General features: G+C 43.5%; 101 protein-coding genes, 1 tRNA gene and 2 other RNA genes (2 of these 104 cut by a window edge). 23 read left to right on the top strand and 81 right to left on the bottom strand.

Translation table 11 applies throughout. The annotated features are described in order from the left end of the window. The 3 genes from ACODJP_RS08810 to ACODJP_RS08820 all read left to right on the top strand — a co-directional run. A protein-coding gene (locus ACODJP_RS08810) for a zinc ribbon domain-containing protein (RefSeq protein WP_422480613.1) crosses the window boundary here: on the top strand, window positions 1-31 show its final stretch. The gene continues 776 nt to the left of window position 1, outside the view; only the last 31 of its 807 coding nucleotides appear in the window; its start codon lies beyond the left edge, outside the window; its stop codon occupies window positions 29-31. Window positions 32-42: 11 nt separating this feature from the next. Further along, an RNA gene (rnpB, locus tag ACODJP_RS08815) (RNase P RNA component class A) lies at window positions 43-384 on the top strand. 58 nt (window positions 385-442) lie between these two features. Next, window positions 443-2,926 (top strand): TIGR03960 family B12-binding radical SAM protein, encoded by a 2,484-nt coding sequence (locus ACODJP_RS08820; RefSeq protein ID WP_422480615.1) that lies wholly within the window; start codon window positions 443-445, stop codon window positions 2,924-2,926. Here ACODJP_RS08820 and ACODJP_RS08825 read toward each other — a convergent pair. The 15 genes from ACODJP_RS08825 to rpe all read right to left on the bottom strand — a co-directional run bounded on the left by ACODJP_RS08825 (window position 2,910) and on the right by rpe (window position 18,785). Beyond that, window positions 2,910-4,898 carry a dipeptide ABC transporter ATP-binding protein gene (locus ACODJP_RS08825; RefSeq protein WP_422480617.1) on the bottom strand — a complete coding sequence of 663 codons (1,989 nt, stop codon included), beginning with the start codon at window positions 4,896-4,898 and terminating at the stop codon, window positions 2,910-2,912. The two genes, ACODJP_RS08820 and ACODJP_RS08825, sit on opposite strands and share 17 nt — an antisense overlap. After that, window positions 4,888-5,718 (bottom strand): ABC transporter permease, encoded by an 831-nt coding sequence (locus tag ACODJP_RS08830; RefSeq protein WP_422480619.1) that lies wholly within the window; start codon window positions 5,716-5,718, stop codon window positions 4,888-4,890. The genes ACODJP_RS08825 and ACODJP_RS08830 overlap by 11 nt, the downstream gene beginning before the upstream one ends. Then, window positions 5,715-6,683, bottom strand: a complete 969-nt coding sequence (locus ACODJP_RS08835; protein WP_422480620.1) for an ABC transporter permease — start codon at window positions 6,681-6,683, stop codon at window positions 5,715-5,717. Before ACODJP_RS08835 ends, ACODJP_RS08830 begins: the two co-directional genes overlap by 4 nt. After that, on the bottom strand, window positions 6,680-8,191 hold the full coding sequence (locus ACODJP_RS08840) for an ABC transporter substrate-binding protein (protein WP_422480622.1): 1,512 nt from the start codon (window positions 8,189-8,191) through the stop codon (window positions 6,680-6,682). Before ACODJP_RS08840 ends, ACODJP_RS08835 begins: the two co-directional genes overlap by 4 nt. A gap of 316 nt (window positions 8,192-8,507) precedes the next feature. Then, a complete protein-coding gene (locus ACODJP_RS08845; RefSeq protein ID WP_422480624.1) occupies window positions 8,508-9,164 on the bottom strand; it encodes a TrkA C-terminal domain-containing protein in 657 nt (218 codons plus the stop codon). A 50-nt stretch (window positions 9,165-9,214) separates the two neighbouring features. Continuing rightward, window positions 9,215-10,042, bottom strand: a complete 828-nt coding sequence (gene mazG / locus ACODJP_RS08850) for a nucleoside triphosphate pyrophosphohydrolase (protein ID WP_422480626.1) — start codon at window positions 10,040-10,042, stop codon at window positions 9,215-9,217. A gap of 88 nt (window positions 10,043-10,130) precedes the next feature. Next, on the bottom strand, window positions 10,131-11,111 hold the full coding sequence (locus ACODJP_RS08855; protein WP_422480628.1) for a hypothetical protein: 981 nt from the start codon (window positions 11,109-11,111) through the stop codon (window positions 10,131-10,133). A 37-nt stretch (window positions 11,112-11,148) separates the two neighbouring features. Then, entirely contained in the window at window positions 11,149-11,835 is a 687-nt protein-coding gene (locus ACODJP_RS08860) for a tetratricopeptide repeat protein (protein ID WP_422480630.1), read from the bottom strand. A 12-nt stretch (window positions 11,836-11,847) separates the two neighbouring features. Continuing rightward, complete coding sequence (gene cmk / locus ACODJP_RS08865) at window positions 11,848-14,274, bottom strand: (d)CMP kinase (protein ID WP_422480632.1); 2,427 nt, start codon at window positions 14,272-14,274, stop codon at window positions 11,848-11,850. Beyond that, entirely contained in the window at window positions 14,271-14,996 is a 726-nt protein-coding gene (locus tag ACODJP_RS08870; protein ID WP_422480634.1) for a pseudouridine synthase, read from the bottom strand. Before ACODJP_RS08870 ends, cmk begins: the two co-directional genes overlap by 4 nt. Continuing rightward, window positions 14,986-15,558, bottom strand: coding sequence for an SMC-Scp complex subunit ScpB (scpB, locus tag ACODJP_RS08875; RefSeq protein WP_422480636.1), 573 nt, complete (start codon window positions 15,556-15,558; stop codon window positions 14,986-14,988). The genes ACODJP_RS08870 and scpB overlap by 11 nt, the downstream gene beginning before the upstream one ends. Beyond that, window positions 15,555-16,490 carry a segregation and condensation protein A gene (locus ACODJP_RS08880; protein WP_422480638.1) on the bottom strand — a complete coding sequence of 312 codons (936 nt, stop codon included), beginning with the start codon at window positions 16,488-16,490 and terminating at the stop codon, window positions 15,555-15,557. The genes scpB and ACODJP_RS08880 overlap by 4 nt, the downstream gene beginning before the upstream one ends. A gap of 48 nt (window positions 16,491-16,538) precedes the next feature. Beyond that, window positions 16,539-17,612, bottom strand: a complete 1,074-nt coding sequence (gene recA, locus ACODJP_RS08885; RefSeq protein WP_422480640.1) for a recombinase RecA — start codon at window positions 17,610-17,612, stop codon at window positions 16,539-16,541. Between the two features lie 52 nt (window positions 17,613-17,664). Then, on the bottom strand, window positions 17,665-18,117 hold the full coding sequence (gene dtd / locus ACODJP_RS08890) for a D-aminoacyl-tRNA deacylase (protein ID WP_422480642.1): 453 nt from the start codon (window positions 18,115-18,117) through the stop codon (window positions 17,665-17,667). After that, a complete protein-coding gene (rpe, locus tag ACODJP_RS08895) occupies window positions 18,114-18,785 on the bottom strand; it encodes a ribulose-phosphate 3-epimerase (protein WP_422480644.1) in 672 nt (223 codons plus the stop codon). The genes dtd and rpe overlap by 4 nt, the downstream gene beginning before the upstream one ends. Before the next feature lie 229 nt (window positions 18,786-19,014). Here rpe and greA point away from each other — a divergent pair, with 229 nt between their 5' ends. Beyond that, complete coding sequence (gene greA, locus ACODJP_RS08900) at window positions 19,015-21,699, top strand: transcription elongation factor GreA (protein WP_422480646.1); 2,685 nt, start codon at window positions 19,015-19,017, stop codon at window positions 21,697-21,699. Window positions 21,700-21,738: 39 nt separating this feature from the next. On the opposite strand, the gene murJ is transcribed toward greA, so the two are convergent. From murJ to ACODJP_RS08970, 14 genes are all read right to left on the bottom strand, one after another. Further along, the gene (gene murJ / locus ACODJP_RS08905; protein ID WP_422480648.1) at window positions 21,739-23,319 is read right to left on the bottom strand and encodes a murein biosynthesis integral membrane protein MurJ; all 1,581 of its coding nucleotides are present in this window, start codon (window positions 23,317-23,319) and stop codon (window positions 21,739-21,741) included. After that, on the bottom strand, window positions 23,309-24,430 hold the full coding sequence (tgt, locus tag ACODJP_RS08910; protein ID WP_422480650.1) for a tRNA guanosine(34) transglycosylase Tgt: 1,122 nt from the start codon (window positions 24,428-24,430) through the stop codon (window positions 23,309-23,311). The genes murJ and tgt overlap by 11 nt, the downstream gene beginning before the upstream one ends. 5 nt (window positions 24,431-24,435) lie before the next feature. Continuing rightward, window positions 24,436-25,518: an LptF/LptG family permease gene (locus ACODJP_RS08915; protein ID WP_422480652.1), complete on the bottom strand. Its 1,083-nt coding sequence runs from the start codon at window positions 25,516-25,518 to the stop codon at window positions 24,436-24,438. Next, window positions 25,515-26,801, bottom strand: a complete 1,287-nt coding sequence (locus tag ACODJP_RS08920; protein ID WP_422480654.1) for an LptF/LptG family permease — start codon at window positions 26,799-26,801, stop codon at window positions 25,515-25,517. The genes ACODJP_RS08915 and ACODJP_RS08920 overlap by 4 nt, the downstream gene beginning before the upstream one ends. 2 nt (window positions 26,802-26,803) lie before the next feature. Beyond that, entirely contained in the window at window positions 26,804-27,259 is a 456-nt protein-coding gene (gene dut / locus ACODJP_RS08925; RefSeq protein WP_422480656.1) for a dUTP diphosphatase, read from the bottom strand. 1 nt (window position 27,260) lies between these two features. Further along, the gene (gene pnp / locus ACODJP_RS08930) at window positions 27,261-29,369 is read right to left on the bottom strand and encodes a polyribonucleotide nucleotidyltransferase (protein WP_422480658.1); all 2,109 of its coding nucleotides are present in this window, start codon (window positions 29,367-29,369) and stop codon (window positions 27,261-27,263) included. Window positions 29,370-29,491: 122 nt separating this feature from the next. Next, window positions 29,492-29,758 (bottom strand): 30S ribosomal protein S15, encoded by a 267-nt coding sequence (gene rpsO / locus ACODJP_RS08935; protein ID WP_422480660.1) that lies wholly within the window; start codon window positions 29,756-29,758, stop codon window positions 29,492-29,494. 2 nt (window positions 29,759-29,760) lie between these two features. After that, complete coding sequence (locus ACODJP_RS08940; RefSeq protein ID WP_422480662.1) at window positions 29,761-30,615, bottom strand: FAD synthetase family protein; 855 nt, start codon at window positions 30,613-30,615, stop codon at window positions 29,761-29,763. Continuing rightward, complete coding sequence (truB, locus tag ACODJP_RS08945) at window positions 30,612-31,520, bottom strand: tRNA pseudouridine(55) synthase TruB (protein WP_422480664.1); 909 nt, start codon at window positions 31,518-31,520, stop codon at window positions 30,612-30,614. Before truB ends, ACODJP_RS08940 begins: the two co-directional genes overlap by 4 nt. Further along, window positions 31,510-31,869, bottom strand: a complete 360-nt coding sequence (gene rbfA, locus ACODJP_RS08950) for a 30S ribosome-binding factor RbfA (RefSeq protein ID WP_422480666.1) — start codon at window positions 31,867-31,869, stop codon at window positions 31,510-31,512. Before rbfA ends, truB begins: the two co-directional genes overlap by 11 nt. Next, entirely contained in the window at window positions 31,862-34,519 is a 2,658-nt protein-coding gene (gene infB, locus ACODJP_RS08955) for a translation initiation factor IF-2 (RefSeq protein ID WP_422480668.1), read from the bottom strand. The genes rbfA and infB overlap by 8 nt, the downstream gene beginning before the upstream one ends. Before the next feature lie 12 nt (window positions 34,520-34,531). Further along, complete coding sequence (gene nusA, locus ACODJP_RS08960) at window positions 34,532-36,004, bottom strand: transcription termination factor NusA (RefSeq protein WP_422480670.1); 1,473 nt, start codon at window positions 36,002-36,004, stop codon at window positions 34,532-34,534. Between the two features lie 2 nt (window positions 36,005-36,006). After that, a complete protein-coding gene (locus ACODJP_RS08965) occupies window positions 36,007-36,492 on the bottom strand; it encodes a ribosome assembly cofactor RimP (protein WP_422480672.1) in 486 nt (161 codons plus the stop codon). Window positions 36,493-36,579: 87 nt separating this feature from the next. Further along, window positions 36,580-36,867, bottom strand: a complete 288-nt coding sequence (locus tag ACODJP_RS08970) for a ComF family protein (RefSeq protein WP_422480673.1) — start codon at window positions 36,865-36,867, stop codon at window positions 36,580-36,582. A gap of 12 nt (window positions 36,868-36,879) precedes the next feature. On the opposite strand from ACODJP_RS08970, the gene ACODJP_RS08975 reads away from it, so the two are divergent. Then, on the top strand, window positions 36,880-37,290 hold the full coding sequence (locus tag ACODJP_RS08975; RefSeq protein WP_422480675.1) for a hypothetical protein: 411 nt from the start codon (window positions 36,880-36,882) through the stop codon (window positions 37,288-37,290). Between the two features lie 21 nt (window positions 37,291-37,311). Here the strand turns inward: ACODJP_RS08975 and mutS are convergent, their stop codons facing one another. Genes mutS through ACODJP_RS08990 form a run of 3 tightly spaced genes read right to left on the bottom strand, consistent with a single transcriptional unit; the run spans window position 37,312 to window position 47,682 of the window. Continuing rightward, on the bottom strand, window positions 37,312-39,909 hold the full coding sequence (gene mutS, locus ACODJP_RS08980; RefSeq protein WP_422480676.1) for a DNA mismatch repair protein MutS: 2,598 nt from the start codon (window positions 39,907-39,909) through the stop codon (window positions 37,312-37,314). 19 nt (window positions 39,910-39,928) lie between these two features. After that, entirely contained in the window at window positions 39,929-42,943 is a 3,015-nt protein-coding gene (gene bamA, locus ACODJP_RS08985) for an outer membrane protein assembly factor BamA (protein WP_422480678.1), read from the bottom strand. A gap of 11 nt (window positions 42,944-42,954) precedes the next feature. Continuing rightward, the gene (locus ACODJP_RS08990) at window positions 42,955-47,682 is read right to left on the bottom strand and encodes a hypothetical protein (protein ID WP_422480680.1); all 4,728 of its coding nucleotides are present in this window, start codon (window positions 47,680-47,682) and stop codon (window positions 42,955-42,957) included. Window positions 47,683-47,835: 153 nt separating this feature from the next. Here ACODJP_RS08990 and tmk point away from each other — a divergent pair, with 153 nt between their 5' ends. Continuing rightward, window positions 47,836-48,456, top strand: a complete 621-nt coding sequence (gene tmk / locus ACODJP_RS08995) for a dTMP kinase (protein WP_422480682.1) — start codon at window positions 47,836-47,838, stop codon at window positions 48,454-48,456. Window positions 48,457-48,463: 7 nt separating this feature from the next. Here tmk and queA read toward each other — a convergent pair whose 3' ends face one another. The 7 genes from queA to lepB form a co-directional block, all read right to left on the bottom strand. Then, a complete protein-coding gene (gene queA, locus ACODJP_RS09000) occupies window positions 48,464-49,498 on the bottom strand; it encodes a tRNA preQ1(34) S-adenosylmethionine ribosyltransferase-isomerase QueA (RefSeq protein ID WP_422480684.1) in 1,035 nt (344 codons plus the stop codon). Next, window positions 49,473-50,504, bottom strand: a complete 1,032-nt coding sequence (gene ruvB, locus ACODJP_RS09005; RefSeq protein ID WP_422480865.1) for a Holliday junction branch migration DNA helicase RuvB — start codon at window positions 50,502-50,504, stop codon at window positions 49,473-49,475. The genes queA and ruvB overlap by 26 nt, the downstream gene beginning before the upstream one ends. 17 nt (window positions 50,505-50,521) lie before the next feature. Continuing rightward, entirely contained in the window at window positions 50,522-51,157 is a 636-nt protein-coding gene (gene ruvA / locus ACODJP_RS09010; protein ID WP_422480686.1) for a Holliday junction branch migration protein RuvA, read from the bottom strand. Continuing rightward, window positions 51,154-51,630: a crossover junction endodeoxyribonuclease RuvC gene (ruvC, locus tag ACODJP_RS09015; RefSeq protein WP_422480688.1), complete on the bottom strand. Its 477-nt coding sequence runs from the start codon at window positions 51,628-51,630 to the stop codon at window positions 51,154-51,156. Before ruvC ends, ruvA begins: the two co-directional genes overlap by 4 nt. A 3-nt stretch (window positions 51,631-51,633) precedes the next feature. After that, window positions 51,634-52,380 (bottom strand): YebC/PmpR family DNA-binding transcriptional regulator, encoded by a 747-nt coding sequence (locus tag ACODJP_RS09020; RefSeq protein WP_422480690.1) that lies wholly within the window; start codon window positions 52,378-52,380, stop codon window positions 51,634-51,636. A 65-nt stretch (window positions 52,381-52,445) separates the two neighbouring features. Further along, window positions 52,446-53,654, bottom strand: coding sequence for a coproporphyrinogen-III oxidase family protein (locus ACODJP_RS09025; RefSeq protein WP_422480692.1), 1,209 nt, complete (start codon window positions 53,652-53,654; stop codon window positions 52,446-52,448). 8 nt (window positions 53,655-53,662) lie between these two features. Then, window positions 53,663-54,661 carry a signal peptidase I gene (lepB, locus tag ACODJP_RS09030; RefSeq protein ID WP_422480694.1) on the bottom strand — a complete coding sequence of 333 codons (999 nt, stop codon included), beginning with the start codon at window positions 54,659-54,661 and terminating at the stop codon, window positions 53,663-53,665. A gap of 64 nt (window positions 54,662-54,725) precedes the next feature. Here lepB and ACODJP_RS09035 point away from each other — a divergent pair, with 64 nt between their 5' ends. The 3 genes from ACODJP_RS09035 (at window position 54,726) to ssrA (ending at window position 57,115) form a co-directional block, all read left to right on the top strand. Beyond that, on the top strand, window positions 54,726-56,204 hold the full coding sequence (locus ACODJP_RS09035; protein ID WP_422480696.1) for an SUMF1/EgtB/PvdO family nonheme iron enzyme: 1,479 nt from the start codon (window positions 54,726-54,728) through the stop codon (window positions 56,202-56,204). Window positions 56,205-56,216: 12 nt separating this feature from the next. After that, window positions 56,217-56,681, top strand: coding sequence for an SsrA-binding protein SmpB (gene smpB, locus ACODJP_RS09040; RefSeq protein ID WP_422480698.1), 465 nt, complete (start codon window positions 56,217-56,219; stop codon window positions 56,679-56,681). A gap of 61 nt (window positions 56,682-56,742) precedes the next feature. Then, window positions 56,743-57,115, top strand: a transfer-messenger RNA (tmRNA) gene (gene ssrA, locus ACODJP_RS09045). A gap of 86 nt (window positions 57,116-57,201) precedes the next feature. On the opposite strand, the gene ACODJP_RS09050 is transcribed toward ssrA, so the two are convergent. After that, window positions 57,202-57,978 (bottom strand): hypothetical protein, encoded by a 777-nt coding sequence (locus tag ACODJP_RS09050; RefSeq protein ID WP_422480700.1) that lies wholly within the window; start codon window positions 57,976-57,978, stop codon window positions 57,202-57,204. A gap of 223 nt (window positions 57,979-58,201) precedes the next feature. Here ACODJP_RS09050 and rpsD point away from each other — a divergent pair, with 223 nt between their 5' ends. Together rpsD and ACODJP_RS09060 are read left to right on the top strand one after the other, a co-directional pair. Next, window positions 58,202-58,789, top strand: a complete 588-nt coding sequence (gene rpsD, locus ACODJP_RS09055; RefSeq protein ID WP_422480702.1) for a 30S ribosomal protein S4 — start codon at window positions 58,202-58,204, stop codon at window positions 58,787-58,789. A 72-nt stretch (window positions 58,790-58,861) separates the two neighbouring features. Continuing rightward, window positions 58,862-59,257: a secondary thiamine-phosphate synthase enzyme YjbQ gene (locus ACODJP_RS09060; RefSeq protein WP_422480704.1), complete on the top strand. Its 396-nt coding sequence runs from the start codon at window positions 58,862-58,864 to the stop codon at window positions 59,255-59,257. Between the two features lie 8 nt (window positions 59,258-59,265). Here ACODJP_RS09060 and ACODJP_RS09065 read toward each other — a convergent pair whose 3' ends face one another. The 5 genes from ACODJP_RS09065 to ACODJP_RS09085 form a co-directional block, all read right to left on the bottom strand. Then, entirely contained in the window at window positions 59,266-60,033 is a 768-nt protein-coding gene (locus tag ACODJP_RS09065) for an ABC transporter permease (protein ID WP_422480706.1), read from the bottom strand. Further along, a complete protein-coding gene (locus ACODJP_RS09070; protein WP_422480708.1) occupies window positions 60,020-60,958 on the bottom strand; it encodes an ABC transporter ATP-binding protein in 939 nt (312 codons plus the stop codon). The genes ACODJP_RS09065 and ACODJP_RS09070 overlap by 14 nt, the downstream gene beginning before the upstream one ends. Beyond that, window positions 60,930-61,133, bottom strand: coding sequence for a PLD nuclease N-terminal domain-containing protein (locus ACODJP_RS09075; protein WP_422480710.1), 204 nt, complete (start codon window positions 61,131-61,133; stop codon window positions 60,930-60,932). The genes ACODJP_RS09070 and ACODJP_RS09075 overlap by 29 nt, the downstream gene beginning before the upstream one ends. A gap of 2 nt (window positions 61,134-61,135) precedes the next feature. Then, window positions 61,136-62,425 carry an alpha/beta hydrolase gene (locus ACODJP_RS09080; protein WP_422480712.1) on the bottom strand — a complete coding sequence of 430 codons (1,290 nt, stop codon included), beginning with the start codon at window positions 62,423-62,425 and terminating at the stop codon, window positions 61,136-61,138. A gap of 80 nt (window positions 62,426-62,505) precedes the next feature. After that, window positions 62,506-63,414, bottom strand: a complete 909-nt coding sequence (locus ACODJP_RS09085; protein ID WP_422480714.1) for a helix-turn-helix transcriptional regulator — start codon at window positions 63,412-63,414, stop codon at window positions 62,506-62,508. Window positions 63,415-63,631: 217 nt separating this feature from the next. Here ACODJP_RS09085 and ACODJP_RS09090 point away from each other — a divergent pair, with 217 nt between their 5' ends. Next, complete coding sequence (locus ACODJP_RS09090) at window positions 63,632-64,120, top strand: DUF6530 family protein (protein WP_422480716.1); 489 nt, start codon at window positions 63,632-63,634, stop codon at window positions 64,118-64,120. Here the strand turns inward: ACODJP_RS09090 and ACODJP_RS09095 are convergent. Genes ACODJP_RS09095 through folD form a run of 3 tightly spaced genes read right to left on the bottom strand, consistent with a single transcriptional unit; the run spans window position 64,117 to window position 67,095 of the window. Continuing rightward, window positions 64,117-64,878: an SIR2 family NAD-dependent protein deacylase gene (locus ACODJP_RS09095; protein WP_422480718.1), complete on the bottom strand. Its 762-nt coding sequence runs from the start codon at window positions 64,876-64,878 to the stop codon at window positions 64,117-64,119. The genes ACODJP_RS09090 and ACODJP_RS09095 overlap by 4 nt on opposite strands. 11 nt (window positions 64,879-64,889) lie before the next feature. After that, a complete protein-coding gene (miaB, locus tag ACODJP_RS09100) occupies window positions 64,890-66,203 on the bottom strand; it encodes a tRNA (N6-isopentenyl adenosine(37)-C2)-methylthiotransferase MiaB (RefSeq protein ID WP_422480720.1) in 1,314 nt (437 codons plus the stop codon). Window positions 66,204-66,225: 22 nt separating this feature from the next. After that, entirely contained in the window at window positions 66,226-67,095 is an 870-nt protein-coding gene (gene folD, locus ACODJP_RS09105; protein ID WP_422480722.1) for a bifunctional methylenetetrahydrofolate dehydrogenase/methenyltetrahydrofolate cyclohydrolase FolD, read from the bottom strand. A 164-nt stretch (window positions 67,096-67,259) separates the two neighbouring features. Here folD and ACODJP_RS09110 point away from each other — a divergent pair, with 164 nt between their 5' ends. Further along, a complete protein-coding gene (locus ACODJP_RS09110; protein ID WP_422480724.1) occupies window positions 67,260-67,886 on the top strand; it encodes a TP0733 family outer membrane beta-barrel protein in 627 nt (208 codons plus the stop codon). A gap of 10 nt (window positions 67,887-67,896) precedes the next feature. After that, window positions 67,897-68,943: a hypothetical protein gene (locus ACODJP_RS09115; RefSeq protein WP_422480726.1), complete on the top strand. Its 1,047-nt coding sequence runs from the start codon at window positions 67,897-67,899 to the stop codon at window positions 68,941-68,943. A 78-nt stretch (window positions 68,944-69,021) separates the two neighbouring features. On the opposite strand, the gene ACODJP_RS09120 is transcribed toward ACODJP_RS09115, so the two are convergent. The 24 genes from ACODJP_RS09120 to ACODJP_RS09235 form a co-directional block, all read right to left on the bottom strand. Beyond that, window positions 69,022-69,636, bottom strand: a complete 615-nt coding sequence (locus ACODJP_RS09120; protein ID WP_422480728.1) for a phosphoribosyltransferase — start codon at window positions 69,634-69,636, stop codon at window positions 69,022-69,024. A 16-nt stretch (window positions 69,637-69,652) separates the two neighbouring features. Continuing rightward, on the bottom strand, window positions 69,653-70,411 hold the full coding sequence (gene map / locus ACODJP_RS09125) for a type I methionyl aminopeptidase (RefSeq protein WP_422480730.1): 759 nt from the start codon (window positions 70,409-70,411) through the stop codon (window positions 69,653-69,655). After that, on the bottom strand, window positions 70,389-70,829 hold the full coding sequence (nusB, locus tag ACODJP_RS09130; RefSeq protein ID WP_422480732.1) for a transcription antitermination factor NusB: 441 nt from the start codon (window positions 70,827-70,829) through the stop codon (window positions 70,389-70,391). The genes map and nusB overlap by 23 nt, the downstream gene beginning before the upstream one ends. Continuing rightward, window positions 70,826-71,890, bottom strand: a complete 1,065-nt coding sequence (locus ACODJP_RS09135) for a peptidylprolyl isomerase (protein ID WP_422480734.1) — start codon at window positions 71,888-71,890, stop codon at window positions 70,826-70,828. Before ACODJP_RS09135 ends, nusB begins: the two co-directional genes overlap by 4 nt. Window positions 71,891-71,908: 18 nt before the next feature. Further along, complete coding sequence (locus tag ACODJP_RS09140) at window positions 71,909-72,322, bottom strand: hypothetical protein (RefSeq protein ID WP_422480736.1); 414 nt, start codon at window positions 72,320-72,322, stop codon at window positions 71,909-71,911. Window positions 72,323-72,406: 84 nt separating this feature from the next. Next, the gene (secG, locus tag ACODJP_RS09145; protein ID WP_422480738.1) at window positions 72,407-72,724 is read right to left on the bottom strand and encodes a preprotein translocase subunit SecG; all 318 of its coding nucleotides are present in this window, start codon (window positions 72,722-72,724) and stop codon (window positions 72,407-72,409) included. A 14-nt stretch (window positions 72,725-72,738) separates the two neighbouring features. Beyond that, the gene (tpiA, locus tag ACODJP_RS09150) at window positions 72,739-73,491 is read right to left on the bottom strand and encodes a triose-phosphate isomerase (RefSeq protein WP_422480739.1); all 753 of its coding nucleotides are present in this window, start codon (window positions 73,489-73,491) and stop codon (window positions 72,739-72,741) included. A 1-nt stretch (window position 73,492) separates the two neighbouring features. Then, window positions 73,493-74,674, bottom strand: coding sequence for a phosphoglycerate kinase (locus tag ACODJP_RS09155; RefSeq protein ID WP_422480741.1), 1,182 nt, complete (start codon window positions 74,672-74,674; stop codon window positions 73,493-73,495). A gap of 71 nt (window positions 74,675-74,745) precedes the next feature. Continuing rightward, entirely contained in the window at window positions 74,746-75,750 is a 1,005-nt protein-coding gene (gap, locus tag ACODJP_RS09160) for a type I glyceraldehyde-3-phosphate dehydrogenase (protein WP_422480743.1), read from the bottom strand. 71 nt (window positions 75,751-75,821) lie between these two features. Further along, window positions 75,822-76,595, bottom strand: a complete 774-nt coding sequence (locus ACODJP_RS09165; protein ID WP_422480745.1) for a hemolysin family protein — start codon at window positions 76,593-76,595, stop codon at window positions 75,822-75,824. Beyond that, on the bottom strand, window positions 76,592-77,068 hold the full coding sequence (gene ybeY, locus ACODJP_RS09170) for an rRNA maturation RNase YbeY (RefSeq protein WP_422480746.1): 477 nt from the start codon (window positions 77,066-77,068) through the stop codon (window positions 76,592-76,594). Before ybeY ends, ACODJP_RS09165 begins: the two co-directional genes overlap by 4 nt. Next, window positions 77,065-79,257 carry an HD family phosphohydrolase gene (locus tag ACODJP_RS09175; RefSeq protein WP_422480748.1) on the bottom strand — a complete coding sequence of 731 codons (2,193 nt, stop codon included), beginning with the start codon at window positions 79,255-79,257 and terminating at the stop codon, window positions 77,065-77,067. Before ACODJP_RS09175 ends, ybeY begins: the two co-directional genes overlap by 4 nt. Continuing rightward, window positions 79,235-80,200 carry a PhoH family protein gene (locus tag ACODJP_RS09180; RefSeq protein WP_422480750.1) on the bottom strand — a complete coding sequence of 322 codons (966 nt, stop codon included), beginning with the start codon at window positions 80,198-80,200 and terminating at the stop codon, window positions 79,235-79,237. The genes ACODJP_RS09175 and ACODJP_RS09180 overlap by 23 nt, the downstream gene beginning before the upstream one ends. Before the next feature lie 19 nt (window positions 80,201-80,219). Next, window positions 80,220-83,315: a hypothetical protein gene (locus ACODJP_RS09185; protein WP_422480752.1), complete on the bottom strand. Its 3,096-nt coding sequence runs from the start codon at window positions 83,313-83,315 to the stop codon at window positions 80,220-80,222. Further along, the gene (gene uvrA, locus ACODJP_RS09190; protein WP_422480754.1) at window positions 83,302-86,136 is read right to left on the bottom strand and encodes an excinuclease ABC subunit UvrA; all 2,835 of its coding nucleotides are present in this window, start codon (window positions 86,134-86,136) and stop codon (window positions 83,302-83,304) included. Before uvrA ends, ACODJP_RS09185 begins: the two co-directional genes overlap by 14 nt. Continuing rightward, the gene (ispG, locus tag ACODJP_RS09195; protein ID WP_422480756.1) at window positions 86,126-87,196 is read right to left on the bottom strand and encodes a flavodoxin-dependent (E)-4-hydroxy-3-methylbut-2-enyl-diphosphate synthase; all 1,071 of its coding nucleotides are present in this window, start codon (window positions 87,194-87,196) and stop codon (window positions 86,126-86,128) included. Before ispG ends, uvrA begins: the two co-directional genes overlap by 11 nt. Window positions 87,197-87,322: 126 nt before the next feature. Then, window positions 87,323-87,757: a V-type ATP synthase subunit K gene (locus ACODJP_RS09200; RefSeq protein WP_422480758.1), complete on the bottom strand. Its 435-nt coding sequence runs from the start codon at window positions 87,755-87,757 to the stop codon at window positions 87,323-87,325. Window positions 87,758-87,780: 23 nt separating this feature from the next. Further along, on the bottom strand, window positions 87,781-89,655 hold the full coding sequence (locus ACODJP_RS09205) for a V-type ATP synthase subunit I (protein WP_422480760.1): 1,875 nt from the start codon (window positions 89,653-89,655) through the stop codon (window positions 87,781-87,783). Continuing rightward, entirely contained in the window at window positions 89,652-90,281 is a 630-nt protein-coding gene (locus ACODJP_RS09210) for a V-type ATP synthase subunit D (RefSeq protein WP_422480762.1), read from the bottom strand. The genes ACODJP_RS09205 and ACODJP_RS09210 overlap by 4 nt, the downstream gene beginning before the upstream one ends. A 19-nt stretch (window positions 90,282-90,300) precedes the next feature. After that, on the bottom strand, window positions 90,301-91,593 hold the full coding sequence (locus ACODJP_RS09215) for a V-type ATP synthase subunit B (protein ID WP_422480764.1): 1,293 nt from the start codon (window positions 91,591-91,593) through the stop codon (window positions 90,301-90,303). Window positions 91,594-91,603: 10 nt separating this feature from the next. Continuing rightward, window positions 91,604-93,370 (bottom strand): V-type ATP synthase subunit A, encoded by a 1,767-nt coding sequence (locus ACODJP_RS09220; RefSeq protein ID WP_422480766.1) that lies wholly within the window; start codon window positions 93,368-93,370, stop codon window positions 91,604-91,606. A gap of 15 nt (window positions 93,371-93,385) precedes the next feature. Continuing rightward, window positions 93,386-93,862, bottom strand: a complete 477-nt coding sequence (locus ACODJP_RS09225; protein ID WP_422480768.1) for a DUF2764 domain-containing protein — start codon at window positions 93,860-93,862, stop codon at window positions 93,386-93,388. Between the two features lie 79 nt (window positions 93,863-93,941). Continuing rightward, entirely contained in the window at window positions 93,942-94,553 is a 612-nt protein-coding gene (locus ACODJP_RS09230; protein WP_422480770.1) for a V-type ATP synthase subunit E, read from the bottom strand. Between the two features lie 149 nt (window positions 94,554-94,702). Continuing rightward, window positions 94,703-95,392, bottom strand: a complete 690-nt coding sequence (locus tag ACODJP_RS09235) for a Crp/Fnr family transcriptional regulator (RefSeq protein ID WP_422480772.1) — start codon at window positions 95,390-95,392, stop codon at window positions 94,703-94,705. 78 nt (window positions 95,393-95,470) lie between these two features. Between ACODJP_RS09235 and ACODJP_RS09240 the strand changes: the two genes are divergently transcribed. Both ACODJP_RS09240 and ACODJP_RS09245 read left to right on the top strand, forming a co-directional pair. Continuing rightward, the gene (locus ACODJP_RS09240) at window positions 95,471-96,106 is read left to right on the top strand and encodes a 4Fe-4S binding protein (protein WP_422480774.1); all 636 of its coding nucleotides are present in this window, start codon (window positions 95,471-95,473) and stop codon (window positions 96,104-96,106) included. 33 nt (window positions 96,107-96,139) lie between these two features. Next, the gene (locus ACODJP_RS09245) at window positions 96,140-97,327 is read left to right on the top strand and encodes an MBL fold metallo-hydrolase (RefSeq protein ID WP_422480776.1); all 1,188 of its coding nucleotides are present in this window, start codon (window positions 96,140-96,142) and stop codon (window positions 97,325-97,327) included. 3 nt (window positions 97,328-97,330) lie between these two features. Here the strand turns inward: ACODJP_RS09245 and udp are convergent, their stop codons facing one another. Genes udp through rsgA form a run of 3 tightly spaced genes read right to left on the bottom strand, consistent with a single transcriptional unit; the run spans window position 97,331 to window position 101,504 of the window. Then, window positions 97,331-98,116 (bottom strand): uridine phosphorylase, encoded by a 786-nt coding sequence (udp, locus tag ACODJP_RS09250; RefSeq protein ID WP_422480778.1) that lies wholly within the window; start codon window positions 98,114-98,116, stop codon window positions 97,331-97,333. A gap of 26 nt (window positions 98,117-98,142) precedes the next feature. Next, window positions 98,143-100,542, bottom strand: a complete 2,400-nt coding sequence (locus ACODJP_RS09255) for an endonuclease MutS2 (RefSeq protein ID WP_422480780.1) — start codon at window positions 100,540-100,542, stop codon at window positions 98,143-98,145. 8 nt (window positions 100,543-100,550) lie between these two features. Further along, entirely contained in the window at window positions 100,551-101,504 is a 954-nt protein-coding gene (gene rsgA, locus ACODJP_RS09260) for a ribosome small subunit-dependent GTPase A (protein WP_422480782.1), read from the bottom strand. Between the two features lie 80 nt (window positions 101,505-101,584). Between rsgA and ACODJP_RS09265 the strand changes: the two genes are divergently transcribed. Further along, the gene (locus ACODJP_RS09265; protein WP_422480784.1) at window positions 101,585-102,166 is read left to right on the top strand and encodes a pentapeptide repeat-containing protein; all 582 of its coding nucleotides are present in this window, start codon (window positions 101,585-101,587) and stop codon (window positions 102,164-102,166) included. A 4-nt stretch (window positions 102,167-102,170) separates the two neighbouring features. Beyond that, window positions 102,171-102,785: an MBL fold metallo-hydrolase gene (locus ACODJP_RS09270; RefSeq protein WP_422480786.1), complete on the top strand. Its 615-nt coding sequence runs from the start codon at window positions 102,171-102,173 to the stop codon at window positions 102,783-102,785. Here ACODJP_RS09270 and ACODJP_RS09275 read toward each other — a convergent pair. The 5 genes from ACODJP_RS09275 to ACODJP_RS09295 all read right to left on the bottom strand — a co-directional run bounded on the left by ACODJP_RS09275 (window position 102,778) and on the right by ACODJP_RS09295 (window position 105,504). Then, entirely contained in the window at window positions 102,778-103,755 is a 978-nt protein-coding gene (locus ACODJP_RS09275) for an RluA family pseudouridine synthase (protein WP_422480788.1), read from the bottom strand. The two genes, ACODJP_RS09270 and ACODJP_RS09275, sit on opposite strands and share 8 nt — an antisense overlap. After that, window positions 103,755-104,072: a hypothetical protein gene (locus tag ACODJP_RS09280; RefSeq protein WP_422480790.1), complete on the bottom strand. Its 318-nt coding sequence runs from the start codon at window positions 104,070-104,072 to the stop codon at window positions 103,755-103,757. Before ACODJP_RS09280 ends, ACODJP_RS09275 begins: the two co-directional genes overlap by 1 nt. After that, window positions 104,069-104,752: a YggS family pyridoxal phosphate-dependent enzyme gene (locus ACODJP_RS09285; RefSeq protein ID WP_422480792.1), complete on the bottom strand. Its 684-nt coding sequence runs from the start codon at window positions 104,750-104,752 to the stop codon at window positions 104,069-104,071. The genes ACODJP_RS09280 and ACODJP_RS09285 overlap by 4 nt, the downstream gene beginning before the upstream one ends. Before the next feature lie 2 nt (window positions 104,753-104,754). Next, complete coding sequence (locus ACODJP_RS09290; RefSeq protein ID WP_422480793.1) at window positions 104,755-105,348, bottom strand: GNAT family N-acetyltransferase; 594 nt, start codon at window positions 105,346-105,348, stop codon at window positions 104,755-104,757. Between the two features lie 84 nt (window positions 105,349-105,432). Continuing rightward, window positions 105,433-105,504: transfer RNA gene (locus ACODJP_RS09295), tRNA-Val, on the bottom strand. Between the two features lie 119 nt (window positions 105,505-105,623). On the opposite strand from ACODJP_RS09295, the gene ACODJP_RS09300 reads away from it, so the two are divergent. After that, window positions 105,624-106,913 (top strand): class II aldolase/adducin family protein, encoded by a 1,290-nt coding sequence (locus ACODJP_RS09300; protein WP_422480795.1) that lies wholly within the window; start codon window positions 105,624-105,626, stop codon window positions 106,911-106,913. Here ACODJP_RS09300 and ACODJP_RS09305 read toward each other — a convergent pair whose 3' ends face one another. Continuing rightward, window positions 106,914-108,776: a glycoside hydrolase family 13 protein gene (locus tag ACODJP_RS09305; protein WP_422480797.1), complete on the bottom strand. Its 1,863-nt coding sequence runs from the start codon at window positions 108,774-108,776 to the stop codon at window positions 106,914-106,916. It abuts the gene before it with no gap. A gap of 229 nt (window positions 108,777-109,005) precedes the next feature. On the opposite strand from ACODJP_RS09305, the gene ACODJP_RS09310 reads away from it, so the two are divergent. The 4 genes from ACODJP_RS09310 to fusA all read left to right on the top strand — a co-directional run. Continuing rightward, entirely contained in the window at window positions 109,006-110,910 is a 1,905-nt protein-coding gene (locus tag ACODJP_RS09310; protein WP_422480799.1) for an alpha-amylase family protein, read from the top strand. A gap of 1 nt (window position 110,911) precedes the next feature. Further along, window positions 110,912-111,961: a LacI family DNA-binding transcriptional regulator gene (locus tag ACODJP_RS09315; RefSeq protein WP_422480801.1), complete on the top strand. Its 1,050-nt coding sequence runs from the start codon at window positions 110,912-110,914 to the stop codon at window positions 111,959-111,961. Between the two features lie 96 nt (window positions 111,962-112,057). After that, window positions 112,058-114,190: a heavy metal translocating P-type ATPase gene (locus tag ACODJP_RS09320; RefSeq protein ID WP_422480803.1), complete on the top strand. Its 2,133-nt coding sequence runs from the start codon at window positions 112,058-112,060 to the stop codon at window positions 114,188-114,190. Window positions 114,191-114,276: 86 nt separating this feature from the next. Further along, a protein-coding gene (fusA, locus tag ACODJP_RS09325; RefSeq protein ID WP_422480805.1) for an elongation factor G crosses the window boundary here: on the top strand, window positions 114,277-115,343 show its 5' portion. The gene runs 961 nt beyond the window's last position; the window shows 1,067 of its 2,028 coding nt (coding positions 1-1,067); the start codon lies at window positions 114,277-114,279; its stop codon lies off the right edge, out of view.

Raw genomic sequence — 115,343 nt, forward strand, 5'->3', positions numbered from 1 at the left:
AGATACGGATGAATTTGAAGATTTGCTTTAGTTTGTGATTTTTTGGTGGTTCATGCGGTCGCCGATACAAGTTTGACTTGTGTGGGAGGAAAGTCCGGGCTCCATAGAACATGATGCCGGGTAACACCCGGGAGCCGTAAGGCTATAGAGAGTGCCACAGAAAATATACCGCCTGGAAACAGGTAAGGGTGAAATGGTGGGGTAAGAGCCCACCGCGTCATTGGTAACAATGATGGCATGGTAAACCTCATCAGGAGCAAGACCAAGCAGCAGGTGGGTTGTTCGTCCATAAGCCTGCGGGTAGGTCGCTTGAGTATATCGGTAACGATATACCTAGATAGATGGCCGCACGAGACAGAACCCGGCTTATGAACCACCAATTTTTTTAGTATAGTGAAAGAGCGCTCTAATAAGGGCGCTCTCTTGCTACCTGGAGTTGAAGATGGATAGGATTGATATCACTAAACAGTTTGGAAACAAACTTCTTACTATAGAGAACCCTGCACGGTACATAGGTGGAGAATTTTCTTTTGGGGAATCTACACCTGTGGAAGATGCATCATTTCATGTTGGAATTTGTTTTCCCGATTTATATGAAATCGGAATGTCGAATAACGCGGTAAGGATCTTATATGATCTCGTATCCAACATACCGTTACCTATCTCATGTGATCGGGTTTTTTCAGTTGCTCCTGATTATGAAAAATTATTGCGACAACATGGGATACCATTACATACATTGCAATATGGTATACCACTGAAGGATCTCGATCTTCTCGGTGTCTCCATAGGCTATGAACTGGCTGCAACAAATATTCTTCAAGTCTTGGATCTAGGTGGAATTCCAATACATGCAGAAGATAGAGAGAACGATCATCCTATTGTGATTGCAGGAGGACCTGCAGTAACTAATCCATTGCCGTTCGCTCCATTCTTCGATTTCGTATTTATTGGAGAGGCTGAATCTGGCCTTGCAGATGTGGTGCAAACCATGAACAGTGCAAAAGAGAATCATCTGGATCGGAATGAGACTATTGAGGAATTGAAGAAATATTCATTCCTTTGGTATCCAGGCAAAAAATTAGCTAAAAGAGCTATAGATGACGATTTTGCCGATGGTAATCATAATACGTTTTCACATTATGTCATGCCACACTTCAAAGTTACTCAGGATAATGGAGTGGTTGAAATAATGCGAGGGTGTCCCAACGGTTGTCGTTTTTGCCATGCAGGACAGTATTATAAGCCCTATAGACAAAAATCTGTGGAAGCGATTCGAAATCAGGTATCCCAGCATGTCCATGAATTTGGGTATCGGACTGTAACCCTAAGTTCTCTCTCCAGTGGAGATCATCCAAATATCGCAACGGTAATTGAGACTCTGAATAAGGAATTCTCTCCGCAACATGTCTCTTTTTCACTGCCATCCCTTAAAGTAAGTTCCTTCTCATTAGGAATTCTTGAACAGCTTTCTGAAGTGAGAAAAAGTGGTCTTACTTTTGCGATCGAGACTCCTTTGACAAAATGGCAACAAGCCGTAAACAAAGAAGTTCCCGTTGAACAAGTCATCTCAATCATCCAGGAAGCAAAAAGCAGAGGATGGAGACTTGCAAAATTTTATTTTATGGTCGGTCTTCCATTTATAGAGCCTGAAGAAGAAAAAGATGCAATCATCGACTTTCTTAGACAGGTTTGGACGGCTACAAAAATTGGTTTAAATATCAACATAGGGACCTTTATCCCAAAACCACATACTCCTTTTCAGTGGGCACCTCAAATGACTCCTGGATTCTCGAAAGAACATCTAACACAGATTAAACGGGGTATACAACAAGAAATTAGAGGCGCAAAAGTCTCCTACCATGAACCTTGGGTATCTTATATTGAAGGAATCATAAGTAGAGGTGATGAGACTGTGGCACCCTTGATCGAATTGGCTTACAGGAAGGGGTGTCGTCTCGATGCATGGAACGAACATTTAGATATTCAACTCTGGCAAGAAGCTATCTCAACTATGGGAAAGCCTGTCGATAGTTGGATTTTTGCAGAGCATGATCCATACGAACAGTTGCCCTGGGATTCGGTTTCCTTGGGCGTTTCGAAAATGTACTTGAGAAATGAGTGGGAACTCGCTAAACAGGCTATCCTTACAAATCGATGCCTTTCCGAGTGTCTTATGCCCTGTGGCGTCTGTGGTAAAGTACACCAGGTCGTTGATGATGCGCAAATATCTCACGAGGAAGTTTTCATACCTACACAGACATCACAAAAGATCATAGAAGCGCAAGAAATTAAGCCTTCAAGACCTGTACTTTTCTTTTATAGGAAAGAGGGCAGGGCAGCTTTTATCTCCCATATCCATGTAATGAGACTGTTCGAACAAGCTTTTCAACGCGCCCAAATACCGGTTACTTTTACCCAAGGATATAACCCGAAACCAAAGATGGAGTTTGTTAATCCTCTTTCAACTGGCGTGACTGGTGGAGCTGAGGTTGTATTGGTCGATATCCATGGTGGTGATTTTTTGAATCGCGAAGATACACTAAAAATTTTGAATGCATCAATCTCTGAAGGATTTGTATTCACCGATATGAAAGCTTTCGAAACTGATCGTAGAGTAACGCTAAGTAAACATATGGGTGGTAGCATATACACGATATCGCATATGGAAGATGCAGAATTAAAAAAGAAAATGGATCAGTGGGTACACTGTTGTGGCGTTGGTGTTTCTGTCGCTAAACTTACCATTGGGGGAGATTCTACCTATACAGCAATCATTAATGGGGAGAAGAATCCGATCAAGACATTATTTGGAAAGGATGTAGACAAATTCGCGGTGCTCTCCTCAATGAAGATACACCGCGATATGATTTTCCTCGGTTCCTATACTGACGGACCGAATGATTTTACTACGCTGTCGGTTTAATATGACAGTAGTAGTAGTGTGTATCGGATAGTCGGACCATCGGTGGATACTCTTTAACACAGATTTCCCCAACTTGCTTATGACAACGACCGGCGAAAGGACATCCTTTGGGTTTTTTTGCCGGATCAGGTAATTGTCCTAACAGTTCTATAGGATCCTTCTGCTTTGTAGGATCTACCTCTGGCATAGCTGAGAGCAAAGCTTCTGTATATGGGTGGAACGGAGGGTTCATGACCTCGTCACGCATACCATACTCTGCTATCTTTCCTGCGTACATGACCATGATATAGTCACTGAGGTAATTGATGACATTCAAGTCATGGGAAATGAACATATACGCAGCATGTGTTTCAACTTGAAGGTCATTTAAAAGATTTAATACCGAAGCTTGAACAGAAACATCCAAAGCACTCGTAGGTTCATCACAGACAATCAGATTTGGAGAAATCGAGAGAGCTCTAGCTATAGCAATTCTTTGTTGTTCTCCTCCACTTAGTTCCCGAGGCTTCTTTTCCAGATATTCCTCACCAAGGTCTACCTTACTGAGGATTTGTTTGATTTTCTCTCTTCTCTCGGCGGGATCATTCATGTTGGCGAGTTTTTTCATCGTCCTTCCGATGATCTGTTCAACAGTATGTGAAGGATTCAGACTTCGACCTGGGTTCTGGAATATGAGCTGAATATTTTTCAAGGTCTCTTTATTACGCTTATTCCATGCAATGGAAATATCTGTATCCTCAAATAGAATCCGACCTTTGGTAGGTTTGTATAATCCTGAGACCATATGTCCAGTTGTTGATTTACCACAACCCGATTCACCTACAATGCCGATTACAGAACGGGGATGAACAGCAAAATCAACACCATTGACTGCATACACTTTTCTTCTTGTCCCATATACCTTGTGAAGATTCTCAATCTTTAACAATTCAGAATTTGGGTCGTAATCAACCTCTGGTCTCGGTTTTGGTACAAGCTTTTCCTTCATCTTGTCGGGTATATCGGTGGCATAAGCACGGTCACAGGCAGCAAAATGTCTATCCCCGATTTTTCGCATACCATATTTACTCTCACAGGTATCGTTTCTTTTGTCACATCGGTCTACAAAAGGACACCCACCTTCATTTGCGCCTCTACGGCTAACATAGCCAGGAATTGTATTGAGTTTTGTCTTCTCCTTGACCACGCCGCCGCGAGGCATACAGTTGATTAGAGCCCTGGTATACGGATGGGTAGGGTTGTCGAATATTTCATTCTTTGGTCCTCGCTCGACAATTTCTCCGCTATACATCACAACAACCTGTTCTGCGACTTTGTTGATAACACCCATATCATGGGAGATATACATCAAGGACATATTGAGCTTATCTTTCAACTCTTTGATGGAATCAAGAATTACTGCTTCTGTGGTGACATCCAAAGCTGTCGTGGGTTCATCCAATATCAGCAAGTCTGGTCTGCACAGAAGAGACATGGCGATACAGATACGTTGTTGGATACCCCCACTTACCTGATGTGGATATCTTCTTGCAATACCTTTTGGATCACCGAGATTCATCAATTGCAATGCTTCTATTGTTGCTTCACGGGCTTTTTTCTTGGAGAGTCCCTGGTGATGCATTCCCACTTCATCCAATTGGAATCCAATCGTAAGGGCAGGATTCAATGAAGAGTAGGGGTTTTGGAATACCATGGCAATTCTATCGCCTCGGTATTTTTCCATTTGTTTCTCAGTTTTTTCAAGGAGGTTTTCCCCCTTATACCGGATTGCTCCATCGACTTCCGCATTGCTTGCTAAATACCGCATTACGGAAAAAGAGAGGGTACTCTTTCCACAGCCCGATTCACCAATAATCCCTATAGACTCATTAGTTCCAAGAGTCAACGATACATTGTTGACAGCTGAGAATAGTCCATCGAACGTTTTGAACCGTACATGTAAATTTTCGATTTCCAATATATTATCGTTCATGTATTAACACCTTACTGACAAAGTCAGAGAATATGGATATGGCAATCACCAATGAGGCAATAGCCAATGCCGGGAACAACACAGCCCCAGGAGCTTGGGAGATTATAGGTTTATTTTCAATAACCATCATTCCCCAGTCTGGTGTAGGTGGTTGCATACCGACTCCTAGGAATCCCAAAGATGCTACCATCATGATAGAATAGGCAAAACGCGCTGTAGCTTCTACAATTATCGGACCTGTAGTATTTGGAAGTATTTCCACGAACATGATATAGAGATGGCTTTCCCCTCTAATTCTAGCAGCAGAAACATATTCCTGACTTTTTTCGGTTAACAAGACTCCTCGAGAAACACGAGCCGTAGCAGGAACAAATGCAATGGAAACGATGATAGTTAGAGAAGCGATACTTGAATCACCCAATATTCCAAGAATAACCATCGACAGGACAAGTGGAGGAATCGCCATAAGGATATCCATTGCTCTGAGGAATACAGCATCGGTCCTCCCTCCGAAATACCCCGCTGAAAATCCTAGAATAACTCCGACAAATGTAGAAAAAATAGAAGTTAAAAGAGCAACAGTTAAAATTGACCGGCTACCATAGACGATTCTTGCCAACAAGTCTCTCCCGAGACTATCCGTACCCAGTAGATGTCCATTCACACCCGGAGAAGCCATCTGGAATTCGCTGTCCATTTCAGTATATGTAAAGGATATCAGTGATGGTCCAATGAAAGCCATGATCAGCCAAAATACGATAATTGCAATTCCAACGATTGCCAACGGATGTTTTTTCAATTGATAAAGTATGTATTTCATCGCTGACCTCCTTGGAATCTAATCCGTGGATTGAGATAACTGTACATGATATCGGTGATCATAGTAGACAGCGAATAGATTACTGTGATCAATAGAACACATGCTTCAATCAGCGGTACATCTCTCGTCTTGATCGCTGTCATTAATAATGAGCCCATTCCCGGATAACCAAATAAGGTCTCTACGACGACCAGTCCTCCAAAGAGCCATCCCATATTCATTCCGATGATGGTAATGGTAGGAAGCAGTGCATTTTTCAAGGCATGTCTGAAGATTACATATTTTCGTGGCATACCCTTGAGGATCGCTGCTCGTACATAATCGGAATTCATTACCGTGATCATGGATGAACGCTGCATACGGGAAACATAGCCGAACATCACAAACGTAATGGAGAGGGCAGGGAGGATGAGAATATCTAGATTACTCCAAAGGCTCTCCCCAATGGGTATCACACTTACAATCGGAAATATATCAAGTTGTACGGCAAAGATGGTAATGAGGAATACCCCCGATACAAACTCAGGTAAAGCCATGGTCGCCAAGCCAAAAAAGGATACTATTGAATCGGTGGGCTTCTTTTCCTTCACTCCTGCCAATACACCAAAGAATATGGAAAGTGGGACAAACATGATGAATGCGGTCAATGCGAGTATAAGGGAGTGGCCTACACGTCTCCATAGAATCGAATTGATCGCAACACCTTGCATATAGATACTTTCACCCAAATCACCGACCACAACGCCTTTGATCCAGCGACCATATCGTTGTAGTACGGGATCATCAAGTCCCCGGGCTTCTCTTAATGCGGCGACGGATTCCTCGGTAGCACTCTGTCCCAGAATCATCTGTGCGACATCTCCAGGCATGATTTCAACTAGCATGAAGATCACGAATGACATGACGACTAGGGTCGCGAGTAGCGACCCCAGTCTCCGAACAACAATACTTAGTGTTCTATTCATTTAACATCCATGTATTTGTATTGTGGAAGCATAGTCAAGGGATGACTATAATTCACAACACGGTCGTTAATCGCTACCAATAATGGCACCTGAACATTTATAACAGAACCTTCTTCGTGGAAGACCTCCTGTAATTCATGATAATAACCTGTGCGAACCTCGGGGTCAACTTCGGATGAAATTTTATTAATCAGTTCATTTACCTTTGGATTATCGATATGAGATTCATTCCATGAGCCACCGCCCTTAAAAGCAAGTGCTAGCAGCATGGATGGATCAGGACGTCCACCCCAACCAGTAATGGAGAAGGGTACATTCAACCAGTACTGTGAAAGGTAGATATCTCGGGTATACCCTTTAAGTTCAATATCGAATCCTGCGGGAGCTGCCAATTCTTGGATTGTCTGGGCAAGTTCTTTACCGAACGGATGGTCGGAAGCGTAGGTTAGGGGCACCGAAACACCATTAGGGTATCCGGCTTCAGCGAGTAACTCTTTAGCCTTTTCAATGTCACGACCACGGAAAGGAATTTCCTTATACTCTGCCAGCATGTTCATGATAGGAGTTTCGTTATAGAAGAACCCATCACCAAGCTCAGTCTGGGCAACATTACGTGCAAGAATTTCAGGATCCATGGTGTACTTCAATGCAAGTCTGACACGATTATCATCGAATGGTTCCATGTCGGTTATCATCGCGATATAACGCTGCTCCTGATACGGGCTAATTACTGATATACCTTCTGCTCCATCTAAGCGATTCTTGATAGTCGGAGTTACAAAAGGAACTACGTCAACACGATCTGATTCCAACATTGAGATACTTGCATCGATATCTGCAACAAAGTAAATGAGCAGCTTGTCGATTTTAGGAAGATTGGGATCCCAATAATTAGAATTTTTTGCTAATGCTGCGGATTCTTTGGGAATCAGTTGTTGCATGACAAATGGTCCTGTTCCCATGGGCTTTGACTCACCGAGTGATGCGTAATCATAATCACTTGCAAGAATAGCCATGTTATAGTCAGTGAACTGATACATGAAGGTAGGACGTGACTCTGATAACTTCAACACGACTGTGTAATCATCTGGAGTCTCAACAGATTCAACTGCCTCGAAATCCAATCTCTTCAAGTGTCCGACTGAAGGATCTTGTGTTCTTTCAATGGTGAATTTCACATCTTCTGAAGTGAAGTCAGAACCATCATGAAATTTCACTCCTTCACGTAATTTGATTGTCCATGTGGATCCATCATCGCTGGACCAATCGGTTGCAAGAACTGGTTCCATCTCCCCCGTTTTAGCATTGAGTTCCACAAGATACTCATAGATAGACGAGTTCATGGAAAATGCCTGTCCATCCCATACTCCTGGCGTAATCAAACCAGGAACCTGCTCCGCTACACGGATAACCTTCTCCGTGGAAGCTTCCTCTTTGTCTCCTCCTGCGAATACTGTAGGTACCGCAACGAAGAGAACTATTAACATGATACTTAAAATACGTCTCATAATTCCTCCTAGGTAATTGTGATTCTTTCTCGATTATAGTTTTATTTATTTGTCTAGCAACAAAATATTATGCTTTAGCCGAATATAGCTGGTTAACTTTGAATTAAGGCTACAGCAATTTACTGTTCCTATAACCGACAACCTAATTAAACTATAGAGATTGGCACTTTGTCAAGGGCTGTAATATATTGGACTATTCCATATACAGTAAAATATTAACTGCTATAGGCTATTTAGGGTTGGTGACAATGTTACTTATGTTCGATGGTGATCTGTTGTCCGAGCTTATCAAGTGTAGAGAATATCTTGTATTTACTTATTGGACAAACGCTTCTACTACAGCCTTCGTCTCTTGATTTCCCACAAGAACGAGAATGTCGAATGGTTGGATGGAAAACCCAGGTCCAGGAGATAGGAATATAGATCCGTCCCGTCTAATCGCGATTACTGTAGCTTTGGTCATTTGCCAGAAAGAGAGTTCTCCCAAGCTTTTACCAATTATCGGTGAATCGTTGGTCACCGTACATTCATAGGTATAAAATGGATTGCTGGATGCGAATCTTTCTGTAGAATCTATCAATTGCCTGACTGTGTCGAACAGTTCGCGTTCGAGTTCTTCGTGTTGCTCGATAAGGTTCCTCATTCGGGTAAGTAGGGCTTTCGTTTCATAACGATTGCTATGTTTTGCGATATATTTTAAGGCATTCGAACGAGATTTTACTTTTACACCACTGTTTTGGAGAACTTCTACCACCTGTTGTTCTTCTAAAAGGGAGAATGATCTTCTTATGGTTTCCGGAGAGACTCCATATTCGGTGGACATAAGAGAGCGTCCAGAGAGTCGTTTACCTTCAGGTATTTCACCATTGGAGATCCTATTAGCAATATCCAGCGCTATCTTTGCATAGGTAGCAATTCCATCGCGTTTGCGACGAGGTGATTTTTTCTCATGTTCCTTCTGTTCAGGTGTCATAATCAGCAATATGATATCACGTTGGATGATGGGGGGCAATAGTGTCCCTGTTACCTGATTTTTTCCTCAGATTTAATCTCTTCCCATATATCATTCAATACGTCTACATTTTCCCATGATAACGGTATGTGTCTATCTGAGCCTCTCTTTGCCAATTTGTTGAATCTCGTACGTACTTTCTTGTTGCTTTTATGAAGAGCGACTGAGGGGCTGATTTTCAAATATCGGGCAAGATTGACTATGGCAAAGAGCAGGTCTCCTAATTCTTCCTCCACATGCAAAGGGTCATGATCAATATTTTCGATTGCTTCAAGAAGTTCCTTATGTTCTTCATCAACTTTAGCCAATACACCTTCAATATCTGGCCAATCGAATCCTACCTTACGCATTTTCTTTTGAATTTCCCAGGCTTCTTCAAGTTTTGGCAATGATTTAGGCACTCGACTGAAGAAGTCATCATCATGCGATTTCTTTCCTTCAACATTCTCCTTGATCGAATTCCATAAATCCAATACTTCCATGCTATCGGCAGCCTCAGCGTCGGAAAAAACATGGGGATGTCTCCGAACCAATTTAGCACAAACTGAATTTATCGCTTGCACGGGAGTAAAATCTCCGGATTCTTCATGGATTCTCGTTATCATGAACGCATTCAGTAGAATATCACCAATTTCTTCAGAGCATGATTGAATATCCTGCTCATCTAGAGCATCAATATATTCGTAAGTTTCATCAAGTAATGCACGAGAAACATCGGCAGGGGTTTGCTCACGGTCCCAAGGACAGCCTTCAGGGCTTCTTAACAAGGTAAGAATCGTATACAGATTTTTTACTGCTTCAGGTAAAGTCTCAGCATCATGGTGTTGATAATCAATCATCTATAATAACTCCTGATTTTGTTTGTAATTCTTTCTAGTTGACAGAATATACATTATATACATTAAAACATATTTTTTTAAAAAAATATCAATCCAATAAGATATAACCAAGATATTCGAGTTTAGACCAATAGATATTTGTAAAATCCCCCTCACCTGCGAATATCGCGCCAAATATATGTACATACAAATTTGTGTTTAGTGAATAATCTTCAACTAGATTATTATAGAAGTAATTATCTTCATTTGAGATGTACTGTCTACTCAGATCATCTTTTGACCATTTAGCGATATTGGGAAAAGGATGTTTTCGATAATTTGTGAAATAAAAAATTCGAGGTACAGTCTCATTAGTTGAGATTTCCAGCAAGTAGGAGGATTTATCCCCTATAGGAAAATCGGACCCTGGTCCTGGTGTTATAGCATTCTTTGATACAGTAAAATCAAATCCACTCGTAAAATTATCTGGTTTAATGGGAATATCCATCTCGGGAGACGTTCCGAATATAAAAGAAGCGCGTTGGTCACTAATAGCAATACTTTGTGCAAATGTACCCAATACGAATCCAGATGGGGTTGTATTTAGATTATCGTCATCTGGTCTAAAGACCGAGTATTCCCGTGAGTTTGAAGAATCTGAATAAAGATAGTACCCAGGTGCTAACGAATCGGTTCCTGATGAAGTTTCAGGAGACCAAGGTCTACCATTTCCTTGCGTAGTCCTGTATATAGTATTGAAATAATCATCAGCTAAGCTTAATTTAAAGCTAGCGTCGTTTGCGTTATTTGTTATAGGAGAGGTCAAAATATTAGGCTGTGAGGAAATAATATAGAAAAGCTTGATCGATGGACCTTCACCTGAAGGGAAATAATCCATCAATTTTGAAGCTGCTGAAGAACTGACTTCCAACGAAACATTGATTGTTTGGCCATCATCGGGAGTAGATCCAGTAATGAAGACATCTCCATCGAGATTGATATATGTAGGCATACCACAACTCGCGAAAAATAAAAGAGATGTCAGCACGAGCACCATAAAAGGAGTACTCTTTGACCAACATCTCTTCATAATACCTCCGCCAGAGCTGGCGGTGTTGTTCTCCAAACTATTGGAGCATCACCAGACGAGTCTGAGCTAATTTTGCATATTCCGATGCTGAGAATTCATCTGCCAGTTGCTGGAAAACAGCAAGAGCGAGATCATTATTACCCTGAGCCTCGTGCAAACGTGCAACGCTGAACAACGCTTTTGCCGCTTCGGCTGCTTCGGAACCATATGTATCGTATACAGACTGATAATATTCCAGAGCCTTTCCTATTTCGCCAAGTTGTTCACTGGCAACACCTGCATTGAAGAGTGCCAATGAACCTAAATAAGTTTGGCTACCCTTCTCTGCAACAGTCAAAAAATGATCCAATGCAACATCGAAAGCACCATCTTCATAGGAAATAAGACCTAGCAGGTATTCGGCCTTAAGAACCGGATACGATTTCCCTCCCTTGCTAGCAAGGTCGGAGAGCTCGGTCTCCAAAGAATCCTTCATCGACTCTGCCTCTGAAGTAGTCTTGTCCTCTAAATACGTCCACTCTGAATATGTCCTTTGTAGATTGTCGATAGACAACTGCAGATTGTCTGCCCGGCTGTCGGCAATTGAGAGGCCTATCCATAACCCCGCCACGATGACCAAAACGGCCACCGCGACAATAATCAGGAGCTTTTTCTTCGCAATCAGGAAATTATTGAATTTTGATTCAATTTTTCCCGAAGTCGTTGTTTCATTTTTTTTAGCCATCAGTATGCTCCGCTATTCCGTGTCTTTTTCCCGGGATTTCATTAAGTCACCAAACGTAAAGGTATCACCTTCATCATCGTGTATATACTTGGAAATCTCGGACTGCTGGGATTTGCGGATCATCTCCTTGATCGACAGACTCAGCTTTTGGGTGGAGGGATTAATCTCCACAACAGCAGCAGTGATAGGATCGCCGACCTTGAACTTCTTCAAGACTTCATCGGAGAACTGCTCATCAGGTCCGACTAGGTTGTATTTTGAGATAAGTCCTTCGATATCACCGAGAACTCTTACAAAAACACCGAAGTCAGTAACATTGCTGATTTCACCACTGATAGTACTGCCCTTGGGATAGTCATGACGCAAAGTCTGCCAAGGATTTCCCTCGAGCTGCTTTACACCAAGGCGAATATGGCGAGTCTTGGCATCAACACGAGTAACGACAACATCAATGACATCACCCTCTTTGCAGAACTCGTTCATATTCCTGACTTTCTTGGTCCAAGAAATGTCGTCGATATGAAGGAACCCGTCGATACCTTCTTCCAGATTAATAAATGCACCGCTATTGGTAATCTTTACTACTGGTTTGGTGAGAGTCATACCCATGGGATAGCGCTCATCAATGGTGTCCCAAGGATTCTCTTCAAGCTGTTTCAAGCCGAGGCTGACACGCTTCTTGTCCAGATCGTATCCAAGTATTTTTGCTTCAACAACATCTCCAATGGAGAGCAACTCCTTGGGATTATTGATCCGCTTTGTCCAAGAAAGCTCTGAAATATGGGCTAAGCCTTCTATTCCAGGTTCAATTTCAATAAATACACCGAATGTTGTAATCTTAGTGACAGGAGCCTTAACAACATCATCGACCGAATATCGCTCTTCGAATGTATTCCAGGGATCCTCTTGCATATGCTTCAATGAAAGGTTGATCTTCTGTGAGACAGGATCGATGTTGATGAGTCTCAACTGAATGACCTGGCCTTTCTTCACAAAATCTTTTGGTTTGGTGACATGGCCCCAGCTCATATCATTAATATGGAGCAAGCCATCGAATCCACCGAGATCAATAAATGCTCCAAAACTAGTGAAGCTTTTTACCGTACCTTCAACGACATCGCCGATCTTGACCGTGGAGAAAAACTTTTCTTTGTTTTCCTTGATCTTCTTCTCAAGATACTCACGACGACTAACTACACTCTTCAACTTCATTCCAGTATGGAATTTGTCGATTATGAAGTAATCTGCGATCCCAATCATGGTCTCAGGATCTTCGACCCTGACCACATCGGCTTTCGAGAGCGGGCAGAACCCTAAGAATTCATTGCCCAGGTCGACTTCAAAGCCTCCCTTGATGACCTTCACGAACTTGCCCATAACTGGAGCGCGATTTTCAGCAGCTTCCTTGAGGACTTCGGTCCGTTCCTTGATGTCAGCACGTTTTTTGGAAATAACGATCTGGCCGCCCTTCCCTTCTTTGTTGACAATCATGACCTTGACTTCGTCGCCGACGGCAGGAACAGTGGCAAATTCATCCGAGGCAATTCTTCCTTCAGACTTATATCCCACATCCACAAACACATACTCGTTATTGACCTGAACAACAGTACCGGTAACGAGCTGACCGTCTTCAATTTCATCAAGAGATTTTAGGTAATGTTCCTGCAACATCGTCTGCATATCAGCCTTCTGCTGAGGTTCGTTTTGTGTTTCCAACACTTCCTTCACTTCTTCCACTTTTCTCTCCTGATCCTTATTTTCACCCGAAATCCGGGTAAATATAGCACGTAACACTGTGTCATAAACTTCATCTATGGTCAAGTATGAGGAGTCAATATAGATAGCGTTGGGAGCTACCTTCAGACCACCGACTGGCTTATTCCTGTCAATTTCGTCTCTTTCCGCAATTTTTTTAACTAGATCTTGATATGACATTTCTGTTGGTTGTTGGGCGTATCGCCTTCTTGCGCGGACTTCAACAGTAGCATCCAAGAAAAATTTGCACTGAGCTTGGGGGAATACGACTGTGGTGATATCTCTACCTTCACAGACGATATTCATCCCATGTTCAGCAAGAGCTCTGAGATGACGGTTCACGATCGTCCGCAATTCCACGATAGCGGAATGTGGAGCCACATAGGCATCTACAGAATCAGAATGGAGTTTATCTTCGACATCTACTCCATCTGCGTGTAACCTTCCATTAATGATTTCCAGCGAAATCGCTTTAGCTACATCGAGTACAACAGTAGGATCTTTAGGATCCAACCCTTTTTCCAATACATTGAGGGTAATTGCACGGTAAAAATTTCCTGAATTCAGAAAATAGAAGCCTAGATGTGCTGCAACCATGCTTGCGATAGAACTTTTTCCGACTCCTGCCGGTCCGTCTATAGCTACAACAAAACCTTTTAACCCTTTCAGGAGATCTTTATTCATGTGTTCTTCCCCTCCAATAATGCTTTCATTTCACTTTTTGTGACGGGACGATATTTCCCTTCAGGGAGCTCGCCCAATTCGATCGGACCGATCCTCAGCCTTACCAAATGTTTAATGGTATAACCGAAATAACTGAAGATTTTCCTCAGCTCCCGGTTTTTCCCTTCCGTTAAGGTAATGACAACCCAACGCTTGGAACGTAGTTCGAAGTGTTTGATGACATAAGGCTTTTGGCTATCGATATAGAGGCCACGAAGTGCCTCTTCCATATCGGATCTGAGAATGGGTTCTGCAGTCATGACCGCATACTCCTTCTCTATCTGGTTTGAAGGATGCATAATCTTTTGTGCAGCATCCCCATCATTAGTATAGAGAATCAAACCGGTGGATTCCTTGTCCAGTCTTCCAACATGGAATAGGAGATTGTTCTCCGGGATAGTAATCAACTCGCGTGCATATTTAGTCTCATTTGGATCATAGTTGGTACATACATAGCCTCTTGGTTTGTGCAATGCATAGTAGAATAGGCGATCTGCTGGTTCAGCCAAAACATCGTCAACCATGACCACGTCATCGGCTTCAACTTTTACACCCATTTCAACAACGATTTTCATGTTGACGGATACCCTACCCTCTGAGATAAGCCGTTCGCAGGATCTTCTCGATCCGAATCCGCTCTTGGCCAGATAACTCTGTAGACGGATGGGATAGTCAATTTGCATCATTCAACTCCTCTTCAGTTGTAAACCGGGCACGATCGATTTCCGATAATTTCGGAAGCGCTGAGATGCTCGGTAGATTGAATTCAAATAAAAATTTCTTTGTCGTACCATATAGACCGGGATGACCAGGTACATCTTTTCTTCCAACAACCTTGATGTACTCCCGTTCTCGTAAAAGACGAATGATATTGTCGCTCGATACACCCCTGATATTCTCGACATCCCGTCTAGTTACCGGTTGTGAATAGGCAATGATTGAAAGTGTCTCCAACGCTGCATTCGAGAGCCTGCGGTCTACTTTCTTTCCGTAACAATCACGCAATTTACCGTGAAGATCATTAGACGGAAGAAAACAGTAGGTTCCGTTGGATTCCACGAGATCAAGTCCGTGCATGTGACCTTCCCAATAGCCTTTCAATTCCCCAATAGCTTCAGCAAGTTGTGCTTCGGTAAGCCCAGTCAATCTTCCTATCTTATCGGTCCTGACAGGTTCGTTTTCAAGAAAGAGTATGACTTCGACCAGACGGGCATTTGTAGATAAGACCGTAGGACTTGAACTCATAGGTCGCCCTCCGCATCATCTGTCAGATCGATAATTTCATCATCATCGTCTTCATCGTACAGCGTATTTCTATGTTCCATACGAACATCTGGTTGGATCTGTGAAGTCTGTTGGATAAAAGACTCGAAAGGCTCTTCATCTCCATAGTCTTCGTCCTCGAAAGTCTCACTATCGAATCCATCTTTTTTTCTGATAACGATATCACCAAACAATGCATGCTGATGGATAGATATCATACTGAATTTCACCGCTTCAAGTATCGCAAGGAAAGCACAGATGACATCCATAGGTGATTCACGATGTACCACGAGATCAAGAAAAGAAATTTCCTCGCGTTGTTCGAATAGTTCAACCATCAATGATAACTTCTGTTTGGTTGTTACTTCTTCATATACATTAAATACTTGTTGTGGAGTAATTGATCGCAATAATGAGGAGAAAGTCTTCAACAAGTCCCATACATTGATATCATTCCACAAGGCCTGGTCCTCGAATGGAAGCATGAATTGGCTCTTCTTCCGTTGGATAAACAAGTCCCCACTTTGGTTGGAGTCTACGAGAAGAGCTGTGTAGCGTTTGAATTTCTGGTATTCAAGCAATCGTTCAACCAATTCTGTCCTCATTTCGGAAAATTCATCATCCTCATCGAATCCATCATCGTTTGGTAAAAGCATTTTGCTTTTCAGATAGATTAAATGCGCCGCCATGGCATAGAAATCGGTGAGATCATCCAAATCGAGTTTGCTCGCCATATCGAGATAAGCCAGAAATTGATCTGTTATCTCAGCAATGGGAATATCGTAGATATTGACTTGTGCCTTCTGAATAAGATGTAAAAGCAAATCCAGAGGGCCTTCGAATTGTCGAATCGAATAGGACAAGGTCGAAGGGTGTCTGTCACCCTGACCAACCAGTCCTGCTTCCTTTACCATGCGACCGAGTATAGCGTTTTATATCGGTCGCGTAAAGCCTTGGTGTACTTACTCTTTAGCGGTTTCAGCCTGCTGAGAATCTACTGGAGCAGGGAACATAACAGATCGAAGTCTTTTTTCCAGATCGACGGTGATATCGGTGTTCGTCTTAAGGAAATTGATGGCATTTTCCCTACCTTGTCCAATCTTTTCATCATTATAGGAGTACCAAGAACCACTCTTGTCGAGCATTTCATATTTCAATGCAGCATCTAGAATACTTCCATGGTAACTGAGGCCTTCACCAAAGAACATATCCAACTCCACCTTCTTGAAAGGAGGGGCCATTTTGTTCTTCACTATCTTTATTCTGACTCTGTTACCAATGATATCATCGGCACTGCGACTGATAGCTTCGATCCTACGGACCTCAATTCTGATAGACGAGTAGAATTTGAGAGCATTTCCACCGGTTGTAGTCTCGGGATTTCCGAACATGACACCGATCTTCATCCGGATCTGGTTAATGAATATGATCGTTGTGTTACTTTTGCTTAAGATACCGGTGAGTTTGCGTAGAGCTTGGCTCATAAGACGGGCTTGCAATCCCATGTGTGAATCGCCCATTTCTCCATCGATCTCAGCTTGAGGAGTTAACGCCGCCACAGAGTCGACAACAATGATATCTACAGCTCCGGAACGGACAAGAGATTCAACTATTTCTAGAGCCTGTTCCCCATTATCAGGTTGAGATATCCAAAGTTCATCGGTATTCACACCGAGCTTTTTCGCATATGTCGGATCCAGGGCATGCTCAGCATCAATGAATGCAGCTATACCTCCAGCTTTTTGGGCTTCTGCAATCGAGTGGAGAGCAAGGGTTGTTTTACCTGAAGATTCGGGACCATAGATCTCAATGATCCTCCCTTTTGGATACCCTCCTATGCCCAATGCTTCATCCAAGAGCAAGGAACCCGAAGAGATGACTCTCACCGAACGGTCTACGGGATTGTCTCCCAATCTCATGAGAGCACCTTTACCGAACTGTTTGTCGATTTGGGATCGAGCAGCTTCGAGTGCAACTAATTTCTGCTTGGAATCGGTTACCGTAACCGGCGAACTGGAATTACTATTCTTTGCCATATTTTCTCTCCTAATCGGATCCTTATACTACTTTACCGTATCAATTCGATTTTTACTTCAAAATTTCTCGGGTATCAATGATCAAAGTCACCGGACCCTCATTCGTATACGCCACTCGCATAGATGCGCCGAACTCACCAGTCTCAACCGTATACCCCTGTTCCCGAACAGCCTGTACGAACTTTTCATAGGTCGCAAGGGCAGTCTCCGGGTCTGCAGCTGGATTGAAGGAGGGACGATTGCCCTTATTCAAATCAGCACAGAGTGTAAATTGACTTACCACTAGCATCTGCCCATCGACCTGTCCTACAGAACGATTCATCTTACCCTGTTCATCGGTAAATATCCTCAACTGAGGAATTTTCCTTACCAAATACTCCAAATCGGCTTCAGAATCGTCTTGTTGTACCCCAAGGTAGACGAGTAATCCTAGGTCAATACTTCCTACCTTTTCACCTTTGACGGTGACAGAAGCACCCGTAACTCTTTGGACGACAGCCCTCATCCGGATGTTCTCCCTTGAAGCTTCTTCACCAATCCTTCTCGGTCCTCAGAACCGAAGAAAGCGCTACCCATAACGAGGATATCGACTCCAGCATCTACAAGGAGTCCACCATTCGATTCATTCACACCGCCATCGATCGATATCTTGAAATCAAGTCCTCTTTCCTTCCTGAGACGATCGAGTTGGTGGATTTTCTCCATGGTGGAGGGAATAAACTTTTGCCCTCCGAAGCCAGGATTCACACTCATGATCAAAACAAGGTCGATATCATCTAGGATTAACTCTATTGAGGATACCGGTGTAGATGGAACCAGAGATACCCCAGCCTTTTTGCCCTCTTCATGGATCATGGAAACCGTGCGGTTCAAATGGAGGCAAGCCTCGGCATGCACGGTTATGTAGTCACTTCCAGCTTCAGCGAAGGCTTTAATGTACCGTTCGGGTTGAGCTACCATGAGGTGGGTATCGAAGACAAGATCGGACAACGGCCTGATGTCTGCTATGAATTTTGACCCGAAGCTGATATTCGGAACGAACATGCCATCCATGACATCTAGGTGTATCCATTGTGCGTCTGTGCGCCCAATCATCGTTACCGCCTCTCCAGCCTTCGAAAAATCGGCGGAAAGCATCGAAGGTGCGACAATACAACGTGGTTCTGTATTCATATGTATGTTGTATCAGATAGCGTCGGTTTTGGAAAGCATCGGTCGATACAACCATACCGGAGGCAAACACTTATTGCATTCAATCCTTCATCATGTTATGATATGTAGGCAACTTGGAACTATTCTCACCGTAAAACACCTGAGCTGTCATAGAATCCAAAACACAGGATACTCAGCTCGGGTCGTTTACTATTTGTTTCAAATGAGCACTTTATCAAGGGAGCGCAGCATGAACGAAGAAAACATCAAGACCCTACTCACTGAAGAAAAGTGGACACGGGCTACCATCACTAACTATACTATCCCGAATTTTGAGGAACTCGATGCTATTGTTGAAAAAATCGATGATTCCGAAGAGTTGTTGGAAGTTAAGAATATCTGTGACGAATATCTGGAAAAGAATAAGAACAGCATCATAGCGATGTACCTTTCCGGCAGTATTGCCCTGCGGAGAAAATCCCTTGACTATGGTAATATCACTTCGCTGATAGAGATGTTCAACGAGAACAAAAAATATGGCTTGGTAGAACATTTGAGTCTCAAGGTTCTCAACCGTTTCGAGGATAAGTATGTTATTCGTGTTCTTGCATCCAGTTATGAAAAAACCAATCGTGAAGAAGACAAGTATAGTCTCTATGAACGGCTGGTAAAGGTCGACTATGATGAGACCGATTTGCTGCAAGATATCGCTGAACGCTATGTCTCGAAGGGAAACAAGGATAAAGCCCTCTTTTACTATAAGAAAGCACTCCAAAGATTCCTGAACGCACAGAACCTTCCTGCCGTTAAAGAAGTCTGGACTATTCTCCTGAAGATGATTCCCGATGATTTTGCCTATCTACTTGGTTTGGCTCAACGTATATCTGTACGTTTTCAAGGTGACCAGATTGTACAGATGATAGCGCAATTGTACGAAGTTGCAATCGAAGACGAGGATTGGGACAAGGGGATTATTGTTCTTAAAACAATTCTTGATCTCGATTCCCATTCAGAATGGGCACGGGAACGGCTGGTGGATTGCTATAGGAGCAAATATGCCGACCACAGCAGATTAGAATCCTGCATTGATATCTCAAACTTGGACAAGAACTATCGCGATGTCCATTCAGCTATTGATGATTTTGAGAAGAATATCGCTTTCGACAAAGGATCGTTCGTCTATCATAAGACTTGGAGTATCGGACGTATCAGGGAACTATCACATGAGAATGTCGTCATAGACTTCCCCCAGAAGAGAAACCACAGCATGTCATTGGGGATGGCTTTTAGTTCTCTGCAGGTTCTGCCGAAACATCATATTTGGGTATTGAAGAGCGTCTTCCCGAAAGAGAAACTTACTGAAAAATTCAAGACCGATGTGCCGTGGGGTCTGCGTACACTCATTAGCAGCCATGGCAATCAAGCCACACTTAAAGATATGAAGGCGGAAATAGTACCTTCTATCCTTACCGCAAAAGAATGGATATCATGGCAAACCAGTGCAAAGAAGATCATCATGAACGATCCTCTTATTGGATTCCTTCCGAATGATCCCGATGTCTACACCGTTCGGGCTACTCCTATATCCTATGATGAAAAATCCTTGGGTATCTTCCGTAACGAGAAACGGTTCTACCAAAAGGTACGCATTGTGAGAGATTTCTTGGAGAGTGGCGATCCGGAAACAGAATTTTTCATGGAGATGGTTCAATATTTTGTAGACCAGTGTACTGTTTATCAAAAGGTCAATGACCAGGTCATAGCAAGTTTCCTTTTCGTAGATTATCTATGCGACCGGTATCCTTTCCTTGAAAGACCTGGGACCGTTGATTTCAAACATCTTTATGGTCTGCTCGATGATGCACCGAAGACCTTTGGTGCGATTGAAGATTCAGAACTCAAAAAGTCTTTTATCGACAATGTGGTCTCCATTGAAGATCCAGAGAATGTCGAAAAGGTACTTATCTCATTGTATCCATACTATCTCACCAGTTATATCATGGATATGCTGAGGGAACAGGGACGACAGAAGGTTATCGAAGATATGTTCCGCAATGCTTGTAGGAATTATCGGGAAAATGCCGATCTCTTTACCTATCTCGCTCGTACCTATGATCGGAAGTTCTGGGAAAAGAAGATCAAGATTCCTTTCGAAACCCTTCTTACCAGTGAGTTGCAGTTGCTCGACTATGCTTTCAATGCTATTGAGGCGAAGAAGTTCACCAATGAGAATAGGAAGATCGCAAAGACTCTTATGACAATACTATTCGATGAACGTTTGATCTTCGACTTCCTCAAGAATGCGAATGAAGGGTCTGCCCAAAGAATCAACTTCATCGTACAGAGGATGCAGGGCTTGGAGCAAGCAAAGAAAGTAGAGGTAAAACATGCAATCCTTGATAAATATCCCGATTTCGTTTTCCTCGGTGAAGAATCGAGTTCAACAGAGGTTGTCTCTAGTGGGCTCTTGGTGACCAAGGCTAAATTCCTCGAGAAACAAGCCGAACTTGATAGGATCATGAATGTCGAGATTCCTGAAAACTCCAAGGAGATTGGAGAGGCCTTGTCACTTGGAGACTTACGTGAGAATAGTGAATTCAAGGCTGCCAAAGAGAAGCAAGGGATACTCAATACAACCATGATGCGGTTAACCGATGAAATTTCTCGCGCGACAGTCGTGAACCAGAAAATGGTAGACTCCTCAAAGGTATCGTTTGGAACCGAGGTGGTATTGGAAAACCATATTTCTGGAGATGAGGATGTGTATCGAATCTTCGGGCCATGGGAGTCAGATCCAAACCTACATACTATCAGCTATCTAGCACCGTTCGGAGCTAAGTTGTTGAACCATAAGGTTGGAGAACGTTTTACCTTTGAGATCAATGAGCAGAAATATGACTTTACAGTCAAATCAATAAAAGGTTTGTCTGTATAACACTTAGAGCGATATATGAAAGGGCGTTGGACTACATGTTTAGCGCTCTTTTCTTTTAATTAGCACATTGAGGAATTCTATCCCGAAGAGACGATAGGATATGAAGACTATCAGCATGGCAGTGGAATATAAACCGAGAAGGATTAGTGCGTTCACCATGGAACTTCCTGTGTACCACCATCCCTTTTCAATAAATCGTAAATAGAGGATTGCTGCAGTTCCCAAAGGAACATTAGCTAATAAAAGTTTGAGAAGATCGCTGGTCAGTTTTGACAAAGAAATATGAATGTGCCCCCTTTGGTGGGCAACAAACCAAAGACCGACTACTCCTGCTCCAAAAGAGAGTGTATTCGCAAGACTAAGGCTCTTTGGGCCGTACCCCAAACCAAGAGCTAACCATGTTATTACTATATCGAGAATAGCTACTACAATTCCAACCGTGAGTGTAGATTTGAACCTACTAGTAGAGAAACAGACCCTTTGCATGAAGCCATACCATGCCACTATTGGCATACCTATGGTAAACCAAAACAGGATAGTCCCCGTCTCGATCGTATCTTCAAGAACAAATCTTCCACTTTGCAAAAGTACAGCAGTCGTCTCGTTGCGCAATACGGTCAATAGCAGAGCTGATGGAATAAGAAAAGTTGCGATATAGACCAAACCCTTATGGACAAGATGATTTAATTCTTCTTTTTGTTTTCTGGTGAATGCACTTACCATCGCGGGAAAGAAGACTGTGGCAATTGCGCTATAAAAAATGCCATAGGGCGCTTGCCAAATGATGATGGCATTGCTGAATGCTGTGACAGTCCCTTCTGAGAGCGTTGATGCAAAATAGAACGCAATTTGTTGAGTTACGATTGCGACAACAGCAGTAATGGTCACCGGAGCCCAACTATGCATGACTCGCTTGAATTCGGGAGACGAAAATCTGAAGGAGAACCTCATCCTATATCCATAGGATCGCAATCTGAGAAAGGTTACAATTGCCTGGGCAGTACCACCGAAGACTACACCGAACGCCATGGAGTACGGGCCTATCGTAGAGCTTAGCCCATATACGCTAGCAATAACCGAAACAGAGAATATCAGTGGAGCTGCGGCTGCTGTAAAAAATGATCCGTGACTTTGTAATACTCCCCCATATAAGGCGGCGAAAGAGATCGAAAAGAGAAAGACCATAAAGTATATGAGTAGTTTTCCAGAAAGTAGAATATGGTCGGGATTAGAGAAATCGCTAAGGAAAAGAATAATTTCCGTACGCCAGAACCACGTGAGGACGAGCAGTGGCAATGATATCAATAGTTGGAAGCCCTGCATCCTTGCCAATAATGCTTTAGATTTTTCGATACCACCCTTCTCTTCCGTAATTGAGGCAGAAAAGACTGGAATATAAGCGCTACTAAGAGCTCCTTCGGCAAAAAGTTTACGGAAATTATTGGGAATGTTGAAGGTAAAGTTGATTACATCGGCAATCCCGGTTGCGCCAAACACCGTAGCGATAGCCCTAGCTTTAACGATCCCGAGCAATCGGGATACGAGCGTAAGGATCATGATCATGATCGAATTAGAGGCTCGTTGCTTTATTTCTCCATCCCCATGAGAGTCAATTTCCATAGTATCTCGCTAGATAATCTTTTTTGAATTTGGAAAAGCGGTTCTCGTTGATCGCAGATCGTACTTGATCCATCAACCGATACAGATAGGTCAAGTTGTGCTCTGTAGCAAGCATACCTCCCAGCATCTCCTTCGCTTTAAAAAGATGCCGGACATATCCACGTGAATATTTGGTGCAGGCTGTACAAGTACAACCTTCGACAATTGGTCCGGTATCGAATTCGTGGACAGCCTTTTTCATTTGGATCATACCGTCGTCGGTGAACACAGATCCATTCCTTCCTGCTCTTGTCGCAAGAACACAGTCAAAAAGATCGATACCATTTTCCACGGCATCCAGAATATAATCTGGAGTACCGATTCCCATAACATACCGTGGTCGGTCTTTCGGAATGAATTCTGTCGTATAGCCAAGGAATTCACTGAATTGTTCAGGAGTTTCTCCTACCGACAAGCCTCCTATAGCGATTCCTGGGAATTCGATTTCGGAGATTGCTAAAGCACTCTCTTTTCTCAAATCTTTGAAAAAATTTCCTTGGATAATGCCGAATAGCTTTCCTTCGAACCCTTCAAGGGACCTCCAGTGATCATAGGAACGTTTTGCCCAAGATCGAGTGATTTCCCATGCTTCCCTTGCTTTCTTGTAAGTGATTTCGGGAGGAGTACACACATCCAAGCACATGAGAATATCACTCCCTATAATATGCTGGATGTCGACAACTTTTTCTGGTGTGAGATGATGTCGACTGCCATCTATATGGCTTTGGAATACCACACCCTCTTCTCGGATTTTACGTAGTTGTGAGAGACTGAATATCTGGAATCCACCACTATCGGTTAGGATGTTATGATTCCAATTGCTGAATTTGTGCAATCCTCCGTAGTGCTTGAGGACCTCAATGCCAGGCCGGAGATAGAGATGATAGGTATTACCGAGGATCAGATTGTAACCCATGTCGGCTACAGTATCGTGATACATGCCTTTGACCGTACCATTGGTTCCCACCGGCATGAATGTAGGAGTTATGACATCGCCATGGGGAAGAGAGACGATTCCACAACGGGCATCGCTCCCTGTATCTTGATGAGTTAGCTGATAAATCTTTTCCATTGCTGTTAATTCCTTTTTCTAACCATGAGTCCAATCGATACCAAGAGCAACACACCCATAGGAGCCAAAGGTCCCAATATAGGTGCAATTATTCCCTGTTTGGCAAAGATCATACTTAACATCTGCATGACAAAGTATACGACTGCTATGGCCAAGCTGGCCAATATGCTGAGTATGAGGACATTTTTTCGCCAAGTGAAGACAGTAGAGCAAGAAATGATGATAAGAATCAAGGGGGTAAGGTTTCCAAAGATCCTATCGGCAAGGTCTGTCGCGTAGGTGGCATATTGATTTGCATTCATGACTTGGATACGTTTCACATACTGTAAGGCACTGTATAATTCCATGGAAGTGATATCGGCACTGAGATTTCTGAACAAGGCCGGCTCCATTGAGATGGAACTATTGTGATACTCTTGCTCACGAATAGCTTGCAATGTTGCACCATCCTGATCGACCAAATATCTTACTGTATCATGTAAAACCCAATAGGACCCATTGTAAGTCCCTGAGGAAGCATCGATTTTTGCCGCAATATGTCCATCCTCATCCAAGACAACAAGAATTACAGAAGAGATGGTTTGTGTTTCTTCATTGAATCTTCCTGCAAAAAGGACATAGTTTCCTTCTGGAGAACGGAGGGTGACATTCCTGCTGTCGTTCGATTGTCGAACACCAAGCAGTTCATTTGTGAGAAGTTCTTTTTCCCGGGATGCAGGAATAGCGATTCGTTCTGAAAAACCAAATTGCAATAATGTGAGAAGAAGCCCTAGTATGACTATAGGGGCAATGATTCTCCGGAATGGATACCCAATATTGGATAGCACGATCATTTCATTATTCGTATGTAACATAGAGAGGAAGTATGTCGTAGCGAAAAGGGAAGCCGGACCCAAGGCGTATCCGATAGCTTCAGGAATATATAGGATGGTCAACCTACCGATTTCTCGATAAGAAATGCCTTGCGTCATATAGTGTTCGAGATTTGAAAAGATATCGAAAAGCAAGAGAATGGAAGTCACCAATAGTACCGTTGTACCGATGATACGTACCATTGTTGAGAATATATACCGGTCCAATTTCTTCATACACGCCTCGATCTGAGTAAGAGCATGGTAGATATTACAGCAACGACCATGTTTGGCGCCCAAATGAGGAATCCTGGATTGAAATCGACATCCAGAATTTTCGTTTGTGCGAAGAAGAGCAGGAACCAGTATGAACTGGCTACGATAAGGCTAAGACCGAAACCGAAAAGACGTCCATGCTTCAATCGTAACAATGCAAGGGGAAATGTAATGAATACGAGGACGAAACAACTGACAGAGAGGGCAATTTTCTTATGAAGTTCAGCCCGATAATACTGGAGATAAAAGTTTATACTCTTCTCTTCCTTCAGTCTTTCGATTTGTTCTTCGAGTTCGAGAATTTTTGCAACCGATTCGGGAGAGAAAGACCCCTCCTCTATTGTAGAATTTCGGATGACATCCGAAAGTTCTTGCTCTAGCTTCATCAATGAACGCTCACGAATGGCGGTATCCTCAGCCAGATCTTCCTCACGAATTGAAATCGCCTTTCTTAAATCTCGCGTACTCAATTGGGAAGGCGTGATATCGGTGAACCGGGAGATTTGATCACTGAAGTCCAGATAATAGGTCATTCGCTGGGCGTCTGCAAGGGTAAATCGTTCCAATGAATCACCTTCCGTACTGAGTATCCTCGGATTCTCTAAGTCCAACCGATAGAGGAAGGATTCCAAGTCTACCAGTGTTACTGTCCCTCCTGTAGCACTAATAACTTGATTATTGGATCTATTGGCTGTATCGAAGAGTAATAAGGATCCGATATTATCGTCGTCTACCTCTCCCGTAACCAGAACGATATCTCCTATACGGTTTACAGCGTAAGATTCAATTTCGATAGTCGGCAGATCGCGTAACAATTCGGCGTAGAGGGTGCGAAACTGTTGATGGCTATATGGTAAGAGAGCATCGGCGACAAAAAATGTGCCAATTGACAACACCAAGGCAACAATTGCAATGGGCTCGAACATTCTCCTCAATGAAATTCCGCTGGAGCGGAGAGCCAGAAGTTCACCCCTAGCACTCAAATCACCAATAGCCATCGCTGCTGCACTCAAAGTGGAGAAAGGGATGGTATACAGAAGTATCTGTGGAACTGATAGACCAACCAGCTTAAGAACATGCAATACATCTACATTCTTGAGAAGAATGCGTTGGGCGAATAACAATAGTTGGTTGATGAAGAATATAAAGAAGAAAAATAAGAAAGCTACCGCAAGCGATAGGAGGAATTCACGCAGGACATACGTCCGTAGGATGGTGAAAGTTGAGACATTCCGCCTCTCCATGCTTAAACTCCTGTTGAGCCAAACCCCCGTTCACCACGAACCGTAGTGCTCGTGGAATCAGATTCGACAAATCGGCACTGTTCTACGGGAGCGATTATCAATTGCGCTATCCTATCACCGTCCTGAATAATAAATTCTTCAGATCCATGATTGATGAGGATAACTTTCACCTCTCCACGATAATCGCTATCTATCGTACCTGGGCTATTCAGTACCGTAAGGCCATGTCGGGTAGCGAGACCACTGCGGGGTCTCACTTGCCCTTCATAACCATTCGGGATTTCGAGCACCAGTCCCGTAGGAACCAATGCCCGTCCTCCACTAGCTTTGATTGTAAGAGGTCCATCGGGTAGATAAGCACAAATATCCGCACCAGCAGCTTCAGGAGAGGCATAGCTAGGAAGTTTTGCACCATCTTTCGCCACAAGGCGAATTTCTACCCTTTCAGACCGCTGCATGTTATTTTGATTCCTTCTCTTCGATAGCATCGATGTAGCTGAGATTCAATCTACCCATCCGGTCGACTTCGATCAGTTTTACGGGAACTACCTGGTTTACACTCAATACATCGTTCACGTTATTTACTCTACTCTTGGAGAGCTTACTGATATGACAGAGACCCTCCTTGCCTGGAAGGATTTCAATGAAAGCACCAAAATCCATAATCCTTTTTACCGTGCCGGTATAGATTCTTCCTACTTCAGGTTCTTCAACGATTGATTTGACCAGATCGAGAGCTTTTTGTGCACTTGCACTATTCTTACCATAAATGGTGACAGTGCCGTCGTTCTCGATATTTACTTCTGCTCCAGTTTGCTCTGCGATCCCCTTGATGGTTTTTCCACCGGTACCGATAACAGCTCCGATTTTCTCTTCATCAACTTTAATAGTTAGGATTTTTGGAGCATATTCGGAGATATCCTCACGCGGAGCATTCAATGAATCGTTCATGATTCCCAGAATATGCATGCGCCCCTCTTTCGCTTGGGAGAGAGCCTTTGCCATAATCTCACGGGTTACTCCCGCAATCTTGATATCCATCTGGAAAGCAGTAATTCCATCTTTAGTTCCCGCTACCTTGAAGTCCATATCACCAAGGTGGTCTTCCTCACCAAGGATATCGCTTAGGACGACATAGTTATTATAATCGGCTCCTTCGGTAATCAATCCCATAGCTATACCAGCGACAGGTTGCAATATCTTAACACCAGCATCCATAAGTGAGAGACACCCACCACAGACACTCGCCATTGAAGAAGATCCATTCGATTCAAGGATTTCAGATACTACTCTCATGGTATACGGAAAATCATCTTTTGATGGAAGAACTCCCTCAAGTGCACGTTGGGCAAGGTGGCCATGTCCAATCTCACGTCGTCCAGTACCCAAACGGCCGGTCTCACCGACACTAAACGGAGGGAAGTTGTAGTGCAACATAAAGTTACTAAAATGTTTCTCTCCATCGATAGTATCGAACATCTGCTCATCCCTGGCTGTTCCCAAGGTTGTAGATGCCAATGCCTGAGTTTCTCCACGTGTGAATAACGCACTTCCATGGGTTCTGGGTAAGACTCCGACTTCACAAGTGATAGGTCTGATCTCATTGACCTTTCTGCCGTCGGTCCTTACTCCATCATTGAGAATTGAAGCCCGGAGGATTTCGTATTCGAGATCCTCAAACATTGCTTTGACCTTGTCAACTTTGTTGTCATCATCCAAGACGTCTGCAAATTTCTCAAGGACTTCCTCTTTTACTTTTGCAAGAGCCGCATAACGCTCCATCTTACCGATAACAAAACTCGCTTCCTTATAGAGGGGATATGCATATTCCCGAATAGGATCGAGGAATGAGAGATCCTCCTCGACGACTTCCATCATTGGCAACTTTTCTTTCCCTGCTAACTGGGCTAATTCTTTTTGTAATTTACACAAATCGGCAATTACCGGTTGTGCAGTCTCGATAGCCTCAAGCATCATCTCTTCCGATACCTGCTTTGCTCCACCTTCAACCATGGTAATACCATCTTCGGTTCCAGCTACGATGATCTCCAATTTTGCATCATCGATCTGTTGGAATGTCGGATTTACCACAAAGGCATTATCGATATATGCAATTCGGACGGCAGCTGTAGGACCATTGAAGGGGATATCACTGATTGCTACAGCAGCAGAAGATGCGATCATCGCAATGATATCGGGTGGGTTGACCATATCGGAACTTACAACAGTTGGAACTACCTGTATTTCGCGGCCAAATGCCTTATCGAACAATGGTCGCATTGGACGGTCTATTAATCGACTGACAAGAATTTCTTTATCTTTTGGCCGACCTTCCCTCTTGAGGAAACCTCCAGGGATTTTGCCTGCCGCATAATATTTCTCATTGTATTCAACTTGGAGGGGAACGTAATCAAGCGGTTTTTCGGGTGCCCTTCCACTACAGACAGTTGCAAGGACCGCACTGCCTTCATAACGTGCATACACAGCGCCATTAGCCTGTTTAGCCATTTTTCCGGTTTCAAGTACTAATTCACCGGAACCAATTTTCATACTTACTGATTTCATCATTCTTTCCTACTTCTTTTGTTCTTTTTTCTACGTATGATAAGATGGGCTATAAATGGGAACAGCCCCTGAAGTCCTTTTTAAGGATTCCGAGGCTGGTCCATACATTTCACAACACCCATCAACTATTTTCTCAACTCAAGCTTCTGAATGAGTTCGCGATATCTATTGACATCCTCATTGCGTACGTACTTGAGTAGGCGGCGCCTGGCACCAACCATCTTAAGCAGTCCACGACGACTTGCATGATCTTTAGGAAACTTCTTGAAATGGTCCTGAAGGTCACGAATTCTCGCGGTAAGCAATGCGATTTGGACTTCGGAAGAACCCGTATTGGTTTCTGTACCACCAAATTCGGCGATAATCTGAGCTTTCATCTCTTTTGTCAACATATTTACGTCAACTCCTTTATAAATTGCAAATTGTCATACCTCACAGTTCCTTCCGGACTAGCATGGGGGACGCTTACCGTCGGATTAGATGTGTCTGTCAATGTAAGAAACTCTCCATCGATCAAAGCAGTCATCTTCTTCTCCGACCTGTCGGCCATGATAAGAACGGTTTCGTACACTCCTGGTGGCGGCAGTAGTTGCACGAAAGAACCGATTGGGAAATGCAGGGGATATTCGCTGTTCCTGGAAGGAATATGGGCCAAGTCCACCGAATAGTACCTGCCGAGCTGTAACGGAATTTCCGATACTTTGCCCTTCGTGAGAGTTATCCGCACTACCGTGCTGCTATCATCTGTCCCATCGTTAAGCTTATACATCTGTGGAACAACAAGTTTTGCTCCATTTGTGTATTTGGGTACTATTTCCTGAAGTTCCTCTACTCCTGTATCGGCATGGGAACCACAACGGAAATTTTCTCCTACTACAACGGCCTGGACATCAAACATACCGCAACAGCGGGCGATGAACTCCTCTCCAGTCAGTTTACTGAAATCGGGAGAAAAGTCAATCACAACCAAATAATCAACTTCAAGTTTGGAAAAGAAATCGGTGCTCTGACGAAGGCTCATAAGAGGCTTGTCAAATGGATTTCGACCAATCATAGTTTTTGGATTTTGGGCGAAAGTTATGACTACAGTCTTGCTGCCTTGATTCCCTTTAGCCAGATCGACGGCAGAAGTGATGATACGTTGATGACCAATATGCAATCCATCATAGACTCCAATGGCCAGAACAGCTTTTTCTTTAGCCAGCTCTCTAGAAGCCAATAACTGGTCAAAATCATGTATCTCAATCATACGATACCCTTCTCCATACAAGGTAAAGCATACACTTTATTGGGAATTCCTTGGTTATCAATTCCGGTAATAGCAAGAAGTATGCCCTCTTCATCGATAATCATGGCATATTCGTCATCCTTATGCAAATCGGAACGTAGGATACCGTTCTTTTTTGGGAGGTTGCCATAAGTCAAACGGTGAGCCGATTTCGTATCGACGACCACAGACCCTATATGGGGAAGTCTAGAGATTCGCGCAGCACTTTCTTGTCCGTGGAGCTGTAATGTTTCACTATCATCGGGATCTATTGCTTCTTTAACCAAATATGGTCCAATTGCCGTGCGTTCAAGCGCGGTTAGATGGCCTTTTGATCCACAAGCTATAGCGATATCTCGGGCAAGAGATCGGATATAGGTTCCCTTAGAACAATGAACTTCCAACTGAAGTACCGGAGCACTCCAAGAGATAATCTTCAGTGCATGGATGGTAACTTTTCGTGTTGGCATCTCTACCTCTTCTCCAGCTCGAGCCATCTTATATGCTCTTTTACCATCAATATGTACAGCAGAATATTGTGGTGGGGCTTGATCAATTGTCCCCAAAAATTGGGACTCAAGTACAGCAGAAATCTCATCAATTGAAGGCACTTCAGCTGTTGCCACCACTTCTCCTTCAGGGTCAAGTGTAGAAGTCTCTTTTCCGAAAAGTATCGTAGCAATATACCGTTTGTCCAGATTCGAGAACAATGGGTTCAACTTAGTGAATGTTCCCGTAAGTACAATCATCAAACCCTCGGCAAATTTATCGAGAGTTCCAGCATGTCCTACTTTTTTAGAAATTGTTCGTTTTACCGGTTTCAGAGACGCAAAGGATGTAACTCCAGATGGTTTGTATAAAAGTAAAAGGGAAGAACTACTTCTCATCACTTGTATGTAAACTGTCGATCAGCTCATTCATTGCCTGAGCTTCTTTTAGAGAGGTATCTGCTTTAAACCGTAATTTTGGAGTATTTCGGGTCTTGAGAATGGCTGCAAGTCTCATTTGGATAAACCCTGCTGCACTTTGCAATGCTGCAACCGACTGTTCCAAAGTCTTGTCTTCAACAAATGAAGAGACCCAGACGGTTGCATAAGCCTTATCCTTGGAAAGAGAAACGTCACTTACAGATACGAATTGACTGAGCCCGTGATGTTTAATCTCACGGGTCACAATCATCGTACTGATAGCTTCCTGAATGCGTTTTTCTAATCGCTGATGAATATAATCACTCATTTACTTTCAACTTCTTCGCTATTTCAATAATATCCACGACCTCCAGGATATCTCCACTTTGGAGATTCTGGAAATTGTCAATTCCGACTCCACATTCGAATCCTTCCGATACTTCCTTTGCATCATCCTTGAAACGCTTGAGAGAAGAGATTTTTCCAGTATGGAGTTTGATACCATCCCGTATAACATTGACCATGGCATTTCGTCTAATCTTACCGTTGGTAACATAACATCCCGCGATCACGCCAATTTTCGGAACTTTGAAAGTGTCACGCACTTCAACCTGACCGATGACAATCTCCTTCTGTTCTGGAGCAAGCATGCCTTCCATGGCATCTCGGATATCGTCGACAGCATCGTAGATGATATTGTACTTACGGATTTCAATCTTTTCACGTTCTGCAAGGGTCTGGGCTCTCGGTGTAGGTCTGACATTGAATCCCAATACGAGAGCTTCTGATGCAATAGCTAAGTTGATATCGTCTTCAATGATCGCACCGGCAGATGCTCTGATAACATTGAGTCGAATCTCGTCTGTAGAAAGTTTCTCAAGCGCAGTCTGTACTGCTTCAACCGAGCCTTGTACATCACCCTTGATAATTACATTGAACTCCTGAATCGAACCGTCCTGCATCTTGTCAAAGATGTTATCCAGAGTAACTTTCTTGACATTCTTTGCTTGGCCGAGACGTTCGAGCTCCTGTCTTTTGGCACCAACCTGACGAGCTTGTTTCTCGTTTTCTGTAACCTGGAAAGGATCTCCAGCACCCGGAATATCACTCAACCCGGTAATCTCGACAGGAGTAGCAGGTCCAGCTTCGTTGATACGATTACCATGGTCATCAACCATTGCTCGTACTTTTCCGGGATAGATTCCTGCAACAAAATTGTCACCAACCCGTAAAGTACCCCGCTCCACTATCAATGAAGCTACGATACCACGACCTTGGTCAATTCGTGATTCGAGCACCTTACCTTCAGCGCGTACCGTCGGATTGGCTCTCAGTTCAAGCATCTCTGCCTGCAGGAGAATGGAATCAAGCAATTCGTCGATACCGATACCCTTCAAAGCAGAAATTTCACAATAGAGTGTATCACCACCCCAATCTTCAGGCATGAGGCCATGGTCACTCAACTGCTGCTTAACACGATCGACATTGGCTTCATGCAAATCGATCTTATTTACAGCCACAATAATCGGGACTTTTGCCGCTTTAGCGTGGTCGATAGCCTCTATGGTCTGTGGCATAACACCATCATTGGCTGCGACGACAAGTATAACGATATCCGTTACCTGTGCACCGCGGGCTCTCATCATGGTAAATGCTGCGTGTCCTGGGGTATCGAGGAATACGATATCACCTTTTTGGGGTAAGGTGACCTTGTAGGCTCCGATATGCTGAGTTATTCCACCGAATTCATCGGCCACGACATCGGTTGATCGAATAGCATCGAGCAGTTTCGTCTTACCATGGTCGACATGTCCCATAATCGTTACGATTGGAGCACGGTCTTCCATTTCCTTAGGAGTATCATCCTCGGTGGCTATCAATGTTTCATCATACAATGAAACGATATTGACTTCACAATTGTACTCATTGGCAATCAGGGTAGCCACATCGGAATCGATCTGCTGGTTAATGGTAACCATCATACCCATTTTAAGAAGTTTTCCGATTACTTCCGATGCTTTTAAATTCATTTTCTTTGCGAGATCGGAAACAGTAATGACTTCCATGATGTCGATTTTCTTAGGAATCGGATTGGCACGATGCTGACTCTTCCTTTTGATCTGGAAATCACGTTCATTATCACGATCTGGCTTGGAGAAGTCTTTCTTTTTCCTATAGACCTTCTTCGCAGGTTTTTGGGAAACACCCTCGAGATTGGCTGGTGGTGCTCCTCCTGGAGCGCTAGGACGAGGTCCTCTATTACCACCAAATCCGCCAGGGCGACCTCCTCCGAAAGGTGGTCTGCCTCCGGATGGACCTCCTGGACGACCTCCACCAAATGGTGGTCTACCACCACCAGGAGCTCCTTGAGGTGGCCTACCTTGGTACCCAGGTCTTCCTTGCGGAGGTCGGTTGGCATATCCACCAACCTGTCCTACCTGACGAGTACCTCCACTTGGAGCAGCAGGTCTAGGAGTATTGGCATTGTTTTTCCTCCACTCTGCATGGGCATGGGCAGTTTGGCCTTGTCCGGGTACAGGAGGAAGATCTTTCGGTGCCCTCACTATTGGAGTAGAGGGTCCTGCATTTGGCGTTCGTCTGAAAGGATGGTCACCAGTCTTTTTCTGGGGAGTCTTGGTCGAATCTTTCTCTACAACCTTTTTCGACTCTTTCTTGTCGGAAGCAGCGACGGAAGATTTTTCTGTGGTCTCTTTCGTCGTTGTTCCGACAGTGCCTTCTTGAGCCTTTGTCTCCGGTTTCTGTTCAACTTTTTCAACCGGTTTTTCGACAGGTTTCTCAATGGGCTTAGCCTGCGGTCTAACGACCACTACCTTTTTTTTCACCACAACCACTTTTTTCTTCTCAACAGGTCGCGTAGATTCAGACTCCTCTTTCTGGGGAGGTTGGTTGGCATTCTGTGCCGATCCACGCGCATGTTTGATCAGGGTTGTCTTTGGTTTCTTATCTTCTTCCGTCATAATTTCTCTCAACTACTCCTCGTCTTCTTCCACTTCTTCAACTTCTTCGAAACTCAGGCCGACACCACAATTGGGACAACTTGTCATGTCGGGGGTCAACTGATGACCACATTCGGGGCAGAGGAATTGTTGTTCTACTTCATTCTCATCCTCTTCCTCCACAATGTCGACATATTCTCCGAGGACGCCGTGGATCTTACGTACCTCATCTTCCGTTATATCGCCAAGACTTTCAATCTCTTCTTCACTAAGATTCACAAACTCTTCAACCGTGTAGATATCGTGGAATTGCAGTTTATCAATCAGCTGCTTGTCCAACTCTGCGATATCACTGAGCATCAATTCACCCTCTTCCTCTTCGAAATATTCAGTTTCGAATTCCGGAATATCGCTGAACAGTGCATCTACCCGTTCCTTGGTCTCAATATCCAAGTCCATCTCACGATATTGGTCAAGTGTCTTTACATCTATAATCCAGTCAGCAAGCTTATTCGCAAGCCTAACATTTATACCCTGCTTACCAATGGCAAGTGAGAGCTGTGAATCTTCAACAACCGCAATCGCCATCCGTTTGCCTTCATCAAGTACGACTACCTTCTTCACTTCAGCAGGCGATAGACAGTTCTTGATGTACTCGATGGGATTGGGATCATACCGTAGAACGTCAATACGTTCTCCTTCCATCTCCCTCATGATAGTCTGAACTCGGATTCCCTTCAAGCCGACACAGGCTCCAACCGGATCAAGATCGGTTCTATGAGAGTATACTGCTACTTTCGTCCTATAGCCGGGTTCTCGGACTATCTTGTGGATTTCAATGGAATGGTCATAAATCTCGGGTATCTCAAGTTCAAATAACTTCCGTACGAATTCAGAGTGCGTACGGGATAGAATCACACGGAGCTGTCCATGCTCAGGCTTTTCCACCTGGTGTACATAACATTTTATCTTGTCGTTCTTCCTATAGATTTCGCGAGGACTTTGGAAGCGTTTAGGAAGAATTCCTTCAATCTTGCCAAGGTCAATGAACATGTCTCCATTAGATTCCCGCTGATAATAACCGATGATCATTTCTCCCTCTTTGGTCTTGTATTCCGAGTAGAGGGTGTCCTTTTGGATTTCCCGTAGATCTTGTTTTGCCTTCTGTTTGGCACTCTGTACAGAAATACGATCGAAAGTCTTCGGATCAATAGGAATCATGATCTCGTCTCCAACTTCACATTCTTCATGAAGTTCTCGGGCTTCCGACAAAGAAATCTCATCGAATTCACCATCGAATTCGTCATCGTCAACAATCATCTTCTTTGCAAATAATTGGACATTGTCATGATTTTCATTGAATTCTACCACTGCATTATCGCTGGTTCCGAACTTTCTCTTATATGCGGCTAGCAATAGACCCCTAATGGTCTCAAGTACGAGGTCTTCACTGATTCCCCTTTCGTTAACGAGATTACGTATTGCATCTCCCAAATCATTGGACATTGTTACATATCCTCCCATGCATATGCTAATTTAGCCTTGTGTATCTGGCTGTAAGGTATATGGTAAGTTTCCATGTGTTCCTTCGTATCTTCGACTGTAGCATCTGTCAATACTATAAGATTGTCTTGAACTTCGTCGATAATTCCCTCTACCCAGGAGCTTTTGAGACTATCGTATAGACGGCATCTCTTTCCTTGGAATAGCAGAAATTCATAGATATCTCTAAAATTTCTCTGGACTCCAGGGGTACTCACCTCTAGATCAAGATGACGATCTCCCTGTAGTAGACTCAATCTAGGAAAAATAATCCGATGTGCTTTGGCACATTCATCAATTCCCGCTGTATGTTCTTCATTGGTGATAGTAACCACCACATGTGTCGATTCGTGATGTTCATCCTTTCTAACATCCACCACCAACAATCCAATAGGATTGAGGACTGAGGATATTTCCTTGAATAACGCATCATTTCTTATACTGTCTTGCACCGTAACTCCATAAAAAAGGGATCGGCCTCTGCGATCCCCAAAAATCAATACTAACTATCGAAAGATTAATTCATTTGACGAGTATTGTCAATCCATCGTAATACAAAGACCAACTACCGGTAGGGCAATTGTTTGTTCTACGATTTCTACACAAGAGCGTATGGTTGCACCAGTGGTGCTCACATCATCTAAGACGACAATTACATCTCGTTTTTCGGGTAGGTGAAAATTTTTGACTACGTTAAAGCTATGTCGTGCTGATTCCATTCTCTGGCTACGGTCCAGTTCCTTTTGTACACTTCTGCCCTCTTTTTGCAGCATTTTCACTACAGGAATCCCAAAGTTTTTTTCACATGATGAAGCTACCAGCTCCATATGATCCCAACCATGGAGCGCTCTACTGCTTTTACTACAAGGAACAGGTACCAGAACCGGATTACCATAGTCCCTGGTAATATACGCAAGAGAGCTTTCCATGAGGTAAGCTATAGTGTGCGCGAGACGTTTAATCCCAACCTTCTTGAATCTTATAATCAGCTGTTTGCATTGCTGTGTATACGGGAACAGATGGATCACCGTGGGGTTAGATTGGGTATGGAGACAGACGGATTGGTCATGCATCTGAGGTTTATGGCATACAGGGCAGACAGACGAATGTTCAAGAGGAAAAGCCAAAGCCATAATCTCATCAAGACAGCAATCACAGATCTCATGGTACAAGAGGGAGTATCGGTTGCACAATGGGCAATTTCCGAGCGAATAAATCATGTCCTAGTAACGTCGGACATCACCTTTTAGCTTCTATTGCCTACATGCCATCTATTCCAACTCATCCAAAAGTCTCTTCAGGTTTTCCACGAAATGCATGGTATCCAATGGGGTGGATAGTTCCAATTGATAGGATCTGATCTGTTCTACTATAGGTTCGTACAGTAAATCGACAGGTTGACTAACACTGTCTCCAGTAAAGAGATCAAGTTGGGGACTGTTCCCTTTCAATGCATAGTCGGCGAAATGTTGTCGTTGGAAATCGGCGGCTTGCCTGACTACATGCGATGGTATTCCAGCCATCTTCGCGACATGGAGCCCGTAGGAACTGTTTGCAACTCCTGGTTGTATCTTCCTCAGGAATACGATATTCCTTCTGGTCTCAGCCACACTTGGTGTCAGCAATTGCATTCCGGTGGTATCCAACATAGTTAACTCATGGTAGTGGGTCGCAAAGAGTGTCTTTACCTTCATTTCAACCATGGTCCTCATTACTGCATAGGCGATAGACATCCCATCTTGAGTGCTAGTGCCGCGTCCTATTTCATCCATAATAGCCAAAGACCGTGAAGTCGCTGTACGTAAAATAAACGCGGCCTCTTGCATTTCAATCAAGAAAGTGGATTCTCCTCTCGCTAGGTTATCACTAGCTCCTACGCGGCAGAATAGCTTATCGATCAGGCCAATCCTTGCAGTTGTCGCAGGAACATAGGAACCGATCTGAGCCATGAGTACAATAAGCGCGTTTTGCCGAAGGTAAGTAGATTTTCCAGCCATATTAGGCCCAGTAATAAGGCAGAAACGCTCATTCTCCAGTCCCATTGATAAATCGTTAGCGACAAATTCTCCTTTGGGCAAGAATTGTTCAACAACCGGATGCCTACCCTCCTCAATATGAAGGAGATCGGTTTCAGTTAGTTCCGGCTTGGTATATCGATTACGATTCGCACAGTGTGCAAGGGATTGTAGACAATCTATGTTTGAGAAGAATTGTCCTAATCGCATGAGAGGAACATGCATTGCGGATGTCAGATCTAATATCTTTTCGTAAATAGTTCTCTCAAGAGTATCTGCTTGTTCTCCACTCGCCAAAATTTCTGTCTCTAAAGCAATGAGTCCATCGGTTGTATATCGTTCAGCATTAACCAAGGTTTGTTTTCTATAGAACCAATCGGGAATTTTGGCTCCATGGGTTTTGGGAATCTCGAGGTACTGTCCAATTATCTTATTATGGGAAAGTTTGATGGTGGGGATTTCCGTCTCTTCTTTCAATTTGGCTACATACGCTTGCAGACTCCTTGTTCCCGATTTCTGTAATTCACGAAGGTGGTCGAGTTGGGAGTCATATCCTTGAAGGATGACCTGTCCGGGAGAGAATGGTCCTTGTACATCCTCTCTAATGGATGAAAGAAGAGTCTCCATAAGATCCACCAAACTAGTCATCATGGCATCATCGACATGTTTGTCGAGAAGTGATCGGTAATATTCGGTATATTCGTTTGTAAGCTCGATGAATGAAGCGATCGATTGTCGTATGGCGACCAAATCTTGAGGATTCGCACGACGCATAGCAACACGTGAAGTGAGTCTCGAAAGATCTCGTGTACTACCCAATAGAGAGCGAATACGCTGTCTTTCAGATTCATGTTGAAGGAACCATGTTACACGATCTTGTCTTTCTATGATATCGTCCATCAAAGTCAATGGGGAGGATATCCAACTTTTCAACAATCTGGCTCCGCCCGAGGTACATGTCATATCCAGGGTGGAGAAAAGTGTGCGATTGGCCCCACCCTCCTGAAGATTAGACAACAACTCCAGATTCTTTCTTGTTGATTCGTCTATTGAGAGGTGACGATCTTGATCTACTTTAGTGAAATCGACGATATGATCCAGGGAGGTTTTTGCAGTATCCTGTAAATACCGGAATAAAGCTCCTGCGGAAACCAATTCGATATCTAGTTCTTCAATACCGAACTGCTTGAGCGAAATTGATTCAGCATGGTTACGTAGGAGTTCAAATCCTTGGGATTTTGAAAAGTACCAAGGAGGAAGTCTGGTGACCATACAATCCATTTGTACAATAGTTGAAGAAAAAGTCTTATCGGAAAAATAATCATCTTCATTAACGATTATCTCACGAGGTAGGAGTTGTTCATAGAGAGCCCTGACCGACTCAAATCTCTCTTCCTTTTCAAATGAGAGCATGGAGAATATGCCATTAGACAGTTCACAATATGCGCAGGAGATCCGGTCATCTGTTATCGCCAATGCCATAAGGTGGTTATTGGAAGCTGCATCCAAGAACTCATCCTCGACTACCGTTCCAGGAGTGATAGTTTGCACCACCTCTCGCTTAGCGATAGACCGATTTGGACCTGGCATCTCTACTTGTTCGCAGACTGCAATTTTCTTTCCCTCATCCAATAGTCGTTTTATATAATTTTTCGCGGCATGGTACGGAATCCCACACATGGGAATTCCATTTCTAGCTGTGAGGGTAATATTGAGCAGGCGGGAGACCTCTTTCGCATCATCAAGAAACATCTCATAGAAGTCGCCTAACCGAAAAAACAACACCTCGTCCTGATGTTGGCTTTTCAGTTCGAGATACTGCTCCATCATCGGCGTAGTAGGTTTCGCTTCCATTACGTGACTGTCGATCCTATTAATAGATACTAGTCGTGATAGCAAGTACCAATTTTAGTCCGCTAGCATCATTGTCTGGATTCCTAAAAATGGTTCCTCCATCCCATGCGAATGATCCACCATCTACCATAGTAGCGTTTTTTACCAGATAAAGGCCGAGAGGGAATCCTGGAACTTTCAGTCTAATACCGATACCGGTAGCAAAATACCAATCGAGCGGACTAGTGAATGCTGTGGAAAGATCCCCAGAAGTTCCCGTAGCACTTACAAAAGCTTCTCCCCATAGTACGTTCTCGGCAATCTGGATACTGAATTCCACAGATGAATCCCAGAGGAATTCGAAATAGAATTTAGGTGTAAATCCACGGGCTATAGTCATACCATCTATGTACAGATATTCGTATTTCGAAGCACTCATACCCTTTATCCAAGAGCTACCCCAATCATTTGGGTCTTCGGGATAGTATTGGTCGAACATGAATGAAGCAGTGGTATTGAAACTGATTACCCCAGGGGTCGGTTTCTCACCGGGAATTTCAAATACCTTGAGGAATGCTGACAAACTGGTTGATGTACGGATGTAGTTTGACAATCCTCCGAGTATACCACCGGCGTAGGTGGCACTTTGGCTTATCAAGTAGCCTTTCGTAGTATTATTTACCAGATCTCTTCCGTCCCATGAAATAGAAGCTCCAAGACGATTCGAGAATTTCCAGCTCTCTCCGTATTCTCCTATGAGGTAATCATATGGTGTATAGATATCTATATCATAATATGCCCTATTGAGGGTCAATGCAGGACCTACCGATAATGACAATCTTCCAGCATCGAATACAAATGTATAACCGGTCGTATAACCTAAAGATACCTTGAGATACTCATATCCCATGAGATATTCGGAGTCCGGCGTCGGTTTACCGTCAGCATTCCAAGCTTCATAGCTGGTATAGGGATACGGATAGGCTTTATTATCTCTAAGACGAGTATCAGGTGATCCATTTCCTAATTGCATACCATTCCCATAGGTACTGCGATTGAAGGAAAGATTGATAGCATTACTCCAACGTTTGTCCCTTACCCAAGCATCCCTAAAGCTAACCGTTGCTGTCTGAGAGTCTGGAGAGAGTTCAGTCATGATTTCCAAATCACGACCAGTACCTCCAAGATTGGTATCTGACCAGGAAAGGAATCCACTGACGGGAAAGCCCTCGACATTACCGCCGAATGTAGCTCCGAAACCGATATTCATCTGGTTTCCTTCAGTTACATCGTATGTTACGACTAAGGAGTTCTCTTTAGTTCCATAGCTGATAGAAGGTACGACATCGGTCAACAAACCGGTATTATAAAGGTTTTGGGCACTTTGCACATATTTAGCTTTGCTAAAGATGTCCCCTTCATTAATAGCCAATTCCCGTTCGAGTACGTATGGTTTGGTTTTTGTGAGTCCACGGATAATGACTTCTTCAACAGAGGCTTGGCCACGTTCAACTATTACAATCGTATAGGTGATACTCTTTGTTTCGGGATTTCGAGATTCCTGGATATCAATCGTATTTTCGACATATCCCTCATTCCAATACAAATCAGCGACCTTGCTGATTTCAGATTGTACTTTAGAAATATCGAGAACACTGTCCTCTTTCATGGTTAAAAGGGATTGGATCTCTTCATCACTATATACAGTATTTCCCTCTATCCCTATGCCTCCAAAAAACCACTGTTCTCCCTCTTCAATGACGAAAACTACGCGAAGTTTCCTGATCCCCGTATCCTCTTCCGGGATGTCCTCTAACCTCACATCTACCACTTTAGCGTCGATATATCCATTCTGTTGGTATTTGAGAAGAATTGCTTGCGTATCTTCTCCAATCTTAGTCGCCACATAATTGCCTGAATTGAACAGTGATTGGACTTTCGATGAGATTGTTTTCTGGAGAACGGATGTACCGATTTTTCCATTACCTTCGAACGCTAATTCGCCTATTTTCCACTGCCTTCCCTCTTCAACAGAATAAGTCAGATCAAGGTTGTTCGTCGATTCATCAATCGTATAGGAAGAATCGATAGCTACGTCTGCATAGCCGCGTTCCAAATAGAGCGTTTTCAATGCTTCTGTTCCAGCATTTACCCTGCTCAATGAAAGGAACTCTCCAGTTTCGATCGTAAGCTTGTCTTCGAGAACCTTTGATCGGATATTATTGTTACCGGAGAAACCAATCGATCTGATTACCGGTAACTCAGTGAAAGAGAATTCAATGAATAGTTCATTATTATTGGTTCCTCCCCTTCTAGCTTCAGCTTGGAAAACGCTGAATTTGAGCAGCTCATTGAATTTGCCTTCTATTTCACGATACAATGTCTGGGTAAAAGGTTTTCCAATATAAGGATAGGTGATATCGTCAAGAGTATCATTATCGACATTTCGCAATCCCTTATAGGTGAAACCACGAATCGGTTTATTCAGGTACCATTCGTACTCGGTAATCTGGATGTTTACAGAAATTCCCTCTCCTGTAGCATCCGATTCATAGCTTGGCACGATATCGACTCTATCATATCCTTTTTCTGTATATAGTTGTCTAATATTGGAGGTGGCACGGTCGAGATCCTCAGTATCGAACATAGTATCTGTCTCAAGCTGTAGTCTAGCCATGATTTCTTCTGTAGACACGAATTTGTTTCCATTTATGGATATATTTGTCAGTTTTTGACGCTCTACAAATTCTATATAAACCATGGTCTTATCAGTAGAATCGTCTACTCGTGCAGGGATTGAGACGACATCCATAAACCAACCGGTAGCAAGGAGTCTTTGTTCCATAGCGTCTATCGCTTTTTGGTCATATGCTGTACCAACCAATGGATCGACCAAAGGGTCAACTTCGGAAGGTTCTACAGCTTGTAGATCGACATAGACAAATTCTTGGATAGGCTTACCTTCCCACCAGGCTTCTAATACCGGTGTATCTGCTGCTACAACAGGCAGGAGGATAATGGACAACAGGATTGGAATGAATATCTTTCGCAGCATGCGGACTCCTTTTAGAACTCAAAACGCTTTGTTATACTAAATCCCATAGTATCGAATAAATCGAAAACCGACAACTCATCCGGCTGTGTGAAGAAACTGAAGGTTGCAAGAGGATTGGTCCACTCAACGCTCAACTCAGTATCTATTCTCAAATCATTTGCTAGGAATGAAATGGAATTCCCTCTGGAATCCTGTCTAAAATGGAGCATTCCTTGGAGATAGAAGTCTTCAAGAAGGTACTTGCCGATATACATTGTGGTATTGTCTAGGTATCTGGCAATTGGACTGACGGTGGTATCGGCGGTTACACCGGGAAGTGCTTCAAAAAGGATATTCTGGAGAAGATTTGTCCTGATGGTAAATACATCTAAACCTAGTGACTCCCTAATAATACTTGAGAAACCTAAAGAGACTGTGGTGTTCTGCAGAAGGCCTAATCGCGAGATGACATCGGTGGCTGCAGATGCAACAGCTACGACTGAAGTCAATCCGCTATCCCTTGCAGTCGAAGCAGAGACAATGTTTTGTCCAAGCAATTCCAGGATTTCATTCGTAGATCGCAAAGGTATCGATTCGAATCGCGGGTTTAAATCATCGAATCTTGCTTCCTGGAGTACCATATAGATATCGACTCTGGTACCATCAGGTTCGAATTCTCGTAAACGTGCTCGTAGATTGATTCTAGGCATGAAATCATCATCTAAAGCTGTGCTGGCGGATGGGAATCGAAGAGAACCTTCTGTAATATAGAAATTCTTTTGAACGTAGTAGATCTCGCCACTTCTAAATGCTAATTCTCCAGAAAAAGTTGTAGCCATTGAAGGGGCTTCTACCGTGATCCCAATCTTTTGGTCATCAGCAAAGGTAGCTCTAAGGATTGGAGACTCTTCATTCGGAAAAATGAAAGTGACATTCCGTCCAGTCCTGATCGTCATATCGATACTTGTCCTAGTTTTTGGCTTGAACCAATTTGGCAATTCTCCGACGCCGAAAGAGATCAGACCCTCTGAAACTGTCACATCGCCATACAAAGTCTCTTCAGTGGGCGTTCCTTCGATTGAAAAACTTCCGGCTGCCATAGCATTCACATTGACATCGACAGGTGGCGCAAGAGGTATCCATAGGGAAATGGGATCTTCAATTTCGAGTATATCTATTCGGTAATGTGGGAGTCCCCATTGTTCGAAGGTGAATTCCATCTGGATGGTACCTCTCGTACGCCTTCCAGAAGAGTGGACGGCCGAAACAGGAGATGCCGCTATTGTTGCTAAATTTTCTGAAATGGTAATTACAGGGTTCTTTAAGGAGAATAATTCTCCAGGCGTCCAAAATGTTGAAACCTCAGCTGAGTTGGCAATAAGCGTACCATAATAATCGGGATTATCCATTGGTCCGTCAATGATGAGTGAACCTGTAGCCAAACTATCTCCAAATGTGAGGATCGGCTCAAGGAAAATTGCATTCAGATATTCAATATTGAACTCGATGCCATTCAGTTCCACATACATGTCATCTTTTTCAATTGTACCTTGAGCAAGTAATGGAATAGGAAATCCTTGTATCGCTCGTATATCGATTCGATGTGTGGAAAAATCGTAGGAGCCTTCAATGGTTCCGTTTTCGCCCATCTCAATGGAGATTTTTCCATCATCAAATGTGATGAAATGGGTTCCATCAGACCAAGGAATCGCTCCTAAGAGATTGACTTTGGTATGATCTGCTTGGATGGTTGGTATGGAATCCCATGATGTCGGAATATTCTCGATCCAATCGAACAATGTATGTGCTTCGGGAAGATTGGTAGATAATGAGATAGTCGCGGTTGTGGATCCATCTCTCCAGACTAGAGGTGAAAGAGAGGCGAATTGAGCCGATAAAAATGATTCTCCACCATAGGAGAATCTACCTTGGGGAATTGTAACGGTAAAATCATTTTTTCTATAGAGGGCATTATCCATAAGAATACCCCAATCCTCAAGGTGTATATCGGAACGGATAGTACTGTTACGAGCAGTATTTTCCAATGTTACCGAAGCATGGCCTTGGGCTAGTTTGTCCAGATCGGTTTCTCCCACGAAAGAGAACTGTAAGAGCGTTTCCTCTGGGAAAAGAGCAAATCGACCTAGATCAAAACCCTCGATAGTAATCGTCCCACGGCTGATCATGCTATTACTTTCATCAGGGAGAAATGAGACCGCTAACCGCTCTTGTTCATTAGAAAGATCCACAACCGCATAGAATTGATCAAGGCTACCGGTACTGAGTTCTAGAAGAGATTGGTTGCGTATATTCGCATAACCAGAAAGCACTCCTCTCTGATCGGCGTATACGACATCTTGGAAACGAACCTCCTGCGGGTCGGCATCGACTGAGAATGAGAAGGAGAATGGTTGGTTCTCTCTCCATGCAAGTCCATCAATTTCCAGATTTTGAGAGGAGATCAGGAAAAGTTCTTCAGCCAGAGAAAAATCGGCAGCAAGAGAACCATTGATGATTCCTTGACCATAGAAGGGTTTTCCGCGGGAAGGTGGTAAGGGAAGATTTCGTGTATTCAGATCGAATGTAATATGTCCAGGAACCGATACAAAATCGAGAGCAGCTTCCAGATTATCTGATATAAGGGTGAATAAACCTACGTCTTGTGCAAATTCGATGGAAACGGGATATGTAGCTCCTGGAACTGATAATACACCTTGTGCATTTACAGCTCCCTGGTCTGCCCAAGAAACATCTCCCGTGAAATCGGCTTCAGCGAACACAGGTGTGGTTATGCGATACTGATATCGTTGTTCAGCAGTCCTTTCAAAATCTGCAGTAACCATAGTATCGCCGCTTTCAACATCATTGATTTTTAAAGTACCCTCAGGTGCGATTCGGGTCCTTTCAATCGAACCGGTGTATGATAGACGATATCCCTCTGTGGTAAGTGTAGCCAAATCAACGTTGAGTAAAGAGGAGGTCAAATCTCCACTGAAGGTAGTTGCGAGATTGAATCGTTGCTCATCTACCGCAAGATTTGCGATACCAATTTCAGCAGTTCCCCTTCCCTCATTCAAATCGTTTGAAAGGGTCATATTAATATTCCCTTCAAGAGATGTGTCCTCTGCTATCAATGCAGAGACCGTGGGAGAGAGTTTCTCTAATAGGGGCTGGAACAATCGTGGTTGCGTATTATCAAGTCTCAAGGAGATCCGTGATAATGAATCCTCCAGTAAATGGTTTACTGTAAGCTCAATCCCATTGGTATGAGTTGCATAAAGTGAGAGTTCTGGAGTTTCCAATTGTCTTGCAGCATAGAGGAAATTGGCATCGACCGATCCTTCAATCCCACTACTTTCAAGATTTCTGACGAAAATCTGCGAACTCTCCATTGCCATAACGTGGTCAAGTGCTATTGATCCTGAAACTTGTCCAGAGGTTTGCTCAAGGAATGGTATGGTTGTCTCGACAGTCAGATCGAAACTTGATTCACCCTTTACACTGCCATCGGTACGATCTAATAGGGCAAGTATGTACGCTTCATCGAATGTCGCAACATCTAAAGTCTCGAGAGTGGTCTCGGATAAAAGCCCCATTCCGATTATCGGCGTAAAGCGTAACTTTCGTATGTTTATTTGGAATCTATCGAAATCCTTTGCAAAAGTTATTTCGGCTTTCGGGCGTAACGCTTCAATGGTTAAGTCTCCTCCATGGGAAATCTGCAAATATTCCGGTGATTCTAAGAGGAGCCTGGGGTTGTCTTGCTGTTGAGGATCGAGAGATGCATCGAGTTCCTTGATCATCGCTATCCAACCATCATAGGCGATTTCCACCGATGGAAAAGATGCTGAGATGGAAGGAATACTATCAGCGGAGATGCGGGCGTTTGCAGATATCGAATCAAACGACAATATTGCCAATTTCTTTTGCATGTATGTTTGAGCCTGTACCGATTCCAGAGTCATTGCAGCGACTCCTTCAAGATCCAGTAATTTGTCCATCGATTCGGATACAAAAGATGCTTGCCAAGTATCCAAGTGACTTTCTAAACCAAGTTCATGTGAAGTAAAAGAACTGTTTTGAGAATCAAGTCGTAATCCAACGCCACCTGTGATAGTTCTTCCCAAAGTGAGGGAGGTATCGGTACCGGACGCAATTATTTGAGGATGTTCCAGAGAGAAGCCGACGGTTTCCAATCGTGCTTGCGTAATGGCTCCATCGACAATAGTGGCGATTCCTGCAAATTCTTCCAATGACAGGTTTATGTCTTTTTGGCCATATGTGACTCTACCATCAGTCAATGTTACGATGATTGTCCGATCCGCAAGCAGAGAGGAAAATGCATTATTTGTGGGGACCCCACCGGTATTGGGACTCAGACTTGAAATCGAATTTTGGTCAATATCGATTATCACTCCATCCAAAGAAACTGGTATGGATTTTGGATACAGTGTTCCCCATAAAAGGCGATAGGCAGGGATTCCAATTTCGATGGATCTAACGTTTACCAAAGACTTCTTTTCTTGGTTTTGGAGAGAAATATCATGCACGGTTATTCGCTTGAAGAGTGAAGTTTCTATAGAGCCGATGGTAACGGTATTTGCTCCTGATCCAGAAACCTCCTGCAAGATGGTTTTTGCAATAGTATCGCCAAGATCGGGTATCAACGCCATACCGTTGAAAATAAATACCACTACGACCGTAATAAGTAGCAAGGCAAGAGATGCGATAATATTGAAAGCTGTCGTATGATATCTCATGTAGCCATCCGCATATATTCCAGTATACCGGTAATTATCCTGTTTACCTACCCTTTTCTCTCTTCCAATGTAAGCATAAACATTCTTGCCAAGCGTGGAAAGGTTGGTTAGTATGGAGGAACAATATTGTTATTGGAATAGGAGATTTGTCCCATGCAACGTATACTTGAACGTTTTATCGTCGTGGAGGGTTTGGATGGGGCCGGGACGACCACCCAGATGAAAGCCCTAGCTGAAGCTTTTGACCAAGCCGGTGTTAATTGCCATGCGACGTTTGAGCCGACCTCCTCTCCATTGGGGAATTTGGTTCGTAGTGTCCTTCGCAAAGAGGTTGTCACCACACCATTGGCATTGGCGATGCTTTTCTCAGCAGATCGTGAGGATCACCTCAACCATCCGATCACTGGTATTATAGAGCGCCTTGAGAATGGAACTATAGTAATCTCCGATCGCTATATTTTTTCTTCTCTTGCCTATCAATCGGTGGATTGCGGATACGATAAAATAAGTGCTCTAAATGAATTCCCGCTTCCCGAGTTTATCGTCTATATCGATACACCGGTAGAAGCCTGTTTACAAAGGATTGATTCACGAGACAATGGACGTGAGATGTTCGAAAGACAGGAATTTCTTGCAAAAGTAAAAGATAATTACGAGATGATTTTCTCGGATTTACCCTCAGATGTAACCCTTTTGAGGATCGATGGGCAGAAAAGCCGTGAAGAGATTACCTCATATATTGTTGGAAAGTTACGCGAACGCTCACTTCTCTAATGAATTATCAACGTATGAGCATGGCATCGCCATAACTGAAGAATCGATACCCCTGATCTACTGCATGCCCGTATGCATTCATGATATGCTGTTTACCGGCAAAAGCCGATACCAGAACCAACAGAGTAGATTCTGGTGTATGGAAATTGGTCAACAATTGATCGACAATCTTGAATTCATAGGGAGGCAGAATGAACAATCGGGTACTCCCTTCCCCAGAAGGAAGTGTATTGGTGGTACTGTTAAATGCTGATTCCAAGGTGCGTACGCTGGTAGTTCCAACCGCAATAATCTTTCTCCCTTCTTGTTTTGCTTTATTAATCAACGAGGCACTCTCGTTTGGGATTTCATAATGCTCTAGATGCATAGGGTGATCTTCCAGTTCTTCTGTGCGAACCGGGAGAAAGGTACCAGGCCCAACATGCAAAGTGACAGGACAAATGAATATACCTCGCTCCTTAATTCTATCGAGAAGCTCTTGGGTAAAATGCAAGCCTGCTGTCGGTGCGGCTACAGAACCGGAATCTTTAGCGTAGACGGTCTGGTATCTCGATTCATCGCTGAAGGTATCGTCTCTTTTGATGTAGGGAGGAAGCGGGACATGTCCACATGTTGAGAAGAAATGTTCATTTATCGGTTGGGAGAAACGAATGATCTTGCCATCTTCATTCTCAGCTATTATTTGAGCAGTCCATAATTCTCCTTCGGCATTCGAGAATCTATACTGTTTACCGATTCTTTGTTTCTTGCTCTTTGTCACCATAGCGGTCCACGTATGATCTGGTAACTCATGAAGGAATAGAAATTCTACCTTACCTCCAGTCTCGCTCTCAGCATACACGCGGGCTTTACGGACTTTGGAATTGTTCACCACCATTACAGAACCGGGTTCGAGATAATCTGCAATATGGGAAATATGGGAATCGTCAAAGGTTCCGGTTCGTTTATCAAGAACGAGCAGACGACTTTCTCCCCGCTTGTCAGCAGGGAACTGGGCTATCAACTGTTCGGGAAGGTCAAAAGAGAATTCCTTGGTTTTCATCTGGTTTCCTATCGTATGGTATGTCAAGTAGATTGTAGGCTAAGGATGTAGCCATCCGTCCCCGAGGGGTTCGTTTGAGATAGCCTTTCTGGATGAGGTATGGTTCATAGAAGTCTTCAAGGGATTCAATGGCTTCTCCAACGGATATCGCGAGTGTCTCTGCTCCCACAGGGCCCCCATCGTAGAATTGAATAATTGTCTTTAGGATATTTCTATCTTGTTGTTCAAGCCCTTCTCCATCGATTCCCAGTCTTTCCATACTAACACGTACGATCTCATCATCTATGATTCCATCGCCCAGCACTGTAGCATAATCACGCAATCTTCTTAGAAGTCGATTCGCGATTCGTGGAGTACCTCGAGAGCTCTTGGCCAACAATGCGATGGCAGATTCTTCTATCGATGTATCGAGAATCTTCGCAGATCGTCTTATAATCTGCACCAGTTCCTCTTCTTGATAGAATTCAATCCGGCAAGTAATTCCGAATCGACTGTAGAGGGGAGATGATACCTGCCCCGCCTTAGTGGTAGCTCCTATAAGGGTAAAACGAGGAATAGGTATACGGATTGTGCGGGCAGCGGGTCCCTGTCCTATAACCCAATCGATCTCATAGTCCTCCATAGCTATATAGAGCATCTCTTCCAAGGCTGGCCGCATTCTGTGAATTTCGTCTATGAAAAATATGCTTCCTTCTGTCACATTGGTCAGAATTCCAGCAAGATCTTTCGGCTTTTCCAATGCTGGTGCACTGGTCATACGGATTTCAGCTCCCATCTCATTTGCAATTATGGAAGCAAGGGTTGTCTTACCGAGTCCAGGAGGGCCTATAAGGAACACATGGTCAAGTGAATCTCCCCTTTCTATAGCGGCACGTATGAAAACAGATAAGTTGTCCTTGATTCTTTGTTGACCTTGAAAGTCAATGAGGTTTTTCGGACGGAGAATGTTCTCTTGTACATCCACTTCATTTTGGAAGGTACTAGAAAGTATCGATGTTTCCTGGATGCCATTGGATTCCACAATCAACCTAGCCTTATAATCGCATTCCTGAAGAGGAATTCTTCAGCCTCGTGCAGGTTTTTACCTGAAAGCAGATCGGCGTGCTCTTTGAGCAGTTCGGATATCACGCCGACAGTTTGGCGCTTATCATAACCCATATCCGATAGTGCCGCAACAAGGTCATCGAAACGTCTGTCCAAACCGGAACTGGATGTTTGTTGTTTTCCTTTATCATGGGTATCGAATACGACAGTATCACGAAGTGCAAGAACAATTTTTTGTGATGTTTTCGGACCAACGCCAGGGATAGAGGAGAGAAAAGTGAGGTCATTGTCATCCAGAGCTTTGATGAATGAACGCACCTGGACTCCACTTAGTATCTTCATTGCTTGTTTAGGACCAATTCCATTTACTTTGATTAGTTCCAGGAAAAGCAATCGCTCCTCTTCATCGGTAAAACCGAATAGCGTCATGCTGTCCTCCCTATGCTGCAACCAACTGAGGAGGCGGACCTGTCTTCTTGCTTCCCCATGTAACTGGGAGAGTTTGCTCGCGGTTTGCGATGATACGATGAGCTCCAGTTCCAGACCACCATCGGTTCGCAATACTGCGATTTGTGCCCCCACATGGACAACCTCACCTATCACAGCATGTATCATGACAACCTCCTGTTTGTAGCTAAACATATAGCTGCAGCCAATGAGTCGGCCGCATGGTCCGGAGAAGGGACCTTTTCCAGTTTCAACAGAAGCCGGACCATTTCCTGGACTTGATGCTTCTCGGCGGTTCCGAACCCGGTAACTGCAAGTTTAATCTGCAAGGGTGTAAACAGTTGAACAGGAATACCTTGCAGTGATAATTGCTGGATAATCGCACCAATCACTTTAGCTACCCCCATAGCTGAGCTGACATTCTTCGCAAAGTAGATATCTTCCATAGAAACCATCTCAACCTTGAAGTCTATAGCTAATTTCCCAATATCGTTTGCTATTGCATGGATCCTTTGTTCCATGGATTTGCTGGTAGTGGTACGGACTACACCATAAGAAACAGGCCGGTACCGTTGGCCAACGATATCGACCACGCCCCAGCCTGTCTGTGCAATTCCTGGATCGATGCCCAGTACCAGCATGTCCTACTCTTCTTCGTCGTTGAAATCGTCTGGAATCTCCAAGTTGGAGGAGACCTGTTGCACGTCGTCCAGCTCTTCCAACCGGTCGATGATTTTTAGTACTTTCCGGATCTTTTCATCTTCCAATGTAACGGTTGTATCGGCAATCTTTTCTACCTCTGCAGAAGTTTCTTTAAAACCTTTCTCTTGTAGCCCTTCCAATACATTAGAGAATTCCCCTGGATCTGTGTATACTTCGATTACACCGTCTGAGGAACTAATGTCTTCAGCTCCGAGTTCCAAAGCAGCTTCTAGGATGTCATCTTCAGTATAGGATTCACTGTCATAAGTTATGATTCCCTTCGTCTGGAACATGTATGAGACACTACCACTGGTTCCCAACGAACCACCAAGCTTTGTGAGAGTGCTGCGCACATCGGCAGCAGTCCTATTTTTGTTATCGGTCAATGTGTCGATAATGATAGCAACTCCACCAGGAGCATATCCTTCATAGGTCAGTTCGTAGTAGGTGGAATTCTCCATTTCACCTGAACCTTTCTTGATTGCCCGCTCAATATTGTCTTTTGGCATATTTTCTGAGCGTGCCTTGAGAACAGCTGTGCGCAAACGGGCATTCGAATCGGGATCACTCCCACCCATCTTCGCGGCTACCATAATCTCTTTTATCAATTTGGTGAACTTCTGCCCACGCTTAGCGTCTGCAGCTCCCTTTTTGTGCTTAATCGTTGCCCATTTACTGTGGCCGGACATATCTATGAACCTCTTATTTTTTCAAGTTTGTAACGCGTTAGGGTACCATGTGCCATTTTTCACTGTCAAGTGGGCTCAGTATCTTTACAAATTTCCAAGGCTTCTGACATGTGTATGATAATTGCATCGAGTACCATAAATCCTTTTTCGGTAAGACTGAATCGGACTTCAGTATCACTAAAGAGATAGGGATCGATAGTGCTGAGATAGGATACTCGGTCTCTAAAGAGCATTTGAAAATCATATGAAAACCGTCTATTCCACACACGCTTATCTATTCCTTCACGAGTTCTCAATGCTACCAATAAGGTTTCAAGCATCAATTGTCTTTCATCTAGAATCTCGTATGTATACGTTGTGAAGGGAGCCTTGTCCACATATGCATGGAGATTGTTTACGCCATTTGTCCTAAGTGCCTGAGAATCGGATTTAAAAAGGGTACCAGCAGCAGACGGCCCGATCCCAATATAATTTTCCAAGCGCCAATACCGTTCGTTGTGGTGGCTTCGTCCCGCATTATCTCTGCTGAAATTTGATATTTCGTAATGTTCGAAACCACGTGATTTTAGATGATCCCAACAAGCTTGTAACATCTCTGCTTGACCATCTTCATCCATTACCTGCAGGGTCCCATTATCAACCCGATCAGCCAAAGGAGTACCCTCCTCTACTGTTAGATTATAGAGTGATATGTGATTTGGATTGAACAATGCTATAACCACGTCGATATCAGATATCGCATCTTCTATGGTCTGCCCTGGAATACAAGTCACGAGATCACAATTCAACCCAAATGATTTCGATTTCCGAAATTCACGAATTATTGATGCGGCACGCATATTTATGCTTATGTTTGCGTTTCTTCCCAAAGTTTTCACATGACGCTCATTCATAGATTGAATTCCGATACTCAAACGATCGAGCCCATGATCGAATAATGTCTCATGCTCAATACGTAGAGATTCGGGATTCATCTCAATTGAAGTTTCTCCAGTGGGTCCATGTGTTCCTATAAGGTCCAGCAATCCTTGTAGATCTTCAATTGGTAACAGACCAGGATTTCCACCTCCGATATAGGCTGTCGAAAATGGTGTTTCCAAGTTACCAACAAGAAACCGAAGTTCTTGTATGATTTTTTGACCGAATGTTTTTCGTTCTTCAACTACGTTTGAAATGACCTCAGAATAGAAGGCGCAGTAGGAACATTTGCTAGTACAGAATGGAATATGGATGTACAGGGAATATATGTCATGGGGATTGATATGGTTGAGCATATCAGTAATCAGGAGACTCCTCCCATACGATTCAGGGGCCAGAATTTGAAAACTACCCTACCAATAACTGTATTGAGAGGGACAGGACCGAAGTATCTGCCATCGTGGGAATTATCTCGATTGTCACCAAGAGGCATCACATAACCATGGGGAACATACGCACCCTGTACGTAATGGGCAGCAGAAGAACGTAGTTTTAGATCGGAAGGATTAAGTTGGTGTGCGGTCTTCGTCCGTGTAGCCGATACTTGATAATAATCCACCAAGCCTTGATAATTGGATACACTTTGGTAGGTTTGCACCAAATGGGCTGGCGCTTTATTACTCAAAGAAGCATCCTGGTATGCCATGAGTGCACCATAGGAACGCATACCTGGGTACATTGAGGGATCAAGGGATTGGTGGGGTCCATCCGAAAGAGCATTTTCTTCTCGGAAAGTAGGATCGGCAGTGAAAGATTGTTGGCCAGCTCCGGAAATGTATGCTGTTCCATCCTTGAATCGAATGGTCTCACCTCCCAATGCAGCAGCACGTTTGACATACAATCTTTGACGCATATTACCGTCTTCATCTACATCAATATTTATTAGGGAGAAGGTAGCCATATAGATAATTTGGGATAAAACATCGAATACAGGTCCTTTGGAGTCGTATTCAGGATTGTAGAAGACGATGATATCGTCCCGAAGTGGATTTCTGTTTGAAAAAATCTTTTTACCACCAGGGTACAATTCAATCCCATAAGAGGTCTTACTTACAAACACCCTATCTTTGACTAAAAGTGTCTCCACCATGGAGGGAGTGGGAATCATGAAAAGTTGAAATATGTATTGGTTTATGAGTAAAACGAAAATGACAGCGAAAACAATGGCATCGAGCCAACTGAAAAGTTCTCCTTTGAGTGTCTTCTTTTCCGATCGCTTGGCTTTTTCCCGAGCTATCCGTTCCAAACGTCTTGTTAGGCCTGTCTCTGTAATATGCTGGATCCAAGCGAAATATTTTACCATGGCGTAAAATTACCACAAACGGATGCCATTGACAATAAGTGGTGCTGAAGGTACTTTTCTAAGGATGAAAAAACATGAGGATACTATGCCCATATCCGTAGAACCGGTAAAGCTGAAACCACTATTCGGCATGGAACCGGGAGTATATCTCACTATTCTCTACCTTACGATTCTTCTTATCGTGCTGTTCTTGGTGGCTGTTCTTCCAGGGATACTACACAGTGGGAAACAGGTAACCTTCACTAGTCGTGTGGAACCATCGATCGTTACCGTAGATGGTACCTATATAGGTAGTGCTCCTGTTACTGCGTTCATTGAACCGGGAAGCCACGAGGTCACGTTCTCCTACGAAGGTGTTGACGCTGTTACAACCTCCTTCGAAGTCAGTCATCCAATATTCTTGACTTGGTTATTCCCGAGAAGGCAAGAGGTTTCCTCAGGTAACTATATCAAAGATATTTCAGCGTTCGAAAAATATGTCGATGCGATGTATGATCAGGTCGTCGCTTGGAGTGTAATCACCGATTTCAATGAAGTATACCATCGCCCACCGCTTTTCAAACAAGTCGCTACAACAGCTGTTGCCTTGGATTTTCAGCGAGTCGAGGTAGTTCTCAATGATTTTTTCACACAGAGCCTTAACTATATTACGAGTAAGGCTATGCTTAAGGATTATCAAGAAGCTTTGACTATCATCAGAGAACAATCTATTCTAGGAGAATCCGAAATTACCACTCTATCACAGCAAATGGAGAAGATAACTACTTTATTTAACGAAGACCAATCCAATACCAATATTGGGACTACAGTTGCTTTTGAACAGGTATCTTCACAGAGGGTTTCATTGGAAATTCCAATTCCGGGAGTCTCTCCCATAACAGGATTCTCCTATGAAAACCACGACTTGGTGGTGGGAAAGCAGGTAGTGGAGCGTTATCCTGGAGTACATGAGCTTGCAATGGAGATGACGGTGGGCTCTTTTACGATAGGAGCTTTGGAAATTAGCGAATACCTCTGGGCACACTTCATTGACGCCAATCCATATTGGTCTAAGGGTAATATCGACAATCTCCTGGCAGATGGTATGGTTGATGAAATGTATCTTGCTGGTGTTTATCCTACAACATCAATCATTTCAAACCAACCGATCAGAAACATATCATGGTATGCTGCCACAGCATTCACTGAATGGTTAGGACAAATTACAGGGGAAAGGGTCTTCTTGCCCACAAATTCTCAATGGGAGGCTGCTGCAAGATCGGTTTCGGGAAAATCATTCCAAAAAGGAACCATAGCTCTTGTTGAACGGGATGGTCCATCATCAATGCTCGGAGGCTATTGGGAGTTTACATCCGAGAGTTTTGTACCACTTGCACGATATACCGGTATTGAGCCGTCAAAGGATTCTTTCGCTTCGGACATCGTGATTAAGGGAGGTTCTTATCTCAATGATCCTGCTGGAATCGATAGGGCAACAATCGGAGTCTCCTCCCGAAATTCCTGTAGCGAGACTACTGGATTTAGGGTAGCTTGGTTTAAATAGACAAGGAATAGTATGGCAAAAGATCATATAAAAGTATTACAGAAGAATAAGAAAGCCTATTTCAATTATGAGGTTGTCGAGGATTTTGAGGCGGGAATAGCGTTACAAGGAACCGAAGTGAAATCGATTCGTATGAGCCGATTCTCTTTTGGAGATAGCTATGTAAAGATAACTTCCAAAGGAATGGTCATTGTAGGTCTACATATATCCCAATACTCTCATGGGAGTATCAATAATCACGATCCTGAAAGGGAGCGTAATCTTTTGCTCCATCGGCAGGAGATGAAAAGGATCAAGCGGAAAGTAGATGAAAAGGGGATGACTCTCATCCCTACTTTGGTGTATCTGAAAGGCAATCTGGTAAAAGTCCAGATATCTCTCTGTCGTGGAAAACAAGCTCATGATAAGCGAAATGTTATTCGGGAGCGTGATATGCAGAGGGAAATGCGGAGAGAAATGAAGAATTTCAATCGGTGATCCGGTTTTCGTCTGCTTGCCTGCAATGTGATAAAGTTGTATAGTAATGATAACCCCTTTGGGGGGTGTATTGGTTTCGACTGGCGTGAGATCATGCCGGTGGTCGCAAGCGGAGCGCCAACTCCTAAAACTAGCAAAACACAAAACTGCCAAGAAAGAAGACGAAGTCTCTTACGACGCAGAATACGCTCTCGCTGCTTAAGCAGTAGGAACGTACAGGCTCCAAAGGTGCCGCTCTTAACCTCTGGATGCTTGTAACAACAAGGGCTAACCTCGAGAAGTGCCGGTGATCGCGAGGGACAATACAGCTGGCTTAGGAAAAGTAACGTCGGCCGTTGGTCCGCTCTTTTCTGAAACTATGAACAACGGCTAAGCTTGTAGACGCCATCGGGTGGCGCGTTAGGACGGGGGTTCGACTCCCCCCACCTCCACCAATGCAATGATTCCCGTCAGTTCGATCAATTCGAATTGACGGGATTTCTGTAATCAAAGGTCCTGCGGCTCTCGCTTCGTTTGGAATCTAAGGTCTAAACGTGATCGAGATACCAGCACTGATACCCCTCCCCTTATCATCAAGAAGATCCAACAACCTGAGATCCGCAGTAATATAGGTCGATTTCATGAATTCAACCGGAAGCAATCTAGCTCCGATATTCAACATTCCCCGATTTCCTGCATCCCCTGCACTGGGATCAATACTGTAGGAGACATTCCCGAAATCGATAAGGAAGTCGACTTTGCCTTTAAATACTTTTTCCAACAATGGAGCTTGGAACCCCATCCCGAAATCAATATTGGAATTCAATTTCTCTTTGAATGTGTATCCAATAAGGATCGTAGTCTTGGAAGGCCAATCGATAAAATTCGAAGAAAAGGAACTAGCAAAATAAGCTTGTGCAGCAAATTCATTGGTATTGCCCAGATTAATAGCTTGACCGATGAAACCGAATGAGACTGAAGTTTCTCCTTTTTCAAGGAATCTCCATTTCCCATTTAGTAAAATATTTGCAGAATCCTTGATATCAACAGCCAAGGATGTTTCAAAGTCTTTGGCGAAGCCAAACTGAATATATGGTATATGAGCAAAAGTAGTAGGAAACTCTAGGATAGCCTGGTATCCACTTGTAATAGCTGGACCGTTATTACTATCGACGGGATAGGCACTAGGGATGACAATGTACCCATTGGTACCGCCAAGAGTTGTGTTGCCCTCCAATGAATCTGCATAAGAGTTGCCAACAGAAGTAAAGACAAGGCAAAGTAAGGTAACCAGTACAATCTTGTAGTTTTTTTTCATACAGAATCCCCCTCCTATCTTAATCAAGCACCTTCACTAGTATACTGTAGCACCCTTCAATTGGATGGACAATCAATTTTGGAAATCAAACAATTAAAGGTAATGCCTCAGTTTGGATAGGTATTTTATCAACTTGTGTTGCAATTGTCACAAATATTTGGTATACCTATCAAAAAGTTAGCATAGGCTAATTTATAATCGTTATTAAGGTGGATTTATCACTATGGCTATAGCAAGGACACCAGTGTTCAAACGGTGTGATTATCTTGGCATCGATCCGATCGTATTGGGATACACCCATAAACCGAGTGTCAGGAGAAAGCAGAAGAGAAGAAAGAAAATCAGTGAATACGGATTACAACTGAAGGAGAAACAAAAGGTCAAATTTGTCTATGGTGTGTTAGAAAAGCAATTCAAACTTACCTACCAACGGGCAGAAAAGATGTCTGGAATGACGGGAGAAAATCTCCTCCGACTCATGGAACAGCGATTTGACAACATTGTATATAGGCTAGGTTTCGCTACGACCCGAGCTCAAGGTCGCCAGTTGGTCAACCATGGACATCTACAGATAAACGGCAAACGGGTAGATATTCCTTCCATCAGATTAAAAGTCGGTGATGAGATTACCGTCAAACCATCGGTTGCCCAACAGATAAAATTGCGTCGTCTTTCTACAAATCGAGCAATCCCTTCTTGGATATCGTTCAACGAAGAGAATTTTGTCGCAAAGATTGTAGGTGAGCCAGGAAGAGGTGATATTGATTTCGATGTCACAGAACGGGCTATAGTCGAGCTCTATTCGAAATAGGTTGTCACGTGCCTTGGAGAGAACTCTTTCCAAGGCGTTGACCTCTCAAAGGTTACTCAGTAGTATTTCCCCATGTTGGAAACAAAAAAATTATCGACCCCACAAGAGGGGTTTATCCCTATAACCAGAGATGTCCAATCCTGTATCACACGAGAGGGCATACAAGAAGGTTATTGTATAGTCTTTTGTCCCCATACTACGGCAGGACTCACCATCAATGAAAACTCAGACCCTGATGTAGTCCATGATCTATTACTTGGATTACAGACTGCCTTTGGTGAAGATCGGAGATTCCGGCATGCTGAGGGAAACTCTACAGCCCATCTGAAAGCTTCAGCCATGGGCAGTAGTGTTATGGTCCCTATCCAAGGCGGGAAATTGATCCTTGGCATATGGCAGGATATCTATTTCTGCGAATTTGATGGACCTAGGCTCAGGACATACCATATTCAGGTCATAGCTACTTAAATTGTCACTCAATCATTCGGCTCCCAACGTTTGAAAAGCGCATTACCTGCTATGATGGACACACATAAGAGTAGTAGGGTTCCTGTTGTGGGTTGCCATTCGAAAGGGAAACCTTCGATCGACTGAATTACCTGTTCGGGTAGTTTTACAAATGAGAAAGCCCCAATTGACCGGATGGCTCCTGCGATGGAAGCAATCAGCCATATCCCTAATGCTCCGACTCCAGCCAAAATCGGTTTTCCTACTGCCGCAGAAAAGGATACCGTTAAGGTTCCGATGGCGAAAAAATAAAGAAGCAAGAACAAGTTCGCATAGACGAAACGAAATACTGGAAATCCGGGGAAAAGATACCATGTGTAGAAACCCATGGTAAGCATCGATCCCATAAGACCGATTACGAGGAGTATCAATAATGAGACAATTTTTGCCATGAGGATTCCTATAGTCCCAACTGGTCTTACAAGCAAGAACTGTAGTGATCCATCGACTTTCTCGCCAGCAACTGATCCCATAGTCATGAGTATTATCACAATTGTTCCGATTTGGCTGAAATTTTTTATATACTGCTCTACAGAATCCTGATAGGTTATATTGCCAAATGTAATTACAATATTCTCGGTAGCTCCGAAAGTTGAAAGGATCTCAGGGAGATAGTAAGCAGTCAGTGGTGATACGATTCCAAAAACCATGCATACGACAGCCCAAATCAGGAGCTTACTTGTCCTAATCATTTCCAGTAGTTCCTTCTTGATTATCGAACTTTTAAGAAATGTCATCTGTTACCTCCTGTATATGATGCATAAAGACATCCTCCAAGGTTGCCTCTTGGTGCTCCAGCTTCTCCAATTTTAGCCCCTCTTTGCCAATTAAGGTTAGAATTCGGTTGCTTTCACTGTCATACGTTCCAGATGGAATTGATACTGTATAATCGGATTTTGAAGCAGCAATACCTGTCTCTTTCATTCGTAAGTGGCACAGTTGTGCCGCCTCCTTACTATCGAACTCCATATGGACTATTGGTTGGGCATGGAGCCTAAGTAGTGTTTTCGTCTTCTCTTGAATACGAATAGATCCTTTATTGATAATTGCTACTTCATCACAAGTCTTCTGGATATCATCGAGAATATGGGAAGACATGAATATTGTAGTCCTTTCGCGTAATATAGTAATCAGTGAAAGGATTTCTTTTCTTCCTACGGGATCAAGAGCTGAAACCGGTTCATCAAGGAATACAACCTTCGGGTCATGCAAAATGGCTTGAGCTATGCCGAGGCGTTGCCTCATACCGCCTGAATATCCTCCGATTCTTCTATCGGCGGCATCTTCGATTCCGCAAAGATGCAACATTTCAGGAATTCTTCTTTTTTTCTCTTTACTATCCATACCATAGATATTTCCCGAAAGATCAAGTAATTCCCGGCCAGTCATCCATCCATAATATGAGGGTTGCTGTGCAAGGTATCCATACCTTTCTTTTGCTTCAGAGGTTTTTCGACCGTCAATTAAGAAGCTACCACTGCTAGCACAAATCAAGCCGGTCAGTATTCGGATAAGAGTTGTTTTTCCTGCTCCGTTGGGACCGAGGAAACCAAATACTGTCCCTTCGTCTACCGAGAGGGATACGCCGTCAAGGGCAAGAACAGTTCCGTATCTTTTTTTTAGATTGTTGATTTCAATAATCGCCATCTGTTTTTCTCCCATACAATAGATACAATACCGGCCCGAATAGGTTTATAAATAAAAATATTAAAAGCCATGCCGATTTCGGTAATCCCTTGAATCGTACCCTATGGAGCCAATCTCTCAGGCATACAATCTTCAGTATCAACTCTAGGATGATAAGTGGAAGAATCAAGATAATTGTTTGTGCATCCATACTCATTTCTCTCCTTTGTTCTGTTTTAGGATAAACGTTGTTACTACATCGATTAATTGTTCGTGCAATGGCATATCTCTATCCTTATATGATCTGACAATGTCTTCATCAGTTTCAGCCCTCCGTAAAAGATGTCCCATATCCGGTATTTCTGCAAATTCAACAGAATCTGGCAATTGTTCTTTTCTGAAAAGATCATCTTCTCCAACCAATCTTTCATCGTGATCTCCCCAGGTCACCAAGACCGGAATATCAAGTGATTGCAGTACTTCACTCGGATCGTAGGTCATCCATGTTTGCAGATATAACTCTCTGCCGAGGGGTACCAAAGAGTCGACCAAGAGATTTCCTGTTTCGCGATACACAGAATTTGAAATTTCGGCTAATCGCTTTTCTAGGATCGGAGCTGCTTGTGCATCGAGCCGTCCAACCTGTTTTACCATTTGTGTATCGATGCGATCCCCATTTCCGGCAACAGATATCGCAAAATCTAAGGGATGCTTCTTTGCTGCAAGTAGTCCGATAAGAGAACCTTCTGAATGTCCGAGGAGTCCTAACGTACCAACAGATGCTTCACCTTCAAGATATTCCAACCATACTACTGCATCTTCGACGTAATCATCGAAGGTTCCCTCTTTAAGGAGGTTCTCATCTTTCACAATACTCTCACCAACCCCCATCTTGTCATACCGAAGACTCGCAATACCGGACTCTCGCAATTCTTGTGCAAGATGCCATAAACTGTCATTGCTCTCCACGATCAACTCCGAGTTTCCGTCCCGATCAGTCGGTCCCGATCCAGCTATGATCAATACAGTTGGAAAAGGGCCCTCCCCTTCTGGGATCAGATGAGTTCCGTATAACGTACCATGTGTAGTCTCCACAGAAACTGAGAATCCATGACGTTGGGGTTGCTGAAGCCTTCGATGTTCCACTGAATATCGTCCTGGTCTTAGCATAACTTTCCCACTGCTGTTGTCATAAAGTATCTTTCCTTCGAATCCCTGTTCTATTGGACTAAGGAGAAATCTCATTACGGATGTCCCGATACCAATCTTAAAAGACCATTGATCATGAGAAACACGTAGATCTTCAACAGGAACATCGGTCGCCAATAATTCAGGAATAGATAGGAATACACTATTATCCTCTGTTCTCATATGGATAAAAAATTTCGTATCATCTAACGTGACGATACCTTCCCAACTGTTGTCTTCAAGAGATAATCCACTTTTCGTACAACCCGGGAAAAGTAAAAGCATTGTTACCAATAGCAAGATAAATCGACGCATAGTGACCTCACACCAACGAGCTTAGCCGTATGTAGAGATGAAGAAAAGTCGGGAAATATACGTATTTCTCTTGAAATAGCCTACGTAGCACTACGTACTTGCATGAAAACGTGTGTCAACTCAGCCCTATTCGATACAGAACACTTCTTGCAGATCCGATACACATGAGTTTCTACCGTGCGGGTTGAAATACTGAGTAGTCCAGCAATTTCCTTATATGAGTGCCCTTTTACCATATACGAGACGATTTGGACTTCCCTTGGGGTAAGATTGAATTCCTTTTTAAAAAGGGTTAAAGGATCGACAGATTCTCTTTGTTCAACTTTGGGAATTTTCCTCACGTACATCAATACATCGTTTACACACCAAATAAGGATAAAAATCGCAGTAGCAAGAGAATCATAGACTGGCTTGTATGCATGGGGGAATACAGTGAACAACATAGCATAGAGACCAAAGAGGAGGTATGCGATTGCAGAGATGCTCATGAAAGATTGCATTCTTTGTACTCGATACGTTGTAGCTTTTCCTGTACGAATCCTATAGGAGAGAAAAGCCATGCCGATCGCCATATTGACCAATGTGGTGAAAAGGGGGCCAAGAAAAAGAATGTTCAAGAAGAAGACAGGCACGAGGAGGACTGCTATACAAGAAGAAATGATTATACCGATCCTCTTTGCCTTTTTAGTGACAGATCCTTTTCCAATGCACTCTAATAACGTGACAATACGGTAGATAATGATGATAGAGATAATAGCTCGCATGATTGCGATAAAAGTAAGGAGTACGATATGGTAGGAATCAAGAAATGTATTATGTACAAAGCCAATGAATTGCAAAACAAACCAGAACCAAGATATTGCGACATACCATAGGTATTGCTTACGGAATTCTTCATACTCCTCCATTTGTGCTAGGTAGGAGAGGATGAATGTGCCGAAAAGTGATGTGAATCCTAGGATACTCAACCAAAAGGTCAGTATGTTCATGCAGATGGCTCCTTACCTTTACCTTGTCGCCCTTGTAATATGCAGACTTGACAACATCCTGTCCATCCCTTTATGGACAAACGCATCTGAACCAATAATGATGCCTATTCAATTGACAAAATTTTAAAGCTTTTACTAATTTAGTAATTTACTAGTTTACTTAAAACTACGTATGTGCTATACCATTCGTACAGGAAATCCTATGGGGAGGGGTACTATGGAAATACCGACATCACTAAAACACAAACCAGTAGTGGTTGTGAAAAACTATGAACAAATCGATGGAAGAAACGCCTACGAGTCTGATGCGAAGGGACTTTCTCTTGGTTTAGCGCAATGGAACGATCGAGGTAGCGTTGAAATTTCTGCGAAGGTATGGCGCTATACAGGAGAAAAATGGTCTCGACAATCCGAAGAGTTGCCACTTCATCGGGTTCTTGATCTGGCGATTCTTATCGCAAGAACCAAGGAATATTTTTCGGAAGCATACAGGTATCCGAAATTCTATGATCCTGAACAACCGAGAATAGATAGGATAGGATTGCAAGGAGATGCCATGTCAGTGGATGTCGCTACAGACAATGCTATGTTGGATAAAGATATTCGACTATTTGCTGATGAGTTAGCAAAGAACGATGAATTGATCAGCGAGAGATTACAGACTCTTACCACGATACTTGAGCGAATAGGATATCACGCTGTTTAGATACCGGGATTCCGTTGGTCCAACCAAGAATTCAATACAGCAAAGGTCTCCTGTAGGTCATAAAGACGCACCTTGGCATATTTGTCCAAGGGCGTCTCTTGTGAATTCACAATTACAATCTTACCACCATGATAGTATGTAGCCATAGGTAAGGATGCCGCCGGTTGTACCGTCAGGCTACTACCTAGAATCATAATGACATCGGCTGAAGCCATATCACGATAAGCACGATCTAACAGTTTACCCTCAAGCTGTTCCCCGTAGAAAACGATGTCAGGTTTCAAAACTCCACCACATGTTTTACATAACGGAACCTTATTTGCCATCACATCCCCAACGACGTCGTCATAAGAACTCTTTGCTTTGCAAGACAGGCAAGTATGCGATTCAGGACTTCCATGTATTTCCCATACATGTTTGCAACCACCTTTTTGATGTAGCTGGTCGATATTCTGAGTATATACTCCGCGGATCAGACCATTCTGTTCCATTTTCGCCAATGTAGTATGGACGATGGAAGGTTTGAAGTCTTTCAGCCGATAGAGGAACTCCCGTGCCCACCCATAAAACAGTGAGGGGTCATCTCGAAAGACATGGAGTGAAAGAAGATCTTCAACACTCAACCCGTGCCAGGCAGCAGTATAGAAGCCCCCGGTTCCTCGAAAGTCACGTATACCACTGAGCGTGGAGACTCCCGCTCCTGTGAATACTTCGATGTGTTTGGCTCCTTGTAACAGCTGTATCAAGGATTCAAGCATGATAGGTTCTCCTAATCGACGCTATGGACAGCAGTGAAAGTGTTTCCTACCAATCCCTGAAGTTCCACTGAAACGAAATCACCGATGGCAATGGTAGATTTCGGTTCGAATACTACCATCTCGTCATGTTCTGTCCTTCCCAAATACTGGAATTCGTTCTTCTTAGATATTTGTTCTACCAATACGAGGTGTTGTCCCTTGCACCGCTTCTTCTTCTCTTCATGGGTGATACTGCGTTGCAGATCGATTAGCTTCTGAAGACGTTGCATGCGTATTTCTGTCGGTATCTGATCTGGCATATCTACAGCCTTAGTCCCCTCCCTAGGGTTGAAGTAATACATGAATGCTTCAAGAAACCGAACATCTTGCATGAGAGAAAGTGTGTCGGAAAAATCCTTTTCAGTCTCTCCCGGGAATCCAACCATGACATCGGTGGTGAATGTGATTTGCGGAACAGCAGTTTTAAGATCACCAATCAATTGTAGATAGCGCTCTCTCGAATATCTTCTATGCATCATTTCCAGAACACGTGAAGATCCGCTTTGCAAAGGTACATGCAGATGTTTGGCCACGACTGGCTGTTGGGCTATGACATCAATGAGGGCCTTTGAGAAGTCTTTAGGGTGTGGGCTTTCGAACCTAATCCATTGTATAGAAGATACGCGATGTGAGATCTCGTTGAGAAGATCTGGGAATCTGATGATTTGTCCTCTATAGGTATAATCGTATGAATTAACATTTTGTCCCAGTAGGGTAATCTCACGTACTCCAGCTTGTTCTAGCCTTGCAACCTCATCGTAGATCGATTGGGGGTCCCGAGATACCTCTCTCCCTCGTACGTAGGGAACAATGCAGTAGGCACAGAAATTATTGCATCCATTCATGATGGGAATATAGGATTTTACGTCCCCTTCTTTGTGGTAACTCTCCGTGAATGAATAGGCTGTATCCCTCTCGTCACTTCCTCCAGAAAGTAGTGCCGCAATCCTTTGTTTATCATTTGTCCCCATGACATGGTCAACCGCAGGAGCATCCTTAAGGAACTCATCCCCCAAACGTTCTGCCATGCAACCTGTAACTACCAATGTCAGTGCTTGTGACTGTTTGAGGTGTTGGAAGAAGCCAATTCTCCCCCATATTCTATTTTCTGCTGTTTTTCTTACGCTGCAAGTGTTGAGAATCGCACAATCAGCTTCCTCAGCACTTTTCGCAGGTTGCATACCAGCAGCTTGTAATGCAGATTCAAGTGCGTTCGACTCAGCAGTATTCATTTGACAGCCGTACGTTTCAAGCCAATATCGGCTGTGTGATTTATGTATATCCATGAAAATTGTAACTCCTTAAGAATTAGACATGCATTTTTGCGGCAAGTAAAGTGTTCTCCATGAGCATGGCAATGGTCATGACACCAACTCCACCGGGTACTGGAGTTATTGCACTACAGATGGTCGACACACCTTCATAATCGACATCACCTACCAGTCGATACCCCCTCTTCTTTGAGGTATCCACTACCCTGTTAATTCCTACATCTATTACAACAGCACCATTCTTTACCATTTCTTTAGTTATTGCATGGGGTTTTCCGATTGCAGCGATGAGGATATCGGCTTTTTTCGTATGTAAAACCAGATCTTCTGTCCTACTATGGCATATGGTTACTGTAGCGTCCCGACCTTTCTGGATCATCAAAGCAGCCATAGGTTTCCCCACAATATTGCTTCTGCCAACCACTACCACTTCTTTTCCCTTTGTTTCGATCTTATAATAATCAAGAATTCGCATAACCCCAGCAGGAGTACACGCAACAAAAGAAGGATCTCCCAGCATCAACCTACCGACATTCACTGGATGCAAGCCATCCACATCCTTATCGGGTCGGATAGCATGGATTATGCTCTTTTCATCAAGATGGGATGGAAGGGGAAGTTGGACGAGGATTCCATCCACCAAAGGATCGTCATTGAGTTTCTGGACAAGGGAAAGTAGTTCTGATTCAGTTGTTTCAGCAGTCAGTCTATAGTCTCGATGATCAAATCCCATCGCTTCACAGGCTTTACCTTTACTGGCGACATAGGTTGCACTTGCAGGATCATCTCCAACCAGTACCACGGCAAGACACGGTTTGTGCCCTGTTAGATGTACGAAATCGGAACAGGTCTGTTTGACTTCCGATTGTACGTGGGCGGCTACTTCTTTCCCTGACAATACCAACATATGTTCTCCTTGTGCATGATTTGCATTTATATAGTTCGGTTATACCAAAAATTGACGATAGTGTGTACTCTATGGAGGCTTTGGATGGCTAACGGTTTTCAAAAGTACTACGATACGATATGATTGGTTATCACAATTCGGTGATGTTAGGAGAAGATATCGCAATGAAGAAAATACTGATTATATTGCTCCTATGTATATGGTTGCCCAGTATACTATTGGCTCAGGATGAAGGCACAGATTCCACTCCCCGGCAATATGGCATGGGTAGTCAGATGTTCACTTTCCGAGCCGGCCCGGTTGTTCCTGCATTTTTCTTTAGGCCTGAACAGGCTGATAGACTGGTTACATTTCCAGAAGAGATGCATATGAAAGTTGGTGGGTACGGATCCATTCGCTATCAGGGCTTCCTCAACAGCACAGTCGCTCTTGGTGGTGAATTGGGGTATATGTTCGCCTACGATATTGGTGATGATCTTTTCACTTCTGTTCCGTTCCAAGCTAAGCTTACCTACATTCCGCTGCAAGGAACATTTGAACTTCCTCTGAGCATTGGTCTTGGAGTTGCATACAACTCTTATAATTCTCTTGTAGATACGAGCTTTCTCAGTCTTATTGCCACGGCGGAGGCAGGGTTCAGTTGGTATTTCCGTGAAGATTGGGGAATCACTCTAGGAGCCGGTTTACAGTTAATCCCGGAGATTTACGGATCGGATCACGATTATGCAGACCACACCACATATGCCGGATTCATGCCGATAACCCTGTCTGTAACCTATCGAAGTAATTAAGGAGGATGACATGAAAACAAAGATAAAATTTTCTATACTACTGCTTATCGTGATCACCTCTCTATTATTCTACAGCTGCAACACCGAGAACGAAGGTGTTTTCGTACGTATCAGTAATTCACAGGTAAAGGTAGAAGTTGGATACGTCGATATCATTGGTAAAAATGCGACAGATATTTTTGCCTACACCAGTGAAAAGGGGTTCCAGAAATTCAATCTGGTATCAAAAGACTGGATTGATGTCGATACAACGGTTTCTTATCCTGGTCTCTATTCTTCTGATGATGCTACGGACACTACGACTTTATATTATGCCGAAAGTGCTGCAGAAGGAGAGAACAATAATCTGTATACCTATACGATAAGTACTGATTCTGAAAGTGTTCCAACCAGTGCTTATGAGATCGTAGAGATGAAACAGGATAATCTAATGCTGGTAAAAACTACTACTGGGTATTCTATTAGAGATGGTGCAGCAACTAGTGAGATAGTGCCTTTCAATTCAATATTTTCAGATAGTACGAAACCTCGCATGATCACCGATGATTCAGGTAATTTTATCGTTACTGGAATAGGTTCCGGTACTACTACGTATAAGCATTATTATAACAGCACGCCAAATGAATTAACTTCTACTGATGCTACATTCCATGATTATCCCATGGTAACTATGATGAGTGACGGGACTAATATTGTATTGGTCAGTTCGATTGGTAAGGTATGGAAAGGAACAACTGCTTACAATAATTTTGTTTCTACTGGTACTATCCCAGGTTGGCCTGAAAGGAATCCGGCAGATCTGGAGTACCCTACCTTCATCTTCGCCGCTCCAACCAGTGAACTTTATCTGCAGAATGAGAACAACGATTTCTACAAGATCAATAGTACAGGAGACATCAGCTCTGAATTGGATTCTGGATTCACCGATTTCCTCTCTGGTATACGGATAAAGAGTTACCTTGAAGCTGGCTCTACGATTTATGCCGGGACCATGGAGAATGGTATTGTGCAGATTACCATGACAGGTTCTGGGACAGGAAGCGCAGTTATTCTTTAGATTGTAGACACATCCTATTAGATACGAAAGGCGGATCCGAAGATCCGCCTTTCATGTAATATGCTATTATAATTACTATCAGTCACAACGGACTTCGTGGAGAATCCGCCGTACTTCATCGTCCGTGTATTGGTGGTCAATCTCTTCGCTAGTCAGTCCGATGAACTCATGGTTCATGTAATGTATCCAAGTCTCTTCATCAACAGAATTCAATACATGCTTACGACAATAGTAGTCGGGTTGAATCGGAAGTCTAGGAATATCCTTGTAGACAGGAATTTTGTAATCATAGACAGCAACCTTGATATCGGCACGGGGAATTCCTTTCGAGAGCATAACATTAACCAGAGCGTTGACTGTTTTTCCGGTATCGAAGATATCGTCTACAATCAAGATCTTATCACCGGTACGTAGGTACTCAGGCGAGTATGTCCAACCATCTATGCGGACCTCCGATTCCAGTTTCATGTTCTCATAGGAACGGGCAACGACGGCAGCATAAAAGACAGGACGGTCTCCAGCTTGCTTTCTTACCAGTTTATAGTATTCACTGAAGACATTTCCCATGTAAGCACCGCCTCTAAGCGATACATAGATGATATCGGGGACGAATCCATCTTCAGTGTGCATCTGGTACGCAAGTTTGAGTGCCGCATCTCTCAGCATTTCAGGACTAATGAACTCTTTTTTCATACCCCACCCTACCTATTCATTCAGCAACAGTCAATATCTTCACGCCATCTTCAGTGATAGCCACCGTATGTTCAAAATGTGCAGATGGCTTACCATCTGCGGTAACAACAGTCCAACCATCATCGAGATCTCTGATATTCTTCGTTCCGAGATTAATCATGGGCTCAATGGCCAACACCATACCTACACGGAGTCGTGGATTAGGGGATCTGGCACTTACATAATTTGGAATCTGAGGTTCTTCATGTAACGATAAACCTACTCCGTGGCCGCAATAGTCACGTACTACACCAAATCCGAATGAGTTCGCGTGTTTATAAATTGGTGCGGAGATGTCATGAATCCTAGCATTCGGTCTTTTGGCTCCCTCGATACCAAGTTCAAGACATTCTTTGGTTACCTTTACCAGCAGCTCATTCTCTTTGGTTGAACTACCTCCAGCGATGAAGGTTCTGGCAGCATCACTATAGTAACCTTTGAGATCAATTCCCAAATCGATACTAACCAAATCTCCCTTTTCAATTTTCCGTTTTCCAGGTATACCATGGATGACCTCATCGTTTACCGAAATACATGCTGAAGCGGGAAACCCCATATAATTGAGAAAGGCCGGTCTTCCCTTGTGGGAAACAATAAAATCGTAACAGTAGTTATCTATCTCTTTCGTTGTCATGCCCGGTTCGATAAAACCACCAAGAGAATCATGTAATTGTGCCAATAGGCGACAAGAAGCTTCGATACCCTTGATCTGATCAGGAGTTTTGAGTGTAATCATTGATTTCCTTCCGCATGGAATCAAGAATTCCATTGATGAATTTGTAATTCACCTCACGGCTGTACTCCTGTGACAACCGGACAGCCTCGGTTATGACCACATTCGTATGGATATCCTGCATATATAAAAGAGAGAACACACTCATCCGTAGAATATTTCGGTCAATACAATCGATCTTATCGATAGGTCTATTTATGGAAAAACGAGAAATCCATCCATCTATCTCTTCAAGATGATCAATGGTTCCCGCAATAAGATATCGGGCAAAAAGTACGGTCTCCGGATCCAGTTGTTCCCTCTCTTCTTCTGAGAGCGTAGGGAATTCTACTGGACCAATACCTTCTTTTAGTTCACCATTGAAATCGAGAGCATAAAGGGTAGAAAGAGCAAGCTCCCTACCTAAGTGGCGACTCTTCAATTGCTCTCCTCCGAATATATGATATCGATCATTGCTTCATCCCTTAGTTGTTGTACTAATTGGTCGATAGCACTGAGATATGCAGCCTGTTGGCTTCGAGAGGTGAGTGTTTGCCGGATATATTGACGCACGGTCACATCAGATTCAGGATTTATCTTATCCTCTATTCCTAACAACTTGGGGTCGGTATGAGTAGTGACTTTGACGATATGATAGCCTCCAGTGGATTCAAGAACACCAGAAGGTTTACCCAAAGGAAGTTCGAAAACAGCATCGAAAAACTTAGAACCAAGATAGGAACGCATCTCCTCGTCATCGAAAGCCAACCAACCGATATCGCCACCCTTACCGACAGAATCGGCATCCTTAGAGTATTTTGGAACTAACTCTTCGAATGTGTAGGTGTTATAACGCAACCAACGAGCCAACTGATCCATCTGTTTCTTGACAGCAGCTTTGTCTTCATCGGTAAAAGGCATGAAAATATGGCTGATACGTACTAATTCGGGATTCATGAATGCAGAACGATTAGTTCTGAAAAATTCATTGATCTGTTCTTCAGTCGGTTCTTCATAGGATTCCAACACAGAAGCCATTTTTCCACGTACATAGCGATCGACAATAGTGGATTCCTTGATACTCTTCTTGAATTCTTGGAGTCCGATCCCATAGTTATTGCGAATGACCGTTTCGAATTGTGCATCAGTTATCGCGCGACCTATTTGTTGTTCAACGTAAGCTTTTTGTTGACGCACCATCTGTTCAACTTGGGCATCGGTTATCATATATCCGTCACGTTCGGCACCCTGGATAACCAGCTCATCATTTATCAGTACATTCAGCACATCGAGCGGCTTAACTTGATTTGCTGCTGCAGCTCCACCAGAGGCATTTGCCTCTGCACGATATTGATCTACCCGGTTATTCAAGTCTTCAACGGTAATCACGGTATTTCTTATCAGATTTACTGTTGCAGCTGGTTGACTGATCATATCCGCAGAGAACAACGCAAACGGAAGAAGAGCAAATAGCAACAGAATGACAATTGATTTCTTATTCATGGAATACACACTCCTGCATTACGAGATGACCAATCGCTTGCCCACTTCTTTTGCGTATGCACGATTGGAGAGAACATCAGAATAGGTCAAGTACATCCCTTGGCTCTCCATAACACGCATCAGTGTCTGGAGAGTCTTTCCTTGGCGAATCCCTTTCTTGCCTATAAAAGCAAAGGAACGCTTTCCAGAGATTGTACCGCATTGCTTGAGGAACCGATCGACCATCTCGGGTATTTTACCACCCCAGAGAGAGGATGCTACTGTTCCAACCGCAATATAATCGTAGTAAGATATGATTTTTCCTGTATCTCTTTGCATATCGAGCGTATCCACATCATGCCCAAGAGTCTGGATACCTTCGGATAGACCCAAAGCCAACTCTTTACATTGCGTGGACGATCCGATATCGTAATACAAAACACATACTTTCATATACTTCCTACTTAAATGCCAACGACCGCAGAGTCAACATGCGGTCGAAAGCCTAGATACATTATTTCATCTCACCGTTGAAAATCATTCAGCGGTGGTATCGTTCCACCAATCCTCAGACTGCTGTACTTGTTCAACTTCAACCGAGTCCAATAAAGAATCGCTGGAAGGCGATTTGTTGACAACGGCGAGTAGAATAGCCAATACGAGGAATGAGGTTCCGAGAATGGCCGTGAACTTGTTCATGACCTTATTCGTCTGACCACCGAATGAAGAGTCGCTACCACCACCAAAAATACCGCCGAGACCAGATCCACCTTCACTTTGGATGGCAACCATGAAAATCAGCAACAAACTGGCGATAACGAAGAGAATAAGTAGAATAATGCCAATAACACCCATGTAAGAACTCCAGTTTACTTATTATAACGCACAATCGGAGCGAATTGTTCCACCGTTAGGGAAGCACCACCCACAAGTGCACCATCGATATGTTCCATGGCCATGAGGTCTTTCACATTCGATGGTTTTACTGAACCACCATACTGTATTATTAACGATTCTGCAACACTTTTGCCATAGAGTTTCTCAATCTCGTTACGAATGAAAGCGTGGGCACTGTTCGCATCATCGGGAGTAGCAGTTTTTCCTGTACCGATTGCCCAAACTGGCTCATAGGCAACAATGATATTCTCCATAGAATCTGCTGATACATCTTTAAGCCCCTCAACAATCTGGCGTTTAAGGACTTCTTCCAACTTTCCACCTTCACGTTCTTCTAGAGTCTCTCCAACACAGAGGATGACATCAAGATCATGAGAAAGCGCTAACTTCACTTTTCTATTGATAAAATCATCGGTCTCACCATAAATCGCTCTTCTTTCAGAATGTCCGAGAATGACAATGGTAACTCCAGCATCTTTCAACATTTCGGGAGAAATCTCTCCCGTGAAAGCACCTGAAACTTGATCGCTCATATTCTGGGCACCAACCTCAATAGACGAATTTTCTAGTGCTTTGACTACAGAGCCGATCGTAACAAAAGGAGGAGCGACTACTACGCGTACAGAGGCATCCTTTACCGCTTTAGCCAATTCGGCTGCGAATGCAGCTCCTGCGGAAGGTGTCATATTCATTTTCCAGTTTCCAGCAATACATACTTTTCTCATGCTATTTCTCCAAAGCCTTGATACCAGGCAATACTTTTCCTTCGAGGAATTCCAATGAAGCCCCACCTCCGGTCGAAACATGGTCGATACGATCTGCATAACCGAATTTATTCACAGCGGCAACCGAATCGCCTCCACCTACTACAGTCGTACCATCACAATCAGCAACCATCTTGGCAACAGCTTTTGTTCCAGCTGCGAATGCTTCAAATTCAAATACTCCCATAGGACCATTCCAGACAATAGATCTAGCTGCCTTTAGTTCGGATTCAACAAGAGCAAGAGTTTTCGGGCCTACATCCATGCCAATCATACCTTCAGGAATTTCGACTGAGTCGACTGCTACAGCTTCTGCGGAATCCTTGAATTCAGCCGCACAAATATGGTCTACCGGTAAGATGACCCGTACACCACGCTTTTCTGTATTTTCCAAAAAGGATTTTGCGACCTCAATATAATCGTTTTCCAACAAAGATTTTCCAATTTCATGACCTTGGACCTTAAGGAAAGTATAGGCCATACCACCGCCAATAACGATGGCATCACAAGTTTTGCTCAATGATTCAAGAACACTGATCTTGGAAGATACTTTCGAACCACCAATGACAGCGACGAATGGTTTATCGGGATTCTCCAGCAACGGAGCGAAGAACTTGACCTCTTTTTCAATTAGGAATCCAGCTGCCGAGGGGAGGAAATGGGCAACCCCTTCTGTTGATGCATGAGCTCGATGAGCAGTACCAAATGCATCATTCACATAAACATCACCGTAACTTGCTAATTGTTTAGCATAACCTTCGTCGTTAGCCTCCTCTTCCTTGTAGAATCTCACATTCTCAAGAAGAAGGACTTCTCCTGGCGAAAGGTTTTCAACTTCTTTGCTTACAGTATCACCAATTACATCGGAAGCAAGTCTTACCGGACGTCCAAGCAATTCTTCAAATTTTTTGGCGATCGGAGCCATGCTGAATGCCATATCTTTCTTGCCCTTAGGCCTACCGAAATGGCTCATTACTACAAGTGATGTATCCTTCTGGTCCAAAATATACTTGACGGTAGGTAAAGCACTCTTGATCCTTGTATCATCGGTAACCACACCATCTTTCAATGGGACGTTGAAGTCTACCCTGATCAATACACGTTTTCCCTTTAAATCAATATCCGTAACAGTTTGCAATTTCATGACTACTCCTCATGTATGGCTGATGCGCACCGTAAGGCGCGCATCAGAAGTAAAATCCATCGTAATGTTGCTTACGCCATCAATTTCTTGGCGAGGTCGACAACACGGTTAGAATAACCCATTTCATTGTCATACCATGACATTACTTTAAAGAATTTCGGACCCATTTTCATGGTAAGGTCGGAATCGAAGATCGAGGAGTGGGAATTACCCTTGATATCGCTAGAAACGATAGGATCTTCGGTATACTGGAGAATACCCTTCATGGGACCTTCAGCTGCTGCCTTCATTGCTGCATTGATATCCTCGACACTACAATCCTTCTCAAGAAGAACGGTCAAATCGACGATCGAACCTGTAGGTACGGGAACGCGCATTGCTCCACCATTGAGCTTGCCTTCCAAGGAGGGGACAACCAACGAAACGGCACGTGCAGCACCAGTTGTGGTCGGAATGATGGACAATGAAGCTGAACGGGCACGTCTGAGATCCTTATGGGGCATATCCAAAGTAACCTGGTCATTGGTGAATGCATGGACTGTCGTCATGAGGCCTCTTTCAATACCAAAGCTGTCATTGAGGACTTTTGCGATTGGAGCAAGACAGTTTGTAGTACATGATGCATTGGAGAATGCGAGATTCTTGAGATCAAGATCATCATCGTTGACTCCACAGACGATAGTCTGATCAATCTTATCTTTGGCGGGAACAGTAAGGATAACTCTCTTGGCTCCAGCCTTAATGTGATCCTTATAACCGCCCTTGGGGCCTTCTGCTACTGCAAAAACGCCAGTCGATTCGATAGCAATGTCTACACCAAGCTCTTTCCAAGGCAATTCTGCAGGATTGCGTACAGCATAGATTTTGATTTCTTTACCATCAACAACGATAGCATCATCCTTAGCTTCTACGCTCTTAGGATATACTCCGTAAGTAGAATCGTATTTGAGCAAGTGTGCCAAAGTCTTGGGGTCTGTAAGGTCGTTGATTGCAACAATCTCGATGTCCTTGTCTTCGAAAGCGATCTTGAATACATTGCGCCCGATGCGCCCGAAGCCATTGATTGCGATTTTCATCTAAAATTTCCTCCATATGTAGGTATGTATCACTAACAATATAATGCGTATGGGTAGATAACGTCAACGAATCAGGTCCTTTTCATCACAATTTTTACCCGATTGATCTTATGACCCTCAATCTCCTGCACAATAAAATCCATGTTTTGGTAAGTTACCTTTTCTTGGTTTAAGGGAATCCTTCCGAATTGTTCGAAGACAAAACCACCCAAAGTTTCGAAATCATCCTCTGGCAAGGTCAATCTCAAACGTTCATTGACTTCATCGATCGCAGCCCGGGCATCACAAAGATAGATACCTTCTCCCATTTCGATGATATCGTCGTCTTCATCGTCATCGAACTCATCTTGGATATCACCAACAATAACTTCAAGGATGTCCTCCATACTGACAATCCCCGATACTCCACCGTATTCGTCTATAGCTATAGCGATATGGACACGTCTCTTTTTGAACTCACGAAGTAACTCATCTAGACGTTTTGTCTCTGGAACGAAATAGGGCTTGCGCATACTTTTACGAACATCGAAGTCACCTTCATCTTGTTGCCTGATGATATCTTTTACATATAAAATACCAACTACATTGTCGATAGTGTCCGTATAAACTGGATACCTTGAGAAACCCTGTTCTCCAATCAAATCTTTCAACTCGTCGAATGTCGTAGAGTCGGAGACAAACTGAACATCGATCCTGGGGACCATCACCTCTTTTACGGTAGTCTCCGCCAGTTCATCGATTCCTTCGATCATACTCCTTCGTTCCTCGACAACATCCGTGTCCCGTTGTGGAGGCTGATCATCATCCTGTGATAACCAACTCTTCAACCTATCCCGTAACCTCACCTCTCAGACTCCTTCGTCACATTCTTCAGCAGATCTTCTTGTTTTATTAACATGGGTTCGCTTATCCCATTAGTTTCATGATCCCATCCCAACAGGTGCAGCACACCATGGATAAGCAGTCTTATCAGTTCCTCTCGTGCAGGTACTTTGAAATAATCGCAGTTACGCTCCATCGTGTCTAGTGAAATTACCATATCACCTAACACCCTGTCCTGTTGATCTTCTATTTCGGGGAAAGGGAAATCAGTGTCATCTTCCGATTGTACGAATGAGAGAATATCGGTACTCTCATCTTTTCCCCTATAGGTATGATTCATCTCCCGCATCGTCTCATCACCAACAAACGTGCAAGATAGTTCTCCAGATTCTTCACCAAGCAGTTCCAAGGTACGCACAATCATTTTCTCAACAACATCATGCGGAGCGCGTTCTTCCATAGCTTCCGTTTCGTAAGATATGTCTACAGCAATCATGTCTTTTCCTCTTTATCCACATCGGGATAGTCAATTCGTGTGTGGAATCTTCCGGTAAGAATCTGGACAAACACTCTCGCGATAGATTCCAGATCGGTCAAGGATAGACGACAGGCAGCGAGTTGTTTTCGTTCAATCTTGCCCATGATAATCTGATTGACCAACTTTTCATACTTCTGCGCGGAAGGTTTCTTTACTGTCCTACTAGCGGCCTCAATACTATCTGCCAGCATGACGATAGCAGCTTCCGGAGATTGGGGAATCTGGTTATTGTAGGCGTAGTCCTGTCGTTTGACTTCATGCTTACTATTTTCCCGTATAGCAGCATCCTGTGCCTCTTTCAAAAATATTGCAATAACATCATTTCCATGGTGCTGACTGATGATATCGAGAACCTCTTGTGGTAATCTCGCTTCCCTACCCTTTTCAATACCGATCTTTACATGACTCTTAATGATAGCGACAGACAGACTTGCCTTTAAATCATCATGCTTATTATCCCCACTCTGGTTTTCAATGAAATATTCTGGATGTTCCTGTTTCCCGATATCATGATAGAGAGCGGCCACGCGGGCGAGAAGAGGATCTGCATCAATCTCCTTAGCTGCTGCATATGCCATCTCAGCAACCATCATTGAGTGGTTATAGGTACCTACCGCATTTTGGGACAATCGGACAAGTGCAGGTGAATCGCTGAATGCAAGCTCCCGCAATCTGAAGGGAGTAGGAAGATTCAATACCAATTCAATCATCGGCATGAACAGAGATACCAATATGTAGGTAACCGAGACATTCGCAGAGATGGCAGCGATTGATTGCAAGACTTGTGAAAAACCATACCCATTGACTAAGTTATTCAACAGGACGATAAATGAAGCTGCAATGATACCGAAGAACCATTCGAAAACCATATCGATACGTTTGCTCACGAATCGAATGAAATAAATTCCTGTGAAAGAAATGGAAACAAGCAGGAACACGGTGGTTACTGTAGCAGTAGGTAATAGCACCGCATAGGAAGCCAGAGCGACAGCAGCAATCATCCCGACCCTTTTTCGGTTTGTAATCAATGCAAGGAAGATTGGAAGAATGAATACTGGTAGAAAAGATTCCATAGAAAGGAACCCCAGACCCATGAATAACTTTAGTGACACAAAGGTAAGTATCTGTGTGACCAAAATTCCAGTAAGAAATATCAGAAAGAATTGGAGTTCCCTTTTCGAGTGAATGAATGCCATATGGAACGCATACATAGCGCTTATGGTGATTATGATTACGAAGAACACACGTCCAAACATCTGAGACGGAGTATACTGGACAGAAGCCAGACGCATCGCTTGAATAGTTCTGATATCGTCATCAGTGATTACATAATCTTTAACGAGTATATACTGGCCTTTCTCTACCCGGACAATGACTGGTGGTATGAGCGAGGCTGCCTCCTCACGTGAAAGTGCGGTAGCAACGGGATCAAAATGAACATTCGGACGCATAATTTCTCTAAGTGAATCGAAGACAATCATTAAAAGATCTTCTGAATACTCCTTGGATATTTCACGAAGATCAGCATGAATCCGTGTTGATAATTCATTTACATGGAGAGCTTCACTAACTGGTAGAAGTTCCCGCATAGTCTCATCACCAACAGTTCCAATATGGTCTACTTGGATTTCTGTATAACCCTGTTGTTGTACAGTGAGTAGTTCCGCTTCGTTGAATACCCCCTGAGCAATATAGGTTTCTGCCAATTCTCTGACTATCGCCTGGGCTTTTCTTCTCTCGATATCAGCTAGGTTATAAATCCTTGCCACCAGTTCAGATGAAATAGAGTCTACTTGTGCTCCAGAAGGATCGAAGAGTGATGCAATATCGGATAGCATGGCACGGGAAGGAACAAGAGCAATCTTAAAAATTGGGTTGATCGCTTGTACAGCCGCTTGCTGGCGTCGTTTCGTCTCAGCTTCATCAACATAATGAAAGGTTTCATTCGCCCGGACATCATGTTCCGCAATAGTGCCAGCTTGAAAACGTGATTTCACATCTGTAGTAAGTAGTTTGGAGTCGTTGGCAATGAGTACGGGAACTACCAGCGCCCCTATCGCGACAGCAAGTCCCAATACAGGAACAAGCAAACGCAACCAGAGCGGTTGGTCAGAGTACCGATTATTACCGGTACGTGTCTTTTTCATAAGCATCGATTATCCTTTGTACCATCCTACTTCTCACAACATCGGTAGAATTGAATTCAATGAACCCTATCCCGGGTACATTCTGTAAAATCTTCGCAGCATGGACAAGACCGCTCGTACGGTTTCTGGGAAGATCCACTTGGGTAATGTCACCAGTGACAATCGCAACAGAGTTCTCACTCAGTCGTGTGAGAAACATCTTCATCTGTTCTGTAGTAGTGTTTTGGGCTTCATCAAGTATTACACATGCATTGTTCAATGAACGTCCACGCATATACGCAAGAGGAGCAGTCTCTACCGCCCCGTTATCTTCTAGCCTTTTGATGATTGCGGGAGGTAACAGGAATTCCATAGCATCGTAGAGAGGACGGAGGTATGGGCCAATTTTCTGGGTCAAATCTCCTGGAAGGAATCCGAGACTCTCCCCAGCCTCAACTACCGGTCGAGTCAGGATAATTTTCTGTTTCCGACCTCCTAGGACCTCTCCCAATGCATAGGCTATGGCTAAAAAGGTCTTTCCTGTTCCAGCAGGCCCAATACTGAAAACCAGTTGGTGCTCTTTCATGAGGCTCATATATTTCCGTTGCCTTGGGCTCTTGGGATATATCGATTTGCCACCAACGGCAATCGTCATTTCCCTCTGGTTGGAATCAAGATCTTCTTGAGATCCAGATCCACCTTGCAAAGCTTGGTATTCCATGAAGATTTCGGGTTCGGTGATGTCTTCCCGCTGTTCAGACAGGTGCTTAAGCCGTACCATGAGATTGGTGAAGATAGCGTCTCCAGAACCTTCACGGTCGGTTGTATCACGATAGGTAATACTATTTCCATGTACAAACAATTCGCCATTGAGCAGAAGCTCTATATAGGGAATGTTCCTATCATTTACTCCGCACACCCGCTGCATCTGCGACACTTGCTCAAATACGATGGTGCTACTCATCCTTCTCCCATGCTATCGGTCACCAGGTAGTTGCATCGAACTCTCTGTCGACTTTGATTTCCGGAATAGCTTTCCACTGTAGGAAGATGGTAAAGACCGGCTTCCATTCCCATTCCATGTCCGATAATACTACGCTTCCTTCATATTTACAATGCAGGTCCCAATCTGCCATATGATGGATAAGAGAAACCTCTATAGCATCCATCGTAAATTGGGTTTTTTGCCTTCCATCGCCAAAGAAATCAAACGAATCAAGCAAATCCTGCCATACATCTGAGAATGTATTGTATCGATGAAACCCTTTGTTGACCGATTTTAAGGCAATATCAAGTGTCAAAAATTCTTCTATCTTGAATTGAAGATCAATTTTAAAGTCGAATTGACTTGCTGCCGGATCCCAAAATGAGTGCCTATACGTACTAACTACATCCAACCCCAAAGAGATTCGATTCTTCCACCAACGCTTACCAAACGCATCGATACTAATTTCAGTGTCCAATAGATCGAACATTGGATCTTCAAATGTCCCGCTACCTTGGAGACGTACAGCAGCCCAAGGTATGGAGGCTCCCACAACGAACTGGGAGAAAACATCGTCTAGGAAAGAATAGGAAGCTTTACCACTGAGTGAAGCATATGAATCAAAGAGATGAAAAACGGTTGAAGAGGTAATATGTAATGGATCAATGGCTGATGACGTCTCTCCATACAGCGATGTATCATAGGTGAATGTGGAAGCGAATTCCAACAAGTTTTTGTTGGTATAGGAAAAGAAAAATATTGCATCGCTCCCTCGGAGATCCCCAGAACTATCTTCTTCGATTCGATACGAGAAAGAGGTAAGGATATTTCCCAATTCGTACGATACTTTTGGTCTCAATGAGAATGGAAGAGGATCCAAGATGGTTAACAAAGATGGTGACAATGTCCCTGACGATAAAGGGTATGATTGTATCCATGAAATTTGGTGACGACTGACGGCATCGCTATTCCAGCTACTCCAACCTCCCTCACTCGTTGTACCTCCAAGATTCGAATCGATATGCTTGATCTGGAAGAGCTTGGTTTGCAAATCATAGGATAAGCCTAAGAATGGTACTGATGCCTGGGTAATCGATGTCAGTGCGATATTTTCTGTATTGAGATCCGCTGATCGATCAAAGGTGATTACTGGTTCCAATTGTTGTTTCAAGGTAAACAGTGATGGTGCAATTGCTGCAGAAAGTCCAACTGAACCAGCTGTCCTCGCGTAAAAAGAGTGTTCATCAATTACTCCACTCTCCAATCGATTACTGTCGGTCACATATTGTCGGAATGAGTAATCCAAAGAGATAGTTGTCTCATCGACAGTACCAGCTCTGTTTGAAGATGGTGGTACAACGGTATATGGGGCATCGATCCCCCACTCTTCCAAATCCAGTGTAGATTCTAAATTTTCCTCTACAGAAGTTGGAGAATCTGTTTTCTGCATGTGTTCAGGAGACTTCTCTTTGGTAAAGGAAAAAATAGTACCTGCGGCATACATTTGCATATCAGGGATAACAAAAGAAGTCACTATGTAGCCCGCTCCCTCAGCAGCTTCATTAGCCGACCAGGAAACCTTCGCATCTAATCTATCGAATCGTAGGGTATGGAGAAATGGAGCTAGGAATGTGGTTGGTACAGAAATCCGGCCATTAAGAGTCCAGTCGAATCGGGTAATGTCAGATCGATAACCGGTTGGAAAAGAGGGGTCTCCGGTCAACGCTCCGAGCGAGAATGAAGTCAGTCTATTCCCATACGTTCGCATAACCTTGGGATCCGAATAGAACGGGGCTTTCAGGGTAATATCGATGTGGGGAGTATCTATGATTGTACTTCCTTCAAATGCAAAACGGATAGCAGGTATTTCGTATACAGAACTGAAACGAGATGTGTCCTCACCAACGAAAGCAAATCCTCCGAACGCTGAGAGACGAATAGTGTCATCAGATAGATTGTTCACCGTATCGAGACCAACGAACATTCCGTAATTTTGGTAAGCATCTACTAGCAAGGAGAGATAAGAACCACTAGTTCTCGCCCATGTCTCTAAATCTGATACGGTATCAACTTCTCCGGTCGAATAGACCCAACCATCCTTATAGGATTCTCCTCCCTGATCACTGGACAAGAGAGTGGTAAAACTCGATTCTTCCCCTTTTTCAATTTTCGGATATCTTCCATAGAGTTCCGTAGACGAAGAAAAGAACATTCCCCGTTCCGATTCGACACCTATGGCTGGATTGAATACAAAGGTTTTTCCAGGATAGTAGAAGAACGGAACCCATAACATGGGAACTCTTCCTAATGAAATCTTAGCATTCGTTACAAATAGATCGCCACCATCCACTAGATGTAGGGTATTTGCCCGAATACTGAAATAGGCTTGTTCCTCATTGGTCGTTAGCATACCTTGAGAAAAAGCAATGGTACTACTTTCGCCGGTAAAGACGATCTGTTCTCCCGTTGTAAAGAATTTTACCGATGTATCCTCACTGTTTTCCCTTACCATGGTGGTCTCACCATCCATCAGGAGTACGGTTCCATCCTCCCAATCTACAGTCACCATGGTTCCACTCAGGATATCTTCCATTTGCATTCCTTCATGGATATAGGAAATCGAACCCATCGCAGTCAAACGTTTTTTCCCGAAATGCATAACCATTCGATCGGAATCAAGTCTTGTTTCCCCTTCTTCTGAGTCAGAAGTGAAGGATAGACTTGTGTTTCCCTCCAATAGAAGAATACCCTCTGGACCAGACGACATGAATAGGGAATCCGCTGAGAGGATTTCTACGCGAAAATCCTGTTCTAGAACAACGGTTGAAGATGGATCGGATACAGAAGTAAGATCATAGAATGCATACAGTCGCCTTCTCAACTCCTCTTCTTCACCATCGGTAGGAAGATCGAGAAATCGTGCCCGCTCAACAAGCTCATGATAATTGGCCGTGGAGAGCTCGGAAGAGAGCAACAGGATTTCTGTATCATTGAGGTCACGCTCCCCAACCTCCTCCCCATATAGTAATGAAGGTATAAGAAAGAGTATGAGAAGGGCACCTATCAGGGCATGTAACGACCTATGAACTTTCATATAGCGACTGAGCTACATAATATCCTGTGTATGATTCCTTGCATAGGGCAATCTCTTCCGGAGTTCCTGTCGCTACCACGGTTCCTCCTCCGTCGCCCCCTTCTGGTCCAAGATCAATGATATGGTCGGCGCTCTTGATTACATCAAGATTATGTTCAATCAAAATAACTGTATTGCCTTGATTCACGAGTCGATCAAGAACCTCCATGAGTTTCTTAACATCCGCAAAATGCAGTCCCGTAGTAGGTTCATCGAGAACATGTAAGGTTTTCCCAGTACTCTTTTTTGATAATTCTAAGCTCAATTTGACTCGTTGGGCTTCACCCCCACTAAGTGTGAGGGCAGATTGACCAAGTTTTATATAACCGAGTCCAACCGATTCCAATGTCTCGACTTTTCTTCTTATTGAAGGGACTGCTGAGAAAAATTCACTTGCCTCGCTTATAGTCATATTCAAGACATCATGAATATTCTTCCCTTTGTAATGGATAGCCAAGGTCTCTGTATTAAAGCGCTTTCCTTTGCAAACATCACATGTGACATATACATCGGGAAGAAAGTGCATCTCAATCTTGAGTGTTCCGTCGCCTTGACAGTGTTCACATCTCCCTCCAGCAACATTGAAAGAAAATCTTCCTGGTTTATAACCACGGGCTTTGGATTCAGGTAGTGACGCGAAAAGGGTCCTGATGGGAGTGAAAGCTCCAACATAGGTAGCTGGATTAGATCGTGGAGTTCGACCAATAGGACTCTGGTCGATGTTTATGACTTTATCAATATTGTCTACTCCCGTTATCTCAGAATACCCATCAAATTCTTCATGTTGTTTATTCAACTTCCGCTTCAAAGCAGGGAGCAACACTTCATTGAGTAAAGTAGATTTCCCCGATCCTGAAACTCCGGTAATTACGATCATTTTTCCCAGCGGAATTTTCACATCGATATCCTTGAGATTGTTCTTACAAGCTCCTTTGATAGATATCATAGCCCCATTGCCTGTTCTCCTCGTCTCAGGAAGCGGCAAATGAATTTTTCCACTCAGATACCTACCAGTAATACTATCGGGGTTTGCCTCTATCTCCTGTGGAGTTCCTTGAGCTATGATTTGTCCTCCATGAACTCCAGCTCCAGGTCCCAAGTCAACTACATAATCGGATTCTCGTATGGTTGCCTCATCATGCTCAACTACAATGAGTGTATTCCCCAAGTCCCGAAGTGTCTTCAGAGTTTCGATAAGACGGTGGTTATCTCTTTGGTGAAGTCCTATCGACGGTTCATCCAACACATAGATTACACCACTGAGAGCACTGCCAATTTGTGTCGCAAGACGAATCCTTTGTGCCTCTCCACCGCTTAGGGTACCTGAAGGCCTATCCAAAGTAAGATATTCCAAACCAACGTTCACAAGAAAATTAAGTCTGCTTCTAATTTCCTTAAGAATCTGTGTCGCGATCTCCTCTTGGGTAGGAGTCATGGTAAGAGCTTCAAAGAATCGATGGGAATCACGGACAGACATGCGGGTGGTTTCTACAATATTCCTACCTGAAACAGTTACTCCCAAAGCTTCTGACCGTAAGCGGGAGCCTTTGCAGACTTCACATGTATGGCTCGTCATAAAAGAATCCATCCACATCCGAATCTGCATGGAATTGGTCTCATAATACCGTCTACGGAGATCAGGAATTATTCCCGCAAATGGTTTCTCCATAGTGTAATAACCTCTACCCTTCTCATTCTTGTAGCGCATGGGTATCCGCTCTTCAGTTCCATAGAGAATGGTATGGATGATATCTTCATCCAACTCAGAAAATGGAGTATCCAGCGTGAAACCGAATCTCTTTGCCAAAGATTCAAAAGGTACACGTGACCATGTAGCTTCTGGATTCTGACTCGCTATGGCTCCTTGGTTAAATGATCGATTCCGATCCGGGATAATCTTATCGGGATCGAATTCGTTTTTTTCGCCCAAGCCATGGCAGGACGGGCATGCTCCGAATGGATTGTTGAAGCTGAATAGGCGTGGCTCAAGTTCAGGAATGCTTATCCCACAATGTACACAACTATTCTTTTCGCTATATGTCTCCTCATGTTCATTTCCATCATCGTCTATTCGTACAATTCTTACGATTCCATCACTCATTCCTATTGCTGTCTCAATAGATTCAGCTAGTCTTGACCGGGAATCAGCCCTGAGTACAATTCGGTCGATAATGATCTCAATGGTATGCTTGACCTGTTTGTCCAATGCGATATTCTCAGATAATTCTATCACCTCTCCATTGATCCTTACCCTAGCATAACCACCTTTTTTAGCATCTTCAAAAATTTTCTTATGTTCACCCTTCCTTCCCATCACTACTGGAGAGAGGACCATAAGCCTACTTTCATTTGGCATCGAATAAATAGTATCCAGGATCTGGTCTATGGATTGTTCAGAGATTTCACGGCCACATTCAGGACAATGTGGTTGCCCTATTCTTGCCCACAACAAACGATAGTAGTCATAGATTTCCGTTATGGTTCCTACGATCGATCGGGGATTCTTATGAGTAGTCTTCTGTTCAATAGCTATTGAGGGAGAAAGTCCTTCTATATAATCAACATCCGGCTTTTCTAATCGGCCAAGGAACATGCGGGCGTATGCACTGAGCGATTCGACATACCGACGTTGCCCTTCAGCAAATATCGTGTCGAAGGCTAATGAAGACTTCCCTGATCCGCTGATTCCGCTAATAACAATAAGTTTCTCTTTTTCTAGATCTATATCGATATTTTTGAGATTATGTTCCCGAGCACCTCTGATTACTAATCTATTGCGCATGGGAAAGCTCCTCAATACGAGTAAAAAGTACCTCTTCTGCAGTATCTGCTGTTACTTCCTTTGTAAGAACACCTTTCTCATAGAGATACACCCTGTTACCGATGCCTGTAATAGCAATATCAGCGGATGCAGCTTCTCCTGGACCATTTACTTGACAACCCATGATTGCAACTGTAATCGGTGCATCATACTCAAGCAGCCTACTCTGAATCTTCTTTAGGAAAGCTTGTGAATCGAAAGATGCTCTTCCACATCTGGGGCAAGATACCAGTCTGATTCCCTTTGTTTCCAAACCTACCGTTCGCATAATCTCGCGTGCAGCGGCTATTTCATGTTCTTTATCATCAGTTATAGAGATCCGCATCGTATCTCCAATACCTTCTGATAACAATCTACCTAAGACCCAGGTGCTACGGGCAACGGCACTGATGATACCTCCTGCCTCAGTAACGCCGAGATGCAGGGGATAATCCATGACAGAAGCGATCTCACGATAGGCTCTATAGGTAGTATCGACATCCGTGTCCTTCAAAGATAAGACCGAATTGGTAAAATTCCATGATTCGAACCAATCCAGATAAGTCAATGCAGTTTCCACCATGCCCTTCGCATGATCACCTTGTCTAAGCTTGAGAGGTAACGAACCTCCATTTAACCCTATCCTGATTGCACAATCATAATCTTTTGCAGCTTTGACTACCTCTTCAACCTTGTACTTCGCCCCAATATTCCCGGGATTAATTCTAATCTTCTGTGCTCCGCAAGACAAAGCCTCCATCGCCAATTTCCAATCGAAATGGATGTCAGCAACCACCGGCATTGGCGATTCTTTACAGATACGGGTAAAAGTTTCTTTATTTTCTGAACTTGGATATGAAAAGCGAATTATCGAACATCCCATTGTAGCATATGATCTTAGAGAAGTGAGTAAACGATCGTATCCATCCTTGTCTGAAGGAAGTGGAAGAGGTTCTGACCACATGGTCTGTACTGCAACAGGGTAATCACTACCAATGTGTAATGAACCGATATGGATATCTTTGGTCTTTCTTCGTTTCATGATTTTGCCTTTTTACTTAACATCAGTTTACACGAATTGCGAGTGAAGGAAAAGATGTAAAAACAAATTTGGCTTGTCGACACTCCAAAGTGCAACAAGCCAAAAGGAAAGCGTTTCTGTATATGGTTATTGCAGGAGCAACAGTAGGAATACCAAGGTAAACAAAGCTACTGTTTCAACGATACCAATTACGATGAAGTAGTTGGCAGTACCTTTTCCTGTCTCAGCTAAAGCATCCGATGCTGCTGCCGCTGCGCGACCTTGCATCCATGCAGAGAGTCCGATAGCGATTCCCCCGAAAACTCCAGCACTGAGAAGTAACAAAGCGTCCTGACCTGCAGCTGCCGCTGCACTGATGAAGTTCATCAACAAGAATCCATAAATGGTCTGTGTCAATGGAGCACCACTGAAGGCAACCATGATAAATGGTGCCGGTTTACCATTGGCATAACATTTTTTCCATCCGCCTACGGCCGAGAGTGAAGCGGCTCCAGTCCCGAGTGCAGAACCCAGCGCAGAAAGCCCAAGTGCCGCTGCCATTCCGATCATTCCAATATTCATACCAAGCTCCTTGTCGTTGTTCTCTACAACGTCTGTGATGAAGTTTCAACCGTTTCTCTGAACGGATCATAGGTGAAACCGGTCCACTCCATTCCAAGCTGACCGGAGAATTCCAATAGATTGAGTCGAACACCATGAACGACTACTGAAAGCAATGCCATTACGAGGTTCAAGCCATGACCGATAACCAATACCAGAATTCCAGCTGGAAGAGCGAATCCCTGAAGCAGTCCAGAAGCCATATTGTTGAAACTCTGTGCGATGGCTAGGGAAGCCATACCTACAGCAAAAAGTCGTATATAACTAATGATATTAGAGAATGCGCTTATCGAATTCAAAAAAGTCGTGAATAAACCAGCTGCTCCACCTGCCAGACCTTTGAAAAAAGGAATTCCGGGACCTTGGGAACCAAAAATCACCACTAGTGCAAAACCGATACCCACAATGCTCCCTACCATCCCGACATCGATAGTAGCGTTGATTACCAGCATAAGTACAAGGAAATAGAGTGCATCGATCATCATGAGCCAACCAATATCGGCAACAGCACTCAAGTCCTTTTTACCGACCTTCCGATAAATATTCATTGCGCAGGCAAGACTCAGTTGAAGAGTTCCAATAATAAAGCATAACTGCATTACCATATTCTGGGTTGTTGTAGCTTCCAATCCAAAGAGTTCAGGATAGTTCGCAATCTGGGGAATTACCAGCATTTGGAGGAACGGTACGTTTTCCAAAATCACCTTGCTTCCGAACCAAGTTCCAGTAACCGCTCCCCAAATAATACTGGTAATACTCAATACATAGAGAAGTATCACCGCATTAGTCGCCTTCTTCACCTTTCTGTGGATAAGAAGACCTGCTATAAGGAAAATGACTCCATAAGCACCATCTCCGACAATCATGGCAAAGAATAGCGAGAAGAACATCAGAAACCACATGCTGATATCATACTCCCGATAGCCCGGAACCGTTCCGAGAATATCGAAGACCGGACCAATTATGGAAATCCATCTTTTATTCTTCACTTGTGTAGGAGGGTTCTCAGCCTCACTTGGATCATCCATCGCATATGCCCAACTATGAGTTTTTGCTGTCTCCTTGAACAACGATACTTGCCCGACAGGAACATAACCACTTAGCCATGCTACCGTATCATCTTCTTCCATTGAGGCTTGTATGGATTCAAATCTATGATCTTGATCCAAGACCTTTTTCTGATAGCGATAACAAGACAAATATGAAGAAAGTCCAATCAATTCTTCTTGTATCTGTTCCAACCGTTTTTGATCAGAGCGTATTAATTCATCTAGTTGGGACAATGAATGTTGACCTAATGCCAATCTCTCGGCAGAGATCTCTTCTGGTAAGGTGTTTCCAACAACAGCAATCATACCGACCTTACCTTCCAAACGAAGCATTACATAATCTATATTCTTAGGAAGCTTTGCTAGTTCTTTCTTTCCAATTCGATAGAAGTTGAGTTCGATTCCATCATCCCTGAGCATATGTAGATCGTCTAATGAGAAATCACCCCACCCTGACAATTTTTCTCGTTCAATTGATAATTTCTGACGACGGTCTTCGATTTCCTTCTGTTGGTCTATAAGCCATAAAATCCTGGCATGTATTTCTGCGAACTCTTCATCATCTAGACTATCTTCTGCCACCAATCCTATTGCTTGCTTGTTCTTCTTGGTACCTTGCCCATACAACTCCTGCAATACGTTGATCGCTCGGTCCATCTGTAGACGAGACTTCTCCAGATCTTCAATCTTCTCATTCTTAGCTGGAATTTCATCGATGTGAACGATTCCAGCTTTTCGCAAGGCTTTTAGCGCAGAGCGTTTCTCATAGGCCAATACAATAAGTGAAACCCGCTTCATGGGAACTATCATGCGACACCCTCCCCAGCTTTCTTCACCAATTTCTTCTTCGCGATCTTACCACGCACTACAGCAGCTGTTTGTTGGTCACCTAGATAGATCTGGATTTTACGAATATTTTCCTTCGTCTCTGGAATCTTCACCTTCTCAAAGAGGTTTACCCTCTGGCTCGTTACACGTAATTCACGACCAAGCAATTCAATTTGTTTTTCCAATGTAGCGATCATCGCATCATAACGAGCAATCTGTTTAAGAGATTCAATACCCCTATCCACCCAAAGTGGGTAGGAATCGAGAGAGTAATCTATTGTCTTGAAGGTGAGACTTTTAAATACAGGTATCGCGACTCCAGCAATATTCCCCTTTGCCTTCAATACCTTATCCACTATGACAATGTGGTCCAATCTTGATTCATCTTCGAAAGCAGTATTTTCATGAAAGACCGCTACCCATGACTGCAGACCGTCGACAATCTTCTTCTGTTCATGCTGGAGATTCTTCACTTCCTGTTCAATTTGTCGAATCACCATCTGCAATTGTTGTTTTTTCAATTGCAAAGTAGGAAGATACCGCTGGAATTGTTTGAGTTGGTCCTTCTGCTTTTTCTGTTCGTTTTTCGTCAGTTTGACGGCAGCCATCAATTACTCCTCGAAAATCCTATTTAGGCCAATGCTTGAGCACCAGCTCTGAACGCATACCAGTTTCTTTGGGTTCAAAACAGTCGGCCAATATTTCCCAACCGAGGTCAAGAGCCTCTTCCAGAGGAATGTTAACCGATAAATCCATAAGTTTACTTTCGAACAATTCACCATACTGGAGTAGCTTGTCATCCCATTCTGACATCTGGAATCCCATAGATTTCTTCTCCAGTGACTCTTTATAGGAAGCATAGAGTTTTATCATACCATCCATGAGTGCCCGGTGATCATCTCTAGTATCTTTGTTAACCTGTTGTTTCAATCGAGAAAGGGAGCCGAAAGGTTCAATTCTACTATTTTTAAGGTAATACTGACCCTCGGTGATATAGCCGGTATTGTCAGGAACCGGATGAGTAACATCGTCTCCAGGCATCGTAGTCACAGCAAGTATCGTAACCGACCCCGCCCCTTCGAAATCAACGGCTTTTTCATATCTTGCAGCGAGTGAGCTATACAAGTCTCCCGGATAACCTCGGTTCGAAGGAACCTGTTCCATGGTGATGGCGATTTCTTTCATTGCATCAGCAAAGTTTGTCATATCGGTTAGCAGGACCAGAACTTTCTTTCCATCCAGGGCAAACCGCTCGGCTACTGCAAGGGAGATATCAGGAACCAAGAGACATTCTACCGTTGGATCACTTGCCGTATGAACAAAGAAGATTGTCCTACTCATAGCACCGCTCTTTTCCAAAGTATCCTTGAAATAGAGGTAGTCATCGTATTTCAACCCCATTCCTCCGAGGATGATCAGATCTACCTCTGCTTGCATAGCTATTCTCGCGAGAACCTCATTGTATGGTTCTCCAGAGACGGAAAAGATAGGAAGTTTTTGTGATTCAACCAATGTGTTGAAGACATCGATCATGGGCAATCCAGTCCGAATCATGTTACGGGGGATAATTCTTTTTGCAGGATTGACAGCGGGACCTCCGATCTCAATGAGGTTTTCGGTAAGCTCAGGACCATTGTCACGGGGTTTACCGCTTCCGGTGAAAACGCGTCCCATCAGATCATCACTATAGGAAATTCTCATCGGATATCCTAAGAATCTTACCTTGTCCCCAGTAGAAACACCTCTACCTCCGGCAAAAACCTGAAGAGAGACCTCCTTACCATTCAGTTTGATGACGTTGGCTAATGATTCTCCATGACTAGAGGTGACAACGGCGAGGTCTCCGTTACGGATTCCTTCAGCGCGGACGGAAATAACATTACCTGCAATAGAATCGATCTTCGTATAAACCTTCTGCATACCCTACCACCTATTTCGCTTGGAGAATCTTGTTTGCCTTTCGTTCGTATTCAACGAATCGATCGCCTACAAGCTCTTCTATCTCTTTCTTATACATTTCAAAACCTTCATCTTCGCGTGCAGTATTGTTCCAGTCGATGAATTTCTGTCGCAACTCATTAATAAAAGCTCGAGCAGCCTTTTTATCTTCAATCTTAAGTTTTGATCCGAGAATCTTGAACAAAACATCAAAAACCAGTTGCTGGCGATCTATCGGAGCAGCGAAGTCGACAGGGTCGAACGAGTTTTGCTGTAAATAGACGCTATCGATAAGTTCACTCTTGAGATAGACAATATAGTCATCAAGACTAGTGCCCTCTTCTCCAACAACCTTCATCATCTGACTCACTTCATTTCCCGAGAAAAGCAAGTCTCGGGCATAATCTACTTTGGCATCATCTATCACTGTAGGATATTTTGACCAACTATCGAGAGGATGGATTGCAGGATATTTTCTGGCATCGGAACGTTCACGAGATAACCCATGGAACGCACCCACGACCTTCAATGTAGCTTGGGTTACCGGTTCTTCAAAGTTACCTCCGGCTGGACTTACGGTTCCTCCAATCGTAACGGAACCTTTGGAACCATCTCTGAGACGAACAATTCCAGCACGTTCATAGAAGCTGGCGATAACCGATTCGAGATATGCTGGGAAAGCCTCTTCTCCCGGGATCTCTTCCAACCGTCCCGACATCTCACGCATAGCCTGTGCCCATCTACTGGTTGAGTCTGCCAACAGCAACACATGCAAACCCATTTGTCGATAATATTCGGCAATGGTGACGGCTGTATATACAGAGGCTTCTCGAGCCGCAACCGGCATGGAACTGGTATTACAAATGATTATAGTCCTTTCCATGAGAGTTTTGCCTGTTCTCGGATCAATGAGTTCAGGGAATTCTTTCAAGGTTTCAACGACCTCACCGGCACGCTCTCCACAAGCTGCTATGATAACGACATCGACATCAGCATTACGGCTAGTCATCTGCTGCAATACAGTTTTCCCGGCACCGAAAGGCCCAGGAATACAATATGTTCCACCCTTTGCTACCGGTAGGAATGTATCGAGGATTCTTACTTTCGTAATCAAGGGTTCAGTAGGTCTGAGTCTCTCTTCATATTGGGTTATGGCCCGCTTGATAGGCCATGTAAACACCATGGATACACTTCTTTCGTTACCCTTGGAATCCTTGAGTTTGGCGACTTCATCCCTTACATGGTAAGTTCCAGCTTTCTTAATCTCGGTGACAGTCCAATTTCCTGCAGGAAAATTGAATGGAACCATGATACGATGGGTAAAAATGCCTTCCGGCACCGTACCTAAGGTATCGGCAGGAGAAACAATGTCCCCTACTTGTGCAACGGGTGTAAACTGCCATTCTTTGTTAGGGATTGGCTTCAGATACACTCCCCGTTGAAGGAAGAATCCACATTGCTCTGCAAGTTCAGGCAGTGGATTCTGTAATCCATCGTATATTTGTGTAAGCAATCCTGGTCCGAGTTCAACACTGAGCATTTCTCCAGTGAATTCCACAGAATCACCAACTCTAACGCCTCCAGTCATTTCGAAAACCTGCAGCGAAGCCACAATACCTTGTATCCGGATAACTTCCGACTTGAGTCTGTTTTCACCTAATAGAATGTATGCCACTTCATTCAGGGAGACATTGCCCCCAAATTCAACCGTAACCATATTTCCATTTACACCGGTGACTCGACCGCTATTTTTCGCCATAACCATACACTCCGTTTATATGCTCTTGATAATCGATTGCAAATTCGAGAAAAGACGCTTAAATTCGGCATTACCCTCCAATGGGGTAAACAAGGCCTTCCTTTCCAATAACGCCAACTGGATGGCATAGGTGAACAACACCTCTCTATCAAACACCCTGGTCGATAACAGTTCTTCTGCTTTTTCCCATTGGAATCGCATAAGCAAGAGTTCACTTTCCAGAGGATTTTCCGTCTGCATAACTAGCTTAACGACCTCTTCGATATGGAAATCCTTGTCACTGGCACTAGAAACATGATCATCTGTCCTGGAAAGGGCTAAAGCTCTAGCTTCGTGGAGAGATTGTTTCAGAGTAACTATAAAATTATTCCATTGGGTTAAAAAAGCACATTCTTGCTTGATGGAATCAAGATTTCCAGTCGCCAAATCCCTAACTAAGGAATAATCCCTAGTTCCCATCGATTGTTCACAGGAATCCAAAAATCGTTCCATACTAATAGGAGGATTTTCTTCAAAGTGGAGCATGGGAAGAGATGCCACCAGATAATAATAAGAGGCCACAGGAAACTCCTTACTTCGAATCGGAAGAAGACGACAGGATCTCCTGAACCGTGGTATTTAGGAATGGGGATAGCATCCTGGTTATTTCCTCCGCACTGAAATCGTAGTAATTGGAGCCATCCTTGGAAGCCAATTTGAATCCTACATCCACTGAAGAGACTGGTCTGATTACGAGTCCTTCCTTCATCTCTTTGGCTAATTCGGCCGCAAGTGAATCGGTAAGTTTCTTCACATCCGACTGCGGGATTTCGACAGCAACTTCCGCAGGATTTGCGAGTCCACTTTTAACCATATTTACAATAAGGGAGACCAGATCTTTTCCACTGAGGGTTTTAGCCGTTTCGAGTTCCAATAACCTCTCAAAATGTGTGTTGATGCTTTTCTTGAGTGAAAGGATTACATCACGACCGGCTTGCTCTACTGAAGCCTTGCCACTTTGTCGTAAAACCGCTACTTCTTTCTTAGCATCTTCAATCAATTTTTCGGCTTCCTTGGCTCCGTTGCGAACCAACTCATCGGCCTTTTCCTTAGCCTCCGAAACAATTTCCGCAGCGCGTTTTTCGGCTTCGGCAATACCATCACGTTTGATCGAATCGACCAATTCCTGAATCTGCAGTTCCATATGCAATCCCACCTTGTTAATATAGAAATACTATATACGGCTAATGCGAAAAATACAACCTGAAATCAAGGAAAAACGCAATTCCGATGTGATTCCTTGGGCTAAAGAGAAGGTATCGAAACCCAAATGAGCAAACTATCTCAATTTAGTTACGTCCCCTTCACATTATTAGACATGTCGGTATCCAATAAGGTAATCTTCCGTTTATTCAACTTCAACAAGCCCTCATTACGCATCTTGGCCAGCTCCCGGGATATACTCGTCCTACTAACACCGAGTAGTTGGGCTAATCTCGTCTTTGTTATAGGAAGGATAATGGTTTCCTGTTGCTGCCGGACCATTTCAGATTGGATGTAGATGAACAACCGCTGTCTGAGTGAATACTGCATCAGATAGGAAAGTCTATTGTTCACCATCACCGTATTGTCACTTATTACGGTAAGGAAATGTTTAAGAAATACTTTATACGCTACAATGAGTTCGAACAGTGTGTCCCTATCTATACGTACCAACAGACTCCGTTCTATGGAAATTATACTATGGGCATAAAAAGGTAATGAGGAGAACACCACATTACCGCCAATGAGTGATCCAGAACCGAAGGTAGCAACAGAAAATATATCCCCATCCTCTCCGATCTGTTCTACCGAAAGGTGGCCTTCTAGTACTATTTCAATAGCTAGACAGGGATCGGATTCCATATGTACAAACTCTCCCAACCCGTAAGACACACACTGAACCCTATTGCATTTAAGTAATTCATGGCGTTTCTCTTTTGGTAAAGATGAGAACAGCGCTATCTGATGTAACTGGTCATCTGTAAGAATCTTCCTCTCCATATGCACTCCAAGTGTTACCAAAGTAACATATTTTCTTCTATTCCTATAGTATATTCCACGCGAGGAGATTTGATGTATATGCGAAATCGAAAAGTGAATATGGCTATAAGGCTCTTGTTTCTCGTGGTTTTTGGTATTCTGATGATTACAGGAAGATTCCAAATCTGGTTGATTCTGTATATCGCCGGTGTACTGGTCTCTCCGATTTTTGGAAGGATATACTGTGGCTACGTATGTCCAATGAACACCGTAATGCGACCAATACAGAAATTTTCAAGAAAAATCGGTCTTCAGAGGATGAATGTTCCATCATGGCTTGAGAGTCCAAAACTTGCCTACGTCGTACTGGCACTAACTTTAATTACCTTGTTTTTGGGAAAATCCATGTTTAACATACAGCTCCCGATTTTATTGATTCTTTTTTTCCTTTCAATCATTGTTACGTTTTTTGTAAAAAGTCCTGTCTGGCACAATGGTCTTTGTCCGTATAGCATCCTACTTCGACTAGGTGCAAAGTTTGCCCGTTATAGCAAGCAAGTCGATCAAAGTGCATGTGTGGGAACCCGACACTGCATGAAAGTCTGCCCTTCAGGTGCGATTAGCGCTCCAAGGGAATCAGGAAAGGCAGTAATCGATACTGCACTTTGTCATCAATGTGAAGCCTGTTCCTCGGTTTGTCCAAGTACTGCTATTTCCTACCATCGTCACCGATAACATGGTATTATGAATCTCCAAAAGGAGAATGCAATGAAAAAAAACATCAAAAACAACGTAAGTTGGGTTGGTAAAATTGATACCGAATTGAGGCAATTTCACGGTAGTGATTATTCAACCCATAAAGGCAGTTCCTACAACTCATATCTCATCCAGGAAGAGAAGACTATCCTTGTCGATACTGTCTGGCGTCCCTATGCAGACGAATTCGTCAATAATCTTAAACAGGAGATAGATCTCAATAAAATTGATGCCATCGTAGTTAACCATGGAGAAGTAGACCATAGTGGTGCATTGTTGGCACTTCTGGAACAGATACCTGATACGCCAGTCTATTGCACTGCGAAAGCGGTTGATTCACTTACTGGACAATACCATAGGAAGTGGAATTTCAAGACCGTTAAAACCGGCGATACGTTAGATATTGGTAATGGCAAGAGTCTCGCCTTCGTTGAAATGACCATGTTGCATTGGCCAGATAGTATGGCAACCTATTTGACAGGTGACAATATTCTATTCAGTAATGACGCCTTTGGGCAACATTATGCTTTCGGTGGACTTTTCAATGATCTCGCCGATAGGTGTGTCCTTGAATATGAAGCTATTAAGTATTATGCGAATATTCTCACTCCATTCAGCCAAATCCTCAAACGAAAACTTTCAGAAATCCTTTCAATGGAACTTCCAATAGACATTATTGCCACTAGTCATGGAGTCATTTGGCGCGATAACCCAATTCAGATTGTCGAAAAGTACGCTGCATGGTGTGACAATTACCAGGAGAACCAGATAACCATCGCTTATGATACGATGTGGGATGGCACTAGGTCATTGGCCGATGCAATCGCAGCTGGTATCGTGGAAGAAGATCCAAAGGTAACTGTAAAAGTCTATAATATTGCAAAAACCGATAAGAATGATGTCATAACCGAGATATTCAAATCAAAGATGCTTGTTATGGGCTCCCCTACGGTTGGCAATGACATGCTTGGCAGTGTTGCAGGATTCCTTCACTTCTTAAAAGAGCTAAAAATGAAAAACAAGAAGGCAGCTACGTTCGGTTGTTATGGCTGGACTGGAGAGGCTCCTAAAAAGATGGCGGAATTTCTCGAGAAAGCCGGTTATGATCTGGTGGATGAGCCGTTTAGGAATAACTGGAATCCTGATGCCAATGCCATACATACAGCCCGTGAACTAGGAAGAAGGTTGGCGAAGGCCTAGTGGTCAACCATTGTAGCCTTTATCTGCGGCGATCAGGTTCCTCAATCCTTGTATGACGACCTCGATCGCCGTCTCTGTATCATGCATTATTGGGTTGTCCATACCTCGCTTCTCACGTTCCTGGTTTCCTACCACGAAGAACTCGCTACCGCAACGTACGCCAAGGTAACTTGCTACCACAAACAACGCTGCCGATTCCATCTCACTCGCAAGAGTACCCAATCGTAACCAAGCTTCCCATTTTTGTTCCAATTCGTAAGAGACCGGTTTTGTCTGTGGAGAGTGTTGACCATAGAATGAGTCCTTGCACTGCACAACTCCTACATGGTGCCGTTTACCTAACTGTTTGGCTGCCATGGCAAGTGCGTTCACTACATCAATATTTGCTACGGCAGGGAATTCTATCGGAGCGTACTCCCTACTTGTTCCCTCATTCCTGATTGCGCCAGTGGCAATAACTACATCACCTCCTACGACATCTAGCTTCATGCCACCGCAGGTCCCCATTCTAATAAAGGTATCAGCTCCACATTGATGCAATTCTTCCATAGCAATCGATGCCGATGGACCTCCGATGCCCGTACTGGTCACACTCACTTTTTCGCCATCGAGATAACCAGTATAGGTTACATATTCCCTACTGTCGGCTATGAACTGGGGATTGTCGAAATACCGAGCAATCTTCTCGCATCGCTTCGGATCGCCGGGGAGAATAACATAGCGTCCTACGTCTCCTTTTTTAAGATGTATATGGTACTGGACTCCACTCCCTTCCATGTAGTCTGTCATAATTGCCTCCTGCATTTTTGGAATAATTAGTATAACTCAATATAGGTCTTACCGTAACCACCATCTTCCGGTCGAGCGAAATAGTAGTTTGAGACTTGGGAAACACTTCTTAGATAATCATGGAGACCTCTTGCCAGGATACCGTCACCCATCCCATGGATAACCGAGAAACTCTGCATGGAATGAACTAGTGCACCCTCAATTTGGATCGATAATGCCTCCACAGCTTGATCTAGGGTCATTCCCCGTACATCAATAGTAGGTCGGGGAGCAACAGATCGTGATTCGTAACTAACCGATACTTTTTTCTGCTCTTTCTTAAATCGACTTGGCAAAGGACGCAGGTCTCGTTCGTCCATAGGGAATTTCATAGGCCCTATCGCTACCAACCATTTCCCTCGTTTTTCTTGCCTGACTATCCGCCCCTCCCTCTTATGAGGACCGGCTAATACATCCATTCCCACAGAAAACACCACACTGTGGGCATCTTCTTCACGATACAGTTCTTGCTCCAAAGATTTTTCAATCTCATTAGCCTTCAGTTTGCTCTCTTGTTGCTTTTTTTCCATTGAAGAGATGAATGCCTTGACCTTACGAGTCTTCTCTTTGGTTATCTCCCCTTCTCTCAACTCAGCTACGAGATTCTCTAACTCACTGCGTTTTTCATTGATAAACCGGGAAAGATCACCAATCTGTTCCTGACGCAACAATTGTTCACGTTGTTTGAGCGTAAGTTTTTTGAGATCATTCTGTCTTACCTGCTCTTGCAGCTGTCTCGCTCGATCATCAAGTGTCCGTTCTCGGAGTTCAGCTTCTCTTCGTTTCTCCTCCAAGCCCCGAATGATAGTTGAAATTTCTACCATCTCAGAACCGAGGAAAGATTGAGCTCTCTGGAGAACCGAGTCCGGTAAACGCATGGATCTAGCAGTATCCAATGCATGGCTTTCTCCTGGAAGTCCACTTATGACTCGGAATGTCGGCTCATGGGTTTTTCCATCGAATTCCATGGATGCATTAAGCAATTCGGGCTGAGCATAGGCATATTGTTTCAATACACTATGGTGACTGGTAACCAGGGTAAGTCCTACATGGTCTACGCAATACTCCAAGATAGCCCGAGCCAAAGCAGAACCTTCAATGGGATCTGTTCCACTACCTAATTCATCCAAGATTACCAAAGATTCATGGTCACATTGCTGAAGTATTGTACCGATATTTTTCATATGTCCACTGAAGGTGGATAACGATTCCTCGATTGATTGATCATCACCGATATCGGTATATATCGAATGAAAGATTGGAAGTGTCGTTCCCTCTTTTGCAGGAACCATATAGAGCGATTGATGCATCATGCAAAAGAGTCCGACTGTTTTAATGGTGACAGTTTTACCACCAGCATTGGGTCCGCTAATCACTACAGCTTTTATCGATGGATCCAATTCCAATGAAATGGGGACGGCCTTGTCTTTGAGAAGTGGATGTCTGCCTTGGATTATAGTGACCTGACCATCTTGACCATACTGAGGCCTGGTACAATCATGAATCTCTGCGTAACGAGCCCGTGAATACAGCGCATCCGCATAAGCAACCTCCTGCTGAAGAGTCTCTAGTAGCTCAATGGTATCCCGAGCCTGCCCTGACAATTCGGCGAGTATCCTTGCAATTTCCATCTGGATTTGTTGTTGCGCCATTACAACCTGATTATTCAGTTCCACCAAACGATACGGTTCCATGAAGACTGTTACCCCCGAGGCACTTGAACTATGGATGATCCCTTCATGTTGTGAGCGTTGGTCGTTTCTTATGGGAAGGACTACCCTTCCATCTCGGAATACTGGTTGTACGTTTGAGGAGGGGCCACTCTTATGTTGTAGGAAATCTTGGCTAAAGGCTTGTCTCTCAGCCCTCTTTCGTTCCACCTCTTTCGTCAACCGGGCAATTGCAGGATGGGTGGGCTTGACTACCCCCGGGCTTTCCAAAGTCTCTGAAAGTTTCATAGCCAACTTTACCAGTTGCGTATCCATCGGCTCAAAGAGCGACATTGCCGGAGGAACAACCGAAAGTTGATCATGAGTTCCCGGCTCTCCGGGGAGTTTCCGTGGAAGCCTACAGTACGAGATGAATTTGGTAGCGGCATTGAGGTATTCCCCTAACCGGTATAGTTGCTCACCATCCAAGGTCCTGCCAGGAATCTGCAATTCTTCCATGACATCTGCGATCGTCGGAAATGAAATAGGTTTATCCACACGGAGAGAAGAGAGACTCATAAAGTCTCCAACGATATCCTGTCTATCTGATAACTGTGTCCTATCGGTAATGAATTCAAGAATATCGAAAGCCCTTCGCCCCAATTCCGAAAGACATAGGCCTTTTACCTCATCGATCACCGTGTAGTATCCCAAATCCTTAGCAGTACGGTTATTCATCACAATCCTCACCGTCGTTCCCGTTCCCAGCTCTCAGGACGTTCCTCAATCGAGGTCACCATTCTAAGATAACTTTCGTATCTATCTTCAAGGATCTCACCCTTCTCTACAGCTGTCTTTATTGCACAATCGGGTTCATGTGTATGTAAGCATGGTGAAAATGAGCATCTATCACGATATTTTCTGAATTCAGGAAAACTCTCTGCAATGAGAAAAGGATCAACATGGGGAATCATGATTTCACGCATCCCCGGCGTATCAACGACTACCATACTGTCTGCATCGATCATAAGTGCATGGTTAGTCGTATGCTTACCACGATGATATTTGTTTGAAATGTCTCCAATTTTCTGAACTGACCCCTTCCCCAACAATCCATTTACTATGGTAGACTTCCCGACTCCCGATTGACCGATAAATGCAACAGTCTTACCCGCCAGTCTCTTTTTAAGAGCTACAAGACCATCCTCGTCGAAAGCAGACATGAGGAATGTTTCATAGCCTAATATCCCATAGTGTTGAAACCGTTCATATTCCGATTCAGTGACCATAAGATCGCATTTATTCAAGACTATCATGATAGGAGTAGTATGTGCACATACGATAGCTCTATCGATAAACCGTGGCCTAAAGGGAGGATCGTTTGTGGAGGAAACAATTACAATCAAATCCATATTGGCTACCAAGGTCTGGTTTGCTCCTCTCTTTGCATTCCAGCGGGAGAAATAGTTTTTACGCTGAAGTCTCTTTAGGATCAACCCTTCATCCTTATGATGTAAGGTAAATAGCACATGATCACCTACTGCGATCGGATTATAGGAAAGCTCGACATCCTGCAACACTTTGCCTTTGATTCTGCAAGAGTAAGTCGGAGCATCGCCAATAGTATCCCTTCTTTCAAGTGGAACTACCGAATAAATATTGTTTATGCCACGAACGACGAGACCTATGTGTTCTTCCATGGAAAATACTCTACCGACAATCAAGACGGTATGCAAGCAATCTTCTTTACATCGACTACGCTATTTGATAGGCTCTTTCCATGTTCAAGTGTGTTCCCTGTGCAGTGGAAGGTTGTCGTAGGTATGCTTTGGAAGACATGTATACCTGTCTCCATCATGCTGAAAACAGTGAAGAGGTCCTCAAATCGCTTATCTCCTCAATAAACGATTCCCACCGTCATAGGGATATCGTCATGACCGATGTCCATCTCAAGGATCTCGATTTTTCTGAAATTCAATTGACCACGAGTGATTTCGCTAGGTGTATCTTCGAGAATGTCAATTTCTCTAATTCCAAAGTCCAAGCTTGTTTTTTCGATTTTTGTCTATTTGAGAATTGTACATTTGATGGTAGTGATGCACGACACTCGGTCGTTGCGGGATCGAAACTTATCCATTGCTCATTTACCGATACATTGCTCATCCATACCAATTTCATGGGTGTTGATGCTCGTGATAGTGATTTCAGCTCTTCGGATCTCTACTATTCCAATTTTTCATCCTCACACTTGGTGAATGTCAAATTCGTCGATTGCAATCTTAAAAATGCCGATTTCAGATTTACCGATAGGGATAATGTCTCCTTCAAATATTCCAATTACGAGGAGGCGAGTTTCTCGTAATAATATGAAAGTATTTTTCCATTTTTCTTTAAATGAATTTTCAAATACCTATCTAGTTGGACCAGAGGATGGTGGTGATGCAATCTTGATCGATCCAGGTCATATCGATATGGAACTTATTGAGAGGATCGAAAAGAACAGGTTCAATATCGCACATGTCTTGCTTACCCATCGACACACATCACACACAAAGGGATTGGGAACCTTGGTGAAGATTTATAGTCCCAAGGTATATGCTGGATCTCCGGGTGTCTATGATATTCCGGTCATAGAGGTAAAAGATCGTGAAATCATGGATCTCAGTGGAATAACTGTAGAAGCTATCCAAGTCCCAGGCCATACGATCGATTCTTTCGTATATAAGATTGGCAACTCCCTGTTCACCGGTGACGTGTTATACGCTGGAAGGATTGGCAAGACAACCGGAGTTGTGGAAAAAGCTCTTTTACTCAAAGGAATAAAAAATCGACTTCTCACCTTGGATGAACGATTCCTCATTTTCCCTGGTCACGGAACCATTTCCGCACTTAAAATCGAAAAATTATTCAATCAAGAGTTGATCGACGCCATGTCCAGTGACGATTTAGCTCAACTGAGTCATCCTAGCGTGCTTACCTGACCTGCTTTTCATCTTTCGCACGGATTACATCTTTGAAGCGTTGTGGCATAGGAGCACGGAATCGTAGTCGAATTCCGGTTAAGGGATGACTGAGCTCCAACGAGAATGCATGTAACATCATCGTATAGCTTTCGTTATTCCGTCTTCCATAGATCGGATCTCCCATAATAGGACATCCAATATGCGATAAATGAACTCGTATCTGGTGGGTTCTTCCGGTGTGGAGCCTGACTCTAACCAACGCCATATCAGACCATTGGCGAAGTACAAGGTAATCTGTCTTCGCATGTTTCCCTTCACCCTCTTTTCCTACGATAAAGCGTTTCCTGTTGCGCGGATCACGGACTATCGTAGTCTCCAGATGACCTCTGCGGCTAGGCATTCGACCATGGACAAGAACTATATAATATTTTTCTATTGACCTCTCTTTGAATTGTGAGGAGAGATCTATGTGGGCGCTCCGATCCTTCGCGATGACCATAACGCCAGAAGTATCCTTATCTAGACGATGTACAATTCCAGGTCTTATATCTGAAAATCCTGACAGATCCTCTTCATCATCATCTGTCTGGTCTTCACTGGTTGGCTTTGTAAAAAAATGTTCACCATATCGATGGACAAGAGCATTAACCAAGGTGTGGTCCCAGTTCCCAGCCCCTGGATGCACGACAAGTGATTGTTGTTTGTCGATAACCAGCATATGACCATCTTCATAGAGTATGGAGAGCGGAATATCCTGTGGTTCGATTTTATCAAACAATTCCTCTACCCAGTGGACCTCTACGGTATCGTTGGGTTTTATCGCTTTGCTTTTCTTCACTTGGTTTCCATTGATAAGGAATATTGTCCGACTATCGGTTGATGCAGCACGTGGAAATACATCGCTCAGGGAAGCCAGATAACGATCGATACGCTGTCCGATTGTACCTTCTGGAACCACGATTGACACATGATGCTGTTTTGTCGCCATTAGTCCTGCATCTCCCCAATGATATAATCCGCAAGAGCTACCATGATCGAAAGACCTCCAGCAACCCCTAAAAGTGTGACGGTCTCTCTGAATGGATCCTGAGAGAGCTGCCCAGCACCGAAAGAGCGTGCTAGTGAATATGAAAGTGTCGTAAAACCAAAAGTAATCGGTAATGAGCCGAACATGAGTGTCTCCGCTCTTCTCAGTTTAATACTCCATTGGGGGAATTCGTCGACTGAATAGGGGGTATAGTCTGTAGCAAAAATTGGTTGTAGGCATACTAAAATAATGAGTAATATGAGTATACCCTTTTTCATGTATAATCCCTTTGGCCAAAAATAGCGGACCCTATTCTGACAACAGTTGAACCCTCCAAGATTGCCCAACGGTAATCCTGACTCATTCCCATAGACAAGGTATCGAACGAGAGATGAGGATACGTGATTTTACTTTTCATAGCAATTTCGCGTAATGTGGCAAATGCGGTACGAACATCCATCTCATTGTCGGTTAGCGGTCCTATCGTCATGAGTCCCTCTATACGAATACCCTCCAGTTCTTGGGCTTCATCAAGGAGAGAGAAATACTCTTTTTCGTCAGTAAAACCTGCTTTTGATTCTTCTCCACTCGTATTCCATTCCAAAAGAACGGGCATTACCTTTTTGACCTTTATCGCCTCCTTGCTTATTAAGCGAGCCAGACGAAGGGAATCCACCGAATCTATCGCATCTACTGCTTGGACTGCTTTCTTTACTTTATTTGACTGTAAGTGTCCAATAAGATGAAGATTATAACCATGGTGTCCGGTAGGGAATTTATTGAGTATCTCCTGGACACGGTTCTCACCAAAGAGGAGTTGTCCACAAGAAATGGCCTCTTCGATCGCCGCATAGGGATGGGTCTTGGAGACCGCCATGAGTGAGACTCCAGAATCTCCTCCACGCTCCTTCTTTGCCATTTCAATCGATTCTATGATCGCTTGGATCCGCTCAGCCATACTCATTTGCTTATCCGCTCCCCATTATCGATGAAACTATCCGAAAAAGCGACATACATATATACATCCTGGTAACCAAGGAGATTCGACCGGTAATAATGACGAAGCGGTCCTGCCTCCAGTTCCATACCAGCTTTCTCCATCACCCTTCCAGATGCAGGATTCTGAGTAGAATGGCATGCCTCAAGTCTATGAAAACCAGCAATATCAAAGGCAAACCGAAGAACGGTTCGCAAAGCTTCTGTTGCGTATCCTTGATTCCAGACATCCTTGGCTAAACAATACCCTATCTCGCCTCGGTTGTCATGAAGGCTCGTTATTTCTATTCCCATTGATCCTATTACACGTAGATCATCCCTTCTTTCTATCGCCCAGTGGAAATTCGGAGGATTTTCTGAATCTCTCACCCATCGCTTTATGATCTTCTCAGATTCTTGAAGAGAGTCATGGGCTTCAAATCTCAGATATCGGGTAACATCGACATCGCTTGACCAAGAAAAGAGTGCCGCAGCATCGTCGTTTACAAATGGGCGCAAAATCAATCGTTTTGAGGTAATGATAGGAGAAGCTATACGTTTAATCTCGGTATCGATCATGCCCAATCATGGAAAATCTTTGCTGTGATGTCAATAGAGACGAAAAAAAAGGAGAACAGGATAATACTGCTCTCCAATATATTCTGGGGGATGCGGGATTTGAACCCACGACAGCCTGCTTGTAAGGCAGGAGCTCTCCCACTGAGCTAACCCCCCGTTGATCATAACGAGACTGAAACTACCATAGACGCGGAGATTTTGTCAACATGGTCAGATGTTGGTCTTTTAATTTTTATGATATACTCTCGCCATAGTGAAGAAATCGGGAGGATTATATGGACTTTTCCCTATTGCATCCAGCCGACCAATTGGTCATGATCATGAATAGGATCTACACGAGAGGAATGACCACCACCAGCGGAGGAAACCTCTCGATACGTGACAATTCTGGAGATGTTTGGATAACTCCTGCCGGTATCGACAAAGGTACTTTGACGAGAGGAGATATCGTACGTGTGAGAAAGGACGGAACCGTAGAGGGAGAACATGCTCCCTCTTCTGAACTACCATTCCATATGGCGGTATATCGATCGAGACCAGATCTTCATGCAGTGCTTCACGCGCATCCTCATGCCCTCGTAGCATTCTCTATTGTGCGCAAACTCCCCTCTCTTTCATTGTTTCCCTCAGTAGGAAGATCCTGCAAAGGAATATCACTTGCCGCTTATGATCTTCCCGGAAGTGATCGTCTTGGGGAGAAGATTGCCAATCAATTCGCCGCTGGAAGCGATATCGTTCTTTTGGAAAACCACGGATTGGTGATCGGTGGTGAATCTCTTTTCAGGGCATTCATGATATTTGAGACATTGGAGTCGAGCGCAAGGTTGGAAACGATAGCAAGAAGGCTTGGAACAGTTCGAGAGCTTAATCCTAGCCAATTGTCTCTCAGTGAAACAAGAAGCCACCTCACCATGGATGATATTGAATTCAATACCCGTTCTACCGAAGAGCTTGCCGCAAGACGGGATATGGTCACGCTGATTCAACGGTCTTACACACAAGGACTGTTCAATGCTACGAATGGAACCTACTCTGTCAGATTATCTGATGGATCGGTGCTGATTACTCCTTACAACAAGGACCGTGCCTACGTACAAGTCGAAGATATTGTGAGGGTGAAGGATGGAATGAAGGAGAGGGGAAAAACCCCTTCACGAGCTATTTTGCTGCATGAAAGAATATATAGCAGACATCCTGATATCAAAGCCATTTTAGTTGCCCATCCAATCCATCTCATGGCATTTGCGGTTACCGATGCAGTATTCGATCCAAGGACCATCCCTGAAAGCTACATCCTGTTACGGGAAATTCAAAAGATACCATTCGAGACCATCTATCAGGATATCGATAAGATTGCGGATCTCATCAATCAACGTACACCTGCCCTTCTAGTCGAAAATGATAGCATCATAACCACTGGAAATTCTCTATTGCAGGCTTTCGATAGACTTGAAGTTGCAGAAGCCACCGCTACAAGTCTTTACCTTTCCCATTCCATCGGAGATGTAGTACATATTAAAAAAGACCAGATCAAGGAATTAAATAAGGCTTTTGGACTCAATTGATCAGTCAATATCAAATAGGAAAAGGTGACTTTTTCGCTCTTTTACCTGCCATGCAAAGATCCCTTCATGTAGAGGAACCGTATCTTTAGATTTCCATTCCTTCATATGAGTTATATACAGGTGACGAAGATCAATCGAAATATCTTTTTCGGAATCGGATCTGTTTAGCATGATGATCATTCCTTCAGATCGGTATATCCGTGAGAACACTACCGTAGTATCGTCGTACCATAAGGTATGCCAATCACCATATGCGAACAATGGTGAGTCTTTTCTCAAATTTCCCAATCTTCGGTAGAGATCGACAAAGCGTTGGTCCCATTTCCGCTTATTCCACTGCATGGGATACCGTGCACCTTCGTTGCTACCAATAGTACCATCGAGTCCTATTTCATCGCCGTAGTATACACTCGGAACTCCAGGAAGAACAAACAACAGCATTACAATACCTTCATAAAGATTCCAATCGAAAATCCTTTTATGATTGTGAAGCCTCATAGTGTCGTGAGAGTCAATAAGATTGAATTGCCGGGGAATTAGCTGTTCCGGAATAGAAAGTAAGTGTTGTGCTATAGCATCGGAGAGTTCTTTTCCGGTCAGAGCTCTCCCCGTTTCATCGGAATGTCCCCAATTACTCATTAAATAAGTATCCTGTTGCCCATACCACCTGCGTAATAATCTACCACTACCAAAGTAATTCATAGCAGAATCCCACTGGTCACCTTGGATATAGACAGACGCATCCTCCCATGCCTCTCCAATAATATAGGATTGCTTATTAACTTCCTTTATGGCACTCCTGACCTCTTTCCAGATCTGATGACAAAATTGATCTTCCCCTCGCCTGCCAGTGTCGGTTCCCACATCAAATCTCCATCCGTCTATGGAAAAAGGTGGTCGGAGGAATTTCCGCAAGACAGAGTCATTTCCTCTATACATGATATGTCGGAGTCTATCACTTGAATAATTCAGTTGGGGAAGCGTATGTACATTTTCCCAATAGATGAAGTTTCCAGCTTCATCCCGATAATAGAAGTCTGCTTCATGTGAATTGGGATCTTTTTGAGCCTTCTTAAACCAGGGATGTTCGATCCCACTATGGTTTATTGAAATATCTACTATTATTCTGATACCGGCGTTATGCAATTGTTCAGAAAGATGAGCCAAAGCCAGATCACCCCCAAGATGTTCATCAACATGAAAGAAATCGGTACAATCATATCGGTGGTTTGTTTTCGCGGAGAATATCGGATTCAGGTAAACCGCAGTAATTCCCATATCGAGTAAATGATCTATTGATTGCGCAATCCCCTTAAGATCCCCATTGTAGAAATCAAGACACCATCCATCCTCATACGCCGGCGGTACTTCATCCACGGATAATTCCCTTGTATGATGTCCATCAAATATATATTCACCGGTTCGTACGCCAAGGTCCGGATTCATACCAAGGAACCTGTCAGGAAAGATTTGGTAGAAAGTCGATCCTGGAACCCAATCATCGGTCTCTAGTTCTGTATCGACACCATACATAGTCGCAATGGAAGGATGAAAAGATAATAGGCCTTTTCTTGTAGCGAAAAACCATCCTTGTGGAGTTTCTAACTGGAAGGAAAAATACCAAATCCTCTCATTCGAAGGAGGCACGCTTGCTACAAATATTTTTCTTTTACCGACCACATGCTGATTAGTCGGGAAGTGGTATGATTTACCATCCAATACGGAATGACAAACAACCCGAATTACAGGAGCATCATGGACCATTTTCAGACGAACCTCTGTAGCTACCCCTTTCTGTACGGGGAAGGGCTGTATAAATTCGTCAGTAACCGAACATCTGATACTTCCAATCCAAGGTTCCATAAATCACCTATACCTAGTAAAAAGAAATTGACCGGTCTAGAAAACCGGTTTAACATAAGTATGGAAGATAGGATTTGAACAGTCAAGCGACCTTTCTTCGTTACGATTAATTTGGGGTCCAAGGGAATTTCTACGCTACATCTATATCTATCATCCCTATTGTCATAATCTTCCATTTCCTGCAAATATACAGGATGAAAGGAATCACAAACGGAGCAAAAAAGTCGTAATGAATCGTACAACCAAGTCGGCTGTAACCGAACAACACAAAGGTTTTCTCAAACGATTAGATAAGTTCGAACCCGAACTACGTTCTCTCTTTAATTCTTTGTATGGGGAGAAAAGTTTTGGACGAGTATTGGATATGTTACGTCTGAAATGGTCCGCTAGACCCGATTCTATGTTGGAACTCGATGAGGTACGAATAGCAAATCCTCATTGGTACCAGGATTCGGATATGATAGGCATGATGCTCTACGTGGATAACTTTTCCGACACCTTTGCCAGCATGCCTGCGAAACTAGACTATCTTGAAGAACTCGGCGTCACTTATCTTCATGTCATGCCTGTTTTTTCCATGCCCGCATCATTGAATGACGGTGGCTATGCGGTAAGTGATTTTACCTCTATAGACGAGAGATTTGGAACAAATGAAGAATTTGACCGTTTCACCGAAGCATGCCATAGCCGCGGTATTAGTGTTTGTCTCGATTTCGTCCTTAACCATACTTCTGATGAGCATGCCTGGGCAATTGCTGCACGTGAAGGCGATCCTGAATTTTCATCACGATATTTCATATTCGAAGATCGCACCATGCCCGATGCCTATGAAGCAACAGTAAATGAAGTTTTTCCGGTTTTAGCCCCAGGCAACTTCACCTACAATGCCCATATGGAGAGCTGGGTACTCACAACCTTCAACCATTATCAATGGGATTTGGATTATAGAAATCCTATCGTATTCTTGGAAATGGCAAGTGCTCTTCTTCAAATGGCTAATCGAGGAGTGGATATCTTCCGTTTTGATGCCATCCCCTATATTTGGAAAGAATGGGGAACCAATTGTAGGAATCTGCCGCAAGTACATTCCATCGTTAGGATGTTCAGGATTTTTTTGGAGATTGTAGCTCCAGGAGCGATCATCAAAGGTGAAGTCGTCATGGCTCCGAAGGATGTCGCTCCTTATTTCGGAACTGAAGAGGCTCCTGAATGCCATCTTCTTTACAATGTTACACTTATGGTCGATCTATGGAATAGCTTAGCGACACGAGATACAAGAATGCTAGGCTCTCTTGTTGAAGCCATCCCAGACAATATTCCCAGTGGAGCATGCTGGGTCAACTATGCAAGGTGCCACGATGATATCGGATGGGGTTTCAATGACCAGAAAGCTAGGGAACTCGGCTTTGATCCATTCCAGCATAAACGGTTTCTTATCAATTTTTACCTTGGAGCCTTCCCCGGTAGTTTCAGCCGAGGGGAACTTTATGAATCTGACCCGAAGACTTTGGATGCACGCAACTGCGGTACCTGTGCGTCTCTTTGTGGATTAGAAAAAGGCCTGCTTGAACGGGATGAATACCAACAGGAATTGGCAGTCAAAAGAATCATACTATTGCATACCTTCTGTATGGCGGCGAATGGTATCCCTGTAATCTATAGTGGAGATGAAATTGGCCAATTAAACGACTATTCATATATCTATGATATGCATAAGGCACGTGATAGCAGGTATCTCCATCGACAAAAATTCGATTGGGCAGCTGCAAGCCGGAGAAACGATCTTAGTATTCCCGGTTCTCAGGTTTTCTGGAAGATCCACCGATTCATAAATATACGGAAAGGACAACGTCTGATGGGATCTTCAAACAAACTCACTACAATAGCGACAGATGATATTGGAGTGATCTGTATGCTGGTAAATCCCCGACAAGCCTATCAGAGAGAGGATGCCCTCGTAGTCTTCGCGAATTTTACTGAATTTCAGAAAACAGTAACAATCGATACCTCCAGCTATGAGTTGTTACGGGATAATGCATGGACGGACCTAGCCCAAGGCAAGCATGTACGTCTTGCCGGTGACCCGATCATACTCGGTCCCTATGAAATCCTACTCCTAACAAGGAGTACCTGAGATGGATGATAAAAGACCTAAGGGAAAGCGAGTAACCATTAACGATATCGCGAGAATCTCTGGATACTCCAAGACCGCAGTCTCATTTGCATTCAATGATCCTTCAAGAATCTCTTCAAAGACCTGTGCAACCATACTCAAGGTAGCTGAGGAACTTGGGTATTATCCCGATCCTCTTGCCAGAAAATTTTCTTTGCAACGTCATGAAAGTATTGGGTTCCTTCTCCCCCAAGATATACACTACTCTTTCCAGAACCCCTATATTATGCAAGTGGTTGAAGGAATCGGTAGTGTGTGCCAGCAGTACGGAAACACGCTTACCCTTATTCCACCCATTAACGAGAGTGTAATCGAAGCTGTTCGCTGTGCTGCAGTGGATGGGCTGATCACTCAAGGCATGAGTATAGAAATGGAGATACTTGAATCCATCAGAAGAAGAAATATTCCATTTGTCACTATCGATGGGATTCCATCATCAGATATGCCATCCATTACGATCGATGACCATGAGGCAGCCTGCACCATGATGTCGAAAGTCCTCGAATATGGTCATACGGAAATCGCTATTATTGGTTTGTCTGAAGTATCCTATGATAAACATGCTACCGAAACTATCCAACGTGCTCGACTGGAAGGTTATAGAAAAGCATTGAGACAATACGGACTTGATCTCAATTCACCGTCGATTAGACTTCATACTACCGAGACAACCCTAGATGAAGGTAGAAATATAGCAACTCAACTTTTGGAATCAGATAGGCGCCCTACATGTGTCGTTTCCATGAGCGATATCGTAGCCATCGGGTGTATCCTTCAGTTCACAGAAAATGGAATAGCTGTTCCTGCTGAAATATCGGTCGTCGGATTTGACAATATCATTGAGGCATCCTATATACTCCCTCCATTGACTACGATAGACCAACCAGCCGCCGAGAAAGGGAGACTGGCTGCGAAGATGCTCTTTTCAATAATTCATGGCACTCCACCAATTGAGAAACATGTGACTATTCCCCACAAAATGATTCTCCGCGAATCACTTGTAAGAATCTAATTATTTTAATCGAAAATGTTGACATAACAATCGAGATACGCTTACAATCACATATGAACGTTCAATCATATGTTAATATAAAAGTGAAAGGTAACCATGACAATTGAAAAGACATACATGATAGAAGGAGTCGATTGCGCTGTCTGTGCAGCGAGAATCGAACAAGCTATAAACAAAGTAGACGGCGTACGCTCGTCACAGATCGATCTTCTTCAAAACCGCCTCCATATTTATACAGGTGATGAAGAGGACTCGTCATTTTCATTTGATGATACCATCAGGAACATAGTTTCAAAAGAGGAACCGGGAACCAAGGTTTCATCGATACTTGATGAACCTAAAGAAATCTCTACCGAGGGGTCCCCTCTATCCCGGTTTCTCCGAGCCTACGCTATTCCACTCCGGATAGTACTTGCCGCTGTTTTAGTGATATGCTCACTACCTGTCGGAGATTCTTCTCTTGCATTCTTTTTAACAGCTATAGCCTATGGCATCAGTGGATATGAGATCGTCTATAAAGCAATCCGCAACTTGTTCCGTGGTAATATGTTCGATGAAAACTTTCTCATGACACTAGCTACAATTGGAGCTTTCGCCATCGGCGAATATACCGAGGCTGTCGCTGTAATGGCATTTTATCAGGTTGGAGAATTTTTCCAGGACCTTGCCGTAGATAGATCACGAAAATCTATCGCCAAGTTAATGGATATAAAACCACAATCGGCAACGGTAATTCGTGATGGAAAGCAAATTACTGTAAAACCTGAGGATATAACCGTAGGTGATGCTCTCTTGATTAGACCGGGTGAGAAAATACCTGTCGATGCAGAGGTAACATCTGGATATTCCTCATTAGATATCAGTGCTCTTACTGGAGAATCCTTACCAAGGGAAGTCCATAAAGGAGATCCACTCATTAGTGGATCGGTAAATGGTTCTGGTGTATTGCATGCGAAGGCTACTAATCGGTATATCGATTCTACTGTTGCCTCCATCCTAAAATTGGTTGAAGAATCGAGTCAAAAGAAGGCAAAGACAGAACGCTTTATAACAAAATTCGCAAAATACTACACCCCAATTGTAGTGGTTTTAGCAATCTTAATCGCAAGTATTCCTCCTCTAGTCGGTTCTGGATCCTTTTCCACATGGTTGTACCGGGCTCTGGTCTTCTTAGTAGTATCCTGTCCCTGTGCACTTGTGATCTCGGTTCCATTAGGATTTTTCGGTGGTATCGGAGGGCTGGCCAGAATGGGAATCTTAGTCAAAGGTGGTAACCATATCCAGACACTCGCAAAGACCGGCCATGTCGTTTTCGATAAGACGGGAACCATCACTAAAGGAACCTTCTCCGTAGATAGCATCATCGTTTTCGACTCAAGTCCATATACAGAGGAACAGATAATCGGATTCGCAGGAGCTGTAGAAGCAAATTCTCACCACCCTATTGCAAAGGCAATCAGTACCTATGCACTCGCTAAGGATATCCATCAAACCGGCGTGGAGGTTCAAGAGATCCCTGGAAAGGGCATGCGGGGCATAGTAGATGGCATTACCGTAACCGTAGGCACCGATTCGTATATGGATGAAATCGGACTCTCATCAGATTCAGGCAAAGAGACCTTCGGTGGTCCTTCGGTACTTGTTTCTATAGGAGAAGCATTGGCTGGACGAATCATTCTATCTGATACCGTCAAACGAGAGAGCAGTCAAACGATCCGTCACCTAACAAATCTGGGAATACAGCGTATTTCCATGCTCAGCGGAGACACCAAAACAGCTGTATCAGCAGTAGCCCGATCAGTTGGCATTAATGATTTTTATGCTGAGCTACTTCCGCATGAGAAGATTTTACATATGGAAAGGATGATGAAACAGAAAAAGTCCCAGGAATCTTTACTATTTGTGGGGGATGGCATAAATGATGCACCGGTCCTAGCAAGAGCCGATATCGGGGCATCCATGGGTAGCATGGGATCGGATGCGGCAGTTGAAGCTTCCGACATGGTGATCATGACCGATGATCTTTCAAAAATTCCACAAGGAATTGTACACGCACGTAAGACTGTCTCCATTGTTACCCAAAACATCATCTTCGCGCTCTCTATCAAAGTGCTTGTTATGGCTTTAGGTACCGTTGGTATAGCGACTATGTGGCTAGCAGTTTTCGCTGACACGGGAGTAGCACTATTAGCGGTCATGAATTCTTTACGTGCATTGAAATATGATTAGAATACCACTATCTTTATCCTCAGCTTGTTTTATGCTATGATTTCTCACTGAAAGGGCTGAGAAACTGCACTAAAGGAAATTATGGAATGGATGACACGTTAATTAGAAATATTGGCATTATGGCACATATAGATGCTGGAAAGACTACCACGACTGAAAGGATCCTCTTCTATACAGGGGAAAACCATAGGATTGGTGAAGTCGATGATGGCCAAGCCTCCATGGACTTCATGGAACAGGAACAGAATCGTGGAATCACTATCTCTTCTGCAGCAACTACGTGTTTTTGGAAAGACCATAAAATAAATATTATCGATACTCCCGGCCACGTGGACTTTACTGCAGAAGTCGAACGTTCACTGAGAGTTCTTGATGGAGCCGTGGCTGTCCTATGCGGAGTGAGTGGTGTCGAACCACAAACAGAGACAGTCTGGAGGCAAGCCGATCGTTATAAAGTTCCACGTATCATATTTGTCAATAAAATGGATCGACTTGGAGCCAATTTCTATGATGTCGTACAGGAAGTTGAGAAGAAGTTTGCAATAACACCCGTTCCCCTCTATTTACCTATCGGAGCAGAATCAGAATTCAGCGGAATCATCGATCTAATCGGGAATAGGAAAATCACCTTCGAGGTGAATGACCAGGGAAGCAGTATGAAATTTGATCCCGTCCCCCAAGATATGATCGAACTGCGGGAGACTTGGTATGAAAGACTGATTGATGCTGTGGCATCACACTCCGATGAAATAACCGAACTCTACTTCTCAGGGGAAGACATCCCTCGAGAAATGATTATTAGCACTCTTCGGAAAGCTACCGTAGCACGCCAACTGATACCGGTGTTTGTTGGTGCTTCATTGAAGAATATTGGAGTCCAACCATTGCTTGATGGGATCGTGGAACTATTGCCCTCCCCTTTGGACATTCCTCCGCTTAAGGGAATCTCGGTGAAACATGGAAATGAAGTTCCTGTAATCCATGATCCTGAAGCCCAGCCTTTGGCTCTCATTTTTAAGATCCAACATGATCGTGAAGCTGGCCCTCTCTGCTTCGTACGGGTATATTCGGGAGTTATCAAGAAAGGTACAGCAATTCTTAATATCTCAAAGAAAAAACGTGAACGGGTAAATCGCCTAGTCCGGATGCATGC

It is taken from the genome of Pleomorphochaeta sp. DL1XJH-081, from assembly GCF_049310885.1.
Taxonomy (GTDB): Bacteria; Spirochaetota; Spirochaetia; order Sphaerochaetales; family Sphaerochaetaceae; genus CAYZJV01.

Coding starts and splice junctions, on each gene's coding strand:
- ACODJP_RS08820 (WP_422480615.1), top strand. CDS start 443: ATGGATAGGATTGATATCACTAAACAGTTTGGAAACAAACTTCTTACT.
- ACODJP_RS08825 (WP_422480617.1), bottom strand. CDS start 4,898: ATGAACGATAATATATTGGAAATCGAAAATTTACATGTACGGTTCAAA.
- ACODJP_RS08830 (WP_422480619.1), bottom strand. CDS start 5,718: ATGAAATACATACTTTATCAATTGAAAAAACATCCGTTGGCAATCGTT.
- ACODJP_RS08835 (WP_422480620.1), bottom strand. CDS start 6,683: ATGAATAGAACACTAAGTATTGTTGTTCGGAGACTGGGGTCGCTACTC.
- ACODJP_RS08840 (WP_422480622.1), bottom strand. CDS start 8,191: ATGAGACGTATTTTAAGTATCATGTTAATAGTTCTCTTCGTTGCGGTA.
- ACODJP_RS08845 (WP_422480624.1), bottom strand. CDS start 9,164: ATGACACCTGAACAGAAGGAACATGAGAAAAAATCACCTCGTCGCAAA.
- mazG (WP_422480626.1), bottom strand. CDS start 10,042: ATGATTGATTATCAACACCATGATGCTGAGACTTTACCTGAAGCAGTA.
- ACODJP_RS08855 (WP_422480628.1), bottom strand. CDS start 11,111: ATGAAGAGATGTTGGTCAAAGAGTACTCCTTTTATGGTGCTCGTGCTG.
- ACODJP_RS08860 (WP_422480630.1), bottom strand. CDS start 11,835: ATGGCTAAAAAAAATGAAACAACGACTTCGGGAAAAATTGAATCAAAA.
- cmk (WP_422480632.1), bottom strand. CDS start 14,274: ATGAATAAAGATCTCCTGAAAGGGTTAAAAGGTTTTGTTGTAGCTATA.
- ACODJP_RS08870 (WP_422480634.1), bottom strand. CDS start 14,996: ATGCAAATTGACTATCCCATCCGTCTACAGAGTTATCTGGCCAAGAGC.
- scpB (WP_422480636.1), bottom strand. CDS start 15,558: ATGAGTTCAAGTCCTACGGTCTTATCTACAAATGCCCGTCTGGTCGAA.
- ACODJP_RS08880 (WP_422480638.1), bottom strand. CDS start 16,490: ATGGTAAAGGAAGCAGGACTGGTTGGTCAGGGTGACAGACACCCTTCG.
- recA (WP_422480640.1), bottom strand. CDS start 17,612: ATGGCAAAGAATAGTAATTCCAGTTCGCCGGTTACGGTAACCGATTCC.
- dtd (WP_422480642.1), bottom strand. CDS start 18,117: ATGAGGGCTGTCGTCCAAAGAGTTACGGGTGCTTCTGTCACCGTCAAA.
- rpe (WP_422480644.1), bottom strand. CDS start 18,785: ATGAATACAGAACCACGTTGTATTGTCGCACCTTCGATGCTTTCCGCC.
- greA (WP_422480646.1), top strand. CDS start 19,015: ATGAACGAAGAAAACATCAAGACCCTACTCACTGAAGAAAAGTGGACA.
- murJ (WP_422480648.1), bottom strand. CDS start 23,319: ATGGAAATTGACTCTCATGGGGATGGAGAAATAAAGCAACGAGCCTCT.
- tgt (WP_422480650.1), bottom strand. CDS start 24,430: ATGGAAAAGATTTATCAGCTAACTCATCAAGATACAGGGAGCGATGCC.
- ACODJP_RS08915 (WP_422480652.1), bottom strand. CDS start 25,518: ATGAAGAAATTGGACCGGTATATATTCTCAACAATGGTACGTATCATC.
- ACODJP_RS08920 (WP_422480654.1), bottom strand. CDS start 26,801: ATGGAGAGGCGGAATGTCTCAACTTTCACCATCCTACGGACGTATGTC.
- dut (WP_422480656.1), bottom strand. CDS start 27,259: ATGCAGCGGTCTGAAAGGGTAGAAATTCGCCTTGTGGCGAAAGATGGT.
- pnp (WP_422480658.1), bottom strand. CDS start 29,369: ATGATGAAATCAGTAAGTATGAAAATTGGTTCCGGTGAATTAGTACTT.
- rpsO (WP_422480660.1), bottom strand. CDS start 29,758: ATGTTGACAAAAGAGATGAAAGCTCAGATTATCGCCGAATTTGGTGGT.
- ACODJP_RS08940 (WP_422480662.1), bottom strand. CDS start 30,615: ATGATTGAGATACATGATTTTGACCAGTTATTGGCTTCTAGAGAGCTG.
- truB (WP_422480664.1), bottom strand. CDS start 31,520: ATGAGAAGTAGTTCTTCCCTTTTACTTTTATACAAACCATCTGGAGTT.
- rbfA (WP_422480666.1), bottom strand. CDS start 31,869: ATGAGTGATTATATTCATCAGCGATTAGAAAAACGCATTCAGGAAGCT.
- infB (WP_422480668.1), bottom strand. CDS start 34,519: ATGACGGAAGAAGATAAGAAACCAAAGACAACCCTGATCAAACATGCG.
- nusA (WP_422480670.1), bottom strand. CDS start 36,004: ATGTCCAATGATTTGGGAGATGCAATACGTAATCTCGTTAACGAAAGG.
- ACODJP_RS08970 (WP_422480673.1), bottom strand. CDS start 36,867: ATGGAGCTGGTAGCTTCATCATGTGAAAAAAACTTTGGGATTCCTGTA.
- ACODJP_RS08975 (WP_422480675.1), top strand. CDS start 36,880: ATGGAGCGCTCTACTGCTTTTACTACAAGGAACAGGTACCAGAACCGG.
- mutS (WP_422480676.1), bottom strand. CDS start 39,909: ATGGAAGCGAAACCTACTACGCCGATGATGGAGCAGTATCTCGAACTG.
- bamA (WP_422480678.1), bottom strand. CDS start 42,943: ATGCTGCGAAAGATATTCATTCCAATCCTGTTGTCCATTATCCTCCTG.
- ACODJP_RS08990 (WP_422480680.1), bottom strand. CDS start 47,682: ATGAGATATCATACGACAGCTTTCAATATTATCGCATCTCTTGCCTTG.
- tmk (WP_422480682.1), top strand. CDS start 47,836: ATGCAACGTATACTTGAACGTTTTATCGTCGTGGAGGGTTTGGATGGG.
- queA (WP_422480684.1), bottom strand. CDS start 49,498: ATGAAAACCAAGGAATTCTCTTTTGACCTTCCCGAACAGTTGATAGCC.
- ruvA (WP_422480686.1), bottom strand. CDS start 51,157: ATGATACATGCTGTGATAGGTGAGGTTGTCCATGTGGGGGCACAAATC.
- ruvC (WP_422480688.1), bottom strand. CDS start 51,630: ATGCTGGTACTGGGCATCGATCCAGGAATTGCACAGACAGGCTGGGGC.
- ACODJP_RS09020 (WP_422480690.1), bottom strand. CDS start 52,380: ATGTCCGGCCACAGTAAATGGGCAACGATTAAGCACAAAAAGGGAGCT.
- ACODJP_RS09025 (WP_422480692.1), bottom strand. CDS start 53,654: ATGCTCAACCATATCAATCCCCATGACATATATTCCCTGTACATCCAT.
- lepB (WP_422480694.1), bottom strand. CDS start 54,661: ATGGTAAAATATTTCGCTTGGATCCAGCATATTACAGAGACAGGCCTA.
- ACODJP_RS09035 (WP_422480696.1), top strand. CDS start 54,726: ATGAAAAAACATGAGGATACTATGCCCATATCCGTAGAACCGGTAAAG.
- smpB (WP_422480698.1), top strand. CDS start 56,217: ATGGCAAAAGATCATATAAAAGTATTACAGAAGAATAAGAAAGCCTAT.
- ACODJP_RS09050 (WP_422480700.1), bottom strand. CDS start 57,978: ATGAAAAAAAACTACAAGATTGTACTGGTTACCTTACTTTGCCTTGTC.
- rpsD (WP_422480702.1), top strand. CDS start 58,202: ATGGCTATAGCAAGGACACCAGTGTTCAAACGGTGTGATTATCTTGGC.
- ACODJP_RS09060 (WP_422480704.1), top strand. CDS start 58,862: ATGTTGGAAACAAAAAAATTATCGACCCCACAAGAGGGGTTTATCCCT.
- ACODJP_RS09065 (WP_422480706.1), bottom strand. CDS start 60,033: ATGACATTTCTTAAAAGTTCGATAATCAAGAAGGAACTACTGGAAATG.
- ACODJP_RS09070 (WP_422480708.1), bottom strand. CDS start 60,958: ATGGGAGAAAAACAGATGGCGATTATTGAAATCAACAATCTAAAAAAA.
- ACODJP_RS09075 (WP_422480710.1), bottom strand. CDS start 61,133: ATGGATGCACAAACAATTATCTTGATTCTTCCACTTATCATCCTAGAG.
- ACODJP_RS09080 (WP_422480712.1), bottom strand. CDS start 62,425: ATGCGTCGATTTATCTTGCTATTGGTAACAATGCTTTTACTTTTCCCG.
- ACODJP_RS09085 (WP_422480714.1), bottom strand. CDS start 63,414: ATGAACATACTGACCTTTTGGTTGAGTATCCTAGGATTCACATCACTT.
- ACODJP_RS09090 (WP_422480716.1), top strand. CDS start 63,632: ATGGAAATACCGACATCACTAAAACACAAACCAGTAGTGGTTGTGAAA.
- ACODJP_RS09095 (WP_422480718.1), bottom strand. CDS start 64,878: ATGCTTGAATCCTTGATACAGCTGTTACAAGGAGCCAAACACATCGAA.
- miaB (WP_422480720.1), bottom strand. CDS start 66,203: ATGGATATACATAAATCACACAGCCGATATTGGCTTGAAACGTACGGC.
- folD (WP_422480722.1), bottom strand. CDS start 67,095: ATGTTGGTATTGTCAGGGAAAGAAGTAGCCGCCCACGTACAATCGGAA.
- ACODJP_RS09110 (WP_422480724.1), top strand. CDS start 67,260: ATGAAGAAAATACTGATTATATTGCTCCTATGTATATGGTTGCCCAGT.
- ACODJP_RS09115 (WP_422480726.1), top strand. CDS start 67,897: ATGAAAACAAAGATAAAATTTTCTATACTACTGCTTATCGTGATCACC.
- ACODJP_RS09120 (WP_422480728.1), bottom strand. CDS start 69,636: ATGAAAAAAGAGTTCATTAGTCCTGAAATGCTGAGAGATGCGGCACTC.
- map (WP_422480730.1), bottom strand. CDS start 70,411: ATGATTACACTCAAAACTCCTGATCAGATCAAGGGTATCGAAGCTTCT.
- ACODJP_RS09135 (WP_422480734.1), bottom strand. CDS start 71,890: ATGAATAAGAAATCAATTGTCATTCTGTTGCTATTTGCTCTTCTTCCG.
- ACODJP_RS09140 (WP_422480736.1), bottom strand. CDS start 72,322: ATGAAAGTATGTGTTTTGTATTACGATATCGGATCGTCCACGCAATGT.
- secG (WP_422480738.1), bottom strand. CDS start 72,724: ATGGGTGTTATTGGCATTATTCTACTTATTCTCTTCGTTATCGCCAGT.
- tpiA (WP_422480739.1), bottom strand. CDS start 73,491: ATGAGAAAAGTATGTATTGCTGGAAACTGGAAAATGAATATGACACCT.
- ACODJP_RS09155 (WP_422480741.1), bottom strand. CDS start 74,674: ATGAAATTGCAAACTGTTACGGATATTGATTTAAAGGGAAAACGTGTA.
- gap (WP_422480743.1), bottom strand. CDS start 75,750: ATGAAAATCGCAATCAATGGCTTCGGGCGCATCGGGCGCAATGTATTC.
- ybeY (WP_422480746.1), bottom strand. CDS start 77,068: ATGATTGCTGTAGACATATCTTACGAAACGGAAGCTATGGAAGAACGC.
- ACODJP_RS09175 (WP_422480748.1), bottom strand. CDS start 79,257: ATGAAAAAGACACGTACCGGTAATAATCGGTACTCTGACCAACCGCTC.
- ACODJP_RS09180 (WP_422480750.1), bottom strand. CDS start 80,200: ATGAGTAGCACCATCGTATTTGAGCAAGTGTCGCAGATGCAGCGGGTG.
- ACODJP_RS09185 (WP_422480752.1), bottom strand. CDS start 83,315: ATGAAAGTTCATAGGTCGTTACATGCCCTGATAGGTGCCCTTCTCATA.
- uvrA (WP_422480754.1), bottom strand. CDS start 86,136: ATGCGCAATAGATTAGTAATCAGAGGTGCTCGGGAACATAATCTCAAA.
- ispG (WP_422480756.1), bottom strand. CDS start 87,196: ATGAAACGAAGAAAGACCAAAGATATCCATATCGGTTCATTACACATT.
- ACODJP_RS09200 (WP_422480758.1), bottom strand. CDS start 87,757: ATGAATATTGGAATGATCGGAATGGCAGCGGCACTTGGGCTTTCTGCG.
- ACODJP_RS09205 (WP_422480760.1), bottom strand. CDS start 89,655: ATGATAGTTCCCATGAAGCGGGTTTCACTTATTGTATTGGCCTATGAG.
- ACODJP_RS09210 (WP_422480762.1), bottom strand. CDS start 90,281: ATGGCTGCCGTCAAACTGACGAAAAACGAACAGAAAAAGCAGAAGGAC.
- ACODJP_RS09215 (WP_422480764.1), bottom strand. CDS start 91,593: ATGCAGAAGGTTTATACGAAGATCGATTCTATTGCAGGTAATGTTATT.
- ACODJP_RS09220 (WP_422480766.1), bottom strand. CDS start 93,370: ATGGCGAAAAATAGCGGTCGAGTCACCGGTGTAAATGGAAATATGGTT.
- ACODJP_RS09225 (WP_422480768.1), bottom strand. CDS start 93,862: ATGGAACGATTTTTGGATTCCTGTGAACAATCGATGGGAACTAGGGAT.
- ACODJP_RS09230 (WP_422480770.1), bottom strand. CDS start 94,553: ATGGAACTGCAGATTCAGGAATTGGTCGATTCGATCAAACGTGATGGT.
- ACODJP_RS09235 (WP_422480772.1), bottom strand. CDS start 95,392: ATGGAGAGGAAGATTCTTACAGATGACCAGTTACATCAGATAGCGCTG.
- ACODJP_RS09240 (WP_422480774.1), top strand. CDS start 95,471: ATGCGAAATCGAAAAGTGAATATGGCTATAAGGCTCTTGTTTCTCGTG.
- ACODJP_RS09245 (WP_422480776.1), top strand. CDS start 96,140: ATGAAAAAAAACATCAAAAACAACGTAAGTTGGGTTGGTAAAATTGAT.
- udp (WP_422480778.1), bottom strand. CDS start 98,116: ATGACAGACTACATGGAAGGGAGTGGAGTCCAGTACCATATACATCTT.
- ACODJP_RS09255 (WP_422480780.1), bottom strand. CDS start 100,542: ATGAATAACCGTACTGCTAAGGATTTGGGATACTACACGGTGATCGAT.
- rsgA (WP_422480782.1), bottom strand. CDS start 101,504: ATGGAAGAACACATAGGTCTCGTCGTTCGTGGCATAAACAATATTTAT.
- ACODJP_RS09265 (WP_422480784.1), top strand. CDS start 101,585: ATGTTCAAGTGTGTTCCCTGTGCAGTGGAAGGTTGTCGTAGGTATGCT.
- ACODJP_RS09270 (WP_422480786.1), top strand. CDS start 102,171: ATGAAAGTATTTTTCCATTTTTCTTTAAATGAATTTTCAAATACCTAT.
- ACODJP_RS09275 (WP_422480788.1), bottom strand. CDS start 103,755: ATGGCGACAAAACAGCATCATGTGTCAATCGTGGTTCCAGAAGGTACA.
- ACODJP_RS09280 (WP_422480790.1), bottom strand. CDS start 104,072: ATGAAAAAGGGTATACTCATATTACTCATTATTTTAGTATGCCTACAA.
- ACODJP_RS09285 (WP_422480792.1), bottom strand. CDS start 104,752: ATGGCTGAGCGGATCCAAGCGATCATAGAATCGATTGAAATGGCAAAG.
- ACODJP_RS09290 (WP_422480793.1), bottom strand. CDS start 105,348: ATGATCGATACCGAGATTAAACGTATAGCTTCTCCTATCATTACCTCA.
- ACODJP_RS09300 (WP_422480795.1), top strand. CDS start 105,624: ATGGACTTTTCCCTATTGCATCCAGCCGACCAATTGGTCATGATCATG.
- ACODJP_RS09305 (WP_422480797.1), bottom strand. CDS start 108,776: ATGGAACCTTGGATTGGAAGTATCAGATGTTCGGTTACTGACGAATTT.
- ACODJP_RS09310 (WP_422480799.1), top strand. CDS start 109,006: ATGAATCGTACAACCAAGTCGGCTGTAACCGAACAACACAAAGGTTTT.
- ACODJP_RS09315 (WP_422480801.1), top strand. CDS start 110,912: ATGGATGATAAAAGACCTAAGGGAAAGCGAGTAACCATTAACGATATC.
- ACODJP_RS09320 (WP_422480803.1), top strand. CDS start 112,058: ATGACAATTGAAAAGACATACATGATAGAAGGAGTCGATTGCGCTGTC.